General features: G+C 56.8%; 119 protein-coding genes (1 of these 119 running past the window's edge). 44 read left to right on the top strand and 75 right to left on the bottom strand.

The features are described from left to right. Positions 1-1,655, top strand: the 3' portion of a protein-coding gene (locus L2I46_RS14735) for a hypothetical protein (protein ID WP_139118282.1). 169 nt of this gene lie to the left of the window's left edge; only the last 1,655 of its 1,824 coding nucleotides appear in the window; its start codon lies beyond the left edge, outside the window; it ends in the stop codon at positions 1,653-1,655. A gap of 222 nt (positions 1,656-1,877) precedes the next feature. Here L2I46_RS14735 and L2I46_RS14730 read toward each other — a convergent pair whose 3' ends face one another. From L2I46_RS14730 to L2I46_RS14690, 10 genes are all read right to left on the bottom strand, one after another. Further along, positions 1,878-3,623, bottom strand: a complete 1,746-nt coding sequence (locus L2I46_RS14730) for an LA2681 family HEPN domain-containing protein (RefSeq protein ID WP_236947983.1) — start codon at positions 3,621-3,623, stop codon at positions 1,878-1,880. Positions 3,624-3,716: 93 nt separating this feature from the next. Further along, the gene (locus L2I46_RS14725) at positions 3,717-6,254 is read right to left on the bottom strand and encodes a replication endonuclease (RefSeq protein WP_236947982.1); all 2,538 of its coding nucleotides are present in this window, start codon (positions 6,252-6,254) and stop codon (positions 3,717-3,719) included. Positions 6,255-6,291: 37 nt separating this feature from the next. Beyond that, the gene (locus L2I46_RS14720) at positions 6,292-7,227 is read right to left on the bottom strand and encodes a DNA adenine methylase (RefSeq protein WP_023328077.1); all 936 of its coding nucleotides are present in this window, start codon (positions 7,225-7,227) and stop codon (positions 6,292-6,294) included. After that, positions 7,224-7,451: a ParE family toxin-like protein gene (locus L2I46_RS29745; protein WP_004131528.1), complete on the bottom strand. Its 228-nt coding sequence runs from the start codon at positions 7,449-7,451 to the stop codon at positions 7,224-7,226. The genes L2I46_RS14720 and L2I46_RS29745 overlap by 4 nt, the downstream gene beginning before the upstream one ends. Positions 7,452-7,459: 8 nt before the next feature. Next, positions 7,460-8,014 (bottom strand): 3'-5' exonuclease, encoded by a 555-nt coding sequence (locus tag L2I46_RS14715; protein WP_017898640.1) that lies wholly within the window; start codon positions 8,012-8,014, stop codon positions 7,460-7,462. An 8-nt stretch (positions 8,015-8,022) separates the two neighbouring features. Next, on the bottom strand, positions 8,023-8,247 hold the full coding sequence (locus L2I46_RS14710) for a hypothetical protein (RefSeq protein WP_004213098.1): 225 nt from the start codon (positions 8,245-8,247) through the stop codon (positions 8,023-8,025). A gap of 68 nt (positions 8,248-8,315) precedes the next feature. Then, positions 8,316-8,588 carry a hypothetical protein gene (locus tag L2I46_RS14705; protein ID WP_023287456.1) on the bottom strand — a complete coding sequence of 91 codons (273 nt, stop codon included), beginning with the start codon at positions 8,586-8,588 and terminating at the stop codon, positions 8,316-8,318. Positions 8,589-8,603: 15 nt separating this feature from the next. Then, positions 8,604-8,981 carry a hypothetical protein gene (locus L2I46_RS14700; protein ID WP_236947981.1) on the bottom strand — a complete coding sequence of 126 codons (378 nt, stop codon included), beginning with the start codon at positions 8,979-8,981 and terminating at the stop codon, positions 8,604-8,606. Between the two features lie 15 nt (positions 8,982-8,996). Further along, positions 8,997-9,215: a DUF4761 domain-containing protein gene (locus L2I46_RS14695; protein WP_142467716.1), complete on the bottom strand. Its 219-nt coding sequence runs from the start codon at positions 9,213-9,215 to the stop codon at positions 8,997-8,999. A 20-nt stretch (positions 9,216-9,235) separates the two neighbouring features. Then, positions 9,236-9,514, bottom strand: coding sequence for a regulatory phage cox family protein (locus L2I46_RS14690; RefSeq protein WP_020316881.1), 279 nt, complete (start codon positions 9,512-9,514; stop codon positions 9,236-9,238). Positions 9,515-9,635: 121 nt separating this feature from the next. On the opposite strand from L2I46_RS14690, the gene L2I46_RS14685 reads away from it, so the two are divergent. The 6 genes from L2I46_RS14685 (at position 9,636) to L2I46_RS14665 (ending at position 12,789) form a co-directional block, all read left to right on the top strand. Continuing rightward, positions 9,636-9,935: a helix-turn-helix domain-containing protein gene (locus L2I46_RS14685; RefSeq protein ID WP_236947980.1), complete on the top strand. Its 300-nt coding sequence runs from the start codon at positions 9,636-9,638 to the stop codon at positions 9,933-9,935. Between the two features lie 115 nt (positions 9,936-10,050). Then, a complete protein-coding gene (locus L2I46_RS14680; RefSeq protein WP_236947979.1) occupies positions 10,051-11,064 on the top strand; it encodes a phage integrase in 1,014 nt (337 codons plus the stop codon). A 234-nt stretch (positions 11,065-11,298) separates the two neighbouring features. Next, entirely contained in the window at positions 11,299-12,312 is a 1,014-nt protein-coding gene (locus tag L2I46_RS14675) for a sensor domain-containing diguanylate cyclase (protein WP_032452474.1), read from the top strand. A 57-nt stretch (positions 12,313-12,369) separates the two neighbouring features. Beyond that, positions 12,370-12,471, top strand: a complete 102-nt coding sequence (locus tag L2I46_RS14670; RefSeq protein ID WP_004150782.1) for a YoaK family small membrane protein — start codon at positions 12,370-12,372, stop codon at positions 12,469-12,471. Further along, positions 12,471-12,545, top strand: coding sequence for a protein YoaJ (gene yoaJ / locus L2I46_RS29740; protein ID WP_137910537.1), 75 nt, complete (start codon positions 12,471-12,473; stop codon positions 12,543-12,545). The genes L2I46_RS14670 and yoaJ overlap by 1 nt, the downstream gene beginning before the upstream one ends. A gap of 118 nt (positions 12,546-12,663) precedes the next feature. Further along, complete coding sequence (locus tag L2I46_RS14665) at positions 12,664-12,789, top strand: hypothetical protein (protein ID WP_004203733.1); 126 nt, start codon at positions 12,664-12,666, stop codon at positions 12,787-12,789. Between the two features lie 59 nt (positions 12,790-12,848). On the opposite strand, the gene L2I46_RS14660 is transcribed toward L2I46_RS14665, so the two are convergent. From L2I46_RS14660 to fraE, 4 genes are all read right to left on the bottom strand, one after another. Beyond that, complete coding sequence (locus L2I46_RS14660) at positions 12,849-13,112, bottom strand: DUF2534 family protein (protein WP_004203731.1); 264 nt, start codon at positions 13,110-13,112, stop codon at positions 12,849-12,851. 130 nt (positions 13,113-13,242) lie between these two features. Next, the gene (leuE, locus tag L2I46_RS14655) at positions 13,243-13,881 is read right to left on the bottom strand and encodes a leucine efflux protein LeuE (protein ID WP_004203730.1); all 639 of its coding nucleotides are present in this window, start codon (positions 13,879-13,881) and stop codon (positions 13,243-13,245) included. Positions 13,882-13,970: 89 nt separating this feature from the next. Next, complete coding sequence (gene lpxP / locus L2I46_RS14650; RefSeq protein ID WP_023289231.1) at positions 13,971-14,885, bottom strand: kdo(2)-lipid IV(A) palmitoleoyltransferase; 915 nt, start codon at positions 14,883-14,885, stop codon at positions 13,971-13,973. 674 nt (positions 14,886-15,559) lie between these two features. Continuing rightward, a complete protein-coding gene (fraE, locus tag L2I46_RS14645) occupies positions 15,560-16,603 on the bottom strand; it encodes a fructose-asparagine asparaginase (RefSeq protein WP_044522254.1) in 1,044 nt (347 codons plus the stop codon). Between the two features lie 303 nt (positions 16,604-16,906). Here fraE and L2I46_RS14640 point away from each other — a divergent pair, with 303 nt between their 5' ends. Together L2I46_RS14640 and L2I46_RS14635 are read left to right on the top strand one after the other, a co-directional pair. Beyond that, positions 16,907-18,115 carry an HD domain-containing phosphohydrolase gene (locus L2I46_RS14640; protein ID WP_236947978.1) on the top strand — a complete coding sequence of 403 codons (1,209 nt, stop codon included), beginning with the start codon at positions 16,907-16,909 and terminating at the stop codon, positions 18,113-18,115. Between the two features lie 72 nt (positions 18,116-18,187). Beyond that, positions 18,188-19,972 carry a diguanylate cyclase gene (locus L2I46_RS14635; RefSeq protein WP_236947977.1) on the top strand — a complete coding sequence of 595 codons (1,785 nt, stop codon included), beginning with the start codon at positions 18,188-18,190 and terminating at the stop codon, positions 19,970-19,972. Here L2I46_RS14635 and L2I46_RS14630 read toward each other — a convergent pair. Next, positions 19,969-20,868, bottom strand: a complete 900-nt coding sequence (locus L2I46_RS14630; protein ID WP_023289227.1) for a LysR substrate-binding domain-containing protein — start codon at positions 20,866-20,868, stop codon at positions 19,969-19,971. The two genes, L2I46_RS14635 and L2I46_RS14630, sit on opposite strands and share 4 nt — an antisense overlap. Positions 20,869-20,987: 119 nt before the next feature. Here L2I46_RS14630 and L2I46_RS14625 point away from each other — a divergent pair, with 119 nt between their 5' ends. Beyond that, on the top strand, positions 20,988-22,490 hold the full coding sequence (locus tag L2I46_RS14625; RefSeq protein ID WP_023289226.1) for a UbiD family decarboxylase: 1,503 nt from the start codon (positions 20,988-20,990) through the stop codon (positions 22,488-22,490). Positions 22,491-22,574: 84 nt separating this feature from the next. On the opposite strand, the gene L2I46_RS14620 is transcribed toward L2I46_RS14625, so the two are convergent. The 4 genes from L2I46_RS14620 to L2I46_RS14605 form a co-directional block, all read right to left on the bottom strand. Beyond that, positions 22,575-22,985 (bottom strand): Spy/CpxP family protein refolding chaperone, encoded by a 411-nt coding sequence (locus L2I46_RS14620; RefSeq protein ID WP_071997525.1) that lies wholly within the window; start codon positions 22,983-22,985, stop codon positions 22,575-22,577. 135 nt (positions 22,986-23,120) lie between these two features. Then, positions 23,121-23,807, bottom strand: coding sequence for a KPN_01159 family EAL domain c-di-GMP phosphodiesterase (locus tag L2I46_RS14615; protein WP_032452469.1), 687 nt, complete (start codon positions 23,805-23,807; stop codon positions 23,121-23,123). Between the two features lie 427 nt (positions 23,808-24,234). Next, positions 24,235-24,390 carry a hypothetical protein gene (locus tag L2I46_RS14610; RefSeq protein WP_032429125.1) on the bottom strand — a complete coding sequence of 52 codons (156 nt, stop codon included), beginning with the start codon at positions 24,388-24,390 and terminating at the stop codon, positions 24,235-24,237. Positions 24,391-24,435: 45 nt separating this feature from the next. Beyond that, complete coding sequence (locus tag L2I46_RS14605) at positions 24,436-25,068, bottom strand: helix-turn-helix domain-containing protein (RefSeq protein WP_049014932.1); 633 nt, start codon at positions 25,066-25,068, stop codon at positions 24,436-24,438. Between the two features lie 568 nt (positions 25,069-25,636). On the opposite strand from L2I46_RS14605, the gene L2I46_RS14600 reads away from it, so the two are divergent. Continuing rightward, positions 25,637-25,834: a hypothetical protein gene (locus tag L2I46_RS14600; protein ID WP_236947976.1), complete on the top strand. Its 198-nt coding sequence runs from the start codon at positions 25,637-25,639 to the stop codon at positions 25,832-25,834. A gap of 59 nt (positions 25,835-25,893) precedes the next feature. Here the strand turns inward: L2I46_RS14600 and L2I46_RS14595 are convergent, their stop codons facing one another. Beyond that, on the bottom strand, positions 25,894-26,688 hold the full coding sequence (locus L2I46_RS14595) for an AraC family transcriptional regulator (RefSeq protein ID WP_236947975.1): 795 nt from the start codon (positions 26,686-26,688) through the stop codon (positions 25,894-25,896). 77 nt (positions 26,689-26,765) lie between these two features. Between L2I46_RS14595 and L2I46_RS14590 the strand changes: the two genes are divergently transcribed. The 3 genes from L2I46_RS14590 to L2I46_RS14580 are packed head-to-tail and all read left to right on the top strand — an operon-like array spanning position 26,766 to position 29,945. Continuing rightward, a complete protein-coding gene (locus L2I46_RS14590; protein WP_236947974.1) occupies positions 26,766-28,823 on the top strand; it encodes an FUSC family protein in 2,058 nt (685 codons plus the stop codon). Continuing rightward, positions 28,816-29,028: a DUF1656 domain-containing protein gene (locus L2I46_RS14585; RefSeq protein WP_023289219.1), complete on the top strand. Its 213-nt coding sequence runs from the start codon at positions 28,816-28,818 to the stop codon at positions 29,026-29,028. Before L2I46_RS14590 ends, L2I46_RS14585 begins: the two co-directional genes overlap by 8 nt. Continuing rightward, the gene (locus tag L2I46_RS14580) at positions 29,025-29,945 is read left to right on the top strand and encodes an efflux RND transporter periplasmic adaptor subunit (RefSeq protein WP_236947973.1); all 921 of its coding nucleotides are present in this window, start codon (positions 29,025-29,027) and stop codon (positions 29,943-29,945) included. Before L2I46_RS14585 ends, L2I46_RS14580 begins: the two co-directional genes overlap by 4 nt. Here the strand turns inward: L2I46_RS14580 and cydB are convergent. From cydB to L2I46_RS14550, 6 genes are all read right to left on the bottom strand, one after another. Continuing rightward, on the bottom strand, positions 29,939-30,949 hold the full coding sequence (gene cydB / locus L2I46_RS14575; RefSeq protein ID WP_236947972.1) for a cytochrome d ubiquinol oxidase subunit II: 1,011 nt from the start codon (positions 30,947-30,949) through the stop codon (positions 29,939-29,941). The genes L2I46_RS14580 and cydB overlap by 7 nt on opposite strands. Beyond that, a complete protein-coding gene (locus L2I46_RS14570; protein ID WP_023289216.1) occupies positions 30,946-32,352 on the bottom strand; it encodes a cytochrome ubiquinol oxidase subunit I in 1,407 nt (468 codons plus the stop codon). Before L2I46_RS14570 ends, cydB begins: the two co-directional genes overlap by 4 nt. A gap of 55 nt (positions 32,353-32,407) precedes the next feature. After that, positions 32,408-33,295, bottom strand: coding sequence for a manganese catalase family protein (locus L2I46_RS14565; protein WP_023289215.1), 888 nt, complete (start codon positions 33,293-33,295; stop codon positions 32,408-32,410). 15 nt (positions 33,296-33,310) lie between these two features. Continuing rightward, a complete protein-coding gene (locus tag L2I46_RS14560) occupies positions 33,311-33,817 on the bottom strand; it encodes a ferritin-like domain-containing protein (RefSeq protein ID WP_023289214.1) in 507 nt (168 codons plus the stop codon). 26 nt (positions 33,818-33,843) lie between these two features. Further along, on the bottom strand, positions 33,844-34,338 hold the full coding sequence (locus tag L2I46_RS14555; protein ID WP_023289213.1) for a YciE/YciF ferroxidase family protein: 495 nt from the start codon (positions 34,336-34,338) through the stop codon (positions 33,844-33,846). Between the two features lie 90 nt (positions 34,339-34,428). Beyond that, positions 34,429-34,614 (bottom strand): general stress protein, encoded by a 186-nt coding sequence (locus tag L2I46_RS14550; RefSeq protein WP_004150795.1) that lies wholly within the window; start codon positions 34,612-34,614, stop codon positions 34,429-34,431. 609 nt (positions 34,615-35,223) lie between these two features. Between L2I46_RS14550 and L2I46_RS14545 the strand changes: the two genes are divergently transcribed. Next, complete coding sequence (locus L2I46_RS14545; protein WP_048297271.1) at positions 35,224-36,417, top strand: zinc-dependent alcohol dehydrogenase; 1,194 nt, start codon at positions 35,224-35,226, stop codon at positions 36,415-36,417. Between the two features lie 111 nt (positions 36,418-36,528). After that, on the top strand, positions 36,529-36,756 hold the full coding sequence (locus tag L2I46_RS14540; protein WP_023289211.1) for a DUF1272 domain-containing protein: 228 nt from the start codon (positions 36,529-36,531) through the stop codon (positions 36,754-36,756). 54 nt (positions 36,757-36,810) lie between these two features. On the opposite strand, the gene L2I46_RS14535 is transcribed toward L2I46_RS14540, so the two are convergent. Further along, on the bottom strand, positions 36,811-37,356 hold the full coding sequence (locus tag L2I46_RS14535) for a cysteine hydrolase family protein (RefSeq protein ID WP_236947971.1): 546 nt from the start codon (positions 37,354-37,356) through the stop codon (positions 36,811-36,813). Positions 37,357-37,646: 290 nt separating this feature from the next. After that, complete coding sequence (locus tag L2I46_RS14530; protein ID WP_236947970.1) at positions 37,647-38,288, bottom strand: GntR family transcriptional regulator; 642 nt, start codon at positions 38,286-38,288, stop codon at positions 37,647-37,649. A 157-nt stretch (positions 38,289-38,445) separates the two neighbouring features. Between L2I46_RS14530 and L2I46_RS14525 the strand changes: the two genes are divergently transcribed. The 4 genes from L2I46_RS14525 (at position 38,446) to L2I46_RS14510 (ending at position 40,531) form a co-directional block, all read left to right on the top strand. Continuing rightward, the gene (locus L2I46_RS14525; RefSeq protein WP_023289207.1) at positions 38,446-38,919 is read left to right on the top strand and encodes an OsmC family protein; all 474 of its coding nucleotides are present in this window, start codon (positions 38,446-38,448) and stop codon (positions 38,917-38,919) included. Positions 38,920-39,055: 136 nt separating this feature from the next. Then, positions 39,056-39,379 carry an antibiotic biosynthesis monooxygenase family protein gene (locus L2I46_RS14520; RefSeq protein WP_236947969.1) on the top strand — a complete coding sequence of 108 codons (324 nt, stop codon included), beginning with the start codon at positions 39,056-39,058 and terminating at the stop codon, positions 39,377-39,379. Beyond that, positions 39,372-39,764 carry an amino acid-binding protein gene (locus tag L2I46_RS14515; protein WP_017899009.1) on the top strand — a complete coding sequence of 131 codons (393 nt, stop codon included), beginning with the start codon at positions 39,372-39,374 and terminating at the stop codon, positions 39,762-39,764. The genes L2I46_RS14520 and L2I46_RS14515 overlap by 8 nt, the downstream gene beginning before the upstream one ends. Next, positions 39,761-40,531, top strand: a complete 771-nt coding sequence (locus L2I46_RS14510; protein WP_236947968.1) for an ArsR/SmtB family transcription factor — start codon at positions 39,761-39,763, stop codon at positions 40,529-40,531. The genes L2I46_RS14515 and L2I46_RS14510 overlap by 4 nt, the downstream gene beginning before the upstream one ends. A 203-nt stretch (positions 40,532-40,734) precedes the next feature. On the opposite strand, the gene L2I46_RS14505 is transcribed toward L2I46_RS14510, so the two are convergent. The 5 genes from L2I46_RS14505 to icd all read right to left on the bottom strand — a co-directional run bounded on the left by L2I46_RS14505 (position 40,735) and on the right by icd (position 44,807). Then, on the bottom strand, positions 40,735-41,166 hold the full coding sequence (locus tag L2I46_RS14505; protein WP_050442631.1) for a hypothetical protein: 432 nt from the start codon (positions 41,164-41,166) through the stop codon (positions 40,735-40,737). Positions 41,167-41,174: 8 nt separating this feature from the next. Then, positions 41,175-41,513, bottom strand: a complete 339-nt coding sequence (gene yecR, locus L2I46_RS14500; protein ID WP_050442630.1) for a YecR family lipoprotein — start codon at positions 41,511-41,513, stop codon at positions 41,175-41,177. After that, positions 41,510-41,896: a hypothetical protein gene (locus tag L2I46_RS14495; protein ID WP_032452458.1), complete on the bottom strand. Its 387-nt coding sequence runs from the start codon at positions 41,894-41,896 to the stop codon at positions 41,510-41,512. The genes yecR and L2I46_RS14495 overlap by 4 nt, the downstream gene beginning before the upstream one ends. A 798-nt stretch (positions 41,897-42,694) precedes the next feature. After that, entirely contained in the window at positions 42,695-42,961 is a 267-nt protein-coding gene (locus L2I46_RS14490) for a hypothetical protein (protein WP_136071266.1), read from the bottom strand. 595 nt (positions 42,962-43,556) lie between these two features. Beyond that, a complete protein-coding gene (gene icd, locus L2I46_RS14485; protein WP_023289166.1) occupies positions 43,557-44,807 on the bottom strand; it encodes an NADP-dependent isocitrate dehydrogenase in 1,251 nt (416 codons plus the stop codon). Between the two features lie 240 nt (positions 44,808-45,047). Between icd and rluE the strand changes: the two genes are divergently transcribed. The 5 genes from rluE to purB are packed head-to-tail and all read left to right on the top strand — an operon-like array spanning position 45,048 to position 49,406. Next, positions 45,048-45,698, top strand: a complete 651-nt coding sequence (gene rluE, locus L2I46_RS14480; RefSeq protein WP_032452457.1) for a 23S rRNA pseudouridine(2457) synthase RluE — start codon at positions 45,048-45,050, stop codon at positions 45,696-45,698. 16 nt (positions 45,699-45,714) lie between these two features. Continuing rightward, positions 45,715-46,173, top strand: coding sequence for an NUDIX hydrolase (locus L2I46_RS14475; RefSeq protein ID WP_004150802.1), 459 nt, complete (start codon positions 45,715-45,717; stop codon positions 46,171-46,173). A 56-nt stretch (positions 46,174-46,229) separates the two neighbouring features. Then, the gene (gene mnmA / locus L2I46_RS14470; protein WP_012542211.1) at positions 46,230-47,336 is read left to right on the top strand and encodes a tRNA 2-thiouridine(34) synthase MnmA; all 1,107 of its coding nucleotides are present in this window, start codon (positions 46,230-46,232) and stop codon (positions 47,334-47,336) included. 54 nt (positions 47,337-47,390) lie between these two features. Beyond that, entirely contained in the window at positions 47,391-48,032 is a 642-nt protein-coding gene (gene hflD / locus L2I46_RS14465) for a high frequency lysogenization protein HflD (RefSeq protein WP_004140557.1), read from the top strand. Between the two features lie 3 nt (positions 48,033-48,035). Next, positions 48,036-49,406, top strand: a complete 1,371-nt coding sequence (purB, locus tag L2I46_RS14460; protein WP_004176557.1) for an adenylosuccinate lyase — start codon at positions 48,036-48,038, stop codon at positions 49,404-49,406. A 54-nt stretch (positions 49,407-49,460) separates the two neighbouring features. Here the strand turns inward: purB and L2I46_RS14455 are convergent, their stop codons facing one another. Continuing rightward, complete coding sequence (locus tag L2I46_RS14455; protein WP_060592455.1) at positions 49,461-49,823, bottom strand: cupin domain-containing protein; 363 nt, start codon at positions 49,821-49,823, stop codon at positions 49,461-49,463. Between the two features lie 83 nt (positions 49,824-49,906). Next, a complete protein-coding gene (locus tag L2I46_RS14450; RefSeq protein ID WP_023289162.1) occupies positions 49,907-50,713 on the bottom strand; it encodes an AraC family transcriptional regulator in 807 nt (268 codons plus the stop codon). A 21-nt stretch (positions 50,714-50,734) separates the two neighbouring features. On the opposite strand from L2I46_RS14450, the gene L2I46_RS14445 reads away from it, so the two are divergent. The 4 genes from L2I46_RS14445 (at position 50,735) to L2I46_RS14430 (ending at position 54,339) form a co-directional block, all read left to right on the top strand. Further along, on the top strand, positions 50,735-50,953 hold the full coding sequence (locus tag L2I46_RS14445) for a hypothetical protein (protein ID WP_136070404.1): 219 nt from the start codon (positions 50,735-50,737) through the stop codon (positions 50,951-50,953). A 41-nt stretch (positions 50,954-50,994) separates the two neighbouring features. Continuing rightward, positions 50,995-51,666 carry a two-component system response regulator PhoP gene (gene phoP, locus L2I46_RS14440; protein WP_004206636.1) on the top strand — a complete coding sequence of 224 codons (672 nt, stop codon included), beginning with the start codon at positions 50,995-50,997 and terminating at the stop codon, positions 51,664-51,666. Then, a complete protein-coding gene (phoQ, locus tag L2I46_RS14435; RefSeq protein WP_004206635.1) occupies positions 51,666-53,132 on the top strand; it encodes a two-component system sensor histidine kinase PhoQ in 1,467 nt (488 codons plus the stop codon). Before phoP ends, phoQ begins: the two co-directional genes overlap by 1 nt. 85 nt (positions 53,133-53,217) lie before the next feature. Continuing rightward, entirely contained in the window at positions 53,218-54,339 is a 1,122-nt protein-coding gene (locus L2I46_RS14430; protein ID WP_004206634.1) for a ribosomal protein uL16 3-hydroxylase, read from the top strand. Positions 54,340-54,714: 375 nt separating this feature from the next. Here the strand turns inward: L2I46_RS14430 and pepT are convergent, their stop codons facing one another. After that, on the bottom strand, positions 54,715-55,947 hold the full coding sequence (gene pepT / locus L2I46_RS14425; protein WP_023289160.1) for a peptidase T: 1,233 nt from the start codon (positions 55,945-55,947) through the stop codon (positions 54,715-54,717). Between the two features lie 257 nt (positions 55,948-56,204). Here pepT and potA point away from each other — a divergent pair, with 257 nt between their 5' ends. Genes potA through potD form a run of 4 tightly spaced genes read left to right on the top strand, consistent with a single transcriptional unit; the run spans position 56,205 to position 60,007 of the window. After that, positions 56,205-57,341, top strand: coding sequence for a spermidine/putrescine ABC transporter ATP-binding protein PotA (potA, locus tag L2I46_RS14420; protein ID WP_017898964.1), 1,137 nt, complete (start codon positions 56,205-56,207; stop codon positions 57,339-57,341). After that, positions 57,325-58,182 (top strand): spermidine/putrescine ABC transporter permease PotB, encoded by an 858-nt coding sequence (gene potB / locus L2I46_RS14415; RefSeq protein WP_004150812.1) that lies wholly within the window; start codon positions 57,325-57,327, stop codon positions 58,180-58,182. Before potA ends, potB begins: the two co-directional genes overlap by 17 nt. After that, on the top strand, positions 58,179-58,964 hold the full coding sequence (gene potC, locus L2I46_RS14410) for a spermidine/putrescine ABC transporter permease PotC (protein WP_004150813.1): 786 nt from the start codon (positions 58,179-58,181) through the stop codon (positions 58,962-58,964). The genes potB and potC overlap by 4 nt, the downstream gene beginning before the upstream one ends. Next, complete coding sequence (potD, locus tag L2I46_RS14405) at positions 58,961-60,007, top strand: spermidine/putrescine ABC transporter substrate-binding protein PotD (RefSeq protein ID WP_023289157.1); 1,047 nt, start codon at positions 58,961-58,963, stop codon at positions 60,005-60,007. Before potC ends, potD begins: the two co-directional genes overlap by 4 nt. A gap of 45 nt (positions 60,008-60,052) precedes the next feature. On the opposite strand, the gene L2I46_RS14400 is transcribed toward potD, so the two are convergent. From L2I46_RS14400 to L2I46_RS14360, 9 genes are all read right to left on the bottom strand, one after another. After that, the gene (locus L2I46_RS14400; protein WP_236947967.1) at positions 60,053-61,777 is read right to left on the bottom strand and encodes an aldehyde dehydrogenase family protein; all 1,725 of its coding nucleotides are present in this window, start codon (positions 61,775-61,777) and stop codon (positions 60,053-60,055) included. After that, entirely contained in the window at positions 61,774-63,402 is a 1,629-nt protein-coding gene (locus L2I46_RS14395) for a long-chain fatty acid--CoA ligase (RefSeq protein WP_044522103.1), read from the bottom strand. Before L2I46_RS14395 ends, L2I46_RS14400 begins: the two co-directional genes overlap by 4 nt. Positions 63,403-63,685: 283 nt before the next feature. Continuing rightward, complete coding sequence (locus tag L2I46_RS14390; protein ID WP_236947966.1) at positions 63,686-64,030, bottom strand: hypothetical protein; 345 nt, start codon at positions 64,028-64,030, stop codon at positions 63,686-63,688. A 90-nt stretch (positions 64,031-64,120) separates the two neighbouring features. Further along, complete coding sequence (cobB, locus tag L2I46_RS14385; RefSeq protein ID WP_017898959.1) at positions 64,121-64,951, bottom strand: Sir2 family NAD+-dependent deacetylase; 831 nt, start codon at positions 64,949-64,951, stop codon at positions 64,121-64,123. A gap of 14 nt (positions 64,952-64,965) precedes the next feature. Continuing rightward, complete coding sequence (gene nagK / locus L2I46_RS14380) at positions 64,966-65,877, bottom strand: N-acetylglucosamine kinase (protein ID WP_044522096.1); 912 nt, start codon at positions 65,875-65,877, stop codon at positions 64,966-64,968. Between the two features lie 48 nt (positions 65,878-65,925). Further along, positions 65,926-67,170, bottom strand: coding sequence for a lipoprotein-releasing ABC transporter permease subunit LolE (gene lolE / locus L2I46_RS14375; RefSeq protein ID WP_023289152.1), 1,245 nt, complete (start codon positions 67,168-67,170; stop codon positions 65,926-65,928). Further along, the gene (gene lolD / locus L2I46_RS14370; protein ID WP_032452447.1) at positions 67,170-67,871 is read right to left on the bottom strand and encodes a lipoprotein-releasing ABC transporter ATP-binding protein LolD; all 702 of its coding nucleotides are present in this window, start codon (positions 67,869-67,871) and stop codon (positions 67,170-67,172) included. The genes lolE and lolD overlap by 1 nt, the downstream gene beginning before the upstream one ends. Next, positions 67,864-69,063, bottom strand: a complete 1,200-nt coding sequence (lolC, locus tag L2I46_RS14365; protein WP_236947965.1) for a lipoprotein-releasing ABC transporter permease subunit LolC — start codon at positions 69,061-69,063, stop codon at positions 67,864-67,866. The genes lolD and lolC overlap by 8 nt, the downstream gene beginning before the upstream one ends. A 133-nt stretch (positions 69,064-69,196) precedes the next feature. After that, complete coding sequence (locus tag L2I46_RS14360; protein ID WP_032428740.1) at positions 69,197-69,328, bottom strand: hypothetical protein; 132 nt, start codon at positions 69,326-69,328, stop codon at positions 69,197-69,199. Between the two features lie 39 nt (positions 69,329-69,367). Between L2I46_RS14360 and mfd the strand changes: the two genes are divergently transcribed. Together mfd and ldtC are read left to right on the top strand one after the other, a co-directional pair. Further along, the gene (gene mfd, locus L2I46_RS14355) at positions 69,368-72,814 is read left to right on the top strand and encodes a transcription-repair coupling factor (protein ID WP_032452446.1); all 3,447 of its coding nucleotides are present in this window, start codon (positions 69,368-69,370) and stop codon (positions 72,812-72,814) included. 164 nt (positions 72,815-72,978) lie between these two features. Further along, positions 72,979-73,932 carry a L,D-transpeptidase LdtC gene (ldtC, locus tag L2I46_RS14350; protein ID WP_023289149.1) on the top strand — a complete coding sequence of 318 codons (954 nt, stop codon included), beginning with the start codon at positions 72,979-72,981 and terminating at the stop codon, positions 73,930-73,932. Positions 73,933-74,060: 128 nt separating this feature from the next. Here the strand turns inward: ldtC and bhsA are convergent, their stop codons facing one another. Beyond that, positions 74,061-74,318 carry a multiple stress resistance protein BhsA gene (bhsA, locus tag L2I46_RS14345; RefSeq protein WP_002900788.1) on the bottom strand — a complete coding sequence of 86 codons (258 nt, stop codon included), beginning with the start codon at positions 74,316-74,318 and terminating at the stop codon, positions 74,061-74,063. Positions 74,319-74,451: 133 nt separating this feature from the next. Between bhsA and L2I46_RS14340 the strand changes: the two genes are divergently transcribed. Together L2I46_RS14340 and L2I46_RS14335 are read left to right on the top strand one after the other, a co-directional pair. Beyond that, complete coding sequence (locus tag L2I46_RS14340; RefSeq protein WP_044522093.1) at positions 74,452-74,571, top strand: hypothetical protein; 120 nt, start codon at positions 74,452-74,454, stop codon at positions 74,569-74,571. Next, positions 74,568-75,203, top strand: coding sequence for a TetR/AcrR family transcriptional regulator (locus tag L2I46_RS14335; protein ID WP_023289148.1), 636 nt, complete (start codon positions 74,568-74,570; stop codon positions 75,201-75,203). The genes L2I46_RS14340 and L2I46_RS14335 overlap by 4 nt, the downstream gene beginning before the upstream one ends. A 52-nt stretch (positions 75,204-75,255) precedes the next feature. Here L2I46_RS14335 and L2I46_RS14330 read toward each other — a convergent pair whose 3' ends face one another. Then, positions 75,256-75,378 carry a hypothetical protein gene (locus tag L2I46_RS14330; RefSeq protein WP_004140642.1) on the bottom strand — a complete coding sequence of 41 codons (123 nt, stop codon included), beginning with the start codon at positions 75,376-75,378 and terminating at the stop codon, positions 75,256-75,258. A 68-nt stretch (positions 75,379-75,446) separates the two neighbouring features. Between L2I46_RS14330 and L2I46_RS14325 the strand changes: the two genes are divergently transcribed. Next, complete coding sequence (locus L2I46_RS14325) at positions 75,447-77,636, top strand: TonB-dependent siderophore receptor (protein ID WP_048297236.1); 2,190 nt, start codon at positions 75,447-75,449, stop codon at positions 77,634-77,636. A gap of 57 nt (positions 77,637-77,693) precedes the next feature. On the opposite strand, the gene L2I46_RS14320 is transcribed toward L2I46_RS14325, so the two are convergent. The 22 genes from L2I46_RS14320 to yceD all read right to left on the bottom strand — a co-directional run bounded on the left by L2I46_RS14320 (position 77,694) and on the right by yceD (position 96,669). Next, positions 77,694-78,233 carry a glycine zipper 2TM domain-containing protein gene (locus L2I46_RS14320; RefSeq protein WP_002900781.1) on the bottom strand — a complete coding sequence of 180 codons (540 nt, stop codon included), beginning with the start codon at positions 78,231-78,233 and terminating at the stop codon, positions 77,694-77,696. A gap of 193 nt (positions 78,234-78,426) precedes the next feature. Next, on the bottom strand, positions 78,427-79,731 hold the full coding sequence (locus tag L2I46_RS14315; RefSeq protein ID WP_008805997.1) for an NAD(P)/FAD-dependent oxidoreductase: 1,305 nt from the start codon (positions 79,729-79,731) through the stop codon (positions 78,427-78,429). A 245-nt stretch (positions 79,732-79,976) separates the two neighbouring features. Next, a complete protein-coding gene (gene ycfP / locus L2I46_RS14310; RefSeq protein WP_002900775.1) occupies positions 79,977-80,519 on the bottom strand; it encodes an alpha/beta hydrolase YcfP in 543 nt (180 codons plus the stop codon). 35 nt (positions 80,520-80,554) lie between these two features. Next, entirely contained in the window at positions 80,555-81,565 is a 1,011-nt protein-coding gene (nagZ, locus tag L2I46_RS14305; protein ID WP_167878548.1) for a beta-N-acetylhexosaminidase, read from the bottom strand. Between the two features lie 23 nt (positions 81,566-81,588). Next, positions 81,589-82,416 carry a thiamine kinase gene (gene thiK / locus L2I46_RS14300; RefSeq protein WP_023289145.1) on the bottom strand — a complete coding sequence of 276 codons (828 nt, stop codon included), beginning with the start codon at positions 82,414-82,416 and terminating at the stop codon, positions 81,589-81,591. Further along, positions 82,397-83,035 carry a penicillin-binding protein activator LpoB gene (gene lpoB, locus L2I46_RS14295; protein WP_072096711.1) on the bottom strand — a complete coding sequence of 213 codons (639 nt, stop codon included), beginning with the start codon at positions 83,033-83,035 and terminating at the stop codon, positions 82,397-82,399. The genes thiK and lpoB overlap by 20 nt, the downstream gene beginning before the upstream one ends. A 21-nt stretch (positions 83,036-83,056) precedes the next feature. Continuing rightward, positions 83,057-83,431 carry a YcfL family protein gene (locus tag L2I46_RS14290; protein ID WP_004204572.1) on the bottom strand — a complete coding sequence of 125 codons (375 nt, stop codon included), beginning with the start codon at positions 83,429-83,431 and terminating at the stop codon, positions 83,057-83,059. Between the two features lie 4 nt (positions 83,432-83,435). Beyond that, the gene (gene hinT / locus L2I46_RS14285; RefSeq protein WP_004204571.1) at positions 83,436-83,792 is read right to left on the bottom strand and encodes a purine nucleoside phosphoramidase; all 357 of its coding nucleotides are present in this window, start codon (positions 83,790-83,792) and stop codon (positions 83,436-83,438) included. 261 nt (positions 83,793-84,053) lie between these two features. Then, a complete protein-coding gene (gene ptsG, locus L2I46_RS14280) occupies positions 84,054-85,487 on the bottom strand; it encodes a PTS glucose transporter subunit IIBC (protein WP_004204570.1) in 1,434 nt (477 codons plus the stop codon). Between the two features lie 296 nt (positions 85,488-85,783). Continuing rightward, positions 85,784-86,578, bottom strand: coding sequence for a metal-dependent hydrolase (locus L2I46_RS14275; protein ID WP_236947964.1), 795 nt, complete (start codon positions 86,576-86,578; stop codon positions 85,784-85,786). Between the two features lie 10 nt (positions 86,579-86,588). Then, entirely contained in the window at positions 86,589-87,593 is a 1,005-nt protein-coding gene (gene holB, locus L2I46_RS14270) for a DNA polymerase III subunit delta' (protein ID WP_048297234.1), read from the bottom strand. Next, positions 87,590-88,231 (bottom strand): dTMP kinase, encoded by a 642-nt coding sequence (gene tmk / locus L2I46_RS14265; protein WP_023289141.1) that lies wholly within the window; start codon positions 88,229-88,231, stop codon positions 87,590-87,592. Before tmk ends, holB begins: the two co-directional genes overlap by 4 nt. Continuing rightward, positions 88,221-89,243: a cell division protein YceG gene (gene yceG, locus L2I46_RS14260; protein ID WP_023289140.1), complete on the bottom strand. Its 1,023-nt coding sequence runs from the start codon at positions 89,241-89,243 to the stop codon at positions 88,221-88,223. The genes tmk and yceG overlap by 11 nt, the downstream gene beginning before the upstream one ends. 1 nt (position 89,244) lies before the next feature. Beyond that, positions 89,245-90,054 carry an aminodeoxychorismate lyase gene (pabC, locus tag L2I46_RS14255; protein ID WP_023289139.1) on the bottom strand — a complete coding sequence of 270 codons (810 nt, stop codon included), beginning with the start codon at positions 90,052-90,054 and terminating at the stop codon, positions 89,245-89,247. A gap of 125 nt (positions 90,055-90,179) precedes the next feature. Next, the gene (fabF, locus tag L2I46_RS14250) at positions 90,180-91,421 is read right to left on the bottom strand and encodes a beta-ketoacyl-ACP synthase II (protein ID WP_032452436.1); all 1,242 of its coding nucleotides are present in this window, start codon (positions 91,419-91,421) and stop codon (positions 90,180-90,182) included. 89 nt (positions 91,422-91,510) lie between these two features. Further along, a complete protein-coding gene (acpP, locus tag L2I46_RS14245) occupies positions 91,511-91,747 on the bottom strand; it encodes an acyl carrier protein (RefSeq protein ID WP_000103754.1) in 237 nt (78 codons plus the stop codon). A 210-nt stretch (positions 91,748-91,957) separates the two neighbouring features. Further along, on the bottom strand, positions 91,958-92,692 hold the full coding sequence (fabG, locus tag L2I46_RS14240; RefSeq protein WP_196536740.1) for a 3-oxoacyl-ACP reductase FabG: 735 nt from the start codon (positions 92,690-92,692) through the stop codon (positions 91,958-91,960). A 12-nt stretch (positions 92,693-92,704) separates the two neighbouring features. Further along, positions 92,705-93,634, bottom strand: a complete 930-nt coding sequence (fabD, locus tag L2I46_RS14235) for an ACP S-malonyltransferase (protein WP_048334680.1) — start codon at positions 93,632-93,634, stop codon at positions 92,705-92,707. Between the two features lie 15 nt (positions 93,635-93,649). Then, entirely contained in the window at positions 93,650-94,603 is a 954-nt protein-coding gene (locus L2I46_RS14230; protein ID WP_002899288.1) for a beta-ketoacyl-ACP synthase III, read from the bottom strand. A 53-nt stretch (positions 94,604-94,656) separates the two neighbouring features. Next, on the bottom strand, positions 94,657-95,754 hold the full coding sequence (gene plsX, locus L2I46_RS14225) for a phosphate acyltransferase PlsX (RefSeq protein WP_201785712.1): 1,098 nt from the start codon (positions 95,752-95,754) through the stop codon (positions 94,657-94,659). A gap of 203 nt (positions 95,755-95,957) precedes the next feature. Beyond that, complete coding sequence (rpmF, locus tag L2I46_RS14220) at positions 95,958-96,131, bottom strand: 50S ribosomal protein L32 (protein WP_000290724.1); 174 nt, start codon at positions 96,129-96,131, stop codon at positions 95,958-95,960. A gap of 16 nt (positions 96,132-96,147) precedes the next feature. Further along, positions 96,148-96,669 (bottom strand): 23S rRNA accumulation protein YceD, encoded by a 522-nt coding sequence (yceD, locus tag L2I46_RS14215; protein WP_017900733.1) that lies wholly within the window; start codon positions 96,667-96,669, stop codon positions 96,148-96,150. Between the two features lie 141 nt (positions 96,670-96,810). Between yceD and L2I46_RS14210 the strand changes: the two genes are divergently transcribed. After that, positions 96,811-97,395 carry a Maf family protein gene (locus tag L2I46_RS14210; protein ID WP_023289135.1) on the top strand — a complete coding sequence of 195 codons (585 nt, stop codon included), beginning with the start codon at positions 96,811-96,813 and terminating at the stop codon, positions 97,393-97,395. Positions 97,396-97,432: 37 nt separating this feature from the next. Here the strand turns inward: L2I46_RS14210 and rluC are convergent, their stop codons facing one another. Beyond that, positions 97,433-98,386: a 23S rRNA pseudouridine(955/2504/2580) synthase RluC gene (rluC, locus tag L2I46_RS14205; protein WP_012542245.1), complete on the bottom strand. Its 954-nt coding sequence runs from the start codon at positions 98,384-98,386 to the stop codon at positions 97,433-97,435. Positions 98,387-99,085: 699 nt separating this feature from the next. On the opposite strand from rluC, the gene rne reads away from it, so the two are divergent. Further along, complete coding sequence (gene rne / locus L2I46_RS14200; protein ID WP_236947963.1) at positions 99,086-102,328, top strand: ribonuclease E; 3,243 nt, start codon at positions 99,086-99,088, stop codon at positions 102,326-102,328. 40 nt (positions 102,329-102,368) lie between these two features. Here rne and L2I46_RS14195 read toward each other — a convergent pair whose 3' ends face one another. Continuing rightward, positions 102,369-103,397 carry a LysR family transcriptional regulator gene (locus L2I46_RS14195; RefSeq protein WP_072096710.1) on the bottom strand — a complete coding sequence of 343 codons (1,029 nt, stop codon included), beginning with the start codon at positions 103,395-103,397 and terminating at the stop codon, positions 102,369-102,371. Positions 103,398-103,413: 16 nt separating this feature from the next. On the opposite strand from L2I46_RS14195, the gene L2I46_RS14190 reads away from it, so the two are divergent. After that, a complete protein-coding gene (locus L2I46_RS14190; protein ID WP_023289132.1) occupies positions 103,414-104,628 on the top strand; it encodes an MFS transporter in 1,215 nt (404 codons plus the stop codon). 54 nt (positions 104,629-104,682) lie between these two features. Here the strand turns inward: L2I46_RS14190 and murJ are convergent, their stop codons facing one another. The 4 genes from murJ to rimJ all read right to left on the bottom strand — a co-directional run bounded on the left by murJ (position 104,683) and on the right by rimJ (position 108,504). Continuing rightward, positions 104,683-106,218 (bottom strand): murein biosynthesis integral membrane protein MurJ, encoded by a 1,536-nt coding sequence (gene murJ, locus L2I46_RS14185; protein WP_023289131.1) that lies wholly within the window; start codon positions 106,216-106,218, stop codon positions 104,683-104,685. A 111-nt stretch (positions 106,219-106,329) separates the two neighbouring features. After that, complete coding sequence (locus L2I46_RS14180) at positions 106,330-107,241, bottom strand: Gfo/Idh/MocA family protein (RefSeq protein WP_072096704.1); 912 nt, start codon at positions 107,239-107,241, stop codon at positions 106,330-106,332. Positions 107,242-107,256: 15 nt separating this feature from the next. Further along, the gene (locus tag L2I46_RS14175; protein WP_023289129.1) at positions 107,257-107,910 is read right to left on the bottom strand and encodes a YceH family protein; all 654 of its coding nucleotides are present in this window, start codon (positions 107,908-107,910) and stop codon (positions 107,257-107,259) included. 9 nt (positions 107,911-107,919) lie between these two features. After that, a complete protein-coding gene (gene rimJ / locus L2I46_RS14170) occupies positions 107,920-108,504 on the bottom strand; it encodes a ribosomal protein S5-alanine N-acetyltransferase (RefSeq protein ID WP_017900738.1) in 585 nt (194 codons plus the stop codon). Positions 108,505-108,732: 228 nt separating this feature from the next. Between rimJ and mdtH the strand changes: the two genes are divergently transcribed. From mdtH to pyrC, 3 genes are all read left to right on the top strand, one after another. After that, positions 108,733-109,941: a multidrug efflux MFS transporter MdtH gene (gene mdtH / locus L2I46_RS14165; RefSeq protein ID WP_023289127.1), complete on the top strand. Its 1,209-nt coding sequence runs from the start codon at positions 108,733-108,735 to the stop codon at positions 109,939-109,941. 113 nt (positions 109,942-110,054) lie between these two features. Next, a complete protein-coding gene (locus L2I46_RS14160) occupies positions 110,055-110,615 on the top strand; it encodes a lipoprotein (RefSeq protein ID WP_004204546.1) in 561 nt (186 codons plus the stop codon). Between the two features lie 125 nt (positions 110,616-110,740). Then, on the top strand, positions 110,741-111,787 hold the full coding sequence (pyrC, locus tag L2I46_RS14155) for a dihydroorotase (protein ID WP_032452428.1): 1,047 nt from the start codon (positions 110,741-110,743) through the stop codon (positions 111,785-111,787). Positions 111,788-111,896 lie beyond the last annotated feature (109 nt).

Here is a 111,896-nt window from a genome sequence, read left to right as displayed (position 1 = left end):
ATCTTTTAGGTATTTTAGCATCTCAAAAACAAACGGAAGAAGATAAGAACTGTAGTGATGATTGCATGAAAAAAATAAACTCACTATTAAATGAAATTTTCGGGAAATATCTAAATGCATATATACCGACAGCAAAAGAAATGGTAGGTGAATTAGAATGGTTAAAAAATCGAGATATCTCAGCGCTCAGTTTCTTAAGTTATTTCTTTGAGTCTCCAAAAATCGCATCCGAACAAATTCGTTTAGAAAACTTGAATTCATTTGAAAAATTCAATACTGAACTTAAAGCTAAAAGCGGATTGAATATTTCTGAAGCTGTAGAAATCGCAGATGCAATAGGTGATTTGCTTCAAAAGAATATAGATGAAATCTCAACTATAATCAATGAAATCGAAGAGTTACGAATTAAAGCATTCAGTTCTCCGAACATCGACCATAATATCATAGAGGAAGAGTTGGTTTGTAAATGCAAACCTAAAATGGCAGAAGTATTTGAAAGAATGAATTATATCTCATGTTTCAAATTCGATTTGTTAGAAGAGAAATTCACACCTGATGTAATTCAATCCTTTAAAAACTTGTTTGTGATTAAAAAAGGTGAAACCAATGAGATCCATTATATAACTGATGAAAATCCAGTTTTATCTAGCCCGATCCTTACTGAAGATAATGAATTATTTTATCTGTGCTCAATGAATTTTTTACATTTAGCTATACAAATCAACTTCGAGAATTTATTAAAACAAAGTTCAATTTCAGACAAATTTAGAAAGCATAGAGACATGCTTTTAGAAAAAGATACTGCTGAAATGTTCCGGAAATTCTTTCCAAAAGATGCGTTGATATTCGAAAGTGTATTTGAAAATAACAAATCAACTTATGAGCATGATTTACTAATCATACATGAAAGAGTGGCAATTGTTATTGAGGCTAAAGCATCACCACGAAGAGAACCACTAAGGGATCCAGAGAGAGCGTTTAAACGTATTAGCGATGATTTTAAGAAAAAGTCTGGTATTCAGAGCGGATACAATCAAGCCCGAAACCTTGAGAAATTACTTGAGCGAAAAGATATCACACCGTTATATACGAAGAAAGGTGAACTTCTTGCAGAAATAGATGGGAGGGAGATAAATGAGATTTATAGTATTTGCATAACTAAAGATGATTTTGGAGCATTAGCTACAAACCTTACGTTATTACTTGACAAAGACGAAGAAGCTAAATACCCATTAGTAATAAATTTTAGTGACCTAAAATACTTATTAGACTGTCTTCAATACGTTGAAAAAGACTGGTCATTTTTCGTAACTTATCTTCGCGAAAGACGATTAGTTCATGGTAAAATTTTATCAGCAGATGAGCTCGAATTTGCTGGGGCATTTCTTAAATATGGCACATTGTTTTTTACAGAAGAAATCCATGACAGACATACAAAAATAGCCCTAGACATAAATGAATCGAATATATTTGACGATATTCACTTTGCTCAATTAGAAGGAGTTAAATTCGAGGTGCCCTCTATCTCTCCACCATATGAAATCTTTAACAAAAACAAATTCATTAATAATTTTAAGCGTTCCAAAAAGGATAAAGAACACAAAAAAGAAAATAAGAAGAGATTTAAACACGCCAGAAGGAAAAACAGAAAATGATTATTTTAAAAATATTTTCAGATATTCAGTAAATTAGACAAGCTCATTCCCCCCTCGAAACAGCCGCATATTTAGCGGCTGTCTGAAAGCATCTAAAATCATGTAACTTTACTATATTGACTCAAACTTGAACTGACAGTATTCATTGGTACCATATAATCAAATCATGCAGCCATCAACAAACGTGAGCCGAACTTGACATTATAAATGTTCGAAAAACAATCATAAAAATTTCTTTAACGGCACATCTATTGGCAGGTAAATACCATCTTTTGGACGACTGCGCTCTTCAAAATAGATAGCTAATGATAAATAGATAATTGAATTTCTTGCTAATCCAATGAGTTGCATAAGTCTTTTTTCAAATTGGCTTATTGGGATTAAAAGAGAGTGAGAAGATAGCTTTTCTTTTTCATAAATTTTTGATTTTAATTCTATGAGCTTTGACTTCTTATTATTAATTTCCCCTTCAAGCTGTTGAGTTGTATAATAATCACCATCTTTTTTGGCTTGATCAATATTTAATTCAATCTCTCTAATTTCTTCTGAAAGTGTACTAGCTTCTTCCTGCATTTTTATAAACTCTTCATCATTGTAATTATTATGCGATGTTGCAAGTTCATAGCCAAAATCATCAACTATTTTTAATGACCGGTGTTCCATAGCATTTCTAATGTCTGCAAATGCCACTGCATCTGGATCTAACCATTTCGTTACTAAATCAGAGTCACCGACTTTACGAATATCTTTTAATATATAAAATAAAGCATGGATAAAATGATTGCCGCTATCTTTAAGTTTTTTATGTGGCCTCCACTTTTTATTACCACCTGTAAAGTCACGGAACAAATTATCCATGCTGATTTTCTTATCATATTTCAGTTCATTTAAATCAAAGAACCTACTAATTAAATATGCTATTTTATCAAAAAGTGAATATACTATCCTGAATGCTGACTTATATTGAGCAACCTTTAGATTATTAATTGAGTAAGTCATATCTTCAATTTGGTGATATGTTGAGTTAAACATATGCGGGGTATCATCTGGTATATCTTTTGAAGAAAAAATCAAGTACCGGGCATAACAGTAATCATTTTTTAACTCGTCATAATTACCATGATAAGATAATTCGTCGCTCATAGTGAGAGAAGCATTAAGCGATTGAATAAATGAGGGTAATTCGAAAACATCCTGATAAGTGATCGGATATTCACATGAATCATTCAAGTCATTAAGAAAGAGTCGGTTATTTGCACACCACTCTAAATACTCCTTCTGTTTTCTGGATATGTTTATTTCAGTATAATCTTTAAAATAATCGAAAGCCGATAATTCGAATGACTCCTCAAACCATCTTATAAAATTGAATAATCTGCCGCCTTTTTCTAGCGGCCCTCTTTGCTCAGGAGATAACTGACTGATATTCTCAATTGCTTTTTTTAAAAGTTTATAAGCTACAAGAAAATGATATTCTGCATGACCGTTATCATAAAGTGAATGTCCAAGAAAAATTTCATTACTGGCCTTTGCTATAATGGCAACAAGATTATTATCTATAGAAATAGCCTTATCATAATGGGTAATGCTACATAGCGTTCTGCCTTGTGATGAAAGGTGATTAGCTAAATTTGTCTCGATCATAGATCTAAGATTATTATATGCATGGATATTATTTTCGTGTTCTCTCCAATCTGCTTTAGGTAATGCATATAAAGCTTTCCGGTAGAATATGACAGATTTCATCAAATCATCTGAATACCACTCCGTTTTACGTGTTTCGTACAGTTTAGAGTAACAATTTCCTAAGCAGTAAAGAAAATGTGCCTCATAGAAAGGGTGAGTAAAGGTAAAATCCCGTTCTGTAAAACTTTCGACTAAAGCAGATAATGAAACGTGATCACCAGTGATGATGTATTCATCCGCACGTGAACTAAACTCGTCGAGTTCATCTTTTTGCAATAACAAAGTGCCTCTCCCTTAACTGTCCATAAGAAACTGATGGCAAACTCGCGACATTGTCCTCCCGCTCATCATAATCGTCATACATGCCCCATATTCTTAACTTACTCCGAAGAGAACAGCCCATGCCCGGGAATCCATCTTCCTTAGCATATCAGAGTAATGCCCTACAGGATTAACTGTGATGTGACCTACATCTACTTTATTGTGTTTTTTCAATAGGTTCCACACGTTCCGAATCTTAACATCTGAATTTTCGGGTTCCGTACTGTGCAGCCCCCCATCGTGAGTCGCGTAGTAAATGCGATCACCATAACGTATGCGTTTACCATTAAGTAAATGATTAACCTGGGATTCACTAAGTTCGATGCCAATAGATGAAGCAAAATCGCTCAACAAGACCTCAAGCGGAGAGTAATTCCGGGATGCTACGTGGCCCTGCGCTTTCTTCTTATTATAGATCTCCTCTGTAATCCTTTTCATTACAACCCGGCGCTCTTTTGCGGATAGTTTACTCACATCAAGTGATCCAGTTCCTTCATCAGGGGTCATTATCTCGGTTATAGCAACGTCAGTTACCATCTCTTTTTTGCGGATTTTTTGGTTTGGGGGACAGTTATTGCCACGAGTCCAAGGGGCGACGGGGTCGCCCTGGGCGGCGCTTTCAGCGCCTGGGTTAGCGGGAGCCTTCTTCACCATCTTCCAGGTATGGACATGCGTGCATATTTTGTTTTCCTTACCGGTGATTGGCGACCAAATGCCATAAATACGAATCCCGTGATCGCCATAGGTTCCTGGTTCGACTGTCGGCTCGTAGGCGGTATGAATGAGGTAATTTTTGCGGGGAACAAGTACACCGCCCTGCTTCATAATGTAAGTGGCAAAACAGCCAACATCAGCAGCAGCAAGCACAGCGTCCAGTTTTGGATCCATAAGTACCGGAGCACCCGGTTTGCTGGTTTTCATTGCACGAGTTGCCTGCGATGCGAACAATCGTAACTCGCGGTACGCCTGGCGGCCTGGAATCCCAAAAAAACGAAATTGTTGAACACGGTGCAACGATGCCCACGCAGTGACGTGCTCAGCGCTATCACGTAGTGATTTACCCGTCTCCTTGCTGACGGTATCACCCAGCCCACGCCCATCGATGTTTTTACTGACGTACTTTGCAATATAACTGGCCGGAGTCCCCTTTCGCGGGTCTATCAGCTTTGACTTGAAACGAGCGCCAGTGTTATTGCCAAGTTCGGCGCGATCTTCTCTGATAGCGAAACGACGCAGCAGCTCTGTGATTGCACGTCGATGTTTTTTACGCATAAAACACAATAAATGCCAGTGCACAGTGCCATCGTGATGTGGTTCGGCTACGCGGACGCCGTACCAGCGCAGCTCTTTTTTGTGCATTGCCTTACGGAATGCCGCAAACGTATCAACCAGATAGTCGCTGCTTTTCCTAACTGTCGAGTGATCCCATGTAGGGTTAGGCTTCCCGTTCATCAGTGTGGCGTGGTACTTAGACGGACAGGTGATGGTATAGAACATGGCGCAGTCGCCACGCATTTCAGCTATCAATTCCAGGCCTTTAACACAGGCCATCATCTCATTACGGCGGTGCGCTGGATTGCTGGCACTTGCAAGCACCACATCCTCCATGCTGAGCGTATCGCCATCTTCGTTAATCAGATCATGATTGCGGAAAAAATCCATCGCCTTACGGCGTTGTTCCCGCTTCTGCAACAGAATGTCATGGCTGACATAAGGTGATGTGTGCCGATGAACAAGGCACGCAGCCCGAAGCAACTCTTCCCGCCATTCGTTGCGGAGTTGCCACAGCTTACGTTGCCACCAGTCAGCACAACGCATACGGGCAAGCGCGCCCGGTATCAGCTCGTAATTAATCGGGTTGCGGCGATTATGTTTGCTGCGGAGCGCTTCATAACCCGGCGGGATAACATCAAGGCGTGACACTTCGGCCGCCACACGACGATAGAGCTCCAGTATTACGATGGGAGAAGCTAATTCATCGGTCAGCATCTCACCGCAAAGCTGGATAAAAATCATATCAATGTGCGCTGCGACCAGCGTTGAAAGCCGCTTAACCTCCCGCTGATTCAGTTCAGCAAGTCGAAGGAGTTGATCAAGGCTATCCCTGCCAGCCATGGTCTGGAATGACAGCGACGCCTGGTTAGCACGGACCCTGTCAATTCTCACTAATGAGGGAGTAATGACCTCATTCAGATAGGTAGGCAAATGGCGCGGATCTTCTGATTTTTCCAAATACTTAATCCTTGTTTCCAGCGGCTTGCGCAGGAAACCAGGCAAGCTGGCGACGTCATCACGAATCAGGGTAAGAGGATCAACACGATGGAGTTCTGCATGTCGCTTAGCTTTCTCAATCAGAGCATCATTCAATTCGTCATAGTGCCAGGGATCGCAATGTGCAACAGAAAAGAGGTGCTCTTCTGCTGCACGACTCATTGCTTCAGCCTGCTCGCGTTGATCGCTTTTATCCTGCTCATAAAGCGCAATCCAGACGGCCAGCGCAGATGGTTTCTGTGCAGGCACATCAACAGCATAAGGGTTTACTGGCTGCTTTCTGGCATTCCAGCTCCATGCCAAGGATGTGGAGTCAGGCATAACTTACCTTCGAATCTTATTTTGCAAAACCAATGCCTCAACAAGCCGGCGCGCCAAACATTTCGGCATATGCCGCATCGCCCATCACCGCCCCACAGTCCGGGCAACCTCCACCACCAGAACGACCGCAACCGCCACACACGCGAATTACGCCAATCACTTCACCGGCCATATCGCGGGTTTTGGCGCTAACGGAACGTCGAACTCTGAAGGTGTGGAGATTGAAAGCGGAGTAGATCTGGCGTGTTTCTGGTGTGTCGCTATTCGAGATGACCGAGCGAATTCCATGCTGGCGATTAACGTCCAGCAACGCCGTAACCAAAGCGCAGTGATCATCCAGGGTAAATGGCTTGCCGTAAGCGGTAAAATTGGCTGTTTTGCTAGTCGGGATGTACGGCGGATCGCAGTAAATCACGGAGTCCAGGCGGTTCCTTGCAACGTACGGAATGGAAGTACGAAAATCATTACAAAGAAAGAGCGCGTGAGTATCCCGCGCCTTTTCGGCAAATAGGCGCATTTCTGCTTCTGGAAAATAAGGCTCCTTATAGCTGCCAAAGGGGACATTGAAACCGCCATCCCTGTTGGTGCGATAAAGCCCGTTAAAGCAGTGGCGGTTCAGGTATAAAAATGATGCAGCCCACCGTACAACGTAATCATCTGCACACTCGTCATCCCACGACAGGTGGTTGAACAACTTGCGCTCTTCGTAATAGCTATCTTCGTTATTGCCATTTCTGAATACGTTCCTGGCGATCAGTATCAATCTTTCAGGGTCTTCCCTGAGCGCGAGGAAGAAATTGATCAATGCGCGATTGCTGTCACAAAGCACATAGCGGCGGTATTCCGTATTCATAAAGACTGTGCCACTGCCTACAAAGGGCTCAATCAAGCAATCGGCTTTAGGTAAGTGCTTCAGCAGCTCCGGCAACACGCGGGTTTTACCGCCAGCCCACTTAAGAGGTGACTTAATCATTTGCGGCATTCCTGGTTATAGGTTTCATGGGTCATCAGTCGCCACTGCTTACCACCGTTTTTGCTGAGCAAACGCCAACGGAGGCCAATGCGGATCACGAGATAGGCGTGTGGCTTGACTCGGGTGTAATTACGCTGTCCACGAGCAAAGCAATTCAGGGCGGCAAGCGCCCTCTTACAAACCGGCAACGGCGCGTTACAAACAACAGACAGATGCGAATGCATGGCGGCCCTCATAGCGATCCAGTGTGTGGAGAGGTCAAGCGCTGCCAGATTTCGCAGACTTGCTCTGCTTGATATCGCGCGTCAGTGAGCGTGTAACGTGCCAGGGCGCTTCTCGCATGAGGCGCATAGTCTGTGGCAGCAGCAAGGTCGAGAAGTGAACGAATGCAGCGGTATTTTGTGCCTTCAGGGAAAATGCCTGACACCTCTAAGCGATCCACGGCATAACGAAGTGAAACCAGTTTTTCCGGGGCATCTTTGAACCATACGAATAACGCCGCGTTCCGGGGACAGGTATTGTCGGCGATGAAAGCAGCAAGGCTGCAAAGTGCATCTTCTTCAGCTTCGGTTGCGCTCATTACTTCGGCGCGCCAGTGAGAGTCTTTTTTCATCCAATCGAATGCCGTACTAATGCTGATACGGCCCTTCAAGCTTTCAGATTTACGAATGTCTATCGAAGAATAAAAAACCTTTCCGATCTGCCCTGTTGAGGGCTCAAAAAACACAGCTTCAATGGCACACAGAGGTGATGACGGTTTCTTATTAACGTTAATCAAATCGATCATTAAGTGATTCATGGTCTACTGCCCTCGCTGGTGATTGTTTCGTGGTTGGCTATCCACTGCTCAAGTGCTGAATAAATCTCTTCGGGGGTAAGGCCTTGCTCTTTCAGCAGGCCCATACGGATGCGCAGCAATCCGAGTAAATGGGCGCGCTCGCCTTTGCGCGCATTGGTGCTGATTCCCATAAACTCTGGATCGCTTATTCCGCCTTCCGGCTTTATTGACGTAACCGACATGCAACCTCCCGATAAAGGCAAAACGAATCCCCGGCAAAGTGAATGCCGTTATTTTTAAGGCGGGTTAGTTAATTGTTTGAACGCGGTTTTCTTTTAATCTGCTTAAATATTCTTTCATGCCAGTAATACATGAAATCAATAAAGGTCATTCGAGCGCGTTCGTGATTACCGCGAATTGCCTTTTCTAGCCCAAAAATTATTAAATCTTTAGTCGGGCTTTTTGAAGTAATGGTGATACGAGCACCGTTTTTTAGATGTACAGTGAACCCATGCTCTGCACTTTCCATTGCCTCTCGGATCAGCATTTCCTGTTCCCAAGATGTTTTTTCTTCGGTGAACATGGCGTACTCCGATGATCAGTTAAAGCGAGGTGGCTCGAGCCGCCAGGAGGCTTTAGCTCCCAGTTTCAGGTGTTGCAAGATCTCCGGTGTAACTTCTACGGTTACCGCCGGCGTCTTGGCAAACACCATAGCCTTCTTCAGTTGCTCAGCGTCGAGGGATAGCAGGTCGTATGGTTTAGGGATGTCGCCATCGGTCACGGTAATAATGATGTTGCGGAGTTCTTCAAGAGTGCATTCATCATTCTCGCCTTGAAGCATCGCGAAATGATAGAGGTGGGATACGCCGTGGCGTAAAAGCTGGAGAGAGTAATCATGATTCCATTCCAGAAACTCTTTATTGAAATGGAAGCATTGTAAAAGCGAGTTAATTTTGTCTGCATATTCGAGTTTCATTTTCGCCCCCAGAGATTAAAAAGCAATAAACCGCTTTTTACTCATGATTCTGTCAATCGTTCGGCATGCTTCGGATAAAGCAAAGTCAATGCCGTAATAATGGCCTGTGTGCGTAATTTGATAGCGCTGGCGGTTGTACGGTTTTTTGCGTGGGAGTTTCAGAATAGTAAAACCACAGTAGAGGCTGGTTTTGCTATTGAGTTGTGATACTGCTCCGCGGCTACCGTTCTTCATGTTTCCTCCCCTGAAACCAGTTATCGACCTGGTTCACCAAGACCAAGCCACATCAACCAACCTTCCCTGATCTCCTTAGGACGACTTTCGTAGGCCAGTTTCATGCCGTTGTTCCAGGCAGGAAGGTAAACCCAGTACTCGCCCGCACGGCCAGAAGTAGACTGGGGATCGGTCATCTCGATTACAGGAAGCTTCCCTTTCTCGATCATTCCTCTTACGGCCGCCGGAGTTTTACCAATAATTTTCGCAAACTCCTGATACGGGATGGCATCGCTGCTACTGACAATTTTTTTGTTCATCTGATAACCTCTTATCTAGATCTAACCAATGGGCTTCAATGTTCTCTAATGTGCCTTAGTGTTTTTAGAGAATATCGAATAACAGTAGAGAATACCGAAGATATTAGAGGATCTTGATAACATGTCAACAGCTATTAGCGAGAAGCTTGCGTTGATTCGCGAGTCCGAGAGACTTAACAGAAAGCAATTTGCTGAAATTACAGGAGTTCCTTACAGCTCACTCACATATTATGAAAGCGGAAGGACCATACCCCCTACCGACATAGCGATGAAAATTCTCCAACACCCCCGATTTTGTAAATACGCTCTTTGGTTTATGACCGATCAGGTTTCGCCTGAAGCCGGTCAAATCGCACCGGCACTCGCACACTTTGGGCAAGACTTAACAACCTCGCAGCACTCAGACCAAAAGACTGGTTAACAATTAACCAGTCCTACATACATTTCAAATGTCTATTATTGGTCGAAAAGTATTCATCACATAATTGCAACGCGTTGAGGCCTAAAGGCAAACGCACCCATCGGAGAGTATTCTTATGACTATTAAGAAACTCGATGATGGTCGATATGAAGTGGACATCAGGCCTGCTGGTCGCAATGGAAAGCGTATCCGCAGGAAGTTTGATAAGAAAAGTGAAGCGGTAGCTTTCGAGAAGCATACCCTGTTCAACCACCACACCAAAGAATGGTTATCAAAACCGACGGATAAGCGGCATCTGTCTGAACTGATACAGCTTTGGTGGAATTTGAAAGGTAAGCATGAGGAACATGGTCGGATAAACCGCAACAAGTTAGACGTGTTTTGCAGGATTACCGACGATCCTTGTGCTTTTCAGATTACGAAAGCGCTGATTAGTCAGTATTACGCGGCAAGAAGAAGTCAGGGCATTAAAGCTTCTACCATTAACCGTGACCTCAACAGCATCAGTGGTATGTTCACAGCGCTTATCGAGGCCGAGTTGTTTTCGGGTGAACATCCGATCAGGGGCAGGAAGAAGTTGAAAGAAGAAGTCCCCGAAACTGGCTATCTGACAGAGGACGAAATCAAGCACTTGCTCTTTAGACTGGATGGCGACAACAAGAAGATAGCCGTTCTCTGTTTAAGTACAGGTGCTCGTTGGGGTGAAGCGGCTCGACTCAAGGCAGAAAACATCATACAGAACCGTGTGACGTTCGTTAAAACCAAGAGTAACAAGCAGCGGACTGTTCCAGTATCAGCGGAAGTGGCAAAACTCATAGCAGATGGTAAGCGAGGGTTGTTATTTGGTAAGGCGTCGTATTCTGACTTCAGGCAGATACTCAGGGAGGTAAAACCTGATCTTCCGACCGGCCAGGCGACGCATGCACTACGCCACAGTTTCGCGACGCACTTTATGATTAATGGAGGAAGCATCATTACGTTACAGAGGATCCTTGGGCATGCGCGAATTGAGCAAACTATGGCCTACGCTCACTTTGCGCCCGAATACCTCCAGGACGCAATCTCGCTTAACCCGCTGAGAGGTGGCGCTGATGCGGAAAATGTCCACATTATGTCCACACTTAGGTAGGTAAATATGGCTTTCAATGGTCTTGCGTACCGCGCAACCCCGCATTGCACCGTTGAAAGCCGTAGTATCTGGGGTGGCTAACGCACCCGACGGGGCTTTTTTTCCCGCCGTGTCGACAAGTATTCCCCAGACAGATGTGATAAATTTAAAAATATCACTGTTTACTCGACGCTGATGTCCGTTTGCAGCCCAATATGCTGGGGTGACGTTTGGCGTGCTGGAGCTGTATTATTCATGTCAGATTTTATTCTTGCCCGGGTGTCGCAAACCCTCGCTACGGAACAGTCCCTGGAAACCCTGGTGCGCCAGCTGCTGGAGATGCTGGAGGCGGTGACGCGAATGGAGTCCACCTACCTTACCCGCATCGATATTAACGCCCAGCGGCAGCAGATCATGTTCGCCCACAACAGCAGCGAAATGCAGATCCCGGAAGGATTTTCCGTCCCCTGGGATGAATCTCTGTGCAAACGCGCCCTTGAGGATCAGTGTACGTTTAGCAATGACGTCGCCCGTCGCTGGCACTCCTGCATCGCCGCCCAGGAGCTGGGGATCGCCACCTTTTTAAGCATTCCTGTGCGCCTGGCCGACGGCTCTCTGTTCGGCACCCTCTGCGCCACCAGCCGGCAACAACAGCCTTATAACCTTGAAGGTGAACAGGTCATGGGCCTGTTCGCGAAGCTCATTTCCCACTACGTGGAAAAAGACACCCTGGTGCAACAGCTGCAGGCGGCAAACGTCGCGCTGGAGCTGCATTCGTCGACCGATGAGCTCACCCAGCTCCCTAATCGCCGCGCGCTGTTTAAGCAGCTGGCGCTACGCTTTGCCTCCGCCCGCGCTCAGCAGCAACAGGTCGCGCTCATTTTTATCGATCTCGACGGTTTCAAAGCCATTAACGATCGGTTCGGCCATCCGTGCGGCGACAGCTTTCTGGTGCAGGTCGGCGAACGACTCACCGCCGTCGCGCGCCGTGACGATATCGTTGGCCGCCTTGGCGGCGATGAGTTTTTGATCGTCGGTAGCGCCCAGCCGCCCGCGGCGCAGCAGGCGTATGTCACCACCCTGCGCCAGGCCCTGTGCGGCGTCTACTTCCTCGGCGAACAGCGTATCAACTATGAGGGCGCCAGCTTCGGGGTGGTCATCTGCGATCCGCAGAGTATCGATGTTGAAGCGGCCTTACGCGCTGCCGATGAAGCGATGTATCAGGATAAGAAGTCTCGCCGGCAGGAGAATTTTATTCATATTGACTAAAGTCACGCGATATCCAGTATCATGCTGGGCATCATTTGTGGGTACAGGGACACTATCATGAAATTAGGTATTCTTTTCCCGGTGGCGATCTTTATCATCGCCGTCGTCTTTCTCGGCTGGTTTTTTGTCGGCGGCTATGCGGCGCCGGGCGGGGCATAATGAAAAAAAGCACCATTATTATGCTGGTTGTCGCCATCGTGGCGGTGGCCGGCGCCCAGTTCGGCTGGTGGTGATCGCCGCGGCGATATTGCGGAGTTGTCCTATCCCATCAATAAGTTAACGCTTTACACTCACGTTATCCGCCGCGGCATTCTCGGCCCCGGGGAAAGAAAAATAGCGGGAGAAGTAAGGATGAAAAAACCGATCGTGTTACCGTTGATTATTGCGCTGTGCACGCTGTTATCGGGATGCATTGTTGACGATGGCTATCACCACCATCGCCATCACCACCATCATCACTATCATGACGATGATTAATGCTTCACGCTGTTGATGAGCCGATAAAACAGGGCGAACTTTGGTTCGCCCGTTGACGCTTAATCCTGACGCTCGTCACCTAGGAAAATAAAGCCGAGCGGAATAGCGAAGAGCGCGGTAAAGACGATGCTGTAAACCGTCACCATCGCCCCCTGCAGGAAGAACATGGACGTCGTCCACTCCGAGTACGGCATATTGTACTCGCTCACCACGCCGCCAAAGGTCGCCCGTCCCACCACCGCCAGCGCGATAGCAAACACCGCCGCGAGCGACAGACAGTATTTTTTGCAGTTTTTATTGCTGAGGAGTTTTTGCAGAATCATCCGGGCTTCCTTTTTGCTGAGCGATAAACGGCTGTATATGTAACACCAATGCAATAAAAAATGAAGGGTTTTTGTTACAGAGCAGAATAAGAGGCGGCGGGCCGGTCTGTGGGTAACCGGCCCGTGGGGATCAGGACTGCAGGGTAGCCAGGCGCGCGGCGAACCCAACGAAAACCAGGCCAATCAGGCTGTTGCCAAGTTTGGCCAGCTTCTTGCGGGTTTTGACGTAGCGGGTGACAAACGAGCCGGAGAGGATCAAAAAGCTCATATAGCAGAAGCTTATCACCTCGAGGGTCAGCGCCAGAATAAAGAACGCCACCCCGGGTGCTTTGGCGTTGACGTCGATAAACTGCACGAAAAACGACACATAAAACAGAATCGCTTTCGGGTTGGTCAGACTCAGGGTCAGGGAGCGCTTAAGGATTGCGCTCGCCGGCTCTGCGCTGGCATCAGCCTGGCCGTCACGCTGGGTCAGCACCGCATAGAGCATTTTGCCCCCCAGCCACAGCAGGTAAATCGCCCCGAGGTAACGGACGACGTTAAACAGCACCGGCGTGGTCTTAATCAGCGTCGCCACGCCGGCAAAGGCCAGAAACATCAGCACCGCGTCGCCAATAAAGACGCCCGCCGCCGCCAGATAGCCTTTCTTTACGCCGTGGGCAATGCCCGTCTTCAGCACAAAAAACGTATTAGGGCCAGGGACGAGGATGATAAACACCGCCCCGACCAGGTAGGTCAAATAATTCAGAACACCAAACTCAGCGAACACTCTGCACTCCTTCGCGCACGACTAAAACATGATCCGGCTCACGTTACCCCAACTGTCGGGATTTTGAAAGCGCAGCCTGTGCGGGAAGGTTAATAGACGGAGGGTTCACCCAGCGGGCGGGTTTTAAAACGGCGATGCACCCACAGATACTGCTCGGGGGCGCGCAGGATCTCGCGCTCAATCACCTTGTTGATATAGCCGGCGGCAATCTGCTTATCCTCACCCGGATAGTCATTCATCACTTCGCTAATGTGCAGGCTGTAGCCCTGGCGATCCAGCTTGCGCACCATGCTGATGCTCAGCATTTTTGCCCCCGATAAACGGGAAAGCACATAGGTGCCGTTGGTGGTAGCCGCCTGCGGGACGGAGAAAAACGGCGCAAACACGCTGCCCTTGGGGCCGTAATCCTGGTCCGGAGCAAACCAGACCGCTTCGCCTGATTTTAAGGCATGTACCAGGCCAGTCAGATTGTTGCGATCGATCATCGCTTTGTTCGAGCGCAGGCGACCGCGGGTTTGCACCCACTCCATCAGCGGACTGTTGTGCGGACGATAGGTGGCCATCATTGGACGACACAGCCCCATGGCGCGCCCGCCCAGCTCCAGCGACATAAAGTGTACGCCGACGACCATCACCCCTTTCCCGCCGCTAAGCGCATGATTAAGGTTGGCAAAGCCCTCGACATCAAACCATTTTTTAACCCGCTCATCGCTCCAGAACCAGGCCATGCCGGTTTCGATCAGTCCCATTCCCAGCGACATAAAGTTTTGATCGATGAGGGTCTCGCGCGCCGCCGGCGACATCTCCGGGAAGCAGAGTTCAATATTGCGCCGGGCGATATGTTCGCGGCGTTTGAGAAAGCGTCTGGAAAGACGACCCGCGCTGGTGCCGATAAAATGCAGCAGCGGATAAGGCAGTTGCACGATCAACCAGAGAATGCCGAGCCCGAACCAGGTCAGCCAGTTGCGCGGGTGTAAAAGTTGTTTATGAAATACGCAGGCCATGATTTTTCCTGTAAACATTAATTTTGTGGTAACGCTTAAGGAAAACAGAGTCCATTTATCATCATTAGGCGGTACGTACAGCAAGTTCGACAATACTAATCCGGCGAAATTCCTTCCGGCAAGTAAAAAACTGCGTGCTGACAAAAAAACATAATTGCGGCACAAATGTTACTAAATGTAAACTTAAATCTTGCGGCCCTTTTAATATATTCATCATGTATATCATTTTCACGCTAATCATCCGCGTTACTAGCAGAAAAAACCGAATTCTTCATCGGGAGCGCCGTGCCTGCGGGGAGATGTCGTCCGCTAAGCCGCGCGGCCAGCGGCGTGGCGCATCGCGTCGCATCGTCATTTGTGGGCGTGATAATTAAAGCGCGCGCGCCGTGGAATGCATCATGTTTAATCTATCAGCATAAGGAAGATTAAATTCGCCTTAAGACAATAATTAAGAATAGGCTTATTTAAGCCTGCTTTAAAAATACTCGTCTTTTCCTGCGGAGGCATTTTAATGGCGCCCTCGCCGGCTGCTAAAAAAATATTTCTTTACGCCTCGCGCATAAAAACAGGCGGGGGTGAATGACGGACAATGATCCGCCGCCGGTTTGCACTCGCGTCGGGTGATTGAGAGAACAACGCGGCCAGGGCGCGAACCACGACCCGGCCGTAGAGGATCAATAGGTGTGGAAGTATTGCTGGATCAGCTGCGGATTTTTCGTCTGCGTCAGCGCCGTCATCAGCAGAATACGCGCTTTCGCCGGGTTGAGGGAATCGGCCACCAGCCCTGGCTGGCTGTCGTCCGGGGGCACCACGCCGCTGCCGGTGCGGGAGGCGCGCACCACCACGATACCCGCCTGCTGCGCTTTTTTTATACCAGCGGCGCTACGTACCGATACAGAACCCGCCCCCGTGCCGGCGTAAATAATACCGTCGGCATGATGGGCGATCGCCGCATCGTACATATACTCCGGGTCGTCCTGGTAACCATAGATGATCACCACTTTCGGCAGGGCCTTCAGCTGACGCACATCGAAGACCGAGCGCAGGGTATGAATTTTATCCACCCGCGTTTCAAACTGGGGTTTTCCCCCCACCACGACGCCAAGATAACCCTCCTCCGGCGCCCGGAAAGTATCCAGCGAGGTGGCATTGGTTTTGGTGACGAAGCGCGCCGCGCCGATGCGGTCGTTAAGCACCACCATGACCCCGCGCCCGCGGGCATCCGGGTCGGCGGCGACGGTGACGGCTTCCAGCAGGTTCATCGGCCCGTCGGCGCTGATCGCCGTCGCCGGACGCATCGCGGCGGTAAAGACCACCGGTTTATTGCTTTTCACCGTCAGATTGAGGAAATAAGGGGTTTCATCGAGGGTGTCGGTGCCATGAGTGATCACCACGCCATCGACATCATCCCGGGCTAATAACGCATTCACCCGCTTCGAGAGCTGCAGAATAATATCGCTGGTCATATTCTCACTGCCGATATTCGCCACCTGCTCACCTTCGACGTGGGCGATTTTACTTATTTCCGGCACGGCGTTAATCAGCGTCTGCACGCCAATTGCCCCGGCCTTATAGCCCGTCGTCTGGGTATTGCTGGCCGCCGAGCCGGCAATCGTCCCGCCGGTGGCTAAAATGACAATATGCGGTAAGCGCGTCTCGCTAAACGCCAGGCTGCTCATCGTCAGTAACGCAATGGCAAGTAATGCTCTAAAATTCATACAAGTCACTCCCTTCATAGACATTAATCAAACTTACGCTTGCTTAATGCAAAGGGCTTGCCAGAATTGATATCTTTTACGGGGGGTAAATGGTTAACTATCAGACAATATTAAGGTTCTCGCATCAACATCGCCCAAATCTGGTGCATGACTGGATCTGAACCGGGCAAGCGCCATGAACCCATACATTATGAGTTTTTACCCTTTCAGCAACACACAACACGCATTGGGATCAGATTATCGACACTTCCGTCACCCCCGAGGTCATTTATGCCCGCCGGGTGACGCGAACGGAGAACAGAAATGCGTATTGCCCTGAAGTCGGCCCTGATGCTGACCACTAACGTCATTCAGATCATTAACCCTGATCTGCACCGGCATATGCAACGAACGGCCTTAATCGCCCTGACGCTGGCGCAAAGGCTGGGCTTGCCTGCCGAGCGGCAGCAGACCATCTTTTGCGCCGCGCTGCTGCACGATATCGGCGTACTGGGTGATAGACGCACCATTCATTCGCTGGATGCCATCGATAATGTCCACGATCCGCATCAGCGCCAGGGGGCGGCGATGCTCGAGGGGTTAGCAACCTTCCGGCCCATCGTCCCCTTTATTCGCGACCACCACTTCAGCCCGGAGCACCGCGGCAGCCGCGAACAGCATATTGTCTATTTCGCCGATGCCTTTGAACGGCTGCTGCCGGCGGATAGCCGCGTGACCGCCTGGCCCACGCGGGCAGTGGTGGAGCAGTTCGTCACCCTGCACCGGGAGATCGATCCGTTACTCTGCGATACCCTGTGCGAGGTCGCTGAAAATGCGAACTTCTGTCAGCACCTGCATCCCGGGCATATTCAACGGCTGCTGGAAATTATTGCCCCCATCAACACGCTGTATCTGGATATTGACGGTCTGAAAGATGTCTGCCTGCTGATTGCCAAAATTGTCGACACCTACAGCAGCTTTACCGCCAGCCACAGTATTATGGTGGGGGAAATCGCCCGCCAGCTTGCCCACTGGATGCAGCTGCCGGAGCCCATCTGCCAGCAAATACAGGTTGCCGGCTATCTGCACGACATTGGTAAGGTTTATATCCCTCTTTCTATTCTGGAAAAAGAGGGGGAGCTGGATGACGACGAGCTGAGCCAGGTACGCGAGCACAGCTACATGACCGGGGATCTCCTTAGCGACTACAGCGAGCTTGGCGACATTATCAACTGGGCCTCAAATCATCATGAAAAACTGGACGGCAGCGGCTACCCTCTGCATCTCGAAAAGGATCACCTGACCCTCGCCGACCGCATTATCTCCATCGCCGATATTTTCACCGCCCTGACCGAAGATCGCCCTTATCGTAAAGGGATGGCCTGGCAGGAGGCCTTACAGATTATGGAAACGGATGTTATAAATGGCGCTCTGGATCGCGATGTCTTTCTCGTTTTGCGCCACCATGCGGAAACGCTACACGCCATCATTCTTCAGACCCTCGAACACCCCCGCAGCGAGCACCGTCCCTGAAGCGGACCGCCGTCGTGACGGGGACGGGTTCTATAATTAAAACAGCTTCATCTGCATGCAAGGAAACACAGGGTGAGAATCGCCACCATCACCAACTGGGCCTACGGGATCACCGTCGGCCTGACGCTGGCCTCCGGGAGCGCCATGCTCATGGCCTCCAGCGCAGACCGCGTCGAACGCCAGGCGGTACAGCAGCGCCAGGTCTTTGATACCCTCTCCGACGAGGTGGAAAACGACGCCTGGGCGCTGTCTGACCTCGCCCGGCTATACGTGGTTAAGCCCTCTCCGGAGACGCTGGAGCAGTACCAGCAGCTGCAGCGGACCGACAAAAGCATTGAGCTGCGGCTGGCCAGATTGAAAGATAACGGCGCCAGCCGCGAGGAGCTGGCGCTGCTCCACGATGGCCTGCAGATTGCCGCTGAACTGCAGGATGAACAACAGGCCGCCCTGGCGCATGTCGCCCACGGCGATGCGCCAGCGGCAATCGCCGTGCTGTACGGCAATGCATACGAGACCGAGCTGGAACGCCTGCAGACGCAGATCGATCGCTTCCGCCAGATGCTCGAAAATCGCGCCGCCGTCGCCATTGACCAGGCCACCGAACGCTCGCGGATCTGGCGCACCCTGTCGGAAATCATCGTCGGCCTGACCGCGCTGATGTTTTTGTTCGTCCTCGGCTTTATTCTCAAGCGGCGGGTGCTCTACCCGGTGGTTCGCCTGAGCGACGTGGTGCAGCGTCTCGCCTCCCAGGACTATGCGGTGGAGACGCCGCAGTTCACTCAGGTGGATGAGATTGGCGATATGGCCCAGGCCATCCGCATTTTTCGCGAGAACGGCCTGGCCCGCCAGCAGCTGGAGCAGCAGCGCGACGCTGACTGGGCGATCCGCGAACTGCTGGCGCGCATGACCCAGCGTCTGCAGGGCTGTGAAACCATTGAGGATGTGATTAAGGTGGCGGAACTGTTTGCGCCGAATATCGCCCCGACGATCCCCGGGAAACTGTATATTCTGGATACCGACCCCTGGCAGATGCGCTGCGTGGCGCAGTGGCTGGCGCCCGCCGGGGAGACGACGCCCTTTTCACCCGACGACTGTTGGGCGATACGTCGGGGACTCAGCCATCCGCCGGTGCAGGGCGAACCCGATATCACCTGCTATCATCTGCCGGAGGCGTACGCCGGCCAGTCGCTCTGCGTACCGCTCATCGCCCAGGGCGAAGCCATCGGGCTGCTGACCTTTCAGAACGTTACCGCCAGTGACGCTCCTTCCCGGGCCTACCTTGAGCTGATGGCGGAAGCGCTGGGCCTGGCGCTGGCCAATCAGCGCTTACGCAGCGCCCTGCTGGAAAAAGCGCTGTTCGATTCCCTGACCGGCCTGCGTAATCGCCATCATCTTGACGAAGCGCTGCATTCACAGATGGCGCTGGCGGTCCATACCCACACCCCGCTGAGCTGTCTGATGATCGACATCGATCATTTTAAAGCCATCAATGACCGCTACGGCCACGAGGCCGGGGATCTGGTGATTAAGAGCGTCGCCACCATCGTGCAGCGCGCGGTGCGCGATATCGGCACGGCTTTCCGCTACGGCGGCGAGGAGTTTCTGGTGCTGCTCCCAGGCCTTGACGAAGCCGAGGCGCACCAGTGCGCCAGCGAGATCTATACCCAGGTGCATGCGATGACGCTGCGCGATGGTCTGACCGAGATAGGCCAGGTGGATGTGTCGATTGGCATCGCCAGCTACCCGCAGCATACCCAAAGCGACAGCCTGCTGCGCGCGGCGGACGCCGCGCTGTACCGGGCGAAAGAGCTGGGCCGCTCAAGGATTGTCAGCTTTGGCCGCCTGAAGACCAGCTAACCGGGTGATTGCTCGGTCGCATTGAGCAGCGAGATAACTTTCCGCACCACCGCCGAACGGATATGGCGGTGGTAAACCATGCTCAGCTCACTCTCCGCCAGCCGGTCCTGAAGATCGATATACACCACGTTATCGAGGCGTAAGGCCCGCGCCGAGACCGGAACCAGGGCCACCCCGACCCCGGCGGAGACCAGGCTAATCATCGAGGTGACGTCGTTAATCCGCTGCGCCACCTGCGGCGTAAAGCCCGCTACGCGGCAGGCGTCAATAAACACCTGCTCCAGCCCGGTGCCCTGCGGATCGTCAAGCGAGATCCAGTTATCGGCGCGCAATGAGGCCAGATTGAGCGCCCCCACGCCCGCCAGCGGATGCTGTTGATAGAGCGCCAGGCAGAGCTTTTCCCGCACAAACGGCCTGACCACCAGCGCCTCCGGCGGCGAGGCCAGCGGCGCCCGGATGATGGCGATATCCAGGCGCAGATCCAGCAGCGCTTCGTAGAGCATTTGCACATCGCCATGCACCAGCGACAGCTCAATCCCCGGCCAGTCGGCGCGCAGCTCGCGCAGCAGCCCCGGCAGTTTACTGTCGTACATCGCGCTGGAGACATACCCCAGATGCAACCTTCCCTGCTCGCCCCGCGCGGTGCGCTGGGCGTCCAGTGCCGCCTGGTCGACCATCTCCAGCGCCAGCCGCGTCTTCTGCCAAAAGGCCTCGCCCGCGGCGGTCAGGGTCAGACGGCGGTTGGCGCGGGAGAAGAGCACCACCCCCAGACGCTGCTCGAGCTGTTTAATCTGCTGGCTGAGGGCGGGCTGGGCGATATGTAACCGCTCCGCCGCCCGGTGCATATGTAACTCTTCGGCAACGACCACAAAATGGCGTAACGCTCGCAAGGACATGCCGGACTCCATAGGTTTTATTGATAACAAAAATCTTATCAATAACGCATGAATGATGCAATTGATAACCATTAGCCTGCGAAGCATACTGTGCGCATCGACACGCTAAGGAGAACATCATGACCGCACCGATTCAGGATCTGCGCGACGCCATCGCGCTGCTGCAACAGCATGACAATCAATACCTCGAAACCAATCATCCGGTGGACCCTAACGCCGAGCTGGCCGGCGTCTATCGTCATATCGGCGCCGGCGGCACCGTGAAGCGCCCCACCCGCATTGGCCCGGCGATGATGTTTAACAATATTAAAGGCTATCCGCATTCACGCATTCTGGTGGGCATGCACGCCAGCCGCCAGCGGGCGGCGCTGCTGCTGGGCTGCGAAGCTTCGCAGCTGGCGCTGGAGGTGGGTAAAGCGGTGAAAACACCGGTTGCGCCGGTGGTGGTTCCGGCCGGCAGCGCCCCCTGTCAGGAGCAGGTTTTTCTGGCCGACGATCCGGACTTTGATTTGCGCACCCTGCTCCCGGCGCCCACCAACACCCCGATCGACGCCGGCCCCTTCTTCTGCCTGGGCCTGGCGCTGGCCAGCGATCCTGACGACGCCTCGCTCACCGACGTCACCATCCACCGCTTGTGCGTGCAGGGCCGGGATGAGCTGTCGATGTTTCTTGCCGCCGGCCGCCATATCGAAGTGTTTCGCCAGAAAGCCGAGGCTGCCGGCAAACCGCTGCCGATAACCATCAATATGGGTCTCGATCCGGCCATCTATATTGGCGCCTGCTTCGAAGCCCCTACCACGCCGTTTGGCTATAACGAACTGGGCGTCGCCGGCGCGCTGCGTCAGCGCCCGGTGGAGCTGGTGCAGGGCGTCAGCGTCCCGGAGAAAGCCATCGCCCGCGCCGAGATCGTCATTGAAGGCGAACTGCTGCCCGGCGTGCGCGTCAGAGAAGATCAACACACCAACAGCGGCCACGCGATGCCGGAATTTCCCGGCTACTGCGGCGGCGCCAACCCGTCGCTGCCGGTGATCAAAGTCAAAGCGGTAACCATGCGGCACAATGCCATCCTGCAGACGCTGGTGGGACCGGGGGAAGAACATACCACCCTCGCCGGGCTGCCGACCGAAGCCAGTATCTGGAATGCCGTCGAGGCCGCCATCCCGGGCTTTTTACAAAACGTCTACGCCCACACCGCGGGCGGCGGTAAATTTCTGGGGATCCTGCAGGTGAAAAAACGTCAGCCCGCCGACGAAGGACGTCAGGGACAGGCTGCGCTGCTGGCGCTGGCGACCTATTCCGAACTGAAAAACATCATTCTGGTTGATGAGGATGTCGATATCTTTGACAGCGACGATATCCTGTGGGCGATGACCACCCGCATGCAGGGGGATGTCAGCATCACCACCCTCCCCGGTATCCGCGGTCACCAGCTCGATCCTTCCCAGACGCCGGAATACAGTCCGTCGATCCGCGGGGAAGGTATCAGCTGCAAGACGATTTTTGACTGCACGGTTCCCTGGGCGCTGAAAGCGCACTTTGAGCGTGCGCCGTTTGCCGATGTCGACCCGCGTCCGTTTGCCCCGGAGTATTTTGCCCGTCTGGAAAACGGCCACGGTCAGTAAGTCAGTCAAGCGGGGCGACAGGCGCCGGACACGCGGCGTCTGTCGTCCGATGCAGCGCCATCCGGAGCGGATGGCGGAGGCGGGTTAGTTGATCGCCGCGGCGAGGTCTTTTTTCACCTGCTCACGCTGCTCGGCGGTCAGCACCTGGCTGACGTCGAAGTAGTATTTCACGCGATAATAGCGCACCTGCTGATCCAGTTGGCTAAAGGCAGCCAGCTGCTGTTTGACTTTGGCTTCATCCCATTTCCCGGAGTGAATCACGTCGGCCAGGGCGCCGTCCTGATAGCCGCTGATTTTAATCTGGCTCACACTGTTTTCGAAGCCCTGACGCAGCGCCTGGATTTTGGCGACCTGCTCCTCACTCAGCTTCAGGTGCTGGACGACCGGGTCCTGCGAGACAGACGGCACGTCAGCCGAGGTCGACGCCTGGCTGGCGGCAGTGAAGCAGGTGGTCAGCGCAATGGCGATCAGGGTGTTACGCAAGCGTGTATTCACAATGAGTTATCCTTCAGGCAAGTAAAAGAGACTGGATTATCATCGCGGGAATAAAGACTATCTGTAACAAAGCATTCGTTTAAAACTGGATAAGAAAAGAATGGCAGGTAGCCGAAACCTGGCCCCGGCGGGCGCTCAGCAGCAAAGAAAGATATATTCATCCTTCCAGTAACGGCCCTGACCAATGATATCCCCGGCCGCAGTGATGAGCCGTTTTTGCTTTTCGGTTTCGATCCCCTCCACAATCACATGCCCGGTCAGGGTATGAATAGCCTGTAACAGACCGGGCAATGCGGGATCGTTTTCTTTGTCCCAGAAATAGTCTTTATCCACTTTGACGCAATCAAAGCGAAATCGCTCCAGCAGCCGGAACGTCGTTCGTCCGCGACCAAAGTCATCCAGCCAGACCGGGCAAAGCGCCGCCAGCGTGCTCAGCGCCGTCAGTTCACGGCCAGCGATAAATTCATGAAAATTCTCATTTATTTCCAGAGCAATGTATTTACAGGAGCGCAGAAAATCACAGAGATAGCGGTCGGTCAGAATAAAATGGCTTAATAAATCATCAATATTCAGAGAGATCGGCTTATTATCGACCTGGGAAAAATCAAATACGGAAAGCAACTCGATTTGTCGGGTAAATAGTGCAAGCTTATCGCTTTCGGTGAGCGTGGAGAAAGAAAACGTGGGCGCTGAGGTGTTATTTTGTGCGGGTGCTATAATGTCTTTAGTGAGCAATTCCCACGAGTGGTAGCCGCCACCATCGCTAATAGCGGGCTCCAGAACGAAGCGATAAGAGGTATTTTTCACGTTTTCTTCAACCATTTAAAAAATACCAGAAATAAGAAAGGGTTAAAGCATGTCATATATTTCCCGCTAACAAAAATAGTTTAAAATGATCGATAAGAAACATTCGATAGCTAAAAGCTATCAAGATATAATTTATTGATCGGTAAAGTGAATTAATATAAATTTGCCACCACTGTCAGACCCGCGTAAATCACAATTAAAATATCGTTTCAAACCAGCCAGTTACAAGATAACCCCGCCGCCAGGCATGGCGACTTCATGCTTTTCCCTGCAGGATAAAAAGCATGGTGTAATAAAAACGAAAAAAACAAGCCGCCAGTTTTTGTCATATTGTTATGCCGAAGATGAATAACGCATCACCCGGCACGGCACGCCGGCCATGCCTTCTGCGGGCGATAAATCAGGCAGCCGGGTCAACGAAACGTCATATTTTCCCGCTACCTTACTGGCAGAAAAGGCGAAGCGGGAAAAGGGTAGTGAAAAGAATATACGTGGTTCCGCTGGCGCTGATGCTGATCATGCTCAGCGTCAGCGCGTGGCGGGAACCGGCTCCGCGGCATGCCGCCAGAGGGCTGTGCGTCTGGTTTGATGGCGCAATGGTCGACTGCCTGCAGAGGCAGCGGCTGGGCGAAGCGAGACCCGCTCACGCGCTGGTCAGACGATAAACCGGTACCCGCCGGGTGGTATTGAACAGATTGTCGCTGACCTCCACCTCCTCAGTGACAATAGCCATCCCGGACCGGCGCAGCTGGGCAATGTCCGCCGCCACCCGCTGACTGCCGAACCAGAACAGGGCATCAAGCGCGGTAACCGGCAGGCCGGCGATTAATGCCTGGCGGAGTCGATCCCGGGCAGGTTTAATCTCCCGGGCGATCTGCTGGTACGGCGCCGCCGTCAGGCCCGTCGCTTCGACGCGACGAATGCGGTTTGTCAGGTGGTAATGAAAGCTCTCCGGTACAGCCTGTAAATCCTGCTTCAAACTGTAGACGCAGCCGTAACGTTTGCCGTTGAAAACGGCGGCTTTACGGCTGAGCTGCAGCGTCTCGCGGACGTCGGCGATCAGCTGCGGCGCGCGCACCAGCAGCAGGCGAAAAGGCAGCTCGAAGCTGGTGACATAGTCGACGTTCAGTAACGCAATGCGCAGGCGCTCCTCTGCCCCGGCCTGCATCTGACGGCACTCCTGATAGACTTCGCGCCACTGCTCCCGCAGCCGCGACGTTTCGCCGGCTTCGGTAAACTGGTATTTTTCAATATCGTAATCAACTCTCCCGGCCACCGCGCATTCCTTCCTGAATCAGTCCCGGCGTTATACTATCATCCTCCGGCGCTGTACCCTACGCCGAGCGCCGTCGCCGCTGTCGGTTATTTACGATAAAGATAACGGGTGATGACCACATCAAGAACAAACAGCAGGAAAATAACGCTGCTTAACCACAATAAGCCTGCGAATAAATCAAGTAATTGCATCGTTGTTCCCTCGCCGTTGGCCATAAAATATAAAGCCCCATCACCATAAAGTAGTTAAGAACTACCTTAACAGCCACAGAATAAAAATTATTTAGCGATATGAAATCCCGAGCCCTTGCAGGTTCATTTTACTGACATCAAATTGTCATCAAACAATGTCTATCATCAGCCGACGCCACAGGATTGTTCCTGCCGTCATGGTATCGCCGGCAAACGCGCGACCGCACGGTTTAACAACACGGAATAATATCGCCCTACCCTACTCTTACTGTCATTGCATAATCTTATATCAGGCCCCATTGCCATTCTGCTGAATAATCCGGAAAGCGCGATAAGTCATAAACGCCCTGCTGATTGGTTGACCATGGAGAAATACGATGCCCAGCGAAAAAGCCCGCAGCCTTGACCATTTCTATGAATTACTGGCGACAGGACAACATCAGAAAATTGAACTCGATTTCGACGTCGCCGCGGACGATTTTTTTAAAATGGCCACCGAGTTTGGCGACATTGGCGCGAGGATCACCCGGCTGAATGAGCGATTTATTATTAAGATCAAGTTGCCGAAAGCCTAAGCCCCTGCCCGCCCTCTCTGGCGGGCGTCAGGCCAGCGGTCGTCGCCCGTCCCTTTTTCTTAACGAGTGCCGGTCTGCCGTTCGGCAAAATAGTGCGCCGGCGTCGTCCCCATCGTTTTTTTAAACAGGGTAATGAAAGCATTCACCGACTCATACCCCAGCTTAGCCGCCACGTTTTGTACCGAAACGCCGCTGGCCAGCTCCTGCAGGGCAATAATCAGATGCAGCTGCTGGCGCCAGCGTCCGAAGGTGAGGCCGGTCTCCCGCCGCATCAGGCGCGCCAGGGAGCGTTCACTCAGCGCCAGACGTTTCGCCCACACCGGCAGGGTACTGCGATCGTCAGGATGACTCACCAGCCTGTCGGCCATGGCGCGTATTTTGGGGTGCACTGAGACGGGCAGATTCAGGCGCTGCGCCGGCATGGTCGCCAGCTCGTCGAGGGTCACCCGGGTCAGTCTCCCGGCATGGCTATCCGCCGCGTAGTCCGCCCCTTCGCGGGTGAGCCGCCCCACCAGCTCATGGATCAGGGGAGAGAGTGCCAGCGCGCAGCAGCTGTCGGGCAGCGCCGCCGCCCCGGGTTCAATAAACAGGTAGTTGAGGCGCGCGTTCCAGGTGGCGGTCACACTGTGGGCAATACCGCCCGGGATCCATACCGCGCAGCGAGGCGGCACGATCCACAGGTTATTTTCCGCCCGACAACGCACCGCGCCATACAGCACGATAATCAGTTGTCCTTTGCGATGGCTATGCACCGGCACTTCGGCTTCATACTCGACAAAATCAAGATGACGCGCGACGGCCGGGCAGGAAGACGCGTCCGGATCGTACAGCGTATTGGCAAAAGGTGATGGCATACGGTTGGCAAGATTCAGGTATTTTTTGACAGAATAGAGTATTTCTCCGCAAGCGCAAGCCGGCAATAATCGGCGGCATGAACATCATCCTCTTTCGTCAGGCCCGCTGGCTGCGGGCCGCAGGCGCCGTCGCGCGCCGTTTCATGCCGCAAACACCCTCAGCCGCGCTGCGCAGCGATGGCCAGGCGGTGATCTATGCCGCGAAGAGTTTCGCCGCGGCGATGCTGGCTTACTATCTTGCGCTCTCCATCGGTCTGCAGCGGCCTTCCTGGGCCATCATCACCGTCTATATCGTCTCGCAGACCTCGGCGGGCGCCTCGTTGAGCCGTAGCGTCTATCGGCTGGTCGGGACCGTCGTCGGCGCGGCGGCCACCGTGATCATCGTGCCCACCTTCGTTAACCAGCCGATCCTGTGCAGCGTCGTGCTGGCCCTGTGGATCGCGGGTAGCCTCTGCCTGTCCCTGCTTGAACGCACGCCGCGCGGGTACGCCTTCCTGCTGGCGGGCTACACCGCGAGCTTGATTGGCTTTCCCGCCGTCTCCGCGCCCGGGACGATCTTTGACCTCGCCGTCACCCGGGTGGAAGAGATCGCCATCGGTATCTTATGCGCCGGCCTGATCCATCGCTTCGTGCTGCCGGTGCGCATCGCCGGGCGGTTTAACAGCACGCAGGCACAGACGCTGGCAACCGCCCGCCAGCGGATCGCCGATACGCTGGCAGGCAAGCCGGTGGCGGCGGAAACGCTGCGGCTGGCGCTGAGCCTGCAGTTTCTCCAGGGCATTAACCACCACCTGCCCTGGGATGACGGCCTGTCTGTCCCTCACCGCCAGGCGAGAAAAGCGATCCACGACCGGCTGGCGCGACTGTTGATCGTCAATGGCGAATTGTATGACCGTTTACAGCGGAGCGGGCCGCCACCTGACGACCTGCAGGCGCTGCTGGCGGAGGCAGAGGCCTGGCTGACAGGCCCGCAAGCCGCCAGGTCGGCGCCCTCGGCAGACGGACTTCTCTCCCGCTGCGAGCGGCTCATCGTCCGGTACGCTGCTGACGCGCAGACCATGGACGAGGCGCTGCGGCTCAGCCTGGCGCGCCATCTGGCGGAAGCCATCCGCCTCCTGCAGGAGAGCGAGCGGCTGGCGAAGGCGGTTTATCGTCGGCGGTCGCCTGCCCTGCCCCCCGACGCCGGCGCGGCGAAGGGTTATGTTTTCCATCGCGATCCGCTCAGCGCCCTGCGGACTTCCTTCGGCGCCTTCGTCATCATCCTTAGCGGCTGCCTGATCTGGATAGGATCCGCCTGGCCCGATGGCGGCACCGCGGTCTCGATCCTCGGGGTCTGCTGTAGCCTGTTCGCCAGCTTCGACGCGCCGGCGGCGCATCTGGTGAAATACCTGATCGGCTGCGTGTGGGGCGTGCTGTTCAGCCTGCTCTACAGCTTCGTCCTGCTGCCGCAGGTGAACGAATTTGCGCTGCTGGCGGCGGTGCTCGCCCCGGTCTATCTGCTGGCCGGCTCGCTGCAGGCGCGGCCAGCCACCACCTTTATGGCGATGGGCATCACCCTGACGCTGCCGATATTGTGCGAGCTGGGGGCCAGCTACCGCGGCGACTTCGCGACGGCGATCAATACCGCGCTCGCGCTGTTTATCGCCGTCGGTTATGCGGCGTTTGGTATGCGCCTGCTGCAAACCGTGCAGGCGGAAACCGCTATCCGTCGTCTGCTGACGCTGTGCCAGCGCGATATCCGCCGCGCCGCTCGCGGCCGGCTGGCGCACAATGCCCACCGCTGGACCAACCTGATGATCGACCGTACCGCATTACTGCTGCCCCGCCTGCCGCAGAGCGGACCGGCAGCCGGTCAGTTGCTTGACACGATGCTGCGCGATATTCGTACCGGTCTCGCCGTGATCCATCTGCGCCGTCGCTATCAGCAGGCGGACAGTGCGTCGGCGGACGCAGTGCAAGCGCTCCTGGACGCGCTGAACCCGCAGCCGGACATAACGGCCCTGGAGCAACCGGTCAATGCGCTGCTGGCCCAGGCTTTACCGGCGACCGATGCCGCCTCGCGCGAACGCGCGGAAGCGCTCATCGCGCTGTATTGCGCCTTACACCTGCCTGAGGAGAGCCAGAACCATGCGTGACCTCGCGCTGGGCGGGGTATTTTTCCCCGGCCTGCTGATTGTCGGCCTTATCGCCCTGCTCGCTACACTGTTGCTGCAACCGCTTATCTTCTCCGCCCGCGGCCCGGGTCGCCTGCCGTGCCGGCCGCTGTGGGGGCTGTCCCTTTTTATCGCGCTTTTCTTCCTGCTCCTGCAGGGCGTTCACACGCTGGGGTTATCCGTATGACACTGTATCTGACACTTCTGGGCCGCTATGCCCTGACCTTAGGCGCCGTCGCCGCCGCCGCGCTACTGGCTTTCATTTTCTGGAAACAGGAGGCGCAGACACCCTGGACCCGCGATGGCCGGATGCGGGCCGACGTGGTGCAGATCGCCCCCAATGTCTCGGGGCCGGTAGCCAGCGTGGCGGTGAAAGACAACCAGTGGGTCAATCGGGGAGAGGTACTCTATACCATCGATCCGCGCTGGCTGAGGCTGGCGGTCAGCAGCGCCCAAGCGGAGGTGGAAGCCCGACGCCAGGAGATGGCGATGCGCCAGGATGCCGCCAGACGTCGGGCGCAGATCCAGGGCGTCATCTCCAGCGAAGATCTGAAACAGACCAACAGCGCGGCCAGCGTCGCGGCCGCTAACTACCAGGGCGCGCTGGCGGCACTGGCGCTGGCGCAGCTGAATGTAGCGCATGCCACCGTGCGGGCGCCGGTATCCGGCTACGTGACCCATCTCCGGCTGCGCCCCGGCGACTATGCCACCGCCGGTGTGACGACAGTCGCCATTATCGATGGTCAGAGCTTCTGGGTGGTGGGGTATTTTGAAGAGACCCGTCTGCGCCACATCCACATTGGCGATACCGCGCACATCACGCTGATGGGCTATGACCCGGTTATTACCGGCCATGTGGAGAGCATTGGGCACGGGATCGGCGATACCAATGATGAAACCGGCGCCCTGGGCCTGCCGCAGGTCGAGCCAACGTTCAGCTGGGTGCGGCTGGCGCAGCGTGTGCCGGTGCGTATCCATATTGATACCCTGCCCGCGGGGGTGGAGCGGGTCGCCGGTCTGTCCGCGACCATTTCGGTCATCCCTGAGCGGACGGCGCGGCGCGCCGGTCAATCATCAGTAGCCGACTTGCTGTCCTCTCAGTGATAGCCTTCGCTGCCGGACACTTTGCCGCGAAAGACGTAATAGCTCCAGGCGGTATACATCAGGATCACCGGGATGATCAGCAGCGCCCCCGGCAGCATAAACACCTGACTGGAGGGCGGCGCGGCGGCATCCCACAGGGAGATGTGCGGCGGAATAATGTTCGGCCAGACGCTGATCCCCAGCCCGCTGAAGCCGAGGAATATCAGGCCCAGCGTCAGGATAAAGGGACGAGCGTGGCTGGCGGGGCGCGCGCTCAGGAGCCAGATCCACAGGCTCAGGGTCAGCACCAGGATCGGCACCGGCACGAACCAGAAGAAATTGGGCAGCGTAAACCAGCGTTCCGCCACGTAGCGCCAGCCCAACGGCGTCCAGACGCTGACCACCGCGATCACCACCATCAGCGCCAGCAGCACCTTGCGGGTCAGCTCGCGCATCCGCTGCTGCAGCGCGCCTTCGCTTTTCATGATGAGCCAGGTGGTGCCCAACAGCAGATAGGCCACCACCAGCCCCAGACCGCAGAACAGGTTAAAGGGGGTAAGCCAGTCCAGCGTCGAGCCGGCGAAGCGGCGGTCGGCTACCGCAAAGCCGTTGATAAAGGCGCCGACGACAATCCCCTGGCTGAAGGTCGCCAGCAGCGAGCCGCCGGCGAAGGCATAGTCCCAGAAGGTGCGATGCGAGGGAACCGCTTTAAAACGAAACTCAAACGCCACGCCGCGGAAAATCAGGCCGATGAGCATCGCCGTCAGCGGGATAACCAGCGCATCGGTGATCACCGCGTAAGCCAGCGGAAACGCGCCGAACAGCCCTGCCCCGCCGAGCACCAGCCAGGTTTCGTTACCATCCCAGACGGGCGCCACGCTGTTAACCATCACATCGCGCTCTTCGGCGTCATGCACCACGCTGAACAGCATCCCGATGCCTAGATCGAAACCATCCATCACAATATACATCAACGTGGCGAAGACAATGATGACAAACCAAATCACCGAGATATCGATGCTCATGATGCGTTCTCCTCATCCCGCACCGGCTCTGCCGCCGAGAGCGGACGCGCCGGGGTGCCTGCGGTTTGCGAGGTCAGCTCCGTCACCGGCTGCGGCCCTTTTTTGATAAGCCGGAAGATATAGTAATACCCCACGCCAAACACCGCGCAGTAGACCACGATAAACACCAGCAGGCTGATAGCCATCTGCAGCGTACTGTGCAACGACACCGCGTCCCGGGTGCGCAGCAAACCGTAGATCACCCACGGCTGACGGCCCATCTCGGTGGTCACCCACCCGGCGACCAGCGCAATAAGACCGGCGGGCCCCATACAGAGCGCAAACCACTGGAACGGACGCGAATGGTACAGCCGCCGACGATAGCGCAGCCAGGCGCTGCAGATCCCTAAGGCGATCATCAACACGCCCATCCCAACCATGATACGGAACGACCAGAACACGGCGGGCGAATAGGGCCGGTCCTCTTTCGGGAAATCTTTCAGGGCCGGCACCTGCTTATGCAGGCTGTGGGTGAGGATCAGGCTGCCCAGCGCCGGGATCTCCAGGCCATAGCGGGTCCGCTCCTCTTCCATATCCGGCAGGCCAAACAGTAACAGCGGGGTGGCCTCGCCCGGCCGGTTTTCCCAGTGTCCTTCAATCGCCGCAATCTTCGCCGGCTGATGCTCAAGGGTGTTAAGGCCATGCATATCCCCCACCACCGCCTGGATGGGCGCCACCAGCAGCGCCATCCACATCGCCATCGACAGCATTTTGCGGATGGCCGGCGAGTCGTTGCCGCGCAGCAGATGCCAGGCGGCGGAGGCCCCGACGAACATGGCGCTGCTGAGGAACGCGGCGATCGCCATATGGAACAAGCGATACGGGAATGAGGGGTTAAAGATAATCGCCAGCCAGTCCTGCGGGATAAGGTGGCCATTTTCGAGGGTAAAACCCTGCGGCGTCTGCATCCAGCTATTGGAGGCGAGGATCCAGAAGGTGGAGACCAGGGTGCCAAGGGCTACCATGCAGGTGGTAAAAAAATGCAGCGCCGGCGGCACCTTGCTCCAGCCGAACAGCATCACGCCGAGGAATCCCGCTTCGAGGAAGAAGGCGGTCAGCACTTCATACAGCAGCAGCGGGCCGGTAATACTGCCGGCAAACTGGGAGAATCCGCTCCAGTTGGTGCCGAACTGATAGGACATGACTAATCCGGAAACCACGCCCATGCCAAAATTGACGGCGAAAATTTTCAGCCAGAAGTTGTAGAGCGAGCGCCAGACGTTATCCCGGGTTCGCAGCCACATCCCTTCCAGCACCACAAGGTAGCTGGCAAGGCCGATGGTGATGGCCGGAAACAGAATATGGAAGGAAACGGTAAAGGCAAATTGCAGTCGGGCCAGATGAAACGCGTCAAATTCAAACATAATCCGCACCCATCATTATGAAACGCCCCGGCCGCAGCCGGGGCTTATGCGAACATCACTTAGCCGATGATGAGGTGTTTTGCTTACCGGCGCCCAGTTCAGCGCCGGTCAAAGGATCACCCTGCGGGTCAGACTCTGTTCGCTTCAGCATCGCTTTGCACAGCGCTTCCTGCTCCGGCGTCAGGCCGACAGAGGCGCTGCCATCTCCGCCATCCACGGCCGGCTGCGGATCCTTGACATAATCGAAGTGTTTGTCACTGTTCCAGCTGCCGCGTACTTCTCCACCTTCAGACATATTGTAGTAGGTGTTCGCGTACTCGCTAATGGGCGGCAGTTTGCCCGGCGGATAGTTGTTGCGAATCGACTGCAGCGCCTTCTCAAAAGAGAGCTGATGCGCCGCTTCGCGGGTCATCAGGAACGCCAGCGCGTCTTTTACGCCGGGATCGTCGGTCACGTTGATCAACCGTTCATAGACGATCTTCGCCCTCGCCTCCGCCGCGACGTTTGACCGCAGGTCGGCGGTGGGTTCGCCGATAGTATCAATGTAGGCCGCCGTCCACGGCACGCCCGCCGAATTGGTCAGCGGGGTACCGCCGCCGTACAGTAACGACGTAATATGGCTGTCGTTGCCGTTGGCGGTGAGCGAACGATAGAGTTCCGCCTCGCTCTCGGTGCCCTCCGCCAGCGCCCCTTTGGCGCCTTTATTTAGCATGCCGACCAGGGTGCCAATGATCTCCAGATGGCTCAGCTCCTCTGTCGCGATATCCATCAGCATGTCTTTGCGGCCGGGATCGTCATCGCTTAATCCCTGAGTGAAATAACGACACGCGGCGGCCAGCTCGCCCTGAGGGCCGCCAAACTGTTCGAGCAGTAAATTCGCGAGCCCCGGATTGGGTTCAGCAACGCGCACGGTATACTGCAGTTGTTTCACATGACGAAACATAGGCCTGCCTCCTGGTTATTTTTTCGCTTCTACGCCGTCAGCATCTGAACGCAGGAGAAATTGCTCCGTGGTCTGAGGAATATGTTTGATCAGCCAATCGGCCATGGCCTGCTCTTCCGCCAGGATGGCCTCAATGGCCGGAATGGAAGCGGTATCGCCCGCTTTTTCAGCCGCCGCCAGCAGAGAGGTATAGCAGGCGATCTCAAACTGCTCGAAGACGTACCCGCTGATCGAGCCTTTGACTATTTCATCGGAAGGAAACATCCCTCCGATGGACTGGCCGAGAGCCGCCATTTTACTCATCGAATCTTTAATCACCGAGCGCGAAATCTCGTTGCGGTCGAGGATCTCTTCCAGCACGGTAATTTGCCGTTTGGTCTCATTGATATGCTGTTCGATTCTGGCACGGAGATCCGGATAATTATCGATACGGCCAGCCATTGATTCCAGCATGGATTCTGCCTGTTTTTCCATGGCATGCGCATCTCGTAGCCAGTCATGATAATGTTCAATGTGATTCATCGTGATTTCCTCGTGTCAGGGAGCGTTTATTTTTCTGCTTTTTTATTAATATTACCTACCGCCAGGTCGGTTAATTTCACATCGGTTTGTTTTTCTTCTTCCAGGGTTTCGGCCAGCAGTTTGACCGCTTTTTTATAACCCAGCTGTTCCGCCAGGGTCACCAGGGTACCGTAACTGGCAATTTCGTAATGCTCGACCTTTTGCGCAGCGGCAATTAACGCGGCATCACGTACTTCATTTTTTTCCGTGCTCTCAACGACTTCATTGGCCTCTTCGATTAATCCTTCCATGGCCACGCATTTCATGCGTTTGATTTTCAGACCGGATTCCTGCTCAACGATCTGGTCGATACGTTCAATCTGGCCCTGGGTTTCTTCAAGATGAGCATTGAACGCCGCGCTGAGTTTTTCACTGGACGCCGCTCTGGCCAGTTTAGCCAGCCCGCGGGTTAATTGTTTCTCTGCGCTGTAGGTATCTGAGAGCAGGTGAATAAATACATCTTCAATGCTTTTCATATTCATAGAAATACCTTCTGGAGTCAGAAAATAACTGCGAGCCCGTGACAGACTCGCAGGAGATACTTTCACTTCAGGGTGCAAGGAAAAGGATAATCAGGAATTATCAGACTTGCGGCCACCGCCGTGGCTGTTTTGTCCGCCTTTTTTACCCGCTTCGGACGCACGCTGCGGATCATTTTTAAAGTTCCCGCCGCTGTGCTGACCACCTTTACGACCTGCTTCAGAAGCTTTTTCACGGTCTTCAGCAAAATTACCGGAACCACCACGATGCTCTGCCATATTTTCACCTCATGTATATCGGTTATGTCAGTACGATACGAAAATATTCCGTATCACTCGTCGTTCGATATTTAAATCTAGCGGGTAATGCTGGTTAGTCAAATTATTATCCGGTGTTTCCGATACCTTTTAGCAGCAATTCGGAATAATTCTATAAAACACATCAAAAACAACCAGACGGCACATTTCCGCTAACTTACTGTGTTCAGGGAAATAATGCGTAGACCCCCCCCATGCGGCAAAGAATTATTTATACCGGCGGGTTACTCCCGTTGGGTTATATAACGAAGCGGCAGTATTGCCTGTAGCCCGACCGAAATTAGGAATTTTTCTTGTTTTTAAGGCAAAAAAAAGCCGCTGGGGAAGCGGCTGGAAAATAAAATGGAGCGAATATCATGCCCGATTAAGCCTGGCATATTCAGGGGAAACAGGCAAATAACGCCAATAAATAAGCGAAGCGTGGCATATATTCAGCGACTGGAATATCACGCAGTTCCATTATTAGTACTCTACGCTTTATTTTCACGGTGGTTTATCGGCGGCATTAGCGTCAGGTCACTTTGCCTTTGCGCCTGATGCGATCAGCCATTCTCTCCAGGAGAAGACTCTATGAAAGCACTCACTTATCATGGCCCCCATCATGTCAGCGTTGACACCATGCCTGACCCATCCCTTGAGGCGCCGGACGATATTATTCTGCGCGTCACGGCGACGGCGATCTGCGGTTCCGATCTGCACCTTTACCGCGGAAAGATCCCCGGCACGCACCATGGTGATATTTTCGGCCATGAATTTATGGGGGAAGTGGTGGACGCCGGTTCGGACGTCACCGCGGTTCGTAAAGGCGATCGGGTGGTTATCCCGTTTGTCATTGCCTGCGGAGACTGCTTCTTTTGTCGCCTGCAGCAATATGCCGCCTGCGAAAGCACCAATAGCGGCCAGGGGGCGACGCTCAATCGCAAAGGTATTTCGCCACCCGCGGCGCTGTTTGGCTATAGTGATTTGTACGGCGGGATCCCCGGCGGCCAGGCGGAATATGTGCGGGTTCCCAAAGCCAATACCGGCCCGTTTAAAGTGCCGGACACCTTACCCGATGAAAAGGTGCTGTTTCTGTCGGATATTCTGCCCACCGCCTGGCAGGCGGTAAAAAACGCCGAGGTCAAACCCGGCAGCAGCGTGGCTATTTTTGGCGCCGGCCCGGTTGGCCTGCTGTGCGCCTCCTGCGCCAGGCTCAATGGCGCAGAGCAGATATTCATCATTGATCATAACGATTACCGACTCGACTTCGCGCAGCAGCGCTATGGCGCGATCCCGATAAACTTCGACCACCATGACGACCCGGCGCAGTGGATTATCGACAACACCGCCGGCCATCGCGGCGTCGACGCGGTGATTGACGCCGTCGGCTTCGAGGCGAAAGGCAGCCTCACGGAAACCGTCCTCAGCACCCTGAAAATCGAAGGCAGCAGCGGGAAAGCGCTGCGCCAGTGCATCGCCGCCGTGCGCCGCGGCGGCATCGTCAGCGTGCCTGGGGTTTACGCCGGTTTCATTCACGGATTTATGTTTGGCGATGCCTTTGATAAGGGGCTGACCTTCAAAATGGGGCAAACCCACGTCCATGCCTGGTTGCCGGATCTGCTGGCGCTAATTGAGCAAGGGTTGCTCACCCCGGAGGAGATTATCACGCACCATATGCCGCTGGAGGAGGCCGCGCGCGGCTATCAGATCTTTGAGAAGCGTGAAGAGGCATGCCGCAAAGTGATCCTCGTGCCGGGGATGCAGCCCGGAAAGGCAACGCTTTGAGGCGGAGGTTAACGCAGCGAAACCCTTCGGCGGCCAGTGCGGGCCGTGATATAAAAACAGCATCCGCTGGCCCGCCGTGGCGGATACCGCCATTAACCACAGGAGAAGGTCATGCTCGAGTTACGCCCGAATTGCGAATGCTGTGATAAAGATCTGCCGCCAGACTCACCCGAAGCGTTTATCTGTTCGTTCGAGTGTACCTTTTGCCAGGACTGCATGACGGCCCGGCTGAACGGCCATTGCCCGAACTGCGGCGGCGAGCTGGTGCGGCGCCCGGTGCGTCCCGAAGAGGCGCTCCGGCGTCACCCCGCCTCCACCCTGCGTCGCCATACCCAGTAAAACCGGATGAGCAGGCGTCGCGAACGGGAGCCCTCAGGCTCCCTTTCTTCACCCTTATTTCTCTGCCGAAAAGCGCCACTCCGCGGCGGTCGACAGCGTCACAAAGGGCCCCGCAAGGGTGACATTGTGATGGCCAATGATGTCAGGCGCTGATAAACGTTCGTTATCCATGGTTGAGTGCGCATCCGAGATTAACACCGTCCGTAATCCCAGCGCCGATGCCGCTCGGCAGGTCGTGTCCACGCAGAATTCGGTTTTCATACCGGCAATAACCAGCTGTTTTACGCCGGCCTGGGCGAGCTGATGCTCAAGGTCAGTTTGCTGGAAACAGGAGGGGTATTTTTTAATCAAAACGATATCCCGCTCGCAGTTAACCCCCATCTCAGGCAGCAGTTGGGTTAATGGACTTTGCGCGGAGAACGGAGAGTCGTCAGGTCCGGTATGGCGGGCAAAGAAGACTGGCACCTCAGCCTGTCTCGCTTTTTCAATCAGCAGGCAAACGTTCGACAGAAGCGCATCGGCCTGATACGGGGAAACCGGGCCACGGAAAAGCCCCTGCTGCATATCGATAATTAACAGGGCATGTTCAGATGAAATCATGATGGGTCTCCATTCAGTCTGTCACGAACGGAGAGGACTCTCCCCGTCCACATTGGCGGGGAGTGAGGATCTGTTTGTCAGGAGCCGGTCACAGATACGCCCACACCACCGCAGGTTACGGTCGTGGTGGTGACGGTGGTGGTTGGCTGCACTGACGTAATCATTATCTGACCTTCACTTATTCTTTACAGATAAAACATAAGCGCCATTAAAACGGCTCTTTTCTTATAGCATTGAGCTGAGACGGATTGCAATTTATGCCTGAACAACGCAGCCGCTTTACGCAACCATTAACGGCTTACAATATAGGCGCGAAGGGTTTCGCCTGCTGAAAGAATATGTTTCACGGTATATGCCCGAGCCTCCTGTGGATTATTTTGCTGGCAGGCCATCAGGATCTGCTGATGCTCATCCTGGAATTTCAGCGTATCCGACAGCAGTCTGTTCTGAAAAAGCTCATATCTTTCAATCTGCTCGCGCAATTCACCGATCATCTTCAACAGGCGCTGATTGTTACACTTCCGATACAGCAGTTCATGAAACTCCCGGTTATACCTCCCCTGCTGTTCGGGTTCAGAAGCGCTGCTCAGCAGCTGATGCACCAGCTCTGCCCGGGCAAGCGTTTCCGGGTCCATATTCGTCAGGCTATGAAAAATGGCTTCACCTTCCAGGAGTGCCCGCAGCTGATAAATTTCATCGACATCTGCGGCCGTCAGCGTTTTCACCACCGCGCCACGATTTCTGTAAATCTCAACCAGACCTTCGCGCTCAAGCTGCTGTATCGCTTCTCTCATTGGGATACGGCTGACAGAAAACTGGCAGGCCAGGTCGCGCTCTACAAGCCGGTCGCCATCTCGCAATGCCCCCTTGTTGATTAAGATTTTTAACTCACTGGCAAGGATGTCAGCGGTCGAACGGGTAGCAGCGTTCATTTGGCTCTCTTTACATCATTCATAAATGGTATACCATTATGCCATTCTAGCCAACGTCATGACAACCTTGCGATTCTAACTGCGGCTTCGTTCAGGCAATGCACCTGGACGATACCGCAGTGAAGAAATTCATCCCTCTATAGAGAAAGGCAAACCAATGGAACATGCTTATACCAGTCACATCACATGGACCGGCAATCAGGGCACGGGTACCTCGGGTTACAAGGCTTATGCCCGAACCTGGGATATCGCGGTAAAGGGAAAAGAACCCATTCATTGTTCAAATGATCCATTACTGGGCGGCGATCCCGGCAAAATGAACCCGGAAGATCTCCTGCTCTCTTCTCTCTCTGCCTGTCACATGCTGTGGTACTTACATCTGGCCTCAGATGCCGGCATTACGGTCATGGAATATCAGGACTCGCCGGTGGCAACGGGCGAAGTATTAAAAGGGGGCGCGGGTCGCTTTATTTCTGCTACCCTCAGGCCGAAAATCACCGTATTACCAGGTACCGATCTCGACGCCGCCGCGGCCATTCATCAGCAGATCCATCACGTCTGTTTTATCGCCCGCTCGGTCAATTTCCCGGTCAGCTACCAACCTGAATTTATTATCTTTAACGCAGAGTAACTCGTTTCTGGCGCGGTCATCCGGCGCTCAGGAAATGTGGCTGGGGTATCCAACCTCAGCCACACTTCGCTGCACACCGAAGCATCCTGCTCTGGCCGTCATTAGACTGCAGGGAAATTCACCACGGAGCAGACTTATGATTGCGGTACTTTTTGAGGCCGACGCCTTACCGGAAGCACAGGAAAGATATCTTCAGCTGGCGGCCGGGCTGACGCCTTTGCTTTCAGACACGCCGGGGTTTATCGCCATCGAGCGTTTTCAGAGCCTGAATTCACCCGGCAAAATCCTTTCGTTATTCTGGTGGGAAGATGAAGCATCGGTGGCCAACTGGCAGCAAAATGAGCGGCATCTGGCTGCCCAGCGCGAAGGCAAAGCATCGATTTTTTCATATTACAGAATACGCGTTGCCCGCGTGTTCCGGGATTACTCATCGGATCGGGGAGCACAGCCAGATGTATGATATTCACGTCATTCTCAGCAACACGCCGGGCTCGCTTGGCGCAATGGGTATAGCGCTGGGCAACAACGGTGTGGGTCTCGAAGGTGGTGGGGTATTCACCACGCCTGATGCCGGACATGCGCATTTTCTGGTAGAAGACGGTGAGACAGCCCGCAGGGTGCTGACCGAGGCCGGATTTACGGTCAGCGATGTATGCCGCCCTCTGATACGCAAGTTACCCCAGGAACGACCCGGGGAACTGGGAGACATTGCCGACACCCTGGCCCGCAACGGTATTAATATTCTGGTACAGTACAGCGACCACCGTAACCGGCTCATTCTCCTTACCGATGATGACACCCGGGCAGCGGAAGTGACCAAAAAATGGGCCATACTTTCTGAATGAATCTCCTGAAAACGCAGCAAGACAGTGAGCCAGAGGCGGCGCTGGAAACCGCGATGGCGATGGTGGCCTCAGCCCTCTCCGACCCGTCAAGGGTCAGTATTCTCTGCGCGCTGATGGACGGGCGCGCATGGACGGCGACCGAGCTCAGCACGGTCGCCGAGGTCTCCGCCTCCACCACCAGCGGACATCTTGCCCGACTGCTCAGCAACGGGCTGGTGGTGTGTCTCGCGCAGGGGCGCCACCGCTATTACCGCCTGGCGGGCCCGCATATCGCCGGGCTGCTGGAAAACCTGATGGGCGTCTCAATGCAGGCGCATAAGGCGCTGGCCACCAGCACGCCGGTTACGCTTCGCTACGCCCGCACCTGCTACGACCATCTGGCGGGCGAACTGGCGGTGAATATTTATGAGTCTATGCTGCGGGAAAAATGGCTGACGGCCGATGGGCAGTCCCTGACGTCAGCCGGTAAAACCCAGCTTGAAAGCCTGGGCGCAGTACTTAACGCTCGACCGCGACGTAAGCCTTGCTGCCCCTGTCTTGACTGGAGCGAAAGACGTTTTCATCTGGGAGGCGACGCCGGATCGGCGCTGATGGCGCTGTTTGAGCAAAAAGGATGGATCACCCGCGCGCCGGGATATCGGGAAGTGCAAGTGACGGATAGCGGCAGAGCGGCGCTGTCCCGGCTGTTTAATCTCAAAGATAGCATCCGCGGATTAGACTATGTTGAGCCACCAGAAAACGTTAATCATAGTGAGCGCAACGCATAGATTACTCACATTTTTTCTGGCGTACCTGCAGAAAATGGTTTAGTTCCGGGCACCCTTTTTCAGCTCCAGCATATATTTATTGCCGACGCTGCCGAGCTCAAAATTAAACACTAGCTTCGTATTACCTGCTTTCTCCACTCGCGACACTGGAGGAAGCGGTGGTGTAAAAAAACCCGCCGCAGCGGGTCTTTTTTCCGGGCAGCCTATCGGCCGATAGTGCCGCCGGTATCGTTCGCATCGTTGAACCAAGTTCCCAGCTCATTACCGTGCGTACTGGTGATGGAGAATTGTGCCTCCTGCACGGAAAACAGCAGCACGCCGTTGACGACCCGCGGGCGCTCCGCCAGGTGGCCGTTGTAACGCACCTCATGGGGCTTCACCACAATGATTTTGTTGCCAATGCGCTGACCATTCCGAAGGAAAACGGAGTAGGTACCAGCGAATTTCGAAAAGTTCTGGCTCTTCTTCGCTTCTGCGGCGTTTTGCGCTTTAGTTTTGTGGATGTCGCAGCCCTGCCCGGCGTTCATCTCATTGCATCCGGAGCGCTCCAGCTGTTCGCGATATTTAGCGTTAATGGCGTGTGCCGGTGCTGCAGCGACGGTCGCCAGGGTGATTGCTATCATCAATTTTTTCATTATTTTCTCTATTGTTGGATCTTGCCACTACACATGTACAGTTTTGACACTTCGCCTTTCAGGCAACCGCGGATGAATATATTCGTCTCGGAGCATTCAGTTTTGGCGAGTTCATCGACAGCCTCCGCGCCGGTGTACCCCCATTTTTTGCAGATTGCCGCCGCCTTCTCCTGCGCGCCGTTAAAGGTCGGCGTGAAGTTAGCAGGCTGGCTACCGTTTAGCAGGTACGAAAATTTAACGGTAGCGTCAGCGCGGCTCGCGTTAGTGACGCCCATTGGAGGGGGAACGGCACACCCGGCCAGCGCCGTCGTCAGTGCTACGCCAGAAAGCGTCTTCAGGATGTTCATCTTTTTGCCTCTTCATTAACGGCGTTGTTTTCTTGATGCAATTCAGCGCGGCGTTGCTCATAAAACGCATGAACATCGGCAGGTTGAGCATCCCACAATGCTCTCATTTTCCGGTCATAATTGTCAGCGCAGACACGGCGCTCTTTCTCATACCCGCGGGAGACCGCGACACGCGCTTCACCTTCAACCCGGACAGAGCCATACAACTGGCCATGATATTTCTTGTTAGCGATCTCCTCGCAGCGCAGTAGCGCTTTGTTGTAAAGGCTCCTGGTTTCGCGAAACTTCGCGACGTGCTTTTCCTGATCGTTTATTTGGTTTACGGTGCAACCAACCAGTGCGCAAGCTAACAGCAGCGCGGTGGGGGGGATTTTCTTCATCATATAGTTGTGTTTCCATGTGGTTATATTCAAATTTATAAATCAGTGCTTCAACGGTCGACTGTCGATCCAGGCTGATACGCTCTTCGTTCCAGTAGATGAATCACCAAGCAACAGACCCAGCACGTCTCCTGCCGCATACAGCGTTGCTTTCGACTATGAGCCCATGAATCAACTGCAGGCCTTGGTAGCAAATAACGTGAGCGGCCCCTGATATCTCATTTGCCTCACTTCTCATCTGCGTAATGACGTCCCCAAAAGCAGGGCTAGCCAGGAATAACATCGTGACAACAATGAAGGTATTAATCCTTTTCCATTTATAATCCTGTATTTTTGATAAGGGTTGGATGTTTCAAGTGTCTGGCTTTTACTTTTCCCGTACTCGTAAGATCGGGCAATTGTCAGCAAAAAGAATGAGAACACAAAGTTATTAACTTGTGAAATGTGTTTTTTTATTGAGGTAAGGTCAATACATCGCTTTATCGATGATTAATTTCTCGCCACGGGAAGATGCATAACTCTAGTATGTTTTGTTATCTCTATTCCTGCCACCCCAGTATAAGCTTCATCTTATCATATCGGAATGGGGCAAGACTTACAGATTAACCCCATGAAGCTCATTGCGTGTTTTATTGCCCACTGATAAATAATATGCATTCACATTAATTACCCCTGTGATAATTCATGATAACATAAGCAAGTTTTATCAAAATAATGATATAAAAAGCTAACCACCACCGGCTCAAGTACCGCCATGCCACACGTACTGTAAAAGGCAGCGACGGATGACCGACGGAGTCCTCAGGCTTGTTTTTCATTAGCGACACCCAGCGCATAAAATAATTCATCACTGATCTTTGCGAAGCTTTTTTGCAATTCAAAAAGGTTGTGTAATTCGGTGCAAATGGTTGGATTATATTTATTGTTAATATCTATGATTAGATGTGTTAACTCACATTCAATAACAGCACACAAAAAATTAATATTTGCATTAAATTCTGACGGGCGTTCGACTGGAAACTGTGCGAGCGTGACCGATGGAACGGAAGCGCCTGTTGTATTATTCATGTTGTATCATCATTAATTATTTTCGAGAGGAAGACCCAATAAACATTTAATTATTTTGCAGCATAAAATAAGGCTAAACGACCTATTCTTCAAGAAATATCTCATTAATTTTTGTGTGGATTACAAAATATTCCACCAAATATCCGGCGATTCTTTTCTTCTTCAGGTTTAAATGCGCCCCGTTTATCCCCTTCCTCGTGCAACCATGTGTACAAAGTGTCGACTGAAGTTGCATGCTTGCGGCAGAGGTCTCTGGCAGAACTGACTGCTTCAACTGCGTGAAAAATAGGGATGATCGATTTATGGGAGCATTGCGTCTTCATTGGGTTGCCCTCATGTAATTTATAATGTTGTGGCTCACATCGCGGATGTATTAACCAATGGGGAGACCAGTCAATGTGCTCGTACATAAAACGCAATAGCAAAGGATAGGTCACCTGGTGATCGAGGTAAGGAGTGGAAAGAAGTGGCCTTATGAGGTTTTTCGGGAGGGGTTTTGATAACTTGTTTTGATAAAATTTTGTTAACCGTTCGAAAACTAATAATAAAAACGGGAACCACCAGGTTCCCGTTCTGACATAATCTGGGGGCCAGATTACATGTTCGCGATAATCGCGTCGCCAAACTCTGAACATTTCAGCAGCTTAGCGCCTTCCATCAGACGTTCGAAGTCATAGGTCACGGTCTTGGCGGCGATAGCGCCTTCCATGCCTTTGACGATCAGGTCTGCGGCTTCGAACCACTGCATGTGGCGCAGCATCATCTCTGCGGACAGGATGATGGAGCCCGGGTTCACTTTGTCCTGGCCAGCATACTTCGGCGCAGTACCGTGAGTCGCTTCGAACAGCGCGCACTCGTCGCCGATGTTGGCGCCCGGGGCGATACCGATACCGCCAACCTGTGCCGCCAGCGCGTCAGAGATGTAGTCGCCGTTGAGGTTCATACAGGCGATAACGTCGTATTCCGCCGGACGCAGCAGGATCTGCTGCAGGAAGGCATCGGCGATCACGTCTTTTACCACGATCTCTTTGCCGGTGTTCGGGTTCTTGATTTTCACCCACGGGCCGCCGTCGATCAGCTCGCCGCCGAACTCTTCGCGAGCCAGCTGGTAGCCCCAGTCTTTGAACGCGCCTTCGGTGAACTTCATGATGTTGCCTTTGTGAACGATGGTCACAGAGTCACGATCGTTGGTGATCGCATACTCAATGGCTGCACGAACCAGGCGTTTGGTGCCTTCTTCAGAGCACGGCTTGATGCCGATGCCGCAATGTTCCGGGAAGCGAATTTTCTTCACGCCCATCTCATCGCGCAGGAATTTGATCACTTTGTCTGCTTCAGCAGAGTCGGCTTTCCACTCGATGCCGGCATAGATATCTTCGGAGTTTTCACGGAAGATAACCATGTCGGTCAGTTCCGGGTGCTTAACCGGGCTCGGAGTGCCCTGGTAGTAACGTACCGGACGCAGGCAAACGTAGAGATCCAGCTCCTGACGCAGCGCCACGTTCAGGGAACGAATGCCGCCGCCGACTGGGGTCGTCAGAGGACCTTTGATAGCAACGCGGTAGTCACGAATCAGATCGAGGGTTTCAGCTGGCAGCCAGACATCCTGGCCATAGACGTGGGTCGATTTCTCACCGGTGTAAACTTCCATCCAGGAAATTTTACGCTCGCCCTTATAGGCTTTCTCAACGGCGGCATCAACCACTTTCAGCATCGCTGGGGTAACGTCAACGCCGATACCGTCACCTTCAATGAACGGGATAATCGGATTATGAGGGACGTTCAGTTTGCCGTTTTGCAGGGTGATTTTTTGACCTTCCGCCGGAACTACTACTTTGCTTTCCATTAACCTCTCCTTCGAGCGCTTCTGGTTCTGCTCTTCCCTCTTCACGCGAGCCTGGTGTTGGCTGAATCGGCCAGCTTCGGAGTACCGGGTCTTCCCGCTAACCGGAGCTATCGCGTCCGTGTCGCCTTCCTGCCTGTGTTGCGAATCGGTTTGAGCAATTTTTTGTTAATAATTTGTAATGAGCATGTCAATACTACCTGAATGTTTGCGTCCATGAAAGGCATTCGTAATTAGGCTATAATGCGGCAATTGATAGAGCCTGAAAATACCATGCAGAAAACTTCATTTAGAAAACATCGCGTTGAGCGATTCAGCACACAACAAGTCACCAGACAACGCAAAGAACGCCAGCCAAAAACTGTGATCTTGTTCAATAAACCCTATGATGTGTTGCCGCAATTTACCGACGAGGCCGGGCGCAGCACGCTGAAAGATTTTATTCCCGTGGCGGGCGTCTACGCCGCAGGTCGACTCGATCGCGACAGCGAAGGGCTGCTGGTGCTGACCAACGATGGCGCGCTGCAGGCGAAGCTGACCCAGCCGGGTAAACGCACCGGCAAGATCTACTACGTCCAGGTGGAAGGCGAACCCACCCCCGAGGCGCTGGCCGCTTTGCGCGACGGCGTCACCCTCAACGATGGCCCCACCCTGCCTGCCGGCGTAGAACTTGTGGAGGAGCCCGCCTGGCTGTGGCCGCGCAACCCGCCGATTCGTGAGCGCAAATCGATCCCCACCCGCTGGCTGAAGATCACGCTCTACGAGGGACGCAACCGTCAGGTGCGCCGGATGACCGCCCACGTCGGCTTCCCTACCCTGCGGCTGATCCGCTACGCCATGGGCGGCTACACCCTCGACGGGCTGGCCAACGGCGACTGGCGCAAAGCCGAATAACCGAAAAGGAAAAGCGATGTTTAAACCTCATGTCACTGTTGCCTGCGTGGTTCACGCCCAGGATAAATTTCTCATCGTCGAAGAGACCATTAACGGCAAAGCATTGTGGAACCAGCCGGCGGGCCATCTCGAGGCCAATGAAACGCTGCTGCAGGCCGCCGAACGTGAACTGTGGGAAGAGACCGGCATTCGCGCCACGCCGCAGCACTTCATCCGCATGCATCAGTGGCTGGCGCCCGATAACACCCCGTTTCTGCGCTTCCTGTTCGCCATCGAACTTAGCGATCTGTGCGCCACTGAACCGCACGACAGCGATATCGATCGCTGCCTGTGGCTCAGTGCTGAGGAAATTCTTAACGCGCCAAACCTGCGCTCGCCGCTGGTTGCCGAAAGCATTCGCTGCTACCTGCAGGACCCGCGCCAGCCGCTGTCGCTAATTGGCGCATTTAACTGGCCGTTCACAGGGGGTGAATGAACGGTGAGCGCGTGCTAGAATACGCCGCCTCGAAGTTCAATGTAGCGAGTATTTCCATGTCAGAAAGCCAGAAAAAAGTGATCGTCGGCATGTCCGGCGGCGTCGACTCCTCGGTCTCCGCGTACCTGCTGCTGCAGCAAGGGTATAAGGTGGAAGGCCTGTTCATGAAGAACTGGGAGGAAGACGACGGCGAGGAATACTGCACCGCCGCCGCCGACCTTGCCGATGCGCAAGCGGTCTGCGATAAGCTGGGCATTGAACTGCACACCGTTAACTTTGCCGCCGAATATTGGGATAACGTCTTTGAGCTCTTCCTGGAAGAGTACAAAGCCGGCCGCACGCCAAACCCGGATATTCTGTGCAATAAAGAGATCAAATTTAAAGCCTTCCTCGAGTTTGCCGCTGAAGACCTCGGCGCCGACTACATCGCCACCGGGCACTATGTGCGCCGCGCCGATGTCGACGGTAAAAGCCAGCTGCTGCGCGGTCTCGACGGCAATAAAGATCAGAGCTACTTCCTTTATACCCTCAGCCACGAACAGATTGCCCAGAGCCTGTTCCCGGTGGGTGAGCTGGAAAAACCGCAGGTGCGTAAGATCGCCGAAGAGCTGGATCTGATCACCGCGAAGAAAAAAGATTCCACCGGCATCTGCTTTATCGGCGAGCGTAAATTCCGCGATTTCCTTGGCCGCTATCTGCCGGCGCAGCCGGGCAAAATCCTCACCGTCGACGGCGAGGAGATCGGCACCCATCAGGGGCTGATGTACCATACCCTGGGCCAGCGTAAAGGACTGGGTATCGGCGGCACCAAAGAGGGTAGCGAAGACCCATGGTACGTGGTCGATAAAGACGTTGAGAATAATATTCTTATCGTCGCCCAGGGCCATGACCACCCGCGCCTGATGTCCGTCGGCCTGATTGCCCAACAGCTGCACTGGGTTGACCGTGAACCGCTGCAGGGCACCCTGCGCTGCACGGTGAAAACCCGCTATCGCCAGACCGATATCCCCTGCACCGTTACCGCGCTGGATGAAGACCGTATCGAAGTCCGCTTCGATGAGCCGGTCGCGGCGGTGACCCCGGGCCAGTCCGCCGTGTTCTATTTGGGTGAAGTGTGCCTCGGCGGCGGAATTATTGAACAACGACTGCCTCTGCAGTCCTGAACGCGCGTTATTTCCGCCGGGACGAACCGCCCCGGCGGCTGACAAGGAGTATGTGTGGCGAAGAATTACTATGACATCACCCTGGCGCTGGCTGGCGTTTGCCAGGCGGCGCGACTGGTTCAGCAACTGGCGCATCAGGGACATTGCGACAGCGATGCCCTGCATGTGTCGCTGAACAGCATCATCGACCTCGATCCCGAGTCGACGCTGGCGGTGTTCGGTGGCAGTGAAGCCAATCTTCGCCTCGGCCTTGAAACGCTGCTCGGGGTGCTCAATACCAGCAGCCGTCAGGGCCTCAATGCGGAACTGACCCGCTATACCCTGAGCCTGATGGTGCTGGAGCGCAAGCTCGCCGCCAGTAAAGGGGCGATGGACACGCTCGGCAACCGCATCGCCGGCCTGCACCGTCAGCTGGAGCACTTTGACCTGCAGTCCGAAACGCTGCTCAGCGCCATGGCGGGCATCTATGTCGATGTGATAAGCCCGCTGGGCCCGCGTATTCAGGTGACCGGCTCCCCTGCCGTGCTGCAAAGCCCGCAGGTGCAGGCGAAAGTTCGCTCAGCGCTGCTGGCGGGGATTCGCGCCGCGGTGCTCTGGCATCAGGTGGGCGGCGGACGTCTGCAGCTTATGTTTTCCCGTAATCGTCTGGTTAACCAGGCAAAGCAAATTCTTGCTCATTTAACCCCGGAGTTGTGATCTATGGAATTATCCTCACTGACCGCCGTTTCCCCTGTAGACGGCCGCTACGGCGATAAAGTCAGCGCGCTGCGCGGTATCTTCAGCGAATTCGGTTTGCTGAAATTCCGCGTTCAGGTGGAAGTACGTTGGCTGCAAAAACTGGCCGCCCACGCAGCGATCAAGGAAGTTCCTGCTTTTGCTGCCGACGCAAACGGTTTCCTTGACAAAATCGTCGCCGATTTCAGCGTCGAAGACGCCGAGCGCATCAAAACCATCGAGCGCACCACTAACCACGACGTGAAAGCGGTAGAGTACTTTCTGAAAGAGAAAGTCGCTGACGTCGCCGAACTGCACGCCGTGTCGGAGTTTATTCACTTCGCCTGTACGTCCGAAGATATCAATAACCTCTCCCACGCGCTGATGCTGAAAACCGCCCGCGACGAAGTGGTTCTGCCTTACTGGCGCAAGCTGATTGACGCGGTAAAAGATCTGGCGACCCAGTACCGCGATGTACCGCTGCTCTCCCGTACCCACGGCCAGCCGGCGACGCCGTCCACCATGGGTAAAGAGATGGCGAACGTCGCCTACCGTATGGAGCGCCAGTACCGTCAGCTGAACCAGGTGGAAATCCTCGGTAAAATCAACGGCGCGGTGGGTAACTACAACGCCCACATCGCCGCCTACCCGGAAGTCGACTGGCATCAGTTCAGCGAAGAGTTTGTCACTTCGCTGGGCATTCAGTGGAACCCGTACACCACGCAGATCGAGCCGCATGACTATATCGCTGAGCTGTTTGACTGCATCGCGCGCTTCAACACCATTCTGATCGACTTCGATCGCGACGTGTGGGGCTACATCGCGCTCAACCACTTCAAACAGAAGACCATCGCCGGGGAAATCGGCTCCTCCACCATGCCGCACAAGGTGAACCCGATTGACTTCGAAAACTCCGAAGGCAACCTCGGCCTGGCCAATGCGGTCATGCAGCACCTGGCCAGCAAACTGCCGGTTTCCCGCTGGCAGCGCGATCTGACCGACTCTACCGTCCTGCGTAACCTCGGCGTGGGCATCGGCTATGCGCTGATCGCCTATCAGTCCACCCTCAAAGGGATCAGCAAGCTGGAGCTGAACCAGGATCGCCTGCTGGACGAACTGGATCACAACTGGGAAGTACTGGCTGAGCCGATCCAGACCGTGATGCGTCGTTACGGTATCGAAAAACCGTACGAGAAGCTGAAAGAGCTGACCCGCGGCAAACGCGTTGACGCGGAAGGGATGAAGCAGTTTATTGACAGCCTCGCCCTGCCGGAAGAGGAAAAAGTGCGTCTCAAAGCGATGACCCCGGCCAACTATATCGGTCGGGCAACCACCATGGTTGACGAGCTGAAGTAATCGCCCTGCCCCTCTTTCCGCCGGAAAGAGGGGCGTTTTATCGCCGGAAGGCGATCAGATCCAGACGTCGTTCACCGCCGTCCGCTCGCCCCCCTCGTGGCCGGTATTCAGCACCCCGCGCGGTTCAATCAGCAGCAGCTTCGCTTCCATCTCCGCCGAGGTCTTATGTTCCACCCCGCGCGGCACGACGATCATCTCCCCGGCCTTCACCAGCACATGTCCGTCGCGGAAGTCCACGCGCAATACCCCCTCCACCACCATCAGCGTCTCATCGGTTTCCGGATGGCTGTGCCAGATAAAGTCGCCGGCGATGCGCACGATCTTGAACTGATAATCGTTCATTTCGGCCACCACTTTGGGCTGCCATTGTTCGCTGAACAGGGAAAATTTATGAGCAAAATTAACGAGTTGATACATAGGCTGTCTCCTTGTGATAAAGGCAGTCAGCATAGTTCACCGCGCCGCGGTCACGCTTGAACGATTGTGCAACCTGCGCCGCCTTAGCCGCGGATCGCCCGCAGCCAGCGCCCCGGAGAGAGGCCAAAGCGGCTGATAAACTGGCGCGTCATGTGGCTCTGGTCGGCAAAGCCCGCCTCGGCGGCAATATCCACCAGACGCTCCCCGGCGCGCATCCGCTGGCGACAAAAATCGAGCCGGCGCATCATGACGTATCGCCACGGACTGGTGCCGTACAGCGTTCTGAAATCGCGGCTCAGGCTCCAGCGGTCCCGGCCGCTGACCTGCGACAGGATGTCGAGGGTCATATCCTGCATAAAACAGGCATGGATATACTCCCGGGCCCTCTCCGCCGCCTGATAATCAAACGCCTGGCGACGGGAACGCTGCCCGCCGACCACGGCCAGGGTCTGCGCCAGGTCGTACAGGGCGTCCTCTTCCTCCAGCGGCTCGAAGGTAGCCGTGACCGCTTTCAACAGCGGTTGCGCGGCGCGACGTAGCCGTGGATCCGCCGACAGGCCGCCGGGGATAAACGGCAATGGCCTGCCGCCGAGTATCTTCTGGATCAGCGCGGGTTCGATATAGGCCATGCGGTAGTGAAACCCCGCCTCGGTGCCCGCCTCGCCATCGTGTATTTCGTCCGGGTGAAGGACCATCGTCCCGCCGGGCAGACTGTGCTGTAGCCCGCCGCGATAGTGAAAGCTCTGCACGCCGGCGATCGTCTGGCCGATGGCGTAGGTGTCATGCCGGTGCGGCTCATAGCCGTGGCCGCCGAAGAAGGCTTCGATGCGCTCCGTCCGACTGGGCGACTGCGCCAGCCTGACCCAGTCCGCGCTCTGCTGCTGAGACATAATGGATAACCTGCGGCGTCATTGAGGGATAATTCCAGCACTATTACACAAAAAATTAACATCACCAACCCGCCGCTGCCCGCGCCCTGCCGCTGGGCGTTTGCTGAAATTACGCATAGAATGAAGGAGTTCCATACCCGTGCGCAAAAGGCGCCGCCCAACGCCGACCTGCCCGGCGATGCTGCACGCCGTTTGTATAAAAAGCTTTATTTAACAGCTGTTTATATTTTGCGTATATAATAAGCGTCAGACTACTTTCGAAATTGCAAGGGAGAACAGCCATGCGCGTACTCGTGGTTGAGGATAATGCCCTGCTGCGTCACCACCTCAAAGTTCAGCTACAGGAGCTGGGCCATCAGGTCGATGCCGCAGAGGATGCCAAGGAAGCGGATTACTATCTGGGCGAACATCTCCCGGATATCGCCATCGTCGATCTCGGTCTGCCGGACGAAGATGGATTATCGTTGATCCGCCGCTGGCGCAGCCACGACGTGTCACTGCCGGTGCTGGTGCTTACCGCCCGCGAAGGTTGGCAGGATAAAGTCGAAGTGCTGAGCGCCGGGGCGGATGATTACGTCACCAAGCCTTTCCATATTGAAGAGGTTGCCGCCCGCATGCAGGCGCTGCTGCGCCGCAACAGCGGCCTGGCCTCGCAGGTGATCTCTCTGCCGCCGTTCCAGGTCGACCTCTCCCGGCGCGAGCTGTCGGTGAACGACCAGCCGATCAAGCTGACGGCTTTTGAGTACACCATTATGGAAACCCTGATCCGCAATCGCGGCAAAGTGGTCAGTAAGGATTCGCTGATGCTCCAGCTTTACCCGGATGCCGAACTGCGTGAAAGCCATACCATCGACGTGCTGATGGGCCGGCTGCGTAAGAAAATTCAGGCTGAATACCCGCAGGACGTCATCACTACGGTGCGCGGCCAGGGCTATCTGTTCGAACTGCGCTGATGAAGGGACTGTTGCGGCATATTTTCCCGCTGTCGTTACGGGTTCGCTTCCTGCTGGCGACCGCCGGGGTGGTGCTGGTGCTCTCCCTGGCTTATGGCATGGTGGCGCTGGTGGGCTACAGCGTCAGCTTCGATAAAACCACCTTCCGTCTGCTGCGCGGCGAGAGCAATCTCTTTTATATGCTGGCCAAATGGGAGAACGGCGCCATTGACGTCGATATCCCGGAAAATCTGAATATGGAAAGCCCGACGGTGACCCTTATTTACGATGAGAAGGGCAAACTGCTGTGGGCGCAGCGCGATGTCCCCTGGCTGACAAAACGCATTCAACCGGATTGGCTGAAACGCAATGGCTTCCATGAAATTGAAGCCGATGTCGACAGCAGCAGTATGCTGTTGCGCAATAACCATGAGGTTCAGGAACAGCTGGACGCCATCCGCGAACAGGGCGACGATTCGGAGATGACCCACTCGGTGGCGATCAACTTCTACCCGGCCACCAGCAAAATGCCCCAGCTCAGTATCGTGGTGGTCGACACCATCCCGGTGGAGCTCAAGCGCAGCTATATGGTGTGGAGCTGGTTTATCTACGTGCTGGCCGCCAACCTGTTGCTGGTGATCCCCCTCCTGTGGGTCGCCGCCTGGTGGAGCCTGCGCCCCATCGAGTCGCTGGCCAAAGAGGTGCGCGAGCTGGAGGAACATCACCGCGAGAAGCTCAATCCCAACACCACCCGCGAGCTGACCCGGCTGGTCAGCAACCTTAACCGGCTGGTTCGCAGCGAGCGTGAACGCTATGACAAATACCGCACCACCCTCACCGATCTTACCCACAGCCTGAAAACGCCGCTGGCGGTGATGCAGAGCACGTTGCGCTCGCTGCGCGGCGAGAAGATCAGCGTCGACGAGGCGGAGCCGGTGATGCTGGAGCAGATCAGCCGTATTTCGCAGCAGATTGGTTACTATCTGCATCGCGCCAGCATGCGCAGCGGCGGCACCTTGCTGAGCCGGGAGCTGCACCCGATCGCCCCCCTGCTCGACAGCCTGACCTCCGCCCTCAATAAGGTTTATCAGCGCAAGGGGGTCAATATCTCGCTCGACATCTCGCCGGAGATCAGTTTTGTCGGCGAGCAGAACGATTTTATGGAAGTGATGGGTAACGTTCTCGATAACGCCTGTAAGTACTGTCTGGAGTTCGTGGAGGTTTCCGTGCGCCAGACCACCGACAGCCATCTGCACATTCTGGTGGAAGACGATGGGCCGGGGATCCCGCCGAGCCAGCGCCGCGCTGTCTTCGACCGCGGTCAGCGGGCGGATACTCTGCGTCCCGGCCAGGGGGTGGGGCTCTCCGTCGCCCGGGAAATCGTCGAACAATATGACGGGGAGATCATCGCCGGCGAGAGCCTGCTCGGCGGCGCCTGCATGGAGGTGGTGTTTGGCCGCCAGCTGATGGAAGATAAAGAGAGTTAATCGTTGAGTTTTTTCACGGCGCCTGCATCGCCGGGGCGCCGCATCCGTTATAATCCCTGTCAGACACCTGCAGTGGAATATCAATATGGATTATCAATTAACGCTTAACTGGCCCGACTTTATCGAACGCTACTGGCAAAAACGGCCGGTGGTATTGAAGCGCGGCTTCGCCAATTTTATCGACCCGCTGAGCCCGGACGAACTGGCTGGACTGGCCATGGAGAGCGAGGTCGATAGCCGCCTTGTCAGCCATCAGGATGGAAAATGGCAGGTCAGTCACGGTCCCTTCGAAAGCTACGATCACCTGAGCGAAAACAACTGGTCCCTGCTGGTACAGGCGGTCAACCACTGGCATGAGCCGTCGGCGGCGCTGATGCACCCGTTCCGCGCCCTGCCGGACTGGCGTATCGACGACCTGATGATCTCCTTCTCCGTACCGGGCGGCGGCGTCGGCCCGCATCTGGATCAGTATGATGTGTTTATCATCCAGGGCACTGGCCGTCGGCGCTGGCGCGTCGGGGAAAAAGTGCCGATGAAACAGCACTGCCCGCATCCGGACCTGCTGCAGGTTGACCCCTTCGAGGCGATCATCGATGAAGAGATGGAGCCGGGCGATATTCTCTATATTCCGCCAGGATTCCCGCATGAGGGATATTCGCTGGAAAATTCGCTGAACTATTCGGTCGGCTATCGCGCGCCGAATGCCCGCGAGCTGTTCAGCGGCTTTGCCGACTACGTTCTCCAGCGCGAACTGGGCAGCCAGCGCTACGCCGATCCGGACGTGCCTTCCCGCGACCATCCGGCGGATATTTTACCGGCCGAACTCGACCGCCTGCGCGAGATGATGCTGGGGCTGATTAACCAACCGGAGCACTTTAAGCAGTGGTTCGGCGAGTTTATCACTCAGTCGCGTCATGAGCTCGACGTCGCGCCGCCGGAGCCGCCGTATCAGCCCGATGAAATTTACGATGCCCTGCAGCAGGGCGATACCCTGGAACGCTTGGGCGGCCTGCGGGTGCTGCGCATTGACGGCGAGGTGTTCGTCAATGGCGAGAAGATCAACTCTCCGCACCGCCCGGCGCTGGACGCCTTAGCCACCCACCTGACGCTGCGTGCAGACCATTTTGGCGATGCGCTGGAAGATCCCTCTTTCCTCGCCATGCTGGCGGCGCTGGTCAACAGCGGCTACTGGTTCTTTGGCGACTGAGTGCCATCCTGCCCGGCGGCGCTGCGCTTGCCGGGCCTACGGGTTCCGCGGTCACCGGTTGGACCGTAGGCCGGATAAGGCGTTAGCCGCCATCCGGCACGAAGACAGGCACCCGCTCTGCTGTTGACCGCCCGGCGGCGCTGCGCTTGCCGGGCCTACGGGTTCCGCGGTCACCGGTTGGACCGTAGGCCGGATAAGGCGCAGCCGCCATCCGGCACGAAGACAAGTACCCGCTCTGCTGTTGACCGCCCGGCGGCGCTGCGCTTGCCGGGCCTACGGGGTCAGCAGTCACCGGTTGGACCGTAGGCCGGATAAGGCGCAGCCGCCATCCGGCGTCTTGTCCGACACGCGGCCCTACCGGGCTGCCTGAGAAGATTAATGCCCTTTTCGTGCCGCCGTCAGCTCGGCGATACGCACGATCACCTGCACCGCTTTCTCCATCCCTTCCAGGGTGACAAACTCATGTTTGCCGTGATAGTTGTAGCCGCCGGTAAACAGGTTCGGGCATGGCAGTCCCATAAACGAGAGCTGCGCCCCGTCGGTACCGCCGCGGATCGGCTTCATCTGCGGTTCGATATCGCAGTCCACCATGGCCTGGCGGGCAATATCGACCACGTGCGGATGGGCGATCACCTGCTCATGCATATTGTAATAACTGTCCTCGATCACCAGCTCGATATAGCAGTCCGGGTGCAGCCCCTTGCCCACCTTTTTGGCGATCTCCATCATCTTGCGCTTGCGCGCCTCGAAGTGCTTACGGTCAAAATCGCGGATGATGTAGTGCATCTCGGCCCGATCGACGCTGCCTTTGATGCTGGTGAGATGATAAAAGCCTTCATAGCCTTCGGTAGTCTCCGGCGCCTCGTCGGCCGGCACTTCGGCATGAATCCGCGCGGCCAGCGACAGCGCGTTGACCATCACCCCTTTCGCAGTGCCGGGGTGCACGTTGTTGCCGACGATCTTAATGGTCACCGAGGCGGCATTGAAGTTTTCAAACTCCAGTTCGCCGACCCCGCCGCCGTCAACGGTATAGGCCCAGCGGGCGTCAAAGGCCTCGACGTCGAAATGTTTCGCCCCTTTTCCGACCTCTTCATCGGGGGTGAAGGCCACGCGGATATCGCCGTGGGGGATATTTTTCGCCTGCAGGGTCGCCAGCGCGGTCATGATCTCGGCGATGCCGGCCTTATCGTCCGCCCCCAGCAGCGTTTTCCCGTCGGTGGTGATCAGCGTCTGCCCCAAAAGCTGATGGAGAACCGGGAACATCACCGGGGAGAGCACCTCATCGCCGATACCCAGCGCAATATCGCCGCCGCGATAGTTTTCGACAATCTGCGGGTTAACGTTTTTGCCGCTGAAATCCGGGGAGGTGTCGACGTGAGAGATAAAGCCGATGGCCGGGATATCGCCCTCGACGTTGGCAGGCAGGGTTCCCATTACCGTCCCTTTTTCACTCAGCGTTACCTTGACCAGTCCCATTTCTTCCAGCTGCGCCTGCAACAGGCGTAACAGCTTCCACTGCCCTTCCGTGCTGGGGACCTGACGAACGCCAGGCTTCGACTGCGTGTCCAAAGAAACGTACTGCAAAAAACGCTCAAGCAATTTATCCATGTAGCCACCCTCTTCTTTTGTGACAACATTATTGATAAGCCAGAAAAGACAAATATTGCGTCAGGTCATTCTTAGCCCGTAAAGCGAAATTTAATAACGGAACCGACGTTATGGTGTAAAGGTAGACTATGCAGGCGTATCAAGGATTGGCGATTACCCTCGTTTGCCGTAGAATGCTGGCCCTTATTAAAAACGTGCAACCCCAAAGGTGGTTAATCACAAACCCCGCAGCGGTCGGAAGTTTCCGTTGCGTCTACATGGGACAGAGTCAAAAATTGAATATACAACCGCGTTCGCGTTCGCCGCTGGTGCAACTGGCGGGAATTCGCAAAAGCTTTGATGGTAAAACGGTCATCGATAACCTTAACCTGACCATCAACAATGGTGAGTTTCTCACCCTGCTTGGCCCCTCTGGCTGCGGTAAAACCACCGTTCTGCGCCTTATCGCCGGCCTGGAAAACGTCGACAGCGGACGGATCCATCTCGAAGATCACGATATCACTCATGTTCCGGCGGAAAACCGCCACGTTAATACCGTATTCCAAAGCTACGCCCTGTTTCCGCATATGACGGTGTTCGAGAACGTCGCCTTCGGCCTGCGCATGCAGAAAACCCCGGCGGCGGAAATCACTCCGCGGGTGATGGATGCCTTAAAGATGGTGCAGCTGGAGGCGTTTGCCCAGCGCAAACCGCACCAGCTCTCCGGCGGCCAGCAGCAGCGCGTGGCCATCGCCCGCGCGGTGGTCAACAAACCGCGCCTGCTGCTGCTCGATGAGTCCCTTTCGGCGCTGGATTACAAGCTGCGTAAGCAGATGCAGAACGAACTGAAAGCGCTGCAGCGTAAGCTCGGCATCACCTTCGTCTTCGTCACTCACGACCAGGAAGAGGCCCTGACCATGTCCGATCGCATCGTGGTGATGCGTGATGGCAAAATCGAACAGGACGGCACCCCGCGCGAGATCTACGAAGAGCCAAAAAACCTGTTCGTCGCCAGCTTTATCGGCGAGATTAATATCTTCGACGCCACGGTCATTGAACGCCTCGACGAACAGCGCGTGCGGGCCAGCGTGGAAGGGCGTGAATGCAACATCACCGTCAATTTTGCGGTGGAGGCCGGCCAGCGTCTGCATGTCCTGCTGCGCCCGGAAGATCTGCGCGTCGATGAGATCCACCACAACAGCGACGCCGACGGCCTGATCGGCTATGTGCGCGAGCGCAACTATAAGGGCATGACTCTCGAGTCGGTGGTGGAGCTGGAAAACGGCAAAATGGTGATGGTCAGCGAATTCTTTAACGAAGACGACCCGGATTTCGACCACTCTCTTGACCAGAAAATGTCTATCAATTGGGTGGAGAGCTGGGAGGTGGTGCTGGCCGATGAAGAACACCAGTAAATTCCAGAATGTGGTGATCGCCACCATCGTCGGTTGGCTGGTGCTGTTTGTCTTTCTGCCCAACCTGATGATCATCGCCACCAGCTTCCTGACCCGCGACGACGCTAACTTCGTCAAGCTGGTCTTCACGCTGGACAACTACTCGCGGCTGCTGGATCCGCTCTATTACGACGTGCTGCTGCATTCGCTGAACATGGCGCTGCTGGCGACCCTCGCCTGCCTGGCGCTGGGCTACCCGTTTGCGTGGTTCCTTGCCCGGCTGCCGCAGAAGGTGCGGCCCCTGCTGCTGTTCCTGCTGATCGTTCCCTTCTGGACCAACTCGTTGATCCGCATCTACGGGCTGAAGATTTTCCTCAGCACCAAAGGCTACCTGAACGAGTTTCTCCTGTGGCTGGGAGTGATCGACACGCCGATACGCATTATGTTCACCCCGTCGGCGGTGATTATCGGCCTGGTGTACATCCTGCTGCCGTTTATGGTGATGCCGCTCTACTCCAGCATTGAGAAACTGGATCGGCCGCTGCTGGAAGCGGCGAAAGATCTCGGCGCCAGCAAGCTGCAGACGTTTATCCGCATCATCATTCCGCTGACCATGCCGGGGATCATCGCCGGCTGCCTGCTGGTCATGTTGCCGGCGATGGGGCTGTTCTACGTTTCCGACCTGATGGGCGGCGCCAAGAACCTGCTGATCGGCAATGTGATCAAGAGCCAGTTCCTCAATATTCGCGACTGGCCGTTCGGCGCGGCAACCAGCATTACCTTAACCCTGGTGATGGGCCTGATGCTGTTGATTTACTGGCGCGCGGCGCGCCTGCTGAATAAAAAGGTGGAGCTGGAATGATCGGTCGACTGCTGCGCGGCGGCTTTATGACCGCCATCTACGCGTATCTCTACATCCCTATTATTATTCTGATCGTTAACTCGTTTAACCGGTCGCGTTTCGGCATCAACTGGCAGGGGTTCACCACCGACTGGTATAGTCTGCTGATGAACAACGATAGCCTGCTGCAGGCCGCCCAGCACTCGCTGACCATGGCGGTGCTGTCGGCGACCTTCGCCACCCTTATCGGCTCGCTAACCGCCGTGGCGCTGTACCGCTACCGTTTTCGCGGCAAACCGTTCGTTAGCGGCATGCTGTTTGTGGTGATGATGTCGCCCGATATTGTCATGGCCATCTCCCTGCTGGTGCTGTTTATGCTGATTGGCGTCCAGCTTGGCTTCTGGTCGCTGCTGTTTTCGCATATCACCTTTTGCCTGCCGTTTGTGGTGGTCACCGTTTACTCCCGGCTGAAAGGCTTTGATGTGCGGATGCTGGAGGCGGCGAAAGATCTGGGCGCCAGCGAGATGACCATCCTGCGCAAAATTATCCTGCCGCTGGCCCTGCCGGCGGTGGCGGCCGGGTGGCTGCTGAGCTTCACGCTGTCGATGGATGACGTGGTGGTCTCCTCGTTCGTCACCGGTCCGGGGTATGAAATCCTGCCGCTGAAGATCTATTCGATGGTCAAGGTCGGCGTTTCGCCAGAGGTGAACGCTCTGGCAACGATACTGTTGGTTCTGTCGCTGGTGATGGTCATCGCCAGTCAGTTAATTGCACGTGATAAAACTCAGGGGACGTTAAAATGAAAAAATGGTCACGCCACCTGCTCGCGGCGGGCGCTCTGGCAATCGGCATGAGCGCCGCCCACGCGGACGACAGCAAAACGCTCTACTTCTACAACTGGACCGAATATGTGCCGCCGGGCCTGCTGGAGCAATTCACCAAAGAGACCGGCATCAAGGTTATCTACTCGACCTACGAGTCGAACGAAACCATGTACGCCAAGCTCAAGACCTATAAAGACGGGGCGTACGACCTGGTCGTCCCGTCGACCTACTTCGTCGACAAGATGCGTAAAGAAGGCATGCTGCAGAAGATCGATAAGAGCAAGCTGACTAACTTCAGCAACCTCGATCCGCAGATGCTGAACAAACCGTTCGACCCGAATAACGACTACTCCATCCCCTACATCTGGGGGGCGACGGCCATCGGCGTCAACAGCGACGCTATCGATCCGAAAACCGTCACCAGCTGGGCCGACCTGTGGAAGCCGGAATACAAAAGCAGCCTGCTGCTGACCGACGACGCGCGCGAAGTGTTCCAGATAGCGCTGCGTAAGCTGGGCTATTCCGGCAACACGACCGACCCGAAAGAGATTGAAGCCGCCTATAACGAGCTGAAAAAACTGATGCCCAACGTCGCGGCGTTTAACTCCGATAACCCGGCGAACCCGTATATGGAAGGCGAAGTGAACCTCGGCATGGTATGGAACGGTTCGGCTTACGTCGCCCGCCAGGCCGGTACGCCGCTGGAAGTGATCTGGCCGAAAGAAGGCGGCATCTTCTGGATGGACAGCCTGTCGATCCCGGCAAATGCGAAAAACGTCGACGGCGCGCTGAAGCTGATTAACTTCCTGCTACGCCCGGATGTCGCCAAGCAGGTCGCGGAAACCATCGGCTACCCCACGCCAAACCTGGCGGCGCGCAAAATGCTCAGCCCGGCCGTGGCCAACGATAAATCGCTCTATCCGGACGCCGCCACCATCGAGAAAGGCGAATGGCAAAATGACGTCGGCAGCGCCAGCGCTATTTATGAAGAGTATTACCAGAAGCTGAAAGCGGGCCGCTAATCCCGCAGGGCGGAACCGCGGTTCCGCCCTTTTTTTGCTCTCACTTTAGCCCCTCAGCGCGCACCAGAGGATCGCCGGCAGCTTGCGCCAGCGCGGCCGATGGTAAAAATCCACTAGCCGCTGCGCCACCGCTTCCTGCCCCCGGTGAGTAATAAACCAGGGCGGCAGGGGCATCAGCGTCAGTTCGCCATGCCACAGACTGCGCGGAAACGGCCGAAACGGCGCCTCAATCACCGTGCGCTCGGTTTTCTCCAGCATAAAGCTGTTATGCACCTTGCCCTGCCCGCTCTGAATATCGTCGAGCCTGTGGCCGGGAAACGCCCCCCACGGGCAGGGAGCTAACAGGAAGGCCACCCCGCTCCAGCAGTTGATCGCCACCGTGCCGTAGCGCAGCTCGGCGATCAGCGCGTTAAAACGCTTACGCCCAATCGCCTTGCGGGTGCGCGGGTGGATCACAATATTGGCCCCCAGCGTGCCCTGCAGCCGCTGATTGGCATAGCCGATCGCCTGGCGCAAAAAGCTTTCCGCGCTGTCGGCCTCAAGGCGGGTGATCGACAGCCCCGGGCCAAAGACCTCCTGCTGGCAGAAGTCCGGATCATCCTCGGAGTTCGCCACAATCAACGGCAGCGCGTCGCCGCGGGCTATCTCCAGCGGCTGACGGGCGCGCAGGCGAAAGTCAGTCAGCCGGTTTTCCGCGCCGGGGTAATAGTCCGGACGGGTATTGGCGGCGATCAGCCGGTACAGCTGATTAAGCAGGGCCGACGCCGGCTCCCAGCCCTGCTGCAGGATCAGCACCTGGCTGGCCACGCAGTTAAACCCGCCATTGTTCATCTTCTGCGTCGCCAGCTGCTGCGCCTGAAAAGCGATATCCGCCTCGCTCCACGGACCGGGGACGATAATGGTAGGGCTGACGCCGCCCAGCTCCGAGGTCACCCGTCGCGGGTTCAGCGGCGTCCCGGCGGCCCGACGCTGGCGAGCCGCCTCACCGTCGCCCCAGACGATAGCGTCATGGCTCTCCCGCGAGCCGGTGATATGGATCTCATCGACAGCGGGATGGATGGTCAGCCACGCCCCCGCCTGGGCATCGCCGGTGACGATGCGGAGCGCATCCATGGCGATCAGCGGCGCCAGAGCCTGAGCCAGCAGATCGTGCAGATAATCATTCACCGGGTTGAGCTTCAGCAGGCAGACTTGATTTTCAATAAACAGTTTGTGTAATACGTCCAGCGGCGCGATAGCGGCCACATTCCCGGCGCCGAGCACCAGCGCCAGCTTGCCCTGCCGCGCGGCCGGCGGGATATCGTATGCGGCTGCTGCGCAGCGATCGAGATTGGCCCGGGTGACCCCCGGCTGCATCCAAATTTCAGCGCGAACACCAGACAGCAACAGTCGATCCCAGAGCGTGCCGGGCACCACCCGCAGCGCCAGGCGGCCGTCCGCCAGCGTCCGCAGCGGGATCCGCCGGAGGAAGGTTTTCTCCTCCAGCTGCTCCAGGGTGGCGATAAGCCCGTTGCAGCCGACCATCAGCGCGCAGGGGCCTGCCAGCCACTCTTCGCCCGTCAGCGGATCGCCTGGCGGTAGTCCTTTGGCCCTCGCCGCCGCCTCCACCCACGCAGGAGCAATTGAAGCCAGGGCATCCTTGATCTGGCGCAGGAGCGCCAGACGACGATTCACTGAGGTCTCCGCCCAGCGCTGGCGCGCCGCCGACAAGGCGTGCAGCGCTGCGTCATACTGAGAGCAGGTCGTCAGACCGGGTCGCGCGTGGCTCATTTTCCCTCACTCATTAAAATCTCTCCATAGGCCTGGCGCAGCTGATTCTTGAGCACCTTGCCCGTGGCGCTGACCGGTAGCGCATCGACAAATATCACCCGGTCCGGGATCTGCCATTTGGGCACCCGTTTCTCAAACCAGGCCAGCAGATCGCTCTCTTCCACTTCGCCCCCTTCCACGCGAACGCACAGCAGCACCGGCCGCTCGTCCCAGCGCGGGTGGCGGGCGGCGATGGCCGCCGCGCTGCGCACCGCCTGATGCGCGATGGCGATATTCTCCAGCTCAACGGTGGAGATCCACTCGCCGCCGGACTTGATGATATCCTTTGCCCGATCGCTGATCACCAGATAACCATTGGCGTCGAGCGTACCGATATCGCCGGTATCAAACCAGCCTGCCGCGGTCAGGGCGCTTTCGTCCTGGCCATAGTACTGCTCCACCACCCAGTGCCCTCTGACCTGCAGATATCCCTGACTTTGGCCGTCCATCGGCAGTGGGTCGCCCTCGACATCCACCACCTGTAGCTCGATGCCAAAAATAGGCCGCCCCTGACCGGTACGCTGTTTTTGCTGCTCCGGCGCCGGGAGTGCGTCATGTTTGCTCAACAGCGTGTTAATGGTGCCGATGGGCGATGTTTCGGTCATTCCCCAGGCGTGGATCAGCGTAATGCCGTAATCGTGCTGAAAGGCCTCCATCATCGACGGTGGCAGCGCGGAGCCCCCGACAAACGCACGTTTAAAATCAGGCAGCCGCATGTCCGACCGCCGCATCGCCGCCAACAGACCGGCCCAGATCACCGGCACGCCGAACGCCACCGTCACCTTCTCGGCGGCCAGCAGCTGCAGCAGGCTGTCGCCATCGAGGTGCGGCCCCGGTAGCACCAGCCGCGCGCCGACCATGGCGGCGATAAACGGCGTCCCCCACGCGTTGACATGGAACATCGGCACCACCGGCAACAGGCTATCCCTGGCCGAGATCCCGGCGGCGTCCGGCTGATTGCCGCTCAGGGCATGCAGGACCAGCGAACGATGGGTATTCAACACCCCTTTCGGTCGGCCGGTGGTCCCCGAGGTGTAGCAGAGCGAGGCCGGCGTCAGTTCATTGAGCGGCGGCCAGCGATAGTCTGCCATCCCCTGCTGCAACAGTTCGTCAAAAAACAGCAATGAGGGCAGCTGGCTGAGCGCCGCTTCGCTGCGGGGCGCCATCAGCACGACGTGTTTCACCGTCGGCAGCTGCGGCAGGAGCTGCGCCACCAGCGGCAAAAAGGTCTGGTCAAAGAACAGCACCTCGTCGGCAGCGTCGTTGAGGATATACCGCAGATGGTCAACCGACAGCCGCGGATTGACGGTGTGCGTCACCCAGCCGCCGGAGGCGACGGCAAAATAGATCTCCAGGTGGCGGCGATTGTTCCATGCGAGGGTGGCGCAGCGGGCGCCCGGCGGCAGCCCCAGCGACGCCAGCGCCGATGCCAGCCGCTGAGCGCGGCTGGCCACTTCCCCCCAGCTGCTGCGCTCCTTCTCACCGCCGGCGCCCACCGAGACGATCTCCGTCTCGCTGTGGTATTGCGCCGCATGGCTGAGCAGCGCGGTGGTAGTGAGATCCTGATAAATCATCGGTGACGGCATGGCGGGGTCTCCTTTACAGACTTCCGGGCGGGGGAACAGGGTCGCGGCGCGAACGTGCGGACGCCTATTGAATCTGGTCTACATTTGCCGGTCTGCACAAAAAAACGTACGGAAATCAGCGGTCACGCACAAAATTATCGCGGGTAATCGCTCAGAAAGGAGAAGCCGAGAATGATATGATGAAGGGCATTGCCCGGCGCCGGTCCGGGCGATATCGCCAGAGCGACCGCCGGGGACTGACGATAGCCTGGAGTACGTGATGCGCGCTTCAGAGGAAAGCGGCTCAGCGTCGCCCGCCGTCGGGCTGGTCTTTGTCCTTCCCTTTTTTGGCTCGCCGTTGCACAAAATCTTCAATGATGCCGAAGATCCCGTTGAGGGGTTTCCACAGCACCACCAGCAGCAGCATGGGGCCGTATACCCGCACACCGCCCGTCGCGACCTGACCGGTAAACAGCAGGGCTAAGCCATCCAGCAGCAGGCACAACGCGCTGCCGGTGCCGATCAACAGGCACAGCAGGAAGAGGATCGGTCGGCTATCGGCGTATTCAGGTAGCGCACGCTGGCTCCAGACGCCAATGATAATGGCCGCGATCAAGGCGATCGATGCAATGACCAGGGGATGATGCATGGTCTGACTCCTGTCATGACGTGACATCCTTGTCAACAGCGCTGCCGGAAGCCGTGGGCGTCGCCCTGACCCCCGGCAGGCTGATTCAGTTTACAGCGCGTTTTCCTGCAGCAGCTTATCGATAAAGGCGGGTACCACTTCGCTTGCCAGCCCGTAGTGCTTTTCGGCAAACTCGCTGCCCACCTGGCTGGGCTCGAGGTTCAGTTCAACGGTATGGGCGCCGTGCAGTCGCGCCTCGTGCACAAAGCCGGCCGCCGGATAGACGTGGCCGGAGGTGCCGATGGCGATAAAGATATCCGCTTCGGCCAGCGCGCTGTAGATCTCGTCCATCCCCAGCGGCATTTCGCCAAACCAGACCACGTGCGGACGCAGCGCCGCCGGGAACTGGCAGCAGTGGCATTTGTCCTCTGCGGTGACGTCCCCGGTCCACTCCAGCACCTGGCCGCTCCACGAACAGCGCACCTTCAGCAACTCGCCGTGCATATGGATCACCCGGCGGTTGCCGGCGCGTTCGTGCAGATTATCGATATTCTGGGTGACCAGCAGAAAATGGTCGCCCAGCAGATCCTCCAGACGCGCCAGCGCCAGATGCGCCGCGTTCGGCGCGATCTCCGGACTCTGCAGCTGACGACGGCGGGCGTTGTAGAACGCCTGCACCAGCGCCGGGTCGCGGGCGAAGCCTTCCGGCGTCGCCACATCTTCCACCCTATGCTCTTCCCACAGGCCATCGGCCGCGCGGAAAGTTTTGATCCCCGACTCCGCCGATATGCCCGCGCCGGTTAACACCACCACTCTCGGTTTGGCCATCGCTTCAGGCTTCATCCTGTCCTCCCTAAAGAAAATCCGCTGACGCAGACGGTCACGCAACTGACGTTTATTGCGACGAAAACGGCTCAATCGATGTAAACGGCGCGACTGCATAGCTACCTCTGTGGTTAATGGCTCAGATGAAGGAAGGCCGCACCGCGCATTCCCCCGGCATCGCCGTGGCGCGCGCGCTCAATGCGCGGCACCCTGGCGACCGGCAGAAGATGGCGCGGCAATCGCTGCGCCAGCCCTTCGCTAATGGCCGTAAAGTTAGATAATCCACCGCCGAGCACCAGCAAATCCGGGTCGACAATGGTCAGTATATTTCCCAGACACACCGCCAGCAGATCGAGATAGCGCTCTACATGCGCCTGGGCGCGCGGATCGTGCTGCTGCCACTGCGCCACAATCTCCGGCGAGGTAAGCGGTTGCTGATAAAAATGTTCATACAGCCAGGCGAAACCGCGGCCGGAGAGATAATTTTCAATGCAGCCCAGCTGGCCGCAGCCGCAGCGAAGAAGCGGAAAATCACGCCCGACCACCTCCAGGGCATCCACCGGCAGACGAATATGACCAAACTCGCCGGTGATATAGCTATGTCCGGTAATCGATTTACCGTTCAACACCAGGCCGCCGCCCACGCCGGTGCCGAGGATCAGCCCCATCACCAGCGGGTATTGCGTAAACTCATCGTCCCACGCTTCCGACAGCGCGAAGCAGTTGGCGTCATTATCGAGGCGCACATCGCGCCCCAGTCGCGCGCTGAGGTCGGCGCGCAGCGGCCGGCCGCTGGCGGCAGGCACGTTAGCGGCATACAGCGTGCCGTCCGCCGTTTCCGGCATCCCCGGGATACCGATCCCAACCGTCCCCTGCCGGTCGAAGCGCGCATCGGCCTCGCGGACCAGCGCCTCCACCGCCTGGAGAAAATCCTCATAACTGCTTTTCGGCGTGGCGACGCGTTTTTCCCACTGCAGCCGCCGCTCCTGATTAAATACGCCCAGCGCTATCTTGCTGCCGCCAATGTCAAATCCATAGTACATTTCAGCAATTCCTCTTGTGTCGTCAGCCAGGCCGACGATGACGATAAATTACTGGCCACTCAGCACCCTCGCCGGGTCGATACGGCTGGCGCGGCGGGCGGGATACCAGCTGGCCAGCAAACTCAGCAACAGTGCTGTCACCAGCACATAAAAGACGTCCAGCCAGTGCAGTTCAGACGGCAGGAAGTCAATAAAATAGATGTCGCCGGAGAGGAATTTATGCCCAATCAGGTATTCGATGCCGTTGATGATTGACGTCAGATTCAACGCGCAGATCACGCCGATCACCACCCCGAACAGGCTGCCTACCGATCCGGCTAATAAACCATACCACACGAAAATCGCGCGAATTAAGCCGTCTTTTGCGCCAAGCGTGCGCAGCACCGCAATATCGCCGCTTTTGTCTTTGACCGCCATCACCAGCGTCGAGACGATGTTGAAGCAGGCCACGCCGATCACCAGCACCATCGCCAGGTACATAATGGCGCGGATCATCTGGATATCGCGATACATATAGCCGTAGGTGCCAATCCAGCTCTTGATGTAGACGTAGCTGTTGGTCACCTCGCCGGCGTCGCGCACCAGCTTGTTAGCATGGAAAACGTCGGTGACCTTGATGGCGATGCCGGTCACGCTGCCGCCCATCTCCAGGTACTGCTGCGCATCCTGCATCGGGATCATGGCAAAACTATGATCGAGCTGGCCGCTCAGCTGTAAAATACCGGTCACATGCAGCCTGACGCGTTTCGGCTGCAGCAGTTGATGGTCGGCGTCGGCGTTAGGGATCATGATCGACACCCAGTCCCCCTGCTTCACGTGCAGGGCATCGGCGACGCCTTTACCCAGAATCACCTGCTGTTCGCCGGCCTTGAAGCCGGCCCACGCGTTATTCTGCACAAAGGTGGGCAGCGCGCTGAGCCGGGTTTCCTGCTGCGGGTCGACCCCTTTCACCTGGATGGCGCGCATATTGCTGCCGCTCTCCACCAGGCCGGTGAAGTTAATATAGGGCGCCGCCGCGACAATCCCCTTCACCTTCTGCACCTTCGCCAGCGCCTCCTGCCAGTTATTCCACGGCTGGTTCACGGGTTCGATTTCACCGTGCGGCACCACCGCCAGCACGCGGTGGTTCAGCTCGCGCTCAAAGCCGTTCATCGCGCTGAGACCGACGATCAGCACCGCCACCCCCAGCGCAATACCGATGGTGGAGATCACCGAGATCAGCGACACCATGCCGCCGCGCCGCCGGCCGCGGCTGAAACGCAATGCAATTAATAACGATAACGGAGAGGCCATTACTCGGCCCCCATCAGGGTCAGATCGGCGGTCAGGCGGCCATCGCGCATCTCCAGCTGGCGGCTCATCCGCTTCGCCAGCTGCAGGTCGTGGGTTACCACCAGAAACGCGGTGCGCTGCGCGAGGTTCAGTTCGCCGAGCAGCTGGAAGATGCTGTCCGCGTTGCGGGCGTCGAGGTTACCGGTCGGCTCATCCGCCAATACCAGCCGCGGCTTGTTCACCAGCGCGCGGGCAATCGCCACCCGCTGGCGTTCGCCGCCGGAGAGCTCCGACGGACGGTGATGGCTGCGGTGTTCAAGCCCGACCGCATGCAGCATCGCTTTCGCCTGACGTTCAATGTCCGCCGGCTTCTTTTTGCCAATCAGCAGCGGCATCGCCACGTTTTCCAGCGCGCTAAAGTCCGGCAGCAGATGGTGGAACTGATAGATAAAGCCCAGCTCGCGGTTGCGCAGGTCGGCGCGCGCGGCGGTAGAGAGCTTGCTCATCGGCTGGCCGGAGAAAATCACGTCGCCAGAGGTGGGCGTATCGAGGCCGCCCAGCAGATGCAGCAGGGTACTTTTGCCGGAGCCGGAGGTGCCGACGATGGCCATCATCTCGCCTTCATCAATGCTGAAGCTGACATTGTGCAGGACATCGGTTTGCACATTGCCTTCCTGATAGCGTTTGCACAGGTTGTCGCATTGCAGCAGGATCTTATTCATAACGTAAAGCCTCAGCGGGTTGAGTGGCGGCAGCGCGCCAGGAAGGGTACAACGTAGACAACAATGCCAGCGCCATCGCCACCAGGGCGATCACGACGACCTGCAGCGGCTCAATCGCCACCGGCAGCGCCGCACCGTCAAGGAAGGCGCCGATGATCGGCATTAAATTATTCAACTGGCTGGCCAGCAGCGCGCCAAGCACGGCTCCCAGCAGCGCGCCGACGATCCCGGCGCTGGCGCCCTGCACCATAAAGACGGCCATAATCTGTCGCGGCGTCAGCCCCTGGGTCTGCAGGATCGCCACTTCGCCCTGCTTCTCCATCACCATCATCCCCAGCGAGGTAATAATATTGAAGGCCGCGACGGCGACGATCAGGCTGAGCAGCAGGCCCATCATATTTTTCTCCATACGCACTGCCTGGAACAGTTCGCCCTTGCGCTCGCGCCAGTCCTGCCACTGGGTGCCCGACGGCAGCGTCTGCTGGCTGAGGGTATCCACTTGCAGCGGTTTATCCAGCCACAGGCGCCAGCCGGTGATATTCCCCAGCGGATAGCGCATCAAACGGGAAGCATCGTCGATGTTGGTCAGCATCTGATAACCATCGACTTCGCTGTTGGCGGCGAAGGTGCCGATGACTGTAAACAGACGCTGGCTCGGCACGCGTCCCATCGGCGTAAACTGGCTGGCGGAGGGGACCATCACGCGAATTTTATCGCCGCGATTCACCCCCAGCTGGCCCGCCAGCTGCTCGCCGAGAATCACGTTATATTTGCCCGCCTGCAGATCGCTCTGTTTGACGTTCACCAGGTACGGTGTCAGGGGATCGTTCTGCGCCGGGTCGATGCCCAGCATCACGCCGACCGCCACGCTGCGCGCGCTCTGCAGCACCACGTCGCCGGTGGTGATCGGCGCCACGCGGGTGACGCCCTGGAGTTTCGCCTCGCGCTCCGGCAGCTGTTGGGGATTCACCGAACCCTGTTTGGCGCTAAGAATGGCCTGGGGCATCAGCCCCAGGATGTTGTTTTGCAGTTCGCGTTCAAAGCCGTTCATCACCGACAGGACCGTCACCAGCGCCATGACGCCGAGGGTAATACCGATGGTGGAAAGCCAGGAGACGAAACGACCGAAGCGGTCGGCTGCGCGCCCGCGCATATAGTGCAGGCCGATAAAGAGTGCGGCAGGTTGGTACATGTCATCCATCTGGTTGCTGATAGCCGATTCCCGAGTATATAAGCGATTAGGGGCAGCGTAAATGACTGATACCTGACGACTTTATTAGCAATAATCCTAAAAACCAAGCAAATACAAACGGATAGATAAGTACTTACTTATTAATCTTTACGCTTATCGACAGCGCTGACCTTTCTTCACTCAACACGCGATGGCAATTCGGGTTGGCGAATCCAGACCAATCGCGGATAATCTCACTATTGAATATCAGCGAGTTGCCCTCCATATCGGCAGAGCGAATCCCTAAGAGACCATGAAACCGTCTATGCCTGAACAATATCGATACTCATTGCCGGTGAAAGCCGGTGACCAGCGCCAGCTTGGCGAGTTGACCGGCGCAGCCTGCGCCACCCTGGTGGCGGAGATGGCCGAACGCCACAAGGGCCCGGTGGTGCTGGTGGCGCCTGACATGCAAAACGCGCTGCGTCTGAACGACGAGATCAGGCAGTTCACCGACAGCCTGGTGATGGGGCTGGCGGACTGGGAAACGCTCCCTTACGACAGCTTCTCGCCGCATCAGGACATCATCTCCTCCCGTCTTGCCACCCTTTACCAGTTACCCACTATGCAGCGCGGCGTGCTGATCGTCCCGGTCAGCACGCTGATGCAGCGCGTCTGTCCGCACAGCTTCCTTCACGGCCACGCGCTGGTGATGAAAAAGGGTCAGCGCCTGTCGCGCGATGCGCTGCGCGATCAGCTCGAGGGGGCCGGCTACCGCCATGTCGATCAGGTGATGGAGCATGGCGAATACGCCACCCGCGGCGCGCTGCTCGACCTGTTCCCGATGGGCAGCGACCAGCCCTACCGCCTCGATTTCTTTGACGATGAAATCGACAGCCTGCGCCTGTTCGACGTCGACAGCCAGCGCACGCTGGAGGAAGTGGCGGCCATTAACCTGCTGCCGGCGCACGAATTCCCCACCGACCAGACCGCCATCGAGCTGTTCCGCAGTCAGTGGCGCGACCGCTTTGAGGTGAAGCGCGACGCCGAGCATATCTATCAGCAGGTCAGTAAAGGGACGCTGCCTGCCGGTATCGAATACTGGCAGCCGCTGTTCTTCAGCGAGCCGCTGCCGCCGTTATTTAGCTATTTCCCGGCCAGCACGCTGATCGTCAACACCGGCGATCTCGAGGCCAGCGCGGAGCGTTTCCAGAATGAAGCCCGCGCCCGCTTTGAAAACCGCGGAGTCGATCCGATGCGCCCGCTCCTGCCGCCGGAACTGCTGTGGCTGCGCAGCGATGAGCTGTTCAGCGAACTGAAAAAGTGGCCGCGCGTTCAGCTGAAAACCGAGCGCCTGGCCGAAAAAGCAGCGAATACCAACCTGGGCTACCAGACGCTGCCGGACCTCGCCGTCCAGGCGCAAAACAAAGCGCCGCTGGATAATCTGCGCCGCTTCCTCGACGCGTTTGCCGGTCCGGTGATTTTCTCCGTTGAAAGCGAGGGTCGCCGGGAAGCGCTGAGCGAAATGCTGGCGCGGATCAAAATTGCGCCGAAACACCTGCTGCGCCTGGAGGAAGCCACCGGCAACGGGCGCTATCTGATGATTGGCGCCGCCGAGCACGGGTTTATCGACAGTCAGCGCGGCCTGGCGCTGATTTGCGAGAGCGACCTGCTCGGCGAGCGCGTAGCGCGCCGTCGTCAGGATTCCCGTCGCACCATTAACCCTGACACGCTAATTCGCAACCTTGCCGAACTGCATATCGGCCAGCCGGTCGTTCACCTGGAACACGGCGTGGGCCGCTATGCGGGGATGACCACCCTGGAGGCGGGCGGCATCACCGGCGAATACCTGATGCTGACCTACGCCAACGATGCCAAATTATACGTTCCGGTCTCCTCCCTGCATCTTATCAGTCGCTACGCCGGCGGAGCGGAAGAGAACGCGCCCCTGCACAAGCTGGGTGGCGATGCCTGGACCCGGGCGCGGCAAAAAGCGGCCGAGAAGGTACGCGACGTAGCGGCCGAACTGCTGGATATCTACGCCCAGCGCGCGGCGAAAGCCGGGTTTGCCTTTAAACACGACCGCGAACAGTATCAGCTGTTCTGCGACGGTTTCCCGTTTGAAACCACGCCGGATCAGGCGCAGGCGATCAACGCCGTCCTCAGCGATATGTGCCAGCCGCTGGCCATGGACCGCCTGGTGTGTGGCGATGTGGGCTTCGGCAAGACCGAAGTGGCCATGCGCGCCGCCTTCCTCGCCGTGGAGAACCACAAACAGGTGGCGGTACTGGTGCCGACCACCCTGCTGGCTCAGCAGCACTATGACAACTTCCGCGATCGTTTCGCCAACTGGCCGGTACGCATCGAAATGCTCTCCCGCTTCCGCAGCGCTAAAGAGCAGGCGCAGATCCTCGAGCAGGCCGCGGAAGGCAAAATCGATATCTTGATCGGCACCCATAAGCTGCTGCAGAGCGAAGTGAAGCTGCGCGATCTGGGGCTGCTGATCGTCGACGAAGAGCACCGGTTTGGCGTGCGGCATAAAGAGCGCATCAAAGCGATGCGCGCCGATGTCGATATCCTGACCCTCACCGCCACGCCGATCCCGCGAACGCTGAACATGGCGATGAGCGGGATGCGGGATCTGTCGATCATCGCCACGCCGCCGGCGCGCCGCCTGGCGGTAAAGACCTTCGTTCGCGAATACGATGCGCTGGTCGTGCGCGAGGCGATCCTGCGTGAAACGCTGCGCGGCGGCCAGGTTTACTACCTGTTTAATGACGTCGAGAACATCCAGAAAGCCGCCGACAAGCTGGCGGAGCTGGTGCCTGAGGCGCGGATCGCCATCGGCCACGGTCAGATGCGGGAGCGCGAGCTGGAGCGGGTGATGAATGACTTCCATCACCAGCGCTTCAATGTGCTGGTGTGCACCACCATCATCGAAACCGGGATCGACATTCCCACCGCCAACACCATCATTATCGAACGCGCCGACCACTTTGGCCTCGCCCAGCTGCACCAGCTGCGCGGCCGCGTTGGCCGCTCCCATCACCAGGCCTATGCCTGGCTGCTGACACCGCATCCGAAGGCGATGACCACCGATGCGCAAAAGCGCCTCGAAGCCATTGCCTCGCTGGAAGATCTTGGCGCCGGCTTTGCGCTGGCGACCCACGATCTGGAGATCCGCGGCGCCGGGGAGCTGCTGGGCGAAGATCAGAGCGGTCAGATGGAGACCATCGGCTTCTCCCTGTATATGGAGCTGCTGGAGAATGCGGTAGATGCCCTGAAAGCCGGGCGCGAGCCGTCGCTGGAAGATCTCACCAGCCAGCAGACAGAAGTCGAACTGCGCATGCCTTCCCTGCTGCCTGATGATTTCATCCCCGACGTCAATACCCGTCTGTCGTTCTATAAGCGCATTGCCAGCGCCAAAAACGAACAGGATCTGGAGGAGATCAAAGTCGAGCTGATCGATCGTTTTGGCCGCCTGCCCGACGCCGCCCGCAATCTGCTGGATATCGCCCGTCTGCGTCAGCAAGCGCAGAAGCTGGGGATCCGTAAGCTGGAGAGCAATGAAAAAGGCGGCGTGATCGAATTTAACGAGAAAAACAACGTCAATCCGGTGTGGTTGATCGGCCTGCTGCAGAAGCAGCCGCAGCACTTCCGCCTGGACGGGCCGACGCGCCTGAAGTTCATGCAGGATCTCGAGGAGCGTAAGACGCGGATGGATTGGGTTCGCCAGTTCATGCGCCAGCTGGAAGAGAACGCCGTCGCCTGATCGCAGGGAGATACGGCCGGTACGCCGTATCTCCCTTTTCACATATCTGGCAATCTTTACAAACATTTTGCAATCCGCCTGGATTTCCCCACACAGACTCACGCCATAATCTCATCTCCTTTTTCATATAAAAATAACCAGTTATATATTTTGGAGTTATGGTAATGAGAAACCGTTTCCCCCTGGCGCTGGCGCTGGTCGCGCTGGTTGCCGCGCTGGCGCTGCCTGCGCGCGCTAACACCTGGCCCCTTCCCCCGCCGGGCAGCCGGCTGGTGGGGCAGAATCAGTTCCATGTGGTGCAGGATAACGGCGGTTCGCTGGAGGCGATTGCCAAAAAGTACAATGTCGGCTTTCTGGCCCTGCTGCAGGCTAATCCCGGGGTAGACCCCTATGTTCCGCGCGCCGGCAGCGTGCTGACTATCCCCCTGCAGACGCTGCTGCCCGATGCGCCGCGCGAAGGGCTGGTGATCAACCTTGCCGAACTGCGCCTCTACTATTACCCGCCGGGCAAGAATGAAGTGACCGTCTACCCGATCGGCATCGGCCAACTGGGCGGAACCACCATCACACCGACGATGGTCACCACCGTGTCCGACAAGCGGGCTAATCCGACCTGGACGCCAACCGCTAACATTCGCGCGCGCTACAAAGCGATGGGGATTGAGCTGCCGGCGGTGGTGCCTGCCGGTCCTGACAACCCGATGGGCCATCACGCTATCCGCCTTGCCGCCTATGGCGGAGTCTATCTCCTGCACGGCACCAATGCCGATTTCGGCATCGGCATGCGCGTCAGCTCCGGCTGTATTCGTCTGCGCGACAACGATATCAAGGCGCTGTACAACGCGATCTCGCCGGGCACGAAGGTGAATATTATCAACACGCCGATTAAGGCGTCGGTGGAGCCGGACGGCCGCCGTCTGGTCGAAATTCACCAGCCGCTGTCTGAGCATATCGATGACGACCCGCAGACCCTGCCTATTACGCTTAACGCGGCCATGAAGGCGTTCAAACAGGCGCCGCAGACCGACGGTACGGTAATGGAGCGCGCGATGAATTACCGCTCGGGCATGCCCATTGACGTTACCCGTCATGCCGACCCTGGTCCGCAGTCGCTGTAACCTCACGCTGCAGAAAACAAAAAACCCGCCTGACGGCGGGTTTTTTGTTGGCAAGGGTCAAACAGGGGTACAACAGGGTCTTACTCATCGCTGACCGGTGAAGGGGGCCGGGCAGCGACGCATCGGGTTTACTTGTAGATAACCGCGGTACCGTGAAGAGTATTCGGACCGGTTACCGAAGTAATACGGTATGAGGTGGCGCCCATTTCATCCGCTTTCTGCGCCAGCTGGTCTTCCAGCGACCCCAGGTTAGTCCCTGCGGACGCAGAGATGGTGCCCACTTTATGCTGGCCGGCTGGGGTGGACTGCACCTCAACAGCGGCAAAGCTGGCGAAAGAGAGGGAGCTAAGCACGGCGGCAATAGCCAGAGTATTAACGGTTTTCATGATTATTATACCTATGCAGATGAATTTTATAGTAGGGTCGTAAGCATTAACTTAACGATCGATAGGTAAATAATAATGTGATCTAAGTCACACGTCAACGCATTTTTATAACGATCGTTTAACTATTTATAAAATGCTTAATTTTCATACGCATATGAATTATTTATTTTTGAACCAACAGCGCTGGCCCCGGCGATCGTTTATTTTTATAATGGCCATTCACCAAACCAACATAGGTACAACGGCATCATGACAACTGACGTTCAAAGTTGCGCCAAAAAAAGCCGTGGCCGACCGAAGGTGTTCGACAGGGATGCGGCGCTGGACAAAGCCATGACACTCTTCTGGCAGCACGGCTATGAGGCGACCTCGCTCGCCGATCTGGTCGAGGCGACAGGAGCAAAAGCCCCCACCCTGTATGCGGAATTTGTGAATAAAGAAGGACTGTTCCGCGCAGTATTGGATCGTTACATTTCGCGCTTTGCCGCGAAGCACGAAGCCGTGCTGTTTGCTGAGGGAAAAACCGTCGATCGGGCGTTGCGCGACTACTTCACCGCGGTCGCCACCTGCTTTACCAGCAAAGAGACGCCGGCCGGCTGCTTTATCATCAATACCTCCGCCGCGCTGGCCGCCTCCTCGACGGATATCGCCAACACCATCAAATCCCGCCATGCGATGCAGGAGCAGGCGCTAACCCAGTTTCTGCAGCAGCGGCAAGCGCAGGGCGAACTGCCTGCGGGCCGCGACGTGGCGCAGCTCGCGCAGTTTCTCAACTGTGTCCTGCAGGGGATGTCCATCAGCGCACGGGAAGGCGCCGATTTCGACAAACTGATGCAAATCACTGACACCACTCTCCGTCTCTGGCCGCTGGTCCTCGAGTCCTGATGCGCCCCGCTTCCGGCGGTATTCTGCCGCCGGAACCGCCCGCCGTTTCGCTTTACCCCCACAAAATAGATTGATTTTTATTACCTTTTCTCGCGCAAGATAAACGCAAATGATATTGATTGCGATATTCATTATGTGCAAAATCCTTTTTTGAGTTTTTCCAGATGTTTCGCATTGTAACGAATACCGGCCGACGCCGGCCCATAACAACGACAAAGCAACTTGCTCATAAAAGGAATGGATATGAAAAAGCGCCTCTGGGTGCTCCACCCTCTGCTGCTGGCCAGCGCGCTGCCTGCGCTGGCGGCTCAGTCTGATGAAGACAGCATCATCGTTAGCGCGAACCGCACCCACCGCACCGTGGCCGAGATGGCCCAAACCACCTGGGTCATTGAGGGCCAGGAGATTGAGCAGCAGGTCCAGGGCGGGAAAGAGTTCAAAGACGTGCTGGCGCAGCTGATCCCGGGCATCGATGTCAGCAGCCAGGGGCGCACCAATTACGGGATGAACATGCGCGGGCGCGCCATCGTCGTGCTGATTGACGGCGTCCGGCTCAACTCCTCACGCACCGACAGTCGCCAGCTCGACGCCATCGATCCGTTCAACATCGAACATATCGAAGTGATCTCCGGGGCGACCTCACTGTACGGCGGCGGCAGTACCGGCGGACTTATCAACATCGTCACCAAAAAAGGGCAGCAGGATCGGCAGGTCGATCTTGAGGTGGGCAGCAAGAGCGGATTTGCCAACAGCAACGATCATGATGAGCGCGTCGCGGCGGCCGTCAGCGGCGGGACAGACCACGCGTCCGGGCGTTTATCGGTAGCCTATCAGCGTTTCGGCGGCTGGTACGACGGCAACAACGATGCGCTGCTCCTCGATAACACCCAAACGGGGCTCCAGCACTCCGACCGTCTGGACGTCATGGGAACGGGGACGATCGAGATCGACGACAACCGCCAGCTGCAGCTGGTCACCCAGTATTATAAAAGCCAGGGCGATGATGACTATGGCCTGTGGCTCGGGAAGAATATGTCCGCGGTGACCAGCGGCGGCAAAGCGTACACCACCGATGGGCTCAATTCCGATCGTATCCCCGGCACCGAGCGCCATCTGATCAGCCTCCAGTACTCCGATGCCGACTTCTTCGGTCAGAATCTGGTGAGCCAGGTGTACTATCGCGATGAATCCCTCACCTTCTATCCGTTCCCGACGCTCAGCAAAGGCCAGGTCAGCAGTTTCTCCTCGTCGCAGCAGGATACCGATCAGTATGGGGCAAAGCTGACCCTGAACAGTCAGCCGCTGGCGGGCTGGGATCTTACCTGGGGTCTCGACGCCGATCATGAGACCTTCAATGCCAATCAGATGTTCTTCGATCTGCAACAATCGCTGGCTTCCGGCGGGCTGCACAACGAATCGATCTACACCACCGGCCGCTACCCGGGATACAGCATCTCCAACGTCGCGCCGTTCCTGCAGTCAAGCTACGATCTGAACGATATCTTTACCATCAGCGGCGGGGTTCGCTACCAGTGGACCGAAAACCGGGTTGACGACTTTGTCGGCTACGCCCAGCAACAGGATATCGCCAACGGCAAAGCGCGCTCCGCCGACGCCATCAAAGGCGGCAAAACCGATTATGACAACTTCCTGTTTAACGCCGGGATCGTCGCCCATCTGACCGAGCGTCAACAGACCTGGTTTAACTTCTCGCAGGGCGTTGAGCTGCCGGATCCGGGTAAATACTATGGCATCGGGAAATACGGCGCCGCGGTCAATGGTCATCTGCCGCTGCTCTCCAGCGTCAACGTCGATGACTCGCCGCTGCAGGGGATCAAAGTTAACTCGTATGAGCTGGGCTGGCGCTACACCGGCGATAACCTGCGCACCCAGCTGGCGGCGTATTACTCGACTTCGGATAAGACCATCGTGGTCAACCGTACCGACATGACCATCGATGTTCAGTCCGACAAGCGGCGTATTTACGGCGTTGAGGGAGCGGTCGATTACTTTATTCCAGACAGCGACTGGAGCGTCGGCGGCAACTTCAACGTGCTGAAATCACAGGTGCAGACCGATGGCCGCTGGCAAAAATGGGACGTCACCCTCGCCTCGCCGTCCAAAGCCACCGCCTGGGTAGGCTGGGCGCCGGATCCGTGGAGCCTGCGCGTGCAGAGCCAGCAGGTGTTTGACCTCAGCGACGCCGCCGGCAACAAGCTGGAAGGCTATAATACCGTCGATTTTATCGGCAGTTACGCGCTGCCGGTGGGGAAACTGACCTTCAGTATCGAAAACCTGCTTAACGAAGATTATGTCACCATCTGGGGCCAGCGTGCGCCGCTGCTCTACAGCCCAACCTACGGCAGCTCGTCGCTGTATGAATATAAAGGCCGTGGCCGTACCTTCGGTCTGAATTACGCGTTAACTTTCTGACAAAAAAAGCCCCTCAGCCTGAGCGATTGAGGGGCTAATCATTACACAAATCTGTTTTTAGATTTTGTTGTTCAGGACCAGCTGGCCGTTGTTGTCCAGCGGGATCTGGCTGCCAGGATCGTGATCCATACGGATTTTCCCCTGCTGATCGCCTATCTTATAGGTCACATCGTAGCCCAGCATTTTGTCGGATTTGTCATACACCGTTTTGCAGCGCTGCTGCGTGGTGGTGTAGGTGTCGTTATCCTGCATCGCGCCCTGGATCTGGTTACCGGCATAGCCGCCGCCCAGCGCGCCCACGACCGTCGCCACGCTGCGTCCGTGACCGCCGCCGAACTGGTGGCCAATCACCCCGCCCGCCACCGCGCCCAGCACGGAACCGGCGATGCGGTTTTCATCCTGTACCGGACGACGATGGGTCACGGTGACATTGCGGCATTCCTGGCGCGGCGTTTTCACGGTTTCTTTAATCGGTGTACTGGAGACCACTTGCGCATACTGCGGGCCGCGATCTAACACGTTGAGACCAGCGACAGCTGCAACGCCCAGCGCGGCAGCCACGCCTATCCCTATACCCGCCAACATAGATTTATTCACGGGAGATCCTCCTTTGTTGCTGTTGATACAATTTTGCAACCGGACCCGGGAAGGCGCAAATCAGATAGCGGATGAAAAGTGCGAGAATTCGCTGCAAATCAAAGGGATTCAGAGGATTCCGAGCGGGATCCCCGCCGGTTCAGCAGAAGAGCCCGGAGGCGCCGCCAGGGCGCGCTCCGGGTCGCGATAGCGATTAGTGCAGCTTGAGACGCGGGCGAATGATGCGGTTGATGCGACCAACCAGCATCATCAGGCCGGTTTTGAAATAGCCGTGCAGGGCGATCTGGTGCATACGGTACAGGGAGATGTACACGAAGCGCGCAATGCGCCCTTCCACCATCATCGAGCCGCGCATCAGGTTGCCCATCAGGCTGCCGACGGTGGAGTAATTGGACAGCGACACCAGCGAGCCATGGTCTTTATAGGTATACGCCTTCAGCGGTTTGCCTTTCATCTGCGCGAGGATGTTATTCAGCGCGCAGGTGGCCATCTGGTGCGCCGCCTGAGCACGCGGTGGCACAAACCCGCCTTCCGGACGGGCGCAGGAGGCGCAGTCGCCGATGGCGAAAATATCCGCGTCGCGGGTGGTCTGCAGCGTCGGCTCAACCACCAGCTGATTGATACGGTTGGTTTCCAGGCCGCCGATCTCTTTCATGAAATCTGGCGCTTTGATCCCGGCCGCCCAGACCATCAGATCCGCTTCAATATATTCGCCATCTTTGGTGTGCAGGCCGCCCGCATCGGCGCTGGTGACCATGGTCTGCGTCAGCACCCGTACGCCCAGCTTGGTCAGCTCATTGTGCGCCGCGCCGGAAATGCGCGGCGGCAGCGCAGGCAGAATGCGTTCGCCCGCTTCGACCAGCGTGACGTTCAGCGCTTCGTTGGTCAGCCCTTTGTAACCGTAGCTGTGCAGCTGTTTCACGGCATTATGCAACTCAGCGGAGAGTTCCACGCCGGTGGCGCCGCCGCCGACGATGGCAATGTTCACTTTACCGTTAGCGCCAAGGTTCGCGGAGTACTTAAGGAACAGGTTGAGCATCTCCTGATGGAAACGACGCGCCTGATGCGGGTTGTCGAGGAAAATGCAGTTCTCTTTCACCCCAGGGGTGTTGAAGTCATTCGAGGTACTGCCCAGCGCCATCACCAGCGTGTCGTACGGCAGTTTACGCTCAGCCACCAGCAGCTCGCCTTTTTCATTGCGCAGTTCGCCGAGGGTGATGGTCTTCCCTTCGCGATTGATATCGACCACCGATCCCAGCTGGAACTGGAAGCCGTGGTTGCGGGCATGGGCCAGATAGCTCAGCGCATCAACGCCTTCATCCAGAGAACCGGTGGCCACTTCGTGCAGCAGCGGCTTCCACAGATGGCTGTGGTTACGGTCCACCAGGGTGATTTTCGCTTTCTTATGGCGCCCTAACTTTTTCCCCAGCTGAGTTGCCAGTTCCAGTCCGCCTGCGCCGCCACCCACAATTACGATTTTTTTCAATGGCGTAGTCATGTGTACCCCTAAAATTATTAACCAATTGTTAAATAAAAGTTATTAAAATAGCCTTTATTTAACAACAAGTTACGTAAATGAAACCATTCAGCACTGTCGAGAATACCATGAACGGTGCATTGGTCATACCAAAATTGATGTGCATCAAGTTTTGTCGCGTATTTTTTCAGCGAAACCAATAAGTGTAGACATGAAAAAACCCGCGCGGTGAACCCGGCGCGGGTTTGGAGACAGGGGAAAAAGGCTTAACCGAGGGTTTTAAACGCTTTCAGCCGCTGCAGGTGCGGCGAGATGTTTTTAAACTTATGGGTCTGCTCTTCATCCCAGATAATTTCATAATAGTGGTGCAGAAGGTCGGCGGAACGCTGGCTGTCCAGCGCTTCGTCCTGCCGGGAAAGCACCACCAGGCAGCGATCGCGGTTCTTCTCGCGAAAGTTGGTCACGCACTTGGTGGCGATGTCAGCATACTCTTCCGGTCGGTCGATTTTGCCTTCCATATTCTCATGCGGAAACAGGTTCGGATTGAACACCGCCTGACGAATATCGCACAGGAAACCAATCCGCTCAGCCCAGTAACCGCCGAGTCCAACGCCGCAGATCAGCGGCCGGTCATCGGCGGTAAGCTGCAGCATTTTATCGACCTCTTTCAGCAAATGCTGCATGTCGTGCTTGGGGTGGCGCGTGCTGTAGCTTATCAACCGCACGTCAGGGTCAATAAACTGCAACTGCATCACCTTCTCGTGGTTACCGGGGCTGTTCGAGTCAAAACCGTGTAAATAGATAATCATCGCATCCTCACCAGACAACAACGCCCCGCAGAGCGTTACGCGGACTTCGCCTCTTGCCAGCGCGCATGAAGCTGCTCCAGCTGGGCACTCACCGTTTTCCAACGGGCTGAATCCCTTAACTCCTGACGGGAAAAGGAACCTTTATGATACAATTTCGTAACACGCTCTGCTTTGATCGGCGACAGGTTATCCAGCACACTGACCGCGCCCTTACGATTATTGCAGACCAGTATCATATCGCAACCGGCGTCGAGCGATGCCTGGCCGCGTTCGGCATAGCTGCCCATGATCGCCGCCCCTTCCATCGACAGATCGTCGGAGAAAATCACCCCGTCGAAGCCCAGCTCGCCGCGCAGCACCGTCTTCAGCCAGTACGCTGAACCGCTGGCCGGACGCGGATCGAGCTCCGGATAAATCACATGCGCCGGCATAATGGCATCCAGACGCTGCTCGGCGATAAGGCTTTTGAATACCGCCATATCGTGGTCGCGGATGACCGATGCCGGACGCGGATCGAATGGGGTTTCTTTATGCGAATCGGCAGTCACCGCCCCGTGTCCCGGGAAGTGTTTGCCGGTGGTTTTCATGCCCGCGGCGTGCATGCCGTCAATGAAGTGACGCGCCATCGTCAGCGCTTTCTGCGGATCTTCATGATAAGAACGTTCGCCGATCGCGGCGCTGATATGGCCGACGTCCAGCACTGGCGCAAAGCTAATATCGATGTCCATGGCGATCATTTCGCTGGCCATCAGCCAGCCGGCCTCGGCGGCCAGTTTGCCCCCCTCTTCCATCCCCAGCAGCGCGGCGAAAGACTGGGCCGCCGGTAAACGGGTAAAGCCTTCGCGGAAACGCTGAACGCGTCCCCCTTCCTGATCGACCGCCACCACCAGATGGTTACGGGAGGCTTCGCGGATCTGGCGCACCAGCTCCCGCAGCTGCGCCGGATCGTGATAATTTCGGGTGAAGAGGATCAACCCTCCCACCAGCGGATGCGCCAGAATCTCTCGCTCTTCCGCATCCAGTTCATACCCTTCAACATCCAACATCACTGGGCCCACACTGACCTCTCTTATCCTTTGCGTTCGTTGTCTAACTGACACCATGTTTCATCTGCCAGCGTGATAAATTGCCGATCCCCGCTCTGCCGCCAGCGCATTTCATACCAGCCCGCCATCAGCAGCAGTACCCACGGACGCCAGCGCGCCACCTGCCGCCATAGCTGCTGCGGGTCGATGGCCGCCCGCCGGGCATACGCCGTCACCAGCTGGCGGCGCTCGCCCGGGGCGATCCATACGGCGGCCAGCTCCAGCGCGATATCGCCATCGCCGGCATATTCCCAGTCGATCAGCTTCAGACCGGCGTCGCTGTGGATAATATTGCCGGCATGGACGTCCATATGCAGCGGCGCCAGGCGCAGAGGACGAGGCTCGCCCCGGCGGCACAGCCGCTGATGCCAGCGTAGCCAGCGCGGCGTGCGCCGGGCCGGATCGCTCCTCTGCCAGTACTGCGCCAGCAGCGGCCCGAGACTAACACGCCAGCCGAACCGCGGTTGCTGATGCAAATCATACAATAAGCCAGACAGCTGCGGGCAGTCAGGTAACTCGCTTTTCACCTCACCCGCGCAATACTCCACCACCATCCAGCAGGGCGAGTAAAACAGGGGGTTGGGCGCCAGCCTGGCAGGCAGCCGGCGCAGCGCGCGATACTGACGGCGAAAATAACAGGCAGCGGCAGACGGGTCGTGCGGCTGACGCAGCACTCGTCGCCGGTCGCCGTCGCTGATAATCACACTGCCGCCGCTGAGGCCGGTCTGGCTCAGCGAGGCGACAGGATGATAGTGGGGAAAGAAGCGCGACAAGAGCTCGTCGCGCGTTAGCTTATTGTTGCTGAACAGCACCTTTACCTGACCAGATAATCTCGCCGGTTTGCACCAGCATCAACTGCATCTTCAGCTCAGGCGCGTTGACGTTGCCGGTGGCATTGGAGTAAAGCACATACTGCGCGCCCACGTTGCGGGCGATGCCCATGGCTTTGCTGCGGCTGCCGAGGCTGTCCTGCGGCGACAGGCCCAACTGCTGCTTGGCGACCGCCAGCTGCTGCGGTGAAACAAGGGTAAATTTGCCGTTGCCCGCCAGCGCGTTGCGTAACGCGGTGGTAGCTTCTCCGGCATTCAGCGAACCGTTGGTGCGGTTGTTCACGCTGTCAACCAGCAGAATACTGCCGGCATTGACCCCGCCCGCCTGCAGCATCTGTCCCACCATCGGCTGCACCGCGCCGTTCCAGTCATAATGACGCACGCGCGGCGCCGGCTGACCCGACTGCTGATCCTGATGCTCAATCGGTCCTGGCTGTGACGGGACGGATGGCACCGCCGGTACCGTCGGCACCGTGGGCTGCGGCTGCGCAGGCTGCTGCGGCTGCGGTTTGGCCTCTTCTACCGGCGCGGGCTGCTCACGCAGCCCCGCACAGCCTGCGAGGAATATCGCCAGTGCTGTGATTAACGCATAGCGACACATTTTCATCATTATAATTACCCCTTACAGATAAAGATAAAGGCGGGCCTTATGCGCCCCCAGGATATTGGCGCTGCCATACAACGTCACCGAGGAGCGAGCCGGAACCACGATGGTGCGCGGCGCCTCCAGAGGGTGCATCTCCAGCCCTCGGGCGTCATACCAGAAAAAACGATAATGCACGGTGACCGGCTGTTGGCGCTCGTTATACAGCGTAGAGGAGGCGGTGGCCTGGATCTCCGTCGCCACGACGACAGGCTCGCTGGCGCTGATCCCGGCGGCCAACACGCTCGACTCCATCACCAGCGCCTGCTGGTCAGAAACCGGGATCTCCGGATGTGAACTACATCCGGCCAGCAGCCCCGCCGCCAGACACGCGCCCAAAAGGGTCCTGAGCATGACGTTAGCCTTTGTGCGCCAGCATCGGACCCAGCGGACGACCGCCCAGCAGATGCATATGGATATGGTAAACTTCCTGGCCGCCGTGACGGTTGCAGTTGACGATCAACCGGTAGCCATCGTCGGCGAGGCCTTCATCGCGGGCAATCTTCGCCGCGACGGTCATCATCCGGCCCAGCGCCAGCTCATGTTCGGTGGTGACGTCATTCACGGTAGGAATCAGAACGTTCGGGACAATCAGAATGTGGGTGGGTGCCTGCGGGGAGATGTCGCGAAAAGCGGTCACAAGCTCATCCTGATAGACAATATCCGACGGGATCTCCCGGCGAATGATTTTGCTGAAAATCGTTTCTTCTGCCATGACTGATTCCTTATTAGTTTTATCCCATACGCTGGCCTGCTTCTGCAGATAAACGCGGACGCACAGGTTCAGATAAGAGTATGAGCGACATCCTCCCTCTCTTTCAACCTGAAAGCAGTTTTTCTTATTCAACTATAGACTTAGCTGCTGAGGGATTAAGCATTTGCCGGATACTCTTCAGGGTTATCGCCTCAGAAAACCTCACCTCGTAACGTAAAAAAGGCAGCCAATAGGCTGCCTTAGTCTCCCCGATACTACGTCTTAACTGTTACGGATGTACTCATCCATTTCAGTTTTCAGGTTATCGGACTTGGTACCGAAGATGGCCTGTACGCCAGAACCTGCCACTACCACGCCAGCGGCGCCCAGTTTTTTCAGGCCAGCCTGGTCAACTTTCGCTACATCCGCCACGCTAACACGCAGACGAGTAATACATGCGTCGAGGTTGGTGATGTTCTCTTTACCGCCGAAAGCGGCGATCAGAGCCGGAGCCATCTCGCTGGTTGCGCCAGCTTTGCTCTCTTCGGTGGTATCTTCACGACCCGGTGTTTTCAGATCCAGGGCTTTAATCAGCACGCGGAAAATGACGTAGTACACGATCGCATAGCAGATACCGACAATCGGGAACAGCCACAGCTTGCTGCTGTTACCGGACAGGACGATAAAGTCGATCAGGCCGTGAGAGAACGAGGTACCGTCACGCATACCCAGCAGGATACAGATCGGGAACGCCAGACCCGCCAGAATGGCATGGATAACGTACAGGATCGGCGCCACGAACATGAAGGAGAACTCGATCGGCTCGGTGATACCGGTCAGGAACGAGGTCAGCGCGGCGGAGATCATGATACCGCCCACTTTGGCGCGGTTTTCCGGTTTAGCAGAGTGCCAAATCGCGATTGCCGCTGCCGGCAGACCGTACATTTTGAACAGGAAGCCGCCAGACAGTTTGCCCGCAGTCGGGTCGCCTGCCATGTAGCGCGGGATATCGCCGTGGAATACCTGACCCGCCGCGTTGGTGTATTCGCCGATCTGCATCTGGAAAGGAACGTTCCAGATGTGGTGCAGACCAAACGGCACCAGGCAACGCTCGATGAAACCGTAGATACCAAACGCCACCACCGGGTTCTGATAAGCAGCCCACTGGGAGAAGGTCTGGATCGCGGAACCGATCGGCGGCCAAATGAAGGAGAGGATCACGCCGGTGAAGATAGCGGCCAGACCAGAGATAATCGGTACAAAGCGCTTGCCCGCAAAGAAGCCGAGATATTCTGGCAGCTTGATGCGATAGAAGCGGTTGAACATGTACGCGGCGATAGCACCGGAGATAATACCGCCAAGCACGCCGGTATCAGCCAGGTGTTTTGCCGCAATCTCGTCAGCAGGTAAATGCAGCACCAGCGGCGCAACCACCGCCATGGTTTTCACCATGATGCCGTAAGCTACGACTGCAGCCAGTGCGGATACACCGTCGTTATTGGTGAAGCCGAGGGCCACACCGATAGCGAAGATCAGCGGCATGTTGGCGAAAACAGAACCGCCTGCTTCTGCCATAACGTGGGAGACCACGGCTGGCAGCCAGCTGAAGTTTGCGGAACCGACGCCCAGCAGGATACCTGCGATAGGCAGTACGGATACCGGCAGCATCAGCGATTTACCGACCTTCTGCAGGTTAGCAAATGCATTCTTAAACATAATTGAGAGTGCTCCTGAGTATTTGGTACTTTTTTACGTTTTCACGCATTGGCCCGGGGGGAGAACCGCGCCGTGGACAGGACATCTAAGCGCCCTTTATTTATTACACAGAGTAAAATAATTAACGGGATGATTGTTTGACGGCTATCACGTTTCAATCAGCCTTCCGGTAAAAATTTACATCAGCTTACATAAGTTGTATCCAGATGTTGCCAAAAAACCTTCACCGCCACTTTTGTGGCGGTGAACTTTACTCGCTTTGGCTATTAATTACGAGCCTTAAAATAATAAGCAGATCAAGCAGGTTGCAAGCGGGCGGGGTCAATGTGGAACAGCGTGGCAAAATTGTCGGTGGTCTGCTGAGCCAGTTGCTCCAGTGACACACCCTTCAGTACCGCCATGTATTCAGCAACGTCACGAACCATCGCCGGCTGGTTCTCTTTGCCGCGATGGGGTACCGGCGCCAGGTACGGCGAATCGGTCTCCACCAGCAGACGATCCAGCGGAACATAGCGCGCCGCATCGCGCAGTTGCTCGGCGTTACGGAAAGTGACGATACCGGAAAACGAGATATAGAACCCCATGTCGAGCAGCTTACCCGCCGTCTCCCTGTCCTCAGTGAAACAGTGTAGTACGCCTCCGCAATCCGTCACCTTTTCTTCACGTAAAATGGCCAGGGTATCGGCGCGAGCGTCACGGGTATGCACGATCACTGGCTTATTCAGCTCCCGGCCGATGCGGATATGGTCACGGAATGAGGTTTGCTGCTGGGCTTTGGTCTCCGGGGTATAAAAATAATCCAGCCCGGTCTCTCCCATCGCGACGACGCCCTCTTCCGCCGCCAGCGTGCGCAGCGTCTCCACCTCGTAGGACTCGTCCTGGTTTAACGGGTGCACGCCACAGGAGAAAACGACATTGTCACGCCTCCCTACCAGCTCGCGCATACTGCGGTAGCCAGGCAGCGTCGTGGCGACCGCCAGGCAAAATTTCACATCGCGCGCGGCCGCTTTTGCCAGCACGTCATCGACGTTTTTGTGCAGAGTTTGATAATCCAGACCATCAAGATGGCAGTGGGAGTCGACTAAAAACATAATGTCTCACTCAGAGGTGGGAGACGGGTAAAACCGTCCCGGGTTGCAGGTAATGTTCCCAGCGCAGCAGGCGCTCGGTGAGCAGCAGTTCGCGGTTGACGCCGACGACGTTCAGCAATTGCTCGCGGCAGGTACAGACGTCATGGGCAATCGCCTGCAGCCGGGAGGCGGGCAGACTATGCGCCAGCTGCTCCAGCAGCGGCCAGACATCCGGATTACTCACCAGGGCAATTCCCTGCTGTCGTTTTTGCGCATCGACCAGCAGCGATGCCAGCCAGTGCAGGCGAACCGCCGCCTGTTCATGATTGAGTATCGGCAGCAGCGCCAGCCAGTCACCGCTCGCCAGCGTGGTCGCCAGCGCCTGACACAGCTGCTGTCGCGCCGTCCACTGCGGCTCCTTAAGCAGCTCAAGCGCGGCGGCCGGCGCGCTGGCGCACAGACGTAACGCGGTCAGCAGCGCCTCCTGCGGCAGGTTCACCTCACGCTCCAGCCAGGCCAGGGCATAAGATTCCGTCGGCGGCGACAGGTGGTGCAGGCGGCAGCGACTGCGCAGAGTGGTCAGCAGACGCGCCGGCTCCTCGCAGGCGAGGAAGAACCAGGTATTTTCCGGCGGCTCCTCCAGCGTTTTCAGCAACGCGTTGGCGGCGGCATCGGTCAGCAAGGCGGCATCGCTAATCCATACCACCTTCGCCCCACCGAGGCGCGCGCGCTCATAGAGCTTGTCGTTGACATCGCGCACCGCGTCAATACCCAGCGCGCTCTTGCCTTTCTCGGGGCTCAGCGGGTAGTAATCGGGGTGCGTACCGGCCTGCATCAGCTGGCAACTGTGGCAGTGACCGCAGCTTTTATGCCCTTCGGGCTGGCGGCACATCAGGAAGCGGCACAGCGCATACATCAACGCCTCGCCGCCCATCCCGCTCAGGGATTGTAACAGTAAGGCGTGGTGGCCTCGTCCGGCCTGATAGCTACCGACCAGTTGCTCGAACGAGGGGCGCAGCCACGGATACCATTTCATGCCGGTTGCTCCGCCATCCACTGGACGATCGTGGCGCGAATATCGCGCGCGACGGCATCCAGCGGCTGCGTCGCGTCCACCGTGCGGATAGAAGGATCCGCCGCGGCCAGCTCAAGGTAGCGCGCGCGGGTACGATTGAAGAAGTTCATGGACTCCTGCTCAATGCGATCCAGTTCGCCGCGGGCGCGGGCGCGCCGCAGGCCCACTTCCGGCGTGACGTCGAGGTACAGCGTCAAATTAGGTCGAAAATCGCCGAGAACGGCGTCACGCAGCGTCGCCAGCATCGTGCGGTCAATCCCCCTGCCGCCGCCCTGATAGGCCTGAGTGGAGAGATCGTGACGATCGCCGATCACCCACTGGCCGCGAGCCAGAGCAGGCTTAATCACGGTCTCCACCAGCTGGACGCGCGCCGCGTAAAACATCAGCACTTCCGCTTTATCGTTAATCACTTCATCGCCCGTGGACTGGATATCCAGCACCAGGCTACGCAGTTTTTCGGCAAGGATTGTGCCCCCCGGCTCACGGGTAAACACCATATCGTGAATACCTGCCGACTGCAGCGTCTCCACCACCAGTTGACGAGCGGTGGTCTTCCCGGCGCCCTCCAGCCCCTCGATGACGATATAGTTACTGCGCATTTTTTTCCTTAAGTACTTTCAGATAGTCCTGCACCGCGCGGTTATGGCTGACCAGGTTTGTGGTAAACGTATGGCCCCCTTTCCCGTCGGCGACAAAATAGAGGTATGGCGTTTTCGCCGGATGGGCGGCCGCCTTCAGCGACGCTTCGCCCGGCACCGCAATAGGGCCTGGCGGCAGGCCGCTGATGGTATAGGTATTGTACGCGGTCGGCGTCTCCAGATCCTTACGCGTTAACTTACCATTATACCCTTCGCCCATCCCGTAGATCACCGTTGGATCAGTCTGTAAACGCATGCCGATGCGCAGGCGGTTGATAAACACCGACGCGACGCGATCGCGCTCTTCCGCCACCGCGGTCTCTTTCTCAATAATCGAGGCCATGGTCAACAGCTGATTCTGATCGTCATAGGGCAGATTATCCATCCGTCCTTCCCAGACCTTCGCCACTTCGGTGACCATTTTCTGATGCGCGCGCTTGAGGATGGCGATGTCGCTGGTATTGGCGGTGTACATCCAGGTATCCGGCCAGAACCAACCTTCCACCCAGTCGGCGTGGTCAAGACCTAACGCCTTAGCCACCGTCGCGTAGCTATCGTCTTCAAGCGTGTGCTTCACGTAGGGGGCATCGCGCAGCTGACGAAGGTAGTCGCTGACGCGCATGCCTTCGACAAAGCGCAGCGGAAACTGCGCCTCTTTGCCGCTGGCCAGCAGCTGCAGCATTTCGCGCACCGTCATTTGCGGCGTGAAGCGATAGGTCCCGGCTTTGAAGTGAGACAGCTCAGGCTCCATCCGCAGCAGCCACTGGAACACGCGCGGACGATTGATCACCTTCTCGCGATAGAGATCCTGCCCCAGCGCCAGCCGGCCGGTGCCGGCTTCGAGGGTAAAGATGGTCTCTTCTTTAATCAGCAGCTTGCTGTCCGCCAGCTGGCGTACCTTCCACATTCCTGCCGCCGCGGCGATGCCCAACAGCACGACCAGCAACAGGATAAAACGTAACATTTTCTTCATACTAACCAGACAGCTCACACAAAGGGGCTAAAAAATGGTAAAGCTCGCGAGAGGACCAGACGGTCTCCTCCCAGCGACGAACCGGCACCAGCGGCATAAGCGCATTGCAGATCAGCACTTCATCGGCCTCCCGCAACGTCTCGGGACGCGCTGTCACTTCGACAACGCGAAACGTCGATGGTGCCAGCTGCGCGATACAACGCTGCCGCATTATGCCGTTGACCCCGGCATAATCGAGTCGCGGAGTAAAGACATCCCGTCCCTGACGCCAGAATAAATTCGCGGCACAGCATTCCGTAAGCCACCCGTCACTGTCAAGGACCAGCGCCTCATCGGCGTCCGTCTGTTCAAGATGAGAGCGGATCAGCACCTGCTCAAGACGGTTAAGATGCTTCAGACCGGCCAGCCAGGGGTTGCGCCCCAGGGTCACCGGGCTCCGGGTCAGGGTAATGCCCTCCTCCCGCCAGCGCGCGTAGTGCGCCGGAAGCGAAGAGACGCTCAGAATGCGGGTGGGCGACGCGCAGCCCGCCGTGCTGTATCCCCTCCCCCCGACGCCGCGGGTGAGGACCACCTTAAGCACACCCTGGGCGTGCGGCCGAGCCAGACGCTGCATCTCGTCGCTCAACGTCAGCCAGTCGTCAAATGGGATGCGTAATTTTTCGCAGGTCGTCTGCAAACGCTGCAGATGGGCGTCCAGTAACGCAACCTGCCCGTGCTGTATACGGGCGGTGGTAAAACAACCGTCGCCAAACTGGACGGCGCGATCGTTCGCCGCCAGCGTGTCCTGTTCAACGCCATTTATCAAGAACATAAAGGACTCCTTTTCACAGGTCGGTGAGTGTCTCAGGACACGGAGCAGAGGACAAGCGGAGAAAGCCGAATAAAAAAGGCCCGACGAACGGGCCTTTTGTTAAAGCAGTACCGGGGCAAGCCCTGTCACACTTTTTTGAAGATCAGCGAACCGTTAGTGCCGCCGAAGCCGAAGGAGTTGCACAGGGTGTACTCCAAACCGGAAACCTGACGCGCTTCGTGCGGAACGAAGTCGAGGTCGCAGCCCTCATCCGGGTTGTCGAGGTTGATCGTCGGCGGAACCGCCTGATCGCGCAGCGCCAGGATAGAGTAAATCGACTCTACCGCCCCTGCCGCGCCCAGCAGATGCCCGGTCATGGATTTGGTGGAGCTCACCAGTACGCGGCTCGCCGCATCGCCGAAGACAGACTTAACCGCCTGCGCTTCCGCTTTATCGCCAGCCGGCGTCGAGGTGCCGTGGGCATTGACGTAGCCGATCTGGCCCGGTTCGATGCCCGCATCGCGAATGGCATTCACCATCGCCAGCGCGGCGCCCGCGCCATCTTCCGGCGGTGACGTCATGTGGTAAGCATCGCTGCTCATGCCGAAGCCGACGATCTCGGCGTAGATTTTTGCGCCGCGTTTTTTCGCATGCTCGTACTCTTCCAGCACCACCATGCCCGCGCCGTCGCCCAGCACGAAGCCGTCGCGATCTTTATCCCACGGACGGCTTGCCGCCTGCGGGTTGTCATTGCGCGTGGAGAGCGCCCGCGCTGCGCCAAAGCCGCCCACGCCAAGCGGGGTACTGGCTTTTTCCGCACCGCCTGCCACCATCGCATCGGCATCGCCATAGGCGATGATGCGCGCAGCCTGACCGATGTTGTGCACGCCTGAAGTACAGGCGGTCGCGATGGAGATACTTGGTCCACGCAGACCAAACATGATGGTCAGATGCCCGGCCACCATGTTAACAATTGTGGAGGGAACGAAGAATGGGCTGATCTTACGCGGTCCGCCGTTGACCAGCGAACTGTGGTTTTCTTCGATCAAGCCGAGGCCGCCAATACCGGAGCCGATCGCGGCGCCAATACGGGTAGCATTCTCTTCCGTCACTTCAAGGCCAGAATCCTGCATGGCCTGAACGCCAGCGACAATTCCATATTGAATGAAGGCATCCATCTTGCGCTGCTCTTTGCGCGAGATAATGTCATCACAGTTAAAATCCTTTACTAAGCCAGCAAATTTCGTTGCATAGGCGCTAGTATCGAAATGGTCGATCAGGCTGATGCCACTCTGACCGGCAAGGAGAGCTTTCCAGGTAGACTCTACGGTATTGCCGACAGGAGACAACATGCCCAGTCCGGTCACAACTACACGACGCTTAGACACGTTTGTCCTCCAGGGAGGGAAAATAGATTCTTGTGGGACAAAAAAAAGATAAAACTCAGGCGGTCGAATGACCGCCTGGAGATGTTCACTTACGCCTGGTGGCCGTTGATGTAATCAATGGCAGCCTGAACGGTGGTGATTTTCTCAGCTTCTTCGTCCGGAATCTCAGTATCAAACTCTTCTTCCAGAGCCATTACCAGCTCAACGGTGTCAAGAGAATCAGCGCCCAGGTCTTCAACGAAGGAAGCATTGTTGGTAACTTCTTCCTGCTTAACGCCCAGCTGCTCGCCGATAATTTTCTTAACGCGTTCTTCGATAGTGCTCATACTCTTAAATTTCCTATCAAAACTCGCTTTCGCGATGGTTTTCGTAGTGTATAAAATGTTGAAAAATTTGCAACTAAATCCCGGCAGGTCTTACCACGATTTTGCGCTATTTTGAGGCCGTTTGCCCTAAGAACGCAAATCTTTTCGCACAAAACCGCACACAGAACCGTGCGAAGTGCGCGGTTCCTGAACGTTTTGCACAAATCTCGGTCAGACCATGTACATTCCGCCGTTGACGTGCAGGGTTTCACCAGTGATGTAACTTGCTTCGTCAGAGGCTAAAAATGCCACCGCGCTGGCGATTTCATTTGGGGTGCCAAGGCGCCCCGCAGGAACTGCCGCCAGCGTACCCGCACGCTGCTCATCGGTCAGCGCACGCGTCATGTCCGTTTCAATAAAGCCCGGAGCAACAACGTTTACAGTAATACCGCGTGACGCAACTTCACGCGCCAGTGATTTACTGAAGCCGATCAGACCCGCTTTCGCCGCAGCGTAGTTGGCCTGACCCGCATTTCCCATGGTACCAACCACAGAACCGATAGTGATAATACGTCCATGACGCTTTTTCATCATAGCGCGCATTACCGCTTTTGACAGACGGAAAACCGATGACAGGTTGGTTTCGATAATATCGTTCCACTCGTCATCTTTCATGCGCATTAACAGGTTGTCGCGAGTAATCCCGGCATTATTCACCAGGATATCCACTTCGCCAAACTCTGCGCTCACATTTTCCAGAACAGATTCAATAGATGCCGGGTCGGTCACATTCAACATCAGACCTTTACCGTTGGCGCCTAAATAGTCGCTGATAGCCTGCGCGCCGCTTTCGCTGGTCGCAGTACCGATAACTTTCGCGCCACGGGCGACGAGCGTTTCAGCGATGGCGCGGCCAATACCGCGGCTTGCACCGGTAACCAGCGCGATTTTTCCTTCAAAACTCATGGTTTTCCTCTTTTATTGCTCAAGCGCCGCAGACATCGCCGCCGGCTCGTTAAGCGCGGAAGCGGTCAGGGTGTCAACAATACGTTTGGTCAGGCCGGTGAGGACTTTACCCGGGCCAACCTCATACAGATGCGTGACGCCCTGAGCAGCCATAAACTCAACGGTTTTGGTCCACTGAACCGGGCTATACAGCTGGCGTACCAGCGCGTCGCGAATGGCGTCCGGCGCGGTTTCGCACTTCACGTCGACGTTATTTACCACCGGAATCGTCGGCGCGTTGAAGGTGATGTTCTGCAGCTCAAGCGCCAGTTTTTCCGCAGCGGGCTTCATCAGCGCACAGTGGGAGGGCACGCTCACCGGCAGCGGCAGCGCGCGTTTAGCGCCCGCGGCTTTACAGGCGGCGCCTGCGCGTTCGACGGCCTCTTTGTGACCGGCGATAACCACCTGTCCCGGGGAATTGTAGTTCACCGGAGAGACGACCTGCCCTTCGGCCGAGTCTTCACAGGCTTTGGCGATAGCCGCGTCGTCCAGACCGATAATCGCTGACATGGCGCCGGTACCTTCCGGTACGGCTTCCTGCATGAATTTGCCGCGCAGTTCAACCAGGCGAACGGCATCAGCGAAAGCGATAACGCCCGCGCAAACCAGCGCGGAGTATTCGCCAAGGCTGTGGCCTGCCAACAGCGCCGGCGCTTTGCCGCCCTGCTGCTGCCAGACGCGGTACAGCGCCACGGAGGCGGTCAGCAGCGCCGGCTGGGTCTGCCAGGTCTTATTCAGTTCTTCTGCCGGGCCCTGTTGCGTCAGCGCCCACAGATCGTAACCCAACGCTGCGGAAGCTTCACCGAAGGTCTCTTCAATGACCGGCCAGGTCGCCGCCATATCGGCCAGCATGCCTACGGCCTGAGAGCCCTGTCCCGGGAACACAAAAGCAAATTGCGTCATGTTTAAATCCTTATACTAAAAACGAACCAGCGCGGAACCCCAGGTGAAACCGCCACCAAAGGCTTCCAGCAAAATCAGCTGCCCACGTTGAATGCGGCCATCGCGGACGGCCTCATCCAGCGCGCAAGGGACTGACGCCGCGGAGGTATTGCCATGGCGGTCGAGGGTCACTACGACGTTATCCATCGACATGCCCAGTTTCTTCGCCGTCGCGCTGATGATCCGCAGGTTTGCCTGATGCGGCACCAGCCAGTCCAGCGCTGAACGTTCAAGATTATTCGCGGCCAGCGTCTCATCAACGATATGCGCTAACTCGGTGACCGCCACTTTGAAGACTTCATTACCGGCCATCGTCAGATAGATCGGATTTTCCGGATCGACGCGATCGGCGTTCGGCAGGGTCAGCAGTTCGCCATAGCTACCGTCAGCATGCAGATGCGTCGAGATAATGCCAGGCTCTTCGGAGGCGCCCAGCACCACCGCGCCGGCGCCATCGCCGAAAATAATAATCGTCCCGCGATCGGCCGGATCGCAGGTGCGCGCCAGCACATCAGCGCCAACGACCAGCGCATAATCCACCGCGCCGTTTTTCACATACTGATCGGCGACGCTCAGCGCATAGGTGAAACCGGCGCAGGCGGCCGCGACGTCAAACGCCGGGCAGCCTTTGACGCCCAGCATAGACTGAATCTGGCAAGCCGAACTCGGAAACGCGTGCGTGCCGGAGGTGGTCGCAACGATGATCAGACCAATTTGCTCCGCGGACACGCCCGCCATCGCCAGCGCCTGCTTTGCGGCTTCAAAGCCCATCGTAGCAACTGTTTCATGCGCTGCGGCAATACGACGCTCACGGATACCTGTGCGGGTGACAATCCACTCGTCAGAGGTCTCTACCATTTTTTCCAGGTCGGCGTTTGTACGCACTTGCTCGGGCAGATAGCTGCCGGTACCAATAATCTTCGTATACATGTACGCTCAGTCACTCTTGGGTAATATACCCGCCTCGTTCAACCGCCGCGGCGTCAGTGGTGTCCATTCGTCCCGCTTTGCTGTCGGGCGTTCACGTCACTGTCGCTTTCCGGCAGCTCGAAACCAGCTGGGTATAAAGATTCCAGGCGCGCGGCGATCCGTTGAGGAATTTGCCGCTGCACCGCCTGCACTGCCTGCTCTATCGCGACGCTAAAGGCGCGCTGATTGGCAGCACCATGACTCTTGATCACGGAACCGCGCAATCCTAACAGACAGGCGCCATTATACTGGTCGGGGTTGAGGTGACTGAATCGCCTCGCCAGGCTTTTTTGTAACCAACGTTTTAGTAACAGCAGCCACCACGACCGTTTTTTGCCCTCTCCCTGAGATTTCAGCAGTGAAAGGAACATTCTGACAACACCTTCCATGGTTTTTAATGTGACGTTGCCCGTGAATCCGTCACAAACCAGCACATCGGTTTTTCCGGTCAACAGTTCATTGGCTTCAAGATAGCCGATGTAGTTGAGGGAAGGCAGCGTTTTGAGCACTGCGGCAGCATCGCGGATGCTGCTGAGGCCTTTCATCTCTTCTTCGCCGATGTTCAGCAAGGCGACGCGTGGATTGGCAATGCCGACCACCTCTTCCGCCAGCACCGCGCCCATCACCGCGAACTGCACCAGCATCGTGCTGTCGCAGTCGACGTTGGCGCCGAGATCCAGCACCACGGTTTTGCCCTTCTGCTGGTGCGGCAGAACCGTCACCAGCGCCGGCCGCTCAATACCTTCAATCGGTTTGAGCAGCAGTTTCGCCAGGCCCATCAGCGCGCCGGTGTTGCCGGCGCTAACGCAGGCTTCCGCCCGCCCTTCTTTCACAAGCTCCAGCGCCACGCGCATTGAGCTTCCGCGACTGCTGCGGATAGCCTGTGCGGGTCGCGCATCACTGGCAATAACTGACTGCGCAGGAATAATCTGCAGACGCGAACGTTGTTCGAAGTCAGCTTTGGCGAGTAATGGCGTGATGGCGTCGGGATCGCCGACTAAAAGAAGTGTGAGTTGCGAATTAGAGTTCAGTGCCTGCAGTGCTGCAGGCACTGTCACGGATGGGCCGAAATCGCCCCCCATGACATCTAACGCCAGGGTTAGACGTGTCAAGGTATCGTCGCTGCCCGGTTCGGTGATTCCCCAGTTGCCCGGGGAGTCCTCACTAAGCTTCATCACGCTGGCACCCGCGAATTTTCACGCTGCAGACGCAACAATCCGGGCATTGACGCTTCTGGTTACCGGGTTAACCGAGTGTCCAGGTACGCACACGCCCGCCATGGCCTGCAACGGGAAATCCTGCGAGTATCGCGTGATTACTTAGCGATAACCTTGCGACCGCGGTAGAAACCGTCGGCAGTGATGTGGTGACGCAGGTGTTTCTCACCAGAAGTTTTGTCTACAGACAGGCTGGTGACTGCGGTCAGCGCGTCATGGGAACGACGCATGCCACGTTTGGAACGGGTTGGTTTATTCTGTTGTACGGCCATGGACCTTACTCCTCAATTACTTACGCTTTAAGCTGGCTAATACGGCAAATGGGTTTGGTTTTTGTGCCTCTTCAGGCAGTTCGCCAAAGACCATGTCCGCGTCGGACACTTCACAGTGTTCAGAATCATGCACCGGAACTACGGGCAGGGAGAGGATAATTTCATCCTCGACCATTGCCTGCAGGTCGATTTCACCGAATTCGTTAACCTCAATCGGCTCATACGCTTCCGGTAGTGCTTCGGCCTGTTCGTCATTTCTGACGGGGCTAAAACAATACGTGGTGTGGACGTGATGGGAGAACGGTTTCCCGCAACGCTGGCATTCGAGGGTTACCGTTACCTTCGCATCGCCTGTAATGACGGCGAGACGCTGGTTATCGATAGCGAACGACATGCTGCATTCCACATCGCTGTCCACGCTGACTACAGAATCGGCTACACGTTCAACCTGATCGCGGGCATAGATGCCTTCGTAATCAAGGCGTTTTTGAGCCGTGCGTACCGGATCAAGAGTCAGGGGTAATTTTACCTTTTGCATAGGGCGCGCATATTAACTTTGTAATGTCATAGAGTCAAAGAAAAAGGCAGCCTCAGGTTGCCTTTTGCCATTTATTCGCACACATTGCGGCGCATAGTTTAAGATGATGCTCTGCGAAGCGCTATATGTGGATGAAAAAATATGTCTGAACTTATCCTGGCGTCAACCTCTCCCTGGCGGCGCATGCTGCTGGAAAAACTGGGATTACCGTTTGAATGCGCGGCGCCTGACGTCGACGAAACGCCCCGTCCTGAAGAATCCGCGCGTCAGCTTGTCACCCGACTGGCGCAGGCCAAAGCGCAGAGCCTGGCCTCACGCTACCCCAATCACCTTATTATAGGCTCCGATCAGGTTTGCGTACTGGACGGTGAGATCACCGGTAAACCGCACACCGAGGAAAATGCCCGCAGGCAGTTGAGAAAGGCCAGCGGGTCAATCGTCACCTTTTATACCGGCCTGGCGCTGTATAACTCCGCCAGCGGTCATTTGCAAACCGAATGCGAGCCCTTTGACGTCCACTTCCGCCATCTCAGCGATAAAGAGATCGAAGGCTATGTGCGCAAAGAGAACCCGCTGCAGTGCGCCGGGAGTTTCAAGAGCGAGGGGTTAGGCATTACGCTGTTCGAACGGCTGGAAGGCCGCGACCCGAATACGCTGGTCGGGTTACCCTTAATCGCGCTGTGTCAGATGCTGCGCCGCGAAAACGACAACCCGCTGTTAGGCTAAGGCAAAAAAAACGGCGGAACTGATTCCGCCGTTGCGCTTATTTGCTCTTCCGTAGCACCTGTAAACAGTGCTTCAGCTGGTTATCCAGCGGCGCCTCAACGCGCATCACCTCCCCGCTCCCCGGGTGGGTAAACTTCAGCGCAGCAGCGTGGAGGAACAGGCGGTTTAGGCCGGTACCTGAGAGTTGCTTATCAAATTCGCGGTCGCCATAGCGGTCGTCAAAGGCGATAGGATGGCCGGCATACTGGGTATGAACGCGAATCTGATGGGTGCGCCCGGTGACCGGACTGCAGCGCACCAGCGTGGCGAATTCATAACGCTCTTCCACTTTAAAGCGCGTCTCTGACGGCTTGCCTTCCTGACTCACGCGGACAATTCGCTCCCCGCTCTGCAGAATGTTCTTCAATAGCGGGGCCTGCACTACTTTGGTATGCGACTGCCACTGGCCGCGCACCAGCGCCAGATAGTCTTTCTGCATGCCTTTATCGCGCAGCTGCTCGTGCAGCGAACGCAGCGCCGAGCGCTTTTTCGCCACCAGCAGCACGCCTGAAGTATCGCGGTCGAGTCGATGCACCAGCTCAAGGAAGCGCGCCTCCGGGCGCAGGGCGCGCAGCCCTTCAATCACCCCGAAGCTCAGGCCGCTGCCGCCATGTACCGCAGTGCCGGAAGGCTTATTGAGGACCAGAATATGATCGTCTTCATAGAGGATCACCTCAGAGAGCGCTGCGACTTTCTGTAGATGCGGCGATACCGCCTCTTCTTCACGCTCCGCCACGCGCACCGGCGGGATACGGACTTCATCGCCCGCTTCCAGCTTATACTCCGGCTTCACGCGTTTTTTATTCACCCGCACCTCGCCTTTACGCAGGATGCGATAAATCATGCTCTTCGGTACGCCTTTCAATTGCGTACGCAAAAAGTTGTCGATACGTTGCCCCGCTTCATCAGCAGCAATGGCAACCATTTTTACGGTTGGGGTCTCAGTTTTCATGGTGCGCGATTCTAAATAGCCGGACGCATTAGCGCCACTCATTTTTATATGCTTATATTTATCATTATCCTGTTTTCACGGTTTGCCTGACCGCCATATTGTTTGTTATTAGAACAATCTGTATGGGCAGGTGATAAAACTGTGAGTAACCGGGTGATAAAAGGTGAAAGTCAACTTGCTATAACAAGGTTAGCAATGGAATAATGAGACCGTTTTCCGTATTGCATCTTGTTAGAACAAGACATTAGCGGAATGACCAATTTTGTCTGACCGATCGCCCACGCAGCAATGGCGTAAGACGTTGTGATCTTTCAGACAGTTAGCGGGCTGCGGGTTGCAGTCCTTACCGGTACAGGCTCTATGGATTTCAAGTCGCAGGAAGGCGTCAACTCCGGGACTCCCGGGAGCTCATCTGGATCAGCCGATCGAGGTGAGCAGGTTAAGCCATCATGCCTGCAACGCGAAAGACGACGAGTATAAATGGAATATTCTCTGGTGATACATCCCAGGCTGTTCCCCTGAATAATTGCGCTGTGTTTCCGTTTGAAACACAGGCGACCGACACTCTGCGCCTCTTAAGCGCGCGACAACCGTGAGGTTGGCGACGTGAACCAGACACGAGGCCATCGGTTTTCCCCCGGAAAGGCATTACTCTGCCCGCAGCTTAGTCGTCAATGTAAGAATAATGAGTAAGTTACGATGAAAAGAATGTTAATCAACGCAACTCAGCAGGAAGAGTTGCGCGTCGCCCTTGTTGATGGGCAGCGCCTGTACGACCTGGATATCGAAAGCCCCGGGCACGAACAGAAAAAAGCGAACATCTACAAAGGCAAAATCACCCGCATTGAACCCAGCCTTGAAGCCGCGTTTGTTGATTACGGCGCCGAGCGTCATGGTTTCCTCCCCCTCAAAGAAATCGCCCGCGAATACTTCCCCGCCAACTACAATGCGCATGGTCGTCCTAATATCAAAGACGTACTGCGTGAAGGTCAGGAAGTTATCGTGCAGATTGATAAAGAAGAACGCGGCAACAAAGGCGCTGCGCTCACCACCTTTATCAGCCTGGCGGGCAGCTATCTGGTACTGATGCCGAACAACCCGCGCGCGGGGGGAATTTCCCGCCGTATCGAGGGCGACGACCGTACCGAACTGAAAGAAGCGCTGGCGAGCCTGGAGCTTCCGGACGGCATGGGCCTTATCGTTCGCACCGCTGGCGTCGGCAAATCCGCCGAAGCCCTGCAGTGGGACCTGAGCTTCCGTCTGAAACACTGGGAAGCGATTCAGAAAGCCGCGGAAAGCCGTCCGGCGCCGTTCCTGATCCACCAGGAAAGCAACGTCATTGTCCGCGCCTTCCGTGACTACCTGCGCCAGGATATCGGCGAAATCCTGATCGATAACCCGAAAGTGCTTGAGCTGGCGCGCCAGCATATCGCCGCGCTGGGTCGTCCGGATTTCAGCAGCAAAATCAAACTGTACACCGGTGAAATCCCGCTGTTCAGCCACTACCAGATCGAATCCCAAATTGAATCCGCCTTCCAGCGTGAAGTCCGTCTGCCGTCCGGTGGCTCTATCGTCATCGACAGCACTGAAGCGCTGACCGCTATCGATATCAACTCCGCCCGCGCTACCCGCGGCGGCGATATCGAAGAGACGGCGTTCAACACCAACCTCGAAGCGGCTGACGAGATTGCCCGCCAGCTGCGTCTGCGCGACCTCGGCGGCCTGATCGTTATCGACTTTATCGATATGACTCCGGTTCGCCACCAGCGCGCCGTGGAGAACCGTCTGCGCGAAGCCGTCCGTCAGGACCGGGCGCGCATTCAGATCAGCCATATCTCGCGCTTCGGCCTGCTGGAGATGTCCCGCCAGCGCCTGAGTCCGTCGCTGGGCGAATCCAGCCACCACGTCTGCCCGCGCTGCTCCGGCACCGGCACCGTGCGTGATAACGAATCGCTGTCGCTCTCTATTCTGCGTCTGATTGAAGAAGAAGCGCTGAAAGAGAACACCAAAGAAGTTCATGCCATCGTTCCGGTACCGATCGCCTCCTATCTGCTGAACGAAAAACGTGCCGCGGTGAGCGCTATCGAATCCCGTCAGGGCGATGTGCGCGTGATCATCGTGCCAAACGACGAAATGCAGACGCCGCACTACTCCGTCCTGCGCGTGCGCAAAGGTGAAGAGACCTCAACGCTGAGCTACCTGCTGCCGAAGCTGCATGAAGAAGAGATGGCGCTGCCGGGCGACGATGAGCCGGCAGAACGGAAACGTCCGGAACAACCGGCCCTCGCCGCTTTTGTCATGCCTGACGCGCCGCCGGCCCCGATGCTCGAAGATCCAGCCGCCGCGCCTGTCGCCGCAGCGACCCCGGTCGCGGCCGCCGCACCGGCGCAGCCTGGCCTGCTCTCGCGCTTCTTCAGCGCGCTGAAGAATATCTTCTCTGGCGCCGAAGAGGCCAAACCGGCTGAAGTTCAGGTCGAGAAGAAAGCGGAAGAAAAACCAGAGCGTCAGCAGGAGCGCCGTAAACCGCGCGCCAACAACCGCCGCGATCGCAACGACCGTCGTGACAATCGCGACAATCGTGATAATCGCGACAACCGCGACAACCGTGATAACCGCGACGCGCGTGCCGAGAATAACGAAGGCCGTGAACCGCGCGAATCGCGTGAAGAGAACCGTCGCAACCGTCGCGAGAAGCCGTCGCAGAACGTGGAAGCCCGCGATGTTCGCCAGACCTCAGGTGACGATGCGGAAAAAGCGAAATCTCGTGACGAGCAGCAGCCGCGCCGCGAACGCACCCGCCGCCGCAATGACGACAAACGTCAGGCGCAGCAGGAAGCCAAAGCGCAGACACGCGAAGAGCCGGTAGTGCAGGAGACGGAGCAGGAAGAGCGTGTGCAGACCCTGCCGCGTCGTAAACCGCGCCAGCTGGCACAGAAAGTACGCGTCGAGTCCGCTGTCGTTGAGCAGGTTGCCGAGATCGAGCCAGAAGCCGTAGTGGCGGAAGTTATCGCTCCGCGCAGCGAGCCGGTGAAAGCCGAGCTGCCAGCAGTCGTGGAGAGCGTGGCGGACCAGGACGAAAATGGCGAATCCCGTGAAGCGAACGGTATGCCGCGTCGTTCACGTCGTTCCCCGCGTCACCTGCGCGTCAGCGGTCAGCGTCGTCGTCGCTATCGTGATGAACGCTATCCGACCCAGTCGCCAATGCCGCTGACCGTGGCCTGCGCATCGCCGGAGATGGCTTCCGGTAAAGTCTGGATCCGCTACCCGATAGTTCGTCCGCAGGACCAGCAGCCGGAAGAGGTTCAGGTTCAGGACGACAACGTCGTGGAAACCGTCGCGGCCGTCGCAGCCCCGGTTGCCGTCGTTGAAACCGTTACCGCTGCGCCGGTCACCGTCGAGCCGGCAACCATGGAGCCGGTTACCGCTGAGCCTGTGGTCGTCGAGCCGGTCGCGGCCGCCGAGCCGGTGGTCGTTGATGCTGCGGAAGTTGTCGCGCCAGCAGCCGTCGAGCCTGCGCCGCAGGAGCTGGTCACCGAAGCGCCGGCTGTCGAAGCGCCTCAGGCTATCGCGCCAGTGACGATCGACGCCGAGCCGGTGGTGGTAGAACCTGAAGTGGTGGAAACAGCGCCTGTCGTTGAAGCGCCAGTGGAAACCATCGCCCCGGCGGCGGAAACCGCGGTTGAAGCACCGGTTGTCGAAGCAGCGCCTGTCGAGCCGGTCAAAGCCGAGCCACCGGTGAGCAAGCCGGTAGTGGTGGTGAGTCATCGCCATGCCACCGCGCCAATGACCCGTGCGCCAGCGCCGGACTATGTCCCGGAAGCACCGCGCCACAGCACCTGGGTGCGGCCGCCATTCGCCTTTGAAGGTAAAGGCGCCGCCGGCGGTCATAGTGCGACCCATAAAGCCACCGCTGAACCGACCCGCCCACAGCCCGTCGAGTAAGCGTGTTAAATAAAAAAACCGGCCTCCTGGCCGGTTTTTTTTATGCGCTTTGCGGAGGCTGCATGCCGGCAAGGTCCGGCATGATCTCCCGCATCAGGTCGAGGAACTTACGCAGCCGCGTCGGATAATAGCGCGCCCAGGGATAGACCAGATGGACCGGCAGCGAGGCGGGACGCCACTGCGGGAACAGCTCTGTCAACCTTCCGGCGGCAAGATCTTCCGCCACCGTCCAGCTGGACACCATCGCCACCCCCAGACCCGCCAGCGCGGTATTGCGCGCGACGTACAGGCTGTCGGTGCTCAGACAGGGGGTAATCGCCGTGGAGACGATCTGCCCGCTTACCTGATGTCGGAGCCGTACCTCATGCTGATAAAAGGTGTTAATGGCGATCCACGGCAGGCCGGATAACGCCTCCAGCGAGGTTAACGGCGGGTACTTCGCCAGCAGTTCAGGAGAGGCCACCACGCAGCGCGGCACTTCCGCCAGCAGCACGGAGACCGTGGCCGGATCCACCTCCGCCCCCACGCGGATGGCGCAGTCGATATTATCGCTGAGAAAGTCGACAGTATTATCATTCAGCATCCACTCCACCGACAGCTGCGGATGACGCTGGAGAAAGGCGACCAGCGGCCCCAGCAGCTGCTGCTGGCCAAAAGCGTGCGGTGCCCTCACCCGCAGCACCCCTACCGGCCGATCGTCGGCAATACGCAGGTCATCTTCCAGCGCCAGCCAGGCATCCACCAGCTGGCGAGCGTGACGGTAGCAGCGTTCGCCATCGTCAGTGAGCTTCATCGCATGGGTGGTACGCAGGATCAGCTTGACCCCCAGCAGCCCTTCAAGGGACTGCAGGCGGCGGCTGACGGTCGCCTGAGTGGTATCCATCTGCCCCGCCGCGGCGGAGAGCGATCCGGTCTCCACAATGCGGATATAAGTGCGCATCAGCTCAATGCGGTCTATACGCTCCTGTCTTTTCATTCTTCTTTTGCCTATACGTGCTACGTATAACCGTTTTACCACCAGCCCGGCTACCGCGCCAGCCGCGTTCAGGGAAAAATAGCCCCATCGCATACACGAGGCACTAATCATGACACCGACTTCTCTTTCCGCCCGCGACGCAGGCTGGATTATCTTCATTCTCGCGCTCGGCGCTGGCTTTAGCGTCGCCTCTATCTACTACGCGCAGCCGCTGCTGCCGTTGATGGGCGCCAATCTCCACCTGACGGTAGAAGGTATGGGTCTGGTCCCTACCCTGACGCAGGCGGGTTATGCGCTCGGCATTCTGTTCCTGCTTCCGCTCGGCGACCGCCACGATCGCCGCCGGCTGATCCTGGTGAAAAGCGCGCTGCTGGCGCTCCTGCTGCTGCTGTGCAGCCTCACCGGCCAGCTCAGCTCACTGCTGGTGGTTAGTCTGCTGATCGGTATGGCGGCGACCATGGCGCAGGATATCGTCCCGGCGGCGGCGATCCTCGCCCCGGCGGGCAAGCAGGGAAAAATGGTGGGCACGGTGATGACCGGGCTGCTGCTGGGGATCCTGCTTTCCCGGACGGTCAGCGGCGTGGTGGGCGCAGTGTTCGGCTGGCGGGTGATGTATCAGGCGGCGGCGGTCAGCGTGGCGCTGATTGGCCTGGTGATGTGGCGGGTGCTGCCGCGCTTCGCCATTCACTCGACGCTGAGCTATCCGCAGCTGATGGCCTCGATGGCGCATCTGTGGCAGCGTTACCCGGCGCTACGCCGCGCTGCGCTGGCTCAGGGGGCGCTCTCTGTCGCCTTCAGCGCCTTCTGGTCGACGCTGGCGGTGATGCTCTCCGAACACTATCACATGGGCAGCGCGGTAGCGGGCGGCTTTGGTATCGCCGGGGCCGCCGGGGCGCTGGCCGCGCCGCTGGCCGGCGGACTGGCCGATAAATTTGGCGCCGGTAAAGTGACGCAAATGGGGGCGGCGCTGGTCACCGTCTCCTTCGCCCTGATGTTTATACTGCCGCTGCTGCCACTGCATGGCCAGCTGGCGCTGATTGCCCTGTCGGCGATTGGCTTCGACCTTGGCCTGCAGTCAAGCCTGGTGGCGCATCAGAACCTGGTGTATGGCCTCGAGCCACAGGCCCGCGGCCGCCTGAACGCTCTGCTGTTTACCGTGGTCTTCATTGGGATGTCGCTGGGGTCGGTGCTGGGCAGCAAGCTTTACGTACTGGCCGGCTGGAACGGAGTGGTTACCCTGGCGGTGGTCAGCGGGGCGATCGCCCTGGCGATCCGCTTGCTGGAGAATGCCCGTATCGTTGCAGCCGAACGCCGCGCATCATAAAAAAAACCCGCTTCGCCTGAGGCGAAGCGGGTTCATCAATTCCCATTCAAGCGCTTACGCTGTACGACGGGCAAACTCTTTCACGCGGAAGCCCAGCAGCAGCAGTGTGGCGAAATAAGCCACCACTCCGGCGATCACCACCACCAGCAGACGCATCAGACGGAACGGCATCGTCCCCAGCGACCACTCCGGCATGAGATGCATGACGCCCAGCAGCGCCGCGGCCATGACCAGCACCGCAGCAATCAGACGCAGCAGGAACGCCAGCCAGCCCGGTTGGGGGGTGAAAATTTTCTGTTTACGCAACTGCCAGTAAAGCAGCGCAGCGTTCAGGCAGGCCGCCAGGCCGATGGACAGCGACAGACCCGCATGCTTCAGCGGGCCGATAAACGCCAGGTTCATCACCTGGGTCATAATCAGGGTGACAATGGCAATCTTGACCGGGGTCTTGATGTCCTGACGGGAATAGAAACCCGGCGCCAGCACCTTCACCACGATAAGCCCCATGAGCCCAACGGAATAAGCCACCAGCGCGCGCTGGGTCATCGCCGCATCAAAGGCGCTAAATTTGCCGTACTGGAACAGGGCCACGGTCAGCGGTTTAGCGAGGATCCCCAGCGCCACCGCGCTCGGCAGCGCCAGCAGGAAGCAGAGACGCAGCCCCCAGTCCATCAGCCGGCAATACTCGTCATGATTACCGCTGGCGAAGCTTTTTGACAGCGAGGGCAGCAGGATAGTGCCGAGCGCCACCCCCAGAACACCGGACGGAAACTCCATCAGGCGGTCAGCATAGTACATCCACGACACCGATCCCGACACGAGAAACGAAGCGAAGATGGTATTGATGATAAGGGAGATCTGGCTTACCGACACGCCGAGGATCGCCGGGCCCATCTGCTTCACTACCCGCATCGCGCCGGCATCTTTCAGATTGATGCGCGGCAGGACCAGCATGCCAATCTTCTTCAGGTGCGGCAGCTGGTAGGCCAGCTGCAGCACGCCGCCGACCGTGACAGCCCAGGCCAGCGCCAGCACCGGCGGATGGAAGTACGGCGCGGCAAACAGCGCAAAGCCAATCATGCTGACGTTAAGGAACGTCGGCGCAAAGGCCGGCACCGAGAAGCGGTTCCAGGTATTGAGGATCGCCCCCACCAGCGAGGCCAGGGAGATCAGCAAAATATAGGGGAAGGTAATGCGCAGCAATTGGGTGGTCAGCGCAAATTTATCGGCGGTATCAGCAAACCCGGGGGCGGTGATGGTGATCACCCACGGCGCCGCCAGCATCCCGATAACGGTTACGATCGCCAGGGCCAGGGTCAGCAATCCGGAGACATACGAGACAAACACCCGGGTGGCATCTTCGCCCTGCTTGCTTTTATATTCGGCAAGGATCGGCACAAACGCCTGCGAGAAGGCGCCTTCGGCAAAAATACGTCGCAGCAGATTAGGCAGTTTGAAGGCGACGAAAAAGGCGTCGGTCGCCATCCCGGCGCCAAAAATGCGCGCCACAATCGCATCGCGGGCAAAGCCCAGCACGCGCGAAAACATGGTCATCGAACTGACGGCCGCCAGTGATTTTAAAAGGTTCATTACGCTGTTATTCCAAACCCTGGAGTAAAACGCCCGCAAATGCGGGCGCTGGAAAGTGGCGATAGTCTACCGGGTTCAACATGAATTACTACTGTCAGTTGTTACAACGGATTATTCGCTGATGGCGTCGCGCCAGAGTTTGTCGACCACCCGCTGAGCCAGCAGCGCCTGTTCGCCTGCAGTTTCAGGAACGGTCTGATTTTGCACGCATTCGATAAAATGGCGCGCGCAGCCGACAAAGCCGCGCTGCTCCAGGGTGGTTTGCCAGCCGGCGACCGGGCGCTGGACCACGCCGTGACCGCACTCTTCCTGCCATTCGCGCATCTCGCTGACGGCATATAGCCCGCCATCCGTCACCGCCTGCACCCACTCGCGCTGGCTGCCTGCGCGGCGGTGCATGCTGGTGGTGACCTGCAGCCGGGGCGAACTGAACTGGTGTTCGGCATAGAGCATCTCGCCCTGCGGAGTGATCTGTAGCGCGCCACCGCGCAGACGCGCCTGACCGTCGGCCAGCCATAGCGCGGTATCCACCACGTGTAGATAGTCATCAAGCAGGGTAAAGCGCAGATCGTTGCCCACGCTATCGCTGCGGTGCTTATCCATCCGCAGCGAGGCCGCCTCGCCCAGCCGTCCCTTCAGCTCCCGGTAGAGCGGTGCGAAGCGGCGATTGAAACCGACCATCAGCGTCAGACGCCGCCGCGCCGCCAGCTCGACCAGCATCTCCGCCTCACTCAGCTTGTCCGCCAGCGGTTTATCCACGCAAACATGAACCCCGGCATTCAGCAAATGATTCACCACTTCATAATGTGAAGCCGTCGACGTATGGACAAAAACCGCATCGCACTGCGCCGCCAGAGCGTCCAGTGATTCAGCGTAGGGGATCCGCCAGGTTTCGCAGACCCGCAGCGCCTTCTCTTTCCCCGGCGACCAGGCCGCCTGCAGCGTCCAGCTTTCCGCCGCCCCCAGCACCGGCAGCCACGCTTTCTGCGCAATGCCGCCTAAGCCAACCACTCCGATGCGCAATCTTGTCCCCACGTTTTAGTCCCCCAGATGGTGTAACAGCGAATCGAGGCGCGCTTTCAGCTCCGCCACCTCGCCTTCCAGCGCTTCAACCCTGGCTCGCAGATCGTCATCCTCTTCCAGCGGCGCGAGTGCTTCCACCGTCGTGATCAGCGTGTCCATCTCGTCGCAAAACAGATGCATATAGCGGCTTTCCCGTTTTCCCGGCTCCCGGGGCAGACGGGCGACGAAGGGACCATCTTCGCGGGTCGCCAGCCCTTCCAGCACGCTTTCCACTTCCGCCATATCGCTGAACTCATGCATCCGCTGCGCCCGGCTGCGTAATTCACCCGGCGTCTGGGCGCCGCGCAGCAGCAGCGTCGTCACCACCGCCACCTCGCCGGCGCTGAGCTTCAGATCGCCAAATTCGGAGTTGCAAAAGCGCTGCTCATACTTGGTTACCCGATTGCCGAATCCGCTGACCGTGCGCAGATAGTGGCGTTTCACCAGGGTATCCAGCAGCGTCTGGACCTCGCCTTCGCTCAGCGACATCACCGGCTCGCGGTTGGTTTTCTGATTGCAGGCGGTCACGACGGCGTTCACCGACAGCGGATACTGCTCGGGCGTGGTGACCTGCTTTTCCAGCAGACAGCCAATGACGCGCGCTTCATGCGCGGTTAACTGATATTTCATCCTCTCTCCTTAACGTCCCGCTGACCAGTCCGGCGTCGTTAGCGCCGTCAATACATGGTCACGCCACTGCCCGTCGATCAGCAGGTAATCTTTGGCGTAACCCTCTTTTTCAAACCCCAACCGCGCCAGCAGCGCGCCGCTGCGCTGATTATGCGGCATATAGTTGGCCATAATGCGATGAATATGCTGCGTACGCTGCATATAGCGAATCGCCGACGTCAGCGCTTCAAACATCAGCCCCTGCCCCTGCCACTTCTCGCCAATAGAGTAGCCGAGATAGCAGGCATGGAATGATCCACGCACCACGTTGGAAAAGTTCGCCACGCCGACGATCTCCTTTTCCTCCGGATCGAGCAGCGCGAAATAAAAAGCAGACCCCTGTTTATGAAACTCGGCGATCATCGACAGACGCGCCTGCCATCCGGAAGGATAGCAGTGGCTGTCGTCACGAACCGGCTCCCAGGGTTTTAAGAACGCCTTATTCTCGGCGTAATAATCGGCCAGACGCCAGGCGTCACGATCGTGAACCAGGCGCACCACCAGCCGGTCCGTCGTCAAACGCACCTTCGGCACGTTACTGCGATAGCCAAACATTTCCTTTTCAGTCCCCCTGACTTCATTCTTGCTGCCTTCACTATACCTGTCCTGCGCGATGGTGTGAAAACAGCAACATACCATTTTCTGCGCCATCTCCTCTTTTCGATGAATAGCCTCAATCGAACTTGCATTTTGATAAAAAAATATTGTCGCAAGGGCGCTGGGAAAAGCAGCAGATTGCCCGCAGAATATCCACGCTTATCTCTATTTTTCCCTGGAGGGGAAATGTCCCGCGTCTCGCAGGCAAGGAGCCTGGGTAAATATTTCCTGTTAGTCGATAACATGCTGGTCGTGTTGGGCTTTTTTGTCGTCTTCCCGCTGATTTCCATCCGCTTTGTCGATCAGATGGGCTGGGCGGCGCTGATGGTCGGCATCGCGCTCGGCCTGCGCCAGTTGGTGCAGCAGGGATTAGGTATCTTTGGCGGCGCTATCGCCGACCGCTTCGGCGCCAAACCGATGATCGTCACCGGTATGCTGATGCGCGCCGGCGGCTTCGCGGCGATGGCCGTCGCCCATGAGCCGTGGGTGCTGTGGTTCTCGTGCATACTTTCCGGGCTCGGCGGCACGCTGTTCGATCCGCCGCGGGCGGCGCTGGTGGTTAAGCTGGTGCGCCCGCATCAGCGTGGCCGCTTTTTCTCCATCCTGATGATGCAGGATAGCGCCGGCGCGGTGATTGGCGCGCTGCTGGGCAGCTGGCTGCTGCAGTATGATTTCCGCCTGGTGTGCAGCGCCGGCGCCGCGCTGTTTATCGCCTGCGCGGCATTTAACGCCTGGTATCTGCCGGCATGGAAGCTCTCGACGGTGAAAACGCCGATCCGCGAGGGGCTGGGCCGGGTGCTGCGGGACAAGCGCTTCGTCACCTATGTCCTGACGCTGACGGGCTATTACATGCTGGCGGTGCAGGTGATGCTGATGCTGCCGATCATGGTGAATGACATCGCCGGCTCGCCGGCCGCCGTGAAGTGGATGTACGCCATCGAAGCCACCATTTCGCTGACCCTGCTCTATCCCATTGCCCGCTGGAGCGAAAAACGTTTTCGCCTTGAGCACCGGCTGATGGCCGGTCTGCTGGTGATGACTCTGGCCATGCTCCCCATCGGCATGACCAGCAGTTTGCAACAGCTGTTTACCCTGATCTGCCTGTTTTACATCGGCTCCATCATTGCCGAACCCGCCCGGGAGACGCTGGGCGCCTCGCTGGCGGACGCCCGGGCGCGCGGCAGCTATATGGGCTTCAGCCGCCTGGGGCTCGCCTTTGGCGGCGCGCTGGGATATGCGGGCGGCGGCTGGCTGTTCGATGCCGGTAAGGCCGCGGGTCAGCCCGAGCTGCCGTGGCTGATGCTCGGGGCCATCGGGGTTATCACCTTCCTGGCGCTGTGGTGGCAGTTTAGTCCGAAACGCTCTGCCTCCGGCATGCTGGAGCCGCGGACCTGATGCGCGCGGCGGCGGTTTCTCCTGCTTTCAGCCTATTCTGCTGGTATCGAGGGTGCTGACAGGTCATGATGCTTTGTGTCAGGATGAATGAAGATATGAGCCAGAGGACCCCCATGAAAAAGATTTTGATCGCCGCCGCGCTGATTGTCAGCGGCCTGCTGAGCGGCTGTAATCAGCTGACCCAATACACAGTAAGCGAGCAGGAGATTAACCAGGCCCTGCAGAAGCGAAACCATTTTGCCAAAGATATTGGTCTGAAAGGCGTTGCCGACGCCCATATCGAACTGCAGAACCTCACCAGCGCCATCGGGCGCGAGGAGCCGGGCAAAGTCACGCTGACCGGGATCGCTAACGTCGACCTGAACTCCCTGTTCGGCACGCAGAAAGCGACGATCGATCTGAAGCTCAAAGCGCTGCCAACCTTTGACAGAGAGAAAGGCGCCATCTTCCTGCAGGAAATGGAGGTGGTGGATGCCAAAGTGGCGCCCGAGAAACTGCAGTCGGTCATTCAGGCCCTGCTCCCCTATCTGAATCAGTCGCTGCGCAGTTACTTCAGCCAGCAGCCTGCCTATGTCCTGCGTGAGGACGCCAGCACCGGTGAAGCGCTGGCTAAGAAATACGCCAAAGGCATAGAGGTGAAGCCGGGCGAGATTGTCATCCCCTTTACCAATTAATCTCCAGGGCGCCGCGGCGCCCTCAATTTTTTACGGAAATGAGTGCAAAGGAAAACGTTTACGCTTATCCTTAGTGCCCGGCAAAAAACAGCCCTGATGACTGAACCTATTAGCCGGAGCCTTCCATGACAGCACAATCCCAGGTATTGAAAATCCGCCGCCCAGACGACTGGCATATCCATCTGCGTGATGACGATATGCTGAAAACCGTCGTGCCTTATACCAGTGAGTTTTATGGCCGGGCGATCGTGATGCCGAATCTGGTGCCGCCTGTCACCACCGTCGCGGCGGCTATCGCCTATCGCCAACGCATTATGGACGCCGTCCCGGCCGGGCACGATTTTACCCCGCTGATGACCTGCTATCTGACAGACTCCCTCGACCCGGCGGAGCTGGAGCGCGGCTTTAACGAAGGCGTGTTCACCGCCGCCAAGCTTTACCCGGCCAATGCCACCACCAACTCCAGCCACGGCGTCACCAGCACCGACGCCATTATGCCGGTGCTGGAGCGGATGGAAAAACTGGGGATGCCGCTGCTGGTACATGGCGAAGTCACCCACGCCGAGATTGATATTTTCGACCGCGAAGCGCGCTTTATTGAAACCGTGATGGAGCCGCTGCGCCAGCGCCTGCCCGGCCTGAAGGTGGTCTTTGAGCATATCACCACCAAAGATGCCGCCGAGTATGTGCGTGACGGCAATGAACTGCTGGCGGCCACTATCACCCCGCAGCATCTGATGTTCAACCGTAACCATATGCTGGTCGGCGGTATTCGTCCTCACTTGTACTGCCTGCCGATACTCAAACGCAATATTCATCAGCAGGCACTGCGCGAACTGGTCGCCAGCGGCTTTAGCCGCGTCTTCCTTGGCACCGATTCCGCGCCGCACGCCCGCCATCGTAAGGAAGCCAGCTGCGGCTGCGCCGGCTGCTTCAACGCCCCGACCGCCCTCGGCAGCTACGCCACCGTGTTTGAAGAAATGAACGCTCTGCAGCACTTTGAGGCCTTCTGCTCGCTGAACGGCCCGCGCTTTTACGGTCTGCCGGTCAATGAAAGCTATGTTGAACTGGTGCGTGAAGAGACGACCGTCGTCGACAGTATTGCGTTGCCCAATGACACCCTGGTGCCGTTCCTGGCAGGTGAAACCGTCCGCTGGACCATGAAGCGATAAAAAACGCGGCCCCCTGTTGTCAATGCTTATCAGATGTCGCGGTAGGGATACCCGTTACCGGATACCCCCCGCACAGATCCCGGCGTGCGCGATTTACGCACCGGGCTCC

Source organism: Klebsiella sp. 2019SCSN059, from assembly GCF_021739525.1.
Taxonomy (GTDB): Bacteria; Pseudomonadota; Gammaproteobacteria; order Enterobacterales; family Enterobacteriaceae; genus Klebsiella; species Klebsiella quasipneumoniae.
This window is presented reverse-complemented; position numbering and strand designations above follow the sequence as displayed.

Coding starts and splice junctions, on each gene's coding strand:
- L2I46_RS14725 (WP_236947982.1), bottom strand. CDS start 6,254: ATGCCTGACTCCACATCCTTGGCATGGAGCTGGAATGCCAGAAAGCAG.
- L2I46_RS14720 (WP_023328077.1), bottom strand. CDS start 7,227: ATGATTAAGTCACCTCTTAAGTGGGCTGGCGGTAAAACCCGCGTGTTG.
- L2I46_RS29745 (WP_004131528.1), bottom strand. CDS start 7,451: ATGCATTCGCATCTGTCTGTTGTTTGTAACGCGCCGTTGCCGGTTTGT.
- L2I46_RS14715 (WP_017898640.1), bottom strand. CDS start 8,014: ATGATCGATTTGATTAACGTTAATAAGAAACCGTCATCACCTCTGTGT.
- L2I46_RS14710 (WP_004213098.1), bottom strand. CDS start 8,247: ATGTCGGTTACGTCAATAAAGCCGGAAGGCGGAATAAGCGATCCAGAG.
- L2I46_RS14705 (WP_023287456.1), bottom strand. CDS start 8,588: ATGTTCACCGAAGAAAAAACATCTTGGGAACAGGAAATGCTGATCCGA.
- L2I46_RS14700 (WP_236947981.1), bottom strand. CDS start 8,981: ATGAAACTCGAATATGCAGACAAAATTAACTCGCTTTTACAATGCTTC.
- L2I46_RS14695 (WP_142467716.1), bottom strand. CDS start 9,215: ATGAAGAACGGTAGCCGCGGAGCAGTATCACAACTCAATAGCAAAACC.
- L2I46_RS14690 (WP_020316881.1), bottom strand. CDS start 9,514: ATGAACAAAAAAATTGTCAGTAGCAGCGATGCCATCCCGTATCAGGAG.
- L2I46_RS14685 (WP_236947980.1), top strand. CDS start 9,636: ATGTCAACAGCTATTAGCGAGAAGCTTGCGTTGATTCGCGAGTCCGAG.
- L2I46_RS14680 (WP_236947979.1), top strand. CDS start 10,051: ATGACTATTAAGAAACTCGATGATGGTCGATATGAAGTGGACATCAGG.
- L2I46_RS14675 (WP_032452474.1), top strand. CDS start 11,299: ATGTCAGATTTTATTCTTGCCCGGGTGTCGCAAACCCTCGCTACGGAA.
- L2I46_RS14670 (WP_004150782.1), top strand. CDS start 12,370: ATGAAATTAGGTATTCTTTTCCCGGTGGCGATCTTTATCATCGCCGTC.
- L2I46_RS14665 (WP_004203733.1), top strand. CDS start 12,664: ATGAAAAAACCGATCGTGTTACCGTTGATTATTGCGCTGTGCACGCTG.
- L2I46_RS14660 (WP_004203731.1), bottom strand. CDS start 13,112: ATGATTCTGCAAAAACTCCTCAGCAATAAAAACTGCAAAAAATACTGT.
- lpxP (WP_023289231.1), bottom strand. CDS start 14,885: ATGGCCTGCGTATTTCATAAACAACTTTTACACCCGCGCAACTGGCTG.
- fraE (WP_044522254.1), bottom strand. CDS start 16,603: ATGAATTTTAGAGCATTACTTGCCATTGCGTTACTGACGATGAGCAGC.
- L2I46_RS14640 (WP_236947978.1), top strand. CDS start 16,907: ATGCGTATTGCCCTGAAGTCGGCCCTGATGCTGACCACTAACGTCATT.
- L2I46_RS14630 (WP_023289227.1), bottom strand. CDS start 20,868: ATGTCCTTGCGAGCGTTACGCCATTTTGTGGTCGTTGCCGAAGAGTTA.
- L2I46_RS14625 (WP_023289226.1), top strand. CDS start 20,988: ATGACCGCACCGATTCAGGATCTGCGCGACGCCATCGCGCTGCTGCAA.
- L2I46_RS14615 (WP_032452469.1), bottom strand. CDS start 23,807: ATGGTTGAAGAAAACGTGAAAAATACCTCTTATCGCTTCGTTCTGGAG.
- L2I46_RS14600 (WP_236947976.1), top strand. CDS start 25,637: ATGCCCAGCGAAAAAGCCCGCAGCCTTGACCATTTCTATGAATTACTG.
- L2I46_RS14595 (WP_236947975.1), bottom strand. CDS start 26,688: ATGCCATCACCTTTTGCCAATACGCTGTACGATCCGGACGCGTCTTCC.
- L2I46_RS14590 (WP_236947974.1), top strand. CDS start 26,766: ATGAACATCATCCTCTTTCGTCAGGCCCGCTGGCTGCGGGCCGCAGGC.
- L2I46_RS14585 (WP_023289219.1), top strand. CDS start 28,816: ATGCGTGACCTCGCGCTGGGCGGGGTATTTTTCCCCGGCCTGCTGATT.
- L2I46_RS14580 (WP_236947973.1), top strand. CDS start 29,025: ATGACACTGTATCTGACACTTCTGGGCCGCTATGCCCTGACCTTAGGC.
- cydB (WP_236947972.1), bottom strand. CDS start 30,949: ATGAGCATCGATATCTCGGTGATTTGGTTTGTCATCATTGTCTTCGCC.
- L2I46_RS14570 (WP_023289216.1), bottom strand. CDS start 32,352: ATGTTTGAATTTGACGCGTTTCATCTGGCCCGACTGCAATTTGCCTTT.
- L2I46_RS14565 (WP_023289215.1), bottom strand. CDS start 33,295: ATGTTTCGTCATGTGAAACAACTGCAGTATACCGTGCGCGTTGCTGAA.
- L2I46_RS14560 (WP_023289214.1), bottom strand. CDS start 33,817: ATGAATCACATTGAACATTATCATGACTGGCTACGAGATGCGCATGCC.
- L2I46_RS14555 (WP_023289213.1), bottom strand. CDS start 34,338: ATGAATATGAAAAGCATTGAAGATGTATTTATTCACCTGCTCTCAGAT.
- L2I46_RS14550 (WP_004150795.1), bottom strand. CDS start 34,614: ATGGCAGAGCATCGTGGTGGTTCCGGTAATTTTGCTGAAGACCGTGAA.
- L2I46_RS14545 (WP_048297271.1), top strand. CDS start 35,224: ATGAAAGCACTCACTTATCATGGCCCCCATCATGTCAGCGTTGACACC.
- L2I46_RS14540 (WP_023289211.1), top strand. CDS start 36,529: ATGCTCGAGTTACGCCCGAATTGCGAATGCTGTGATAAAGATCTGCCG.
- L2I46_RS14535 (WP_236947971.1), bottom strand. CDS start 37,356: ATGATTTCATCTGAACATGCCCTGTTAATTATCGATATGCAGCAGGGG.
- L2I46_RS14530 (WP_236947970.1), bottom strand. CDS start 38,288: ATGAACGCTGCTACCCGTTCGACCGCTGACATCCTTGCCAGTGAGTTA.
- L2I46_RS14525 (WP_023289207.1), top strand. CDS start 38,446: ATGGAACATGCTTATACCAGTCACATCACATGGACCGGCAATCAGGGC.
- L2I46_RS14520 (WP_236947969.1), top strand. CDS start 39,056: ATGATTGCGGTACTTTTTGAGGCCGACGCCTTACCGGAAGCACAGGAA.
- L2I46_RS14515 (WP_017899009.1), top strand. CDS start 39,372: ATGTATGATATTCACGTCATTCTCAGCAACACGCCGGGCTCGCTTGGC.
- L2I46_RS14510 (WP_236947968.1), top strand. CDS start 39,761: ATGAATCTCCTGAAAACGCAGCAAGACAGTGAGCCAGAGGCGGCGCTG.
- L2I46_RS14505 (WP_050442631.1), bottom strand. CDS start 41,166: ATGAAAAAATTGATGATAGCAATCACCCTGGCGACCGTCGCTGCAGCA.
- yecR (WP_050442630.1), bottom strand. CDS start 41,513: ATGAACATCCTGAAGACGCTTTCTGGCGTAGCACTGACGACGGCGCTG.
- L2I46_RS14495 (WP_032452458.1), bottom strand. CDS start 41,896: ATGATGAAGAAAATCCCCCCCACCGCGCTGCTGTTAGCTTGCGCACTG.
- L2I46_RS14490 (WP_136071266.1), bottom strand. CDS start 42,961: ATGAATAATACAACAGGCGCTTCCGTTCCATCGGTCACGCTCGCACAG.
- icd (WP_023289166.1), bottom strand. CDS start 44,807: ATGGAAAGCAAAGTAGTAGTTCCGGCGGAAGGTCAAAAAATCACCCTG.
- rluE (WP_032452457.1), top strand. CDS start 45,048: ATGCGGCAATTGATAGAGCCTGAAAATACCATGCAGAAAACTTCATTT.
- L2I46_RS14475 (WP_004150802.1), top strand. CDS start 45,715: ATGTTTAAACCTCATGTCACTGTTGCCTGCGTGGTTCACGCCCAGGAT.
- mnmA (WP_012542211.1), top strand. CDS start 46,230: ATGTCAGAAAGCCAGAAAAAAGTGATCGTCGGCATGTCCGGCGGCGTC.
- purB (WP_004176557.1), top strand. CDS start 48,036: ATGGAATTATCCTCACTGACCGCCGTTTCCCCTGTAGACGGCCGCTAC.
- L2I46_RS14455 (WP_060592455.1), bottom strand. CDS start 49,823: ATGTATCAACTCGTTAATTTTGCTCATAAATTTTCCCTGTTCAGCGAA.
- L2I46_RS14450 (WP_023289162.1), bottom strand. CDS start 50,713: ATGTCTCAGCAGCAGAGCGCGGACTGGGTCAGGCTGGCGCAGTCGCCC.
- phoP (WP_004206636.1), top strand. CDS start 50,995: ATGCGCGTACTCGTGGTTGAGGATAATGCCCTGCTGCGTCACCACCTC.
- phoQ (WP_004206635.1), top strand. CDS start 51,666: ATGAAGGGACTGTTGCGGCATATTTTCCCGCTGTCGTTACGGGTTCGC.
- L2I46_RS14430 (WP_004206634.1), top strand. CDS start 53,218: ATGGATTATCAATTAACGCTTAACTGGCCCGACTTTATCGAACGCTAC.
- pepT (WP_023289160.1), bottom strand. CDS start 55,947: ATGGATAAATTGCTTGAGCGTTTTTTGCAGTACGTTTCTTTGGACACG.
- potA (WP_017898964.1), top strand. CDS start 56,205: ATGGGACAGAGTCAAAAATTGAATATACAACCGCGTTCGCGTTCGCCG.
- potB (WP_004150812.1), top strand. CDS start 57,325: ATGAAGAACACCAGTAAATTCCAGAATGTGGTGATCGCCACCATCGTC.
- potC (WP_004150813.1), top strand. CDS start 58,179: ATGATCGGTCGACTGCTGCGCGGCGGCTTTATGACCGCCATCTACGCG.
- potD (WP_023289157.1), top strand. CDS start 58,961: ATGAAAAAATGGTCACGCCACCTGCTCGCGGCGGGCGCTCTGGCAATC.
- L2I46_RS14400 (WP_236947967.1), bottom strand. CDS start 61,777: ATGAGCCACGCGCGACCCGGTCTGACGACCTGCTCTCAGTATGACGCA.
- L2I46_RS14395 (WP_044522103.1), bottom strand. CDS start 63,402: ATGCCGTCACCGATGATTTATCAGGATCTCACTACCACCGCGCTGCTC.
- L2I46_RS14390 (WP_236947966.1), bottom strand. CDS start 64,030: ATGCATCATCCCCTGGTCATTGCATCGATCGCCTTGATCGCGGCCATT.
- cobB (WP_017898959.1), bottom strand. CDS start 64,951: ATGCAGTCGCGCCGTTTACATCGATTGAGCCGTTTTCGTCGCAATAAA.
- nagK (WP_044522096.1), bottom strand. CDS start 65,877: ATGTACTATGGATTTGACATTGGCGGCAGCAAGATAGCGCTGGGCGTA.
- lolE (WP_023289152.1), bottom strand. CDS start 67,170: ATGGCCTCTCCGTTATCGTTATTAATTGCATTGCGTTTCAGCCGCGGC.
- lolD (WP_032452447.1), bottom strand. CDS start 67,871: ATGAATAAGATCCTGCTGCAATGCGACAACCTGTGCAAACGCTATCAG.
- lolC (WP_236947965.1), bottom strand. CDS start 69,063: ATGTACCAACCTGCCGCACTCTTTATCGGCCTGCACTATATGCGCGGG.
- L2I46_RS14360 (WP_032428740.1), bottom strand. CDS start 69,328: ATGGAGGGCAACTCGCTGATATTCAATAGTGAGATTATCCGCGATTGG.
- mfd (WP_032452446.1), top strand. CDS start 69,368: ATGCCTGAACAATATCGATACTCATTGCCGGTGAAAGCCGGTGACCAG.
- ldtC (WP_023289149.1), top strand. CDS start 72,979: ATGAGAAACCGTTTCCCCCTGGCGCTGGCGCTGGTCGCGCTGGTTGCC.
- bhsA (WP_002900788.1), bottom strand. CDS start 74,318: ATGAAAACCGTTAATACTCTGGCTATTGCCGCCGTGCTTAGCTCCCTC.
- L2I46_RS14340 (WP_044522093.1), top strand. CDS start 74,452: ATGCTTAATTTTCATACGCATATGAATTATTTATTTTTGAACCAACAG.
- L2I46_RS14335 (WP_023289148.1), top strand. CDS start 74,568: ATGACAACTGACGTTCAAAGTTGCGCCAAAAAAAGCCGTGGCCGACCG.
- L2I46_RS14330 (WP_004140642.1), bottom strand. CDS start 75,378: ATGCGAAACATCTGGAAAAACTCAAAAAAGGATTTTGCACATAATGAA.
- L2I46_RS14325 (WP_048297236.1), top strand. CDS start 75,447: ATGAAAAAGCGCCTCTGGGTGCTCCACCCTCTGCTGCTGGCCAGCGCG.
- L2I46_RS14315 (WP_008805997.1), bottom strand. CDS start 79,731: ATGACTACGCCATTGAAAAAAATCGTAATTGTGGGTGGCGGCGCAGGC.
- ycfP (WP_002900775.1), bottom strand. CDS start 80,519: ATGATTATCTATTTACACGGTTTTGACTCGAACAGCCCCGGTAACCAC.
- nagZ (WP_167878548.1), bottom strand. CDS start 81,565: ATGTTGGATGTTGAAGGGTATGAACTGGATGCGGAAGAGCGAGAGATT.
- lpoB (WP_072096711.1), bottom strand. CDS start 83,035: ATGTGTCGCTATGCGTTAATCACAGCACTGGCGATATTCCTCGCAGGC.
- L2I46_RS14290 (WP_004204572.1), bottom strand. CDS start 83,431: ATGCTCAGGACCCTTTTGGGCGCGTGTCTGGCGGCGGGGCTGCTGGCC.
- hinT (WP_004204571.1), bottom strand. CDS start 83,792: ATGGCAGAAGAAACGATTTTCAGCAAAATCATTCGCCGGGAGATCCCG.
- ptsG (WP_004204570.1), bottom strand. CDS start 85,487: ATGTTTAAGAATGCATTTGCTAACCTGCAGAAGGTCGGTAAATCGCTG.
- L2I46_RS14275 (WP_236947964.1), bottom strand. CDS start 86,578: ATGTTTTTAGTCGACTCCCACTGCCATCTTGATGGTCTGGATTATCAA.
- holB (WP_048297234.1), bottom strand. CDS start 87,593: ATGAAATGGTATCCGTGGCTGCGCCCCTCGTTCGAGCAACTGGTCGGT.
- tmk (WP_023289141.1), bottom strand. CDS start 88,231: ATGCGCAGTAACTATATCGTCATCGAGGGGCTGGAGGGCGCCGGGAAG.
- yceG (WP_023289140.1), bottom strand. CDS start 89,243: ATGAAGAAAATGTTACGTTTTATCCTGTTGCTGGTCGTGCTGTTGGGC.
- pabC (WP_023289139.1), bottom strand. CDS start 90,054: ATGTTCTTGATAAATGGCGTTGAACAGGACACGCTGGCGGCGAACGAT.
- acpP (WP_000103754.1), bottom strand. CDS start 91,747: ATGAGCACTATCGAAGAACGCGTTAAGAAAATTATCGGCGAGCAGCTG.
- fabG (WP_196536740.1), bottom strand. CDS start 92,692: ATGAGTTTTGAAGGAAAAATCGCGCTGGTTACCGGTGCAAGCCGCGGT.
- fabD (WP_048334680.1), bottom strand. CDS start 93,634: ATGACGCAATTTGCTTTTGTGTTCCCGGGACAGGGCTCTCAGGCCGTA.
- L2I46_RS14230 (WP_002899288.1), bottom strand. CDS start 94,603: ATGTATACGAAGATTATTGGTACCGGCAGCTATCTGCCCGAGCAAGTG.
- rpmF (WP_000290724.1), bottom strand. CDS start 96,131: ATGGCCGTACAACAGAATAAACCAACCCGTTCCAAACGTGGCATGCGT.
- yceD (WP_017900733.1), bottom strand. CDS start 96,669: ATGCAAAAGGTAAAATTACCCCTGACTCTTGATCCGGTACGCACGGCT.
- L2I46_RS14210 (WP_023289135.1), top strand. CDS start 96,811: ATGTCTGAACTTATCCTGGCGTCAACCTCTCCCTGGCGGCGCATGCTG.
- rluC (WP_012542245.1), bottom strand. CDS start 98,386: ATGAAAACTGAGACCCCAACCGTAAAAATGGTTGCCATTGCTGCTGAT.
- rne (WP_236947963.1), top strand. CDS start 99,086: ATGAAAAGAATGTTAATCAACGCAACTCAGCAGGAAGAGTTGCGCGTC.
- L2I46_RS14195 (WP_072096710.1), bottom strand. CDS start 103,397: ATGCGATGGGGCTATTTTTCCCTGAACGCGGCTGGCGCGGTAGCCGGG.
- L2I46_RS14190 (WP_023289132.1), top strand. CDS start 103,414: ATGACACCGACTTCTCTTTCCGCCCGCGACGCAGGCTGGATTATCTTC.
- murJ (WP_023289131.1), bottom strand. CDS start 106,218: ATGAACCTTTTAAAATCACTGGCGGCCGTCAGTTCGATGACCATGTTT.
- L2I46_RS14175 (WP_023289129.1), bottom strand. CDS start 107,910: ATGAAATATCAGTTAACCGCGCATGAAGCGCGCGTCATTGGCTGTCTG.
- rimJ (WP_017900738.1), bottom strand. CDS start 108,504: ATGTTTGGCTATCGCAGTAACGTGCCGAAGGTGCGTTTGACGACGGAC.
- mdtH (WP_023289127.1), top strand. CDS start 108,733: ATGTCCCGCGTCTCGCAGGCAAGGAGCCTGGGTAAATATTTCCTGTTA.
- L2I46_RS14160 (WP_004204546.1), top strand. CDS start 110,055: ATGAAAAAGATTTTGATCGCCGCCGCGCTGATTGTCAGCGGCCTGCTG.
- pyrC (WP_032452428.1), top strand. CDS start 110,741: ATGACAGCACAATCCCAGGTATTGAAAATCCGCCGCCCAGACGACTGG.